The sequence below is a fragment of the Sulfurivermis fontis genome (assembly GCF_004001245.1).
GTDB classification, from domain to species: domain Bacteria; phylum Pseudomonadota; class Gammaproteobacteria; order Thiohalomonadales; family Thiohalomonadaceae; genus Sulfurivermis; species Sulfurivermis fontis.
On record NZ_AP018724.1, the window covers coordinates 2,600,344 to 2,715,686 of the forward strand.

General features: G+C 65.1%; 101 protein-coding genes and 1 pseudogene (2 of these 102 only partly in view). 58 read left to right on the forward strand and 44 right to left on the reverse strand.

Annotated elements, in window-relative coordinates; genetic code table 11:
* Together EP379_RS13065 and EP379_RS13070 are read right to left on the reverse strand one after the other, a co-directional pair.
* Window positions 1–3,512, reverse strand: partial view of a PAS domain S-box protein gene (locus EP379_RS13065; protein ID WP_127478221.1) — the 5' portion only. 808 nt of this gene lie to the left of the window's left edge; only the first 3,512 of its 4,320 coding nucleotides appear in the window; the start codon lies at window positions 3,510–3,512; its stop codon lies beyond the left edge, outside the window.
* 183 nt (window positions 3,513–3,695) lie between these two features.
* Window positions 3,696–5,765, reverse strand: a complete 2,070-nt coding sequence (locus EP379_RS13070) for a diguanylate cyclase domain-containing protein (RefSeq protein ID WP_127478222.1) — start codon at window positions 5,763–5,765, stop codon at window positions 3,696–3,698.
* A 195-nt stretch (window positions 5,766–5,960) separates the two neighbouring features.
* Here EP379_RS13070 and EP379_RS13075 point away from each other — a divergent pair, with 195 nt between their 5' ends.
* The 9 genes from EP379_RS13075 (at window position 5,961) to EP379_RS13115 (ending at window position 18,428) form a co-directional block, all read left to right on the forward strand.
* Entirely contained in the window at window positions 5,961–6,560 is a 600-nt protein-coding gene (locus tag EP379_RS13075) for an ANTAR domain-containing response regulator (RefSeq protein ID WP_127478223.1), read from the forward strand.
* Between the two features lie 437 nt (window positions 6,561–6,997).
* Complete coding sequence (locus EP379_RS13080) at window positions 6,998–8,389, forward strand: CmpA/NrtA family ABC transporter substrate-binding protein (RefSeq protein ID WP_127478224.1); 1,392 nt, start codon at window positions 6,998–7,000, stop codon at window positions 8,387–8,389.
* Between the two features lie 151 nt (window positions 8,390–8,540).
* Complete coding sequence (locus EP379_RS13085; RefSeq protein ID WP_127478930.1) at window positions 8,541–9,458, forward strand: ABC transporter permease; 918 nt, start codon at window positions 8,541–8,543, stop codon at window positions 9,456–9,458.
* Window positions 9,459–9,598: 140 nt separating this feature from the next.
* A complete protein-coding gene (locus tag EP379_RS13090; RefSeq protein WP_127478225.1) occupies window positions 9,599–10,432 on the forward strand; it encodes an ABC transporter ATP-binding protein in 834 nt (277 codons plus the stop codon).
* Window positions 10,433–10,442: 10 nt separating this feature from the next.
* Window positions 10,443–11,759, forward strand: a complete 1,317-nt coding sequence (locus EP379_RS13095) for a CmpA/NrtA family ABC transporter substrate-binding protein (protein WP_127478226.1) — start codon at window positions 10,443–10,445, stop codon at window positions 11,757–11,759.
* Window positions 11,760–11,782: 23 nt separating this feature from the next.
* Window positions 11,783–14,239 (forward strand): nitrite reductase large subunit NirB, encoded by a 2,457-nt coding sequence (nirB, locus tag EP379_RS13100; protein WP_127478227.1) that lies wholly within the window; start codon window positions 11,783–11,785, stop codon window positions 14,237–14,239.
* A 32-nt stretch (window positions 14,240–14,271) separates the two neighbouring features.
* Window positions 14,272–14,607, forward strand: a complete 336-nt coding sequence (gene nirD / locus EP379_RS13105; RefSeq protein ID WP_127478228.1) for a nitrite reductase small subunit NirD — start codon at window positions 14,272–14,274, stop codon at window positions 14,605–14,607.
* 43 nt (window positions 14,608–14,650) lie between these two features.
* Window positions 14,651–17,293 (forward strand): nitrate reductase, encoded by a 2,643-nt coding sequence (locus EP379_RS13110; protein ID WP_127478229.1) that lies wholly within the window; start codon window positions 14,651–14,653, stop codon window positions 17,291–17,293.
* 121 nt (window positions 17,294–17,414) lie between these two features.
* On the forward strand, window positions 17,415–18,428 hold the full coding sequence (locus EP379_RS13115) for a glycosyltransferase family 2 protein (RefSeq protein ID WP_127478230.1): 1,014 nt from the start codon (window positions 17,415–17,417) through the stop codon (window positions 18,426–18,428).
* Window positions 18,429–18,470: 42 nt separating this feature from the next.
* On the opposite strand, the gene EP379_RS13120 is transcribed toward EP379_RS13115, so the two are convergent.
* The 8 genes from EP379_RS13120 to EP379_RS13155 form a co-directional block, all read right to left on the reverse strand.
* Window positions 18,471–22,508, reverse strand: coding sequence for a PAS domain S-box protein (locus tag EP379_RS13120; protein ID WP_172600486.1), 4,038 nt, complete (start codon window positions 22,506–22,508; stop codon window positions 18,471–18,473).
* Window positions 22,509–23,030: 522 nt separating this feature from the next.
* On the reverse strand, window positions 23,031–24,269 hold the full coding sequence (locus EP379_RS13125; RefSeq protein ID WP_127477213.1) for an ISL3 family transposase: 1,239 nt from the start codon (window positions 24,267–24,269) through the stop codon (window positions 23,031–23,033).
* Window positions 24,270–24,394: 125 nt separating this feature from the next.
* On the reverse strand, window positions 24,395–26,134 hold the full coding sequence (locus EP379_RS13130; RefSeq protein WP_127478232.1) for a chloride channel protein: 1,740 nt from the start codon (window positions 26,132–26,134) through the stop codon (window positions 24,395–24,397).
* Between the two features lie 7 nt (window positions 26,135–26,141).
* Window positions 26,142–27,215, reverse strand: a complete 1,074-nt coding sequence (locus EP379_RS13135; RefSeq protein WP_127478233.1) for a glycosyltransferase family protein — start codon at window positions 27,213–27,215, stop codon at window positions 26,142–26,144.
* A gap of 41 nt (window positions 27,216–27,256) precedes the next feature.
* Window positions 27,257–27,865: a trimeric intracellular cation channel family protein gene (locus EP379_RS13140; protein WP_127478234.1), complete on the reverse strand. Its 609-nt coding sequence runs from the start codon at window positions 27,863–27,865 to the stop codon at window positions 27,257–27,259.
* A 281-nt stretch (window positions 27,866–28,146) separates the two neighbouring features.
* On the reverse strand, window positions 28,147–28,590 hold the full coding sequence (locus tag EP379_RS13145; protein ID WP_197722796.1) for a GNAT family N-acetyltransferase: 444 nt from the start codon (window positions 28,588–28,590) through the stop codon (window positions 28,147–28,149).
* Between the two features lie 824 nt (window positions 28,591–29,414).
* Window positions 29,415–29,711, reverse strand: coding sequence for a hypothetical protein (locus EP379_RS13150; RefSeq protein WP_127478235.1), 297 nt, complete (start codon window positions 29,709–29,711; stop codon window positions 29,415–29,417).
* 382 nt (window positions 29,712–30,093) lie between these two features.
* Window positions 30,094–31,419 (reverse strand): sigma-54 interaction domain-containing protein, encoded by a 1,326-nt coding sequence (locus EP379_RS13155; protein WP_172600487.1) that lies wholly within the window; start codon window positions 31,417–31,419, stop codon window positions 30,094–30,096.
* 238 nt (window positions 31,420–31,657) lie between these two features.
* On the opposite strand from EP379_RS13155, the gene cydP reads away from it, so the two are divergent.
* From cydP to EP379_RS13180, 5 genes are all read left to right on the forward strand, one after another.
* On the forward strand, window positions 31,658–31,840 hold the full coding sequence (gene cydP / locus EP379_RS13160; RefSeq protein ID WP_127478237.1) for a cytochrome oxidase putative small subunit CydP: 183 nt from the start codon (window positions 31,658–31,660) through the stop codon (window positions 31,838–31,840).
* Window positions 31,841–31,853: 13 nt separating this feature from the next.
* Window positions 31,854–33,464, forward strand: coding sequence for a cytochrome ubiquinol oxidase subunit I (locus EP379_RS13165; RefSeq protein WP_127478238.1), 1,611 nt, complete (start codon window positions 31,854–31,856; stop codon window positions 33,462–33,464).
* A 60-nt stretch (window positions 33,465–33,524) separates the two neighbouring features.
* Window positions 33,525–34,667, forward strand: a complete 1,143-nt coding sequence (gene cydB, locus EP379_RS13170; RefSeq protein WP_127478239.1) for a cytochrome d ubiquinol oxidase subunit II — start codon at window positions 33,525–33,527, stop codon at window positions 34,665–34,667.
* Between the two features lie 199 nt (window positions 34,668–34,866).
* Window positions 34,867–34,983: a cytochrome bd-I oxidase subunit CydX gene (gene cydX / locus EP379_RS13175; RefSeq protein WP_127478931.1), complete on the forward strand. Its 117-nt coding sequence runs from the start codon at window positions 34,867–34,869 to the stop codon at window positions 34,981–34,983.
* The gene (locus tag EP379_RS13180) at window positions 34,980–35,291 is read left to right on the forward strand and encodes a cyd operon YbgE family protein (protein WP_127478240.1); all 312 of its coding nucleotides are present in this window, start codon (window positions 34,980–34,982) and stop codon (window positions 35,289–35,291) included. The genes cydX and EP379_RS13180 overlap by 4 nt, the downstream gene beginning before the upstream one ends.
* A 138-nt stretch (window positions 35,292–35,429) precedes the next feature.
* Here the strand turns inward: EP379_RS13180 and EP379_RS13185 are convergent, their stop codons facing one another.
* The 6 genes from EP379_RS13185 to murU all read right to left on the reverse strand — a co-directional run bounded on the left by EP379_RS13185 (window position 35,430) and on the right by murU (window position 40,966).
* Window positions 35,430–37,469, reverse strand: coding sequence for a TonB-dependent copper receptor (locus EP379_RS13185; RefSeq protein WP_127478241.1), 2,040 nt, complete (start codon window positions 37,467–37,469; stop codon window positions 35,430–35,432).
* Between the two features lie 151 nt (window positions 37,470–37,620).
* Entirely contained in the window at window positions 37,621–38,001 is a 381-nt protein-coding gene (locus EP379_RS13190; RefSeq protein ID WP_127478242.1) for a NifB/NifX family molybdenum-iron cluster-binding protein, read from the reverse strand.
* A gap of 10 nt (window positions 38,002–38,011) precedes the next feature.
* A complete protein-coding gene (locus EP379_RS13195; protein WP_127478243.1) occupies window positions 38,012–38,404 on the reverse strand; it encodes a DUF6858 family protein in 393 nt (130 codons plus the stop codon).
* 56 nt (window positions 38,405–38,460) lie between these two features.
* A complete protein-coding gene (locus EP379_RS13200) occupies window positions 38,461–39,423 on the reverse strand; it encodes an SLAC1 anion channel family protein (protein ID WP_127478244.1) in 963 nt (320 codons plus the stop codon).
* Between the two features lie 111 nt (window positions 39,424–39,534).
* A complete protein-coding gene (locus EP379_RS13205) occupies window positions 39,535–40,239 on the reverse strand; it encodes a Crp/Fnr family transcriptional regulator (protein ID WP_127478245.1) in 705 nt (234 codons plus the stop codon).
* Window positions 40,240–40,249: 10 nt separating this feature from the next.
* Complete coding sequence (gene murU / locus EP379_RS13210; protein ID WP_127478246.1) at window positions 40,250–40,966, reverse strand: N-acetylmuramate alpha-1-phosphate uridylyltransferase MurU; 717 nt, start codon at window positions 40,964–40,966, stop codon at window positions 40,250–40,252.
* 105 nt (window positions 40,967–41,071) lie between these two features.
* Between murU and EP379_RS13215 the strand changes: the two genes are divergently transcribed.
* From EP379_RS13215 to EP379_RS13225, 3 genes are all read left to right on the forward strand, one after another.
* The gene (locus EP379_RS13215) at window positions 41,072–42,469 is read left to right on the forward strand and encodes an HDOD domain-containing protein (RefSeq protein WP_172600488.1); all 1,398 of its coding nucleotides are present in this window, start codon (window positions 41,072–41,074) and stop codon (window positions 42,467–42,469) included.
* Between the two features lie 379 nt (window positions 42,470–42,848).
* Window positions 42,849–44,252: an HDOD domain-containing protein gene (locus EP379_RS13220; protein WP_127478248.1), complete on the forward strand. Its 1,404-nt coding sequence runs from the start codon at window positions 42,849–42,851 to the stop codon at window positions 44,250–44,252.
* Window positions 44,253–44,365: 113 nt separating this feature from the next.
* Window positions 44,366–44,803 carry a tetratricopeptide repeat protein gene (locus EP379_RS13225; protein WP_127478249.1) on the forward strand — a complete coding sequence of 146 codons (438 nt, stop codon included), beginning with the start codon at window positions 44,366–44,368 and terminating at the stop codon, window positions 44,801–44,803.
* A 235-nt stretch (window positions 44,804–45,038) separates the two neighbouring features.
* Here the strand turns inward: EP379_RS13225 and EP379_RS13230 are convergent, their stop codons facing one another.
* The gene (locus EP379_RS13230; RefSeq protein WP_127478250.1) at window positions 45,039–46,049 is read right to left on the reverse strand and encodes an aminoglycoside phosphotransferase family protein; all 1,011 of its coding nucleotides are present in this window, start codon (window positions 46,047–46,049) and stop codon (window positions 45,039–45,041) included.
* Window positions 46,050–46,124: 75 nt separating this feature from the next.
* Between EP379_RS13230 and EP379_RS13235 the strand changes: the two genes are divergently transcribed.
* The 13 genes and pseudogenes from EP379_RS13235 to EP379_RS13300 all read left to right on the forward strand — a co-directional run bounded on the left by EP379_RS13235 (window position 46,125) and on the right by EP379_RS13300 (window position 58,861).
* Entirely contained in the window at window positions 46,125–48,317 is a 2,193-nt protein-coding gene (locus tag EP379_RS13235) for an LPS-assembly protein LptD (protein WP_127478251.1), read from the forward strand.
* A 66-nt stretch (window positions 48,318–48,383) separates the two neighbouring features.
* On the forward strand, window positions 48,384–49,670 hold the full coding sequence (locus tag EP379_RS13240; protein ID WP_127478252.1) for a peptidylprolyl isomerase: 1,287 nt from the start codon (window positions 48,384–48,386) through the stop codon (window positions 49,668–49,670).
* Between the two features lie 120 nt (window positions 49,671–49,790).
* The gene (gene pdxA, locus EP379_RS13245) at window positions 49,791–50,780 is read left to right on the forward strand and encodes a 4-hydroxythreonine-4-phosphate dehydrogenase PdxA (protein ID WP_127478253.1); all 990 of its coding nucleotides are present in this window, start codon (window positions 49,791–49,793) and stop codon (window positions 50,778–50,780) included.
* Window positions 50,781–50,863: 83 nt separating this feature from the next.
* Window positions 50,864–51,640 (forward strand): 16S rRNA (adenine(1518)-N(6)/adenine(1519)-N(6))-dimethyltransferase RsmA, encoded by a 777-nt coding sequence (gene rsmA, locus EP379_RS13250; protein ID WP_127478254.1) that lies wholly within the window; start codon window positions 50,864–50,866, stop codon window positions 51,638–51,640.
* 77 nt (window positions 51,641–51,717) lie between these two features.
* Window positions 51,718–52,092: pseudogene (locus EP379_RS17040) on the forward strand (chemotaxis protein CheW); the annotation flags it as partial.
* Between the two features lie 649 nt (window positions 52,093–52,741).
* The gene (locus tag EP379_RS16545) at window positions 52,742–53,125 is read left to right on the forward strand and encodes a LysM peptidoglycan-binding domain-containing protein (protein WP_232024027.1); all 384 of its coding nucleotides are present in this window, start codon (window positions 52,742–52,744) and stop codon (window positions 53,123–53,125) included.
* A gap of 61 nt (window positions 53,126–53,186) precedes the next feature.
* Window positions 53,187–53,462 (forward strand): late competence development ComFB family protein, encoded by a 276-nt coding sequence (locus EP379_RS13270; RefSeq protein WP_127478255.1) that lies wholly within the window; start codon window positions 53,187–53,189, stop codon window positions 53,460–53,462.
* A complete protein-coding gene (gene pgl, locus EP379_RS13275) occupies window positions 53,446–54,192 on the forward strand; it encodes a 6-phosphogluconolactonase (RefSeq protein WP_172600489.1) in 747 nt (248 codons plus the stop codon). The genes EP379_RS13270 and pgl overlap by 17 nt, the downstream gene beginning before the upstream one ends.
* Window positions 54,193–54,198: 6 nt before the next feature.
* Window positions 54,199–55,203, forward strand: coding sequence for a glucokinase (glk, locus tag EP379_RS13280; protein ID WP_127478257.1), 1,005 nt, complete (start codon window positions 54,199–54,201; stop codon window positions 55,201–55,203).
* A gap of 8 nt (window positions 55,204–55,211) precedes the next feature.
* On the forward strand, window positions 55,212–55,589 hold the full coding sequence (apaG, locus tag EP379_RS13285; protein WP_127478258.1) for a Co2+/Mg2+ efflux protein ApaG: 378 nt from the start codon (window positions 55,212–55,214) through the stop codon (window positions 55,587–55,589).
* A 75-nt stretch (window positions 55,590–55,664) separates the two neighbouring features.
* Window positions 55,665–56,273: a class I SAM-dependent methyltransferase gene (locus tag EP379_RS13290; RefSeq protein ID WP_127478259.1), complete on the forward strand. Its 609-nt coding sequence runs from the start codon at window positions 55,665–55,667 to the stop codon at window positions 56,271–56,273.
* An 84-nt stretch (window positions 56,274–56,357) separates the two neighbouring features.
* Window positions 56,358–57,191 (forward strand): symmetrical bis(5'-nucleosyl)-tetraphosphatase, encoded by an 834-nt coding sequence (locus EP379_RS13295; protein ID WP_127478260.1) that lies wholly within the window; start codon window positions 56,358–56,360, stop codon window positions 57,189–57,191.
* 140 nt (window positions 57,192–57,331) lie between these two features.
* Window positions 57,332–58,861, forward strand: a complete 1,530-nt coding sequence (locus EP379_RS13300; protein ID WP_127478261.1) for a methyl-accepting chemotaxis protein — start codon at window positions 57,332–57,334, stop codon at window positions 58,859–58,861.
* A 571-nt stretch (window positions 58,862–59,432) separates the two neighbouring features.
* On the opposite strand, the gene EP379_RS13305 is transcribed toward EP379_RS13300, so the two are convergent.
* From EP379_RS13305 to EP379_RS13325, 5 genes are all read right to left on the reverse strand, one after another.
* Window positions 59,433–62,831 carry a bifunctional diguanylate cyclase/phosphodiesterase gene (locus EP379_RS13305; RefSeq protein WP_127478262.1) on the reverse strand — a complete coding sequence of 1,133 codons (3,399 nt, stop codon included), beginning with the start codon at window positions 62,829–62,831 and terminating at the stop codon, window positions 59,433–59,435.
* On the reverse strand, window positions 62,828–63,382 hold the full coding sequence (folA, locus tag EP379_RS13310; RefSeq protein WP_232024028.1) for a type 3 dihydrofolate reductase: 555 nt from the start codon (window positions 63,380–63,382) through the stop codon (window positions 62,828–62,830). Before folA ends, EP379_RS13305 begins: the two co-directional genes overlap by 4 nt.
* A 43-nt stretch (window positions 63,383–63,425) precedes the next feature.
* Complete coding sequence (thyA, locus tag EP379_RS13315; RefSeq protein WP_127478263.1) at window positions 63,426–64,304, reverse strand: thymidylate synthase; 879 nt, start codon at window positions 64,302–64,304, stop codon at window positions 63,426–63,428.
* The gene (gene lgt, locus EP379_RS13320) at window positions 64,301–65,086 is read right to left on the reverse strand and encodes a prolipoprotein diacylglyceryl transferase (protein WP_127478264.1); all 786 of its coding nucleotides are present in this window, start codon (window positions 65,084–65,086) and stop codon (window positions 64,301–64,303) included. The genes thyA and lgt overlap by 4 nt, the downstream gene beginning before the upstream one ends.
* Window positions 65,087–65,188: 102 nt before the next feature.
* Window positions 65,189–66,382, reverse strand: coding sequence for a class I SAM-dependent rRNA methyltransferase (locus EP379_RS13325; protein ID WP_127478265.1), 1,194 nt, complete (start codon window positions 66,380–66,382; stop codon window positions 65,189–65,191).
* Window positions 66,383–66,703: 321 nt separating this feature from the next.
* Between EP379_RS13325 and EP379_RS13330 the strand changes: the two genes are divergently transcribed.
* Together EP379_RS13330 and EP379_RS13335 are read left to right on the forward strand one after the other, a co-directional pair.
* Complete coding sequence (locus EP379_RS13330) at window positions 66,704–69,277, forward strand: putative bifunctional diguanylate cyclase/phosphodiesterase (RefSeq protein ID WP_127478266.1); 2,574 nt, start codon at window positions 66,704–66,706, stop codon at window positions 69,275–69,277.
* A 161-nt stretch (window positions 69,278–69,438) separates the two neighbouring features.
* Window positions 69,439–70,092, forward strand: a complete 654-nt coding sequence (locus EP379_RS13335) for a TIGR04211 family SH3 domain-containing protein (protein WP_127478267.1) — start codon at window positions 69,439–69,441, stop codon at window positions 70,090–70,092.
* Window positions 70,093–70,100: 8 nt separating this feature from the next.
* Here EP379_RS13335 and rimO read toward each other — a convergent pair whose 3' ends face one another.
* Entirely contained in the window at window positions 70,101–71,423 is a 1,323-nt protein-coding gene (rimO, locus tag EP379_RS13340) for a 30S ribosomal protein S12 methylthiotransferase RimO (RefSeq protein WP_127478268.1), read from the reverse strand.
* Between the two features lie 274 nt (window positions 71,424–71,697).
* Here rimO and EP379_RS13345 point away from each other — a divergent pair, with 274 nt between their 5' ends.
* Both EP379_RS13345 and EP379_RS13350 read left to right on the forward strand, forming a co-directional pair.
* Entirely contained in the window at window positions 71,698–72,039 is a 342-nt protein-coding gene (locus EP379_RS13345; RefSeq protein WP_127478269.1) for a histidine triad nucleotide-binding protein, read from the forward strand.
* A gap of 210 nt (window positions 72,040–72,249) precedes the next feature.
* Window positions 72,250–72,906 carry a glutathione S-transferase family protein gene (locus EP379_RS13350; protein WP_127478270.1) on the forward strand — a complete coding sequence of 219 codons (657 nt, stop codon included), beginning with the start codon at window positions 72,250–72,252 and terminating at the stop codon, window positions 72,904–72,906.
* A 210-nt stretch (window positions 72,907–73,116) separates the two neighbouring features.
* Here the strand turns inward: EP379_RS13350 and EP379_RS13355 are convergent, their stop codons facing one another.
* The 3 genes from EP379_RS13355 to EP379_RS13365 all read right to left on the reverse strand — a co-directional run bounded on the left by EP379_RS13355 (window position 73,117) and on the right by EP379_RS13365 (window position 75,110).
* Complete coding sequence (locus tag EP379_RS13355) at window positions 73,117–73,683, reverse strand: TIGR04211 family SH3 domain-containing protein (RefSeq protein ID WP_127478271.1); 567 nt, start codon at window positions 73,681–73,683, stop codon at window positions 73,117–73,119.
* A gap of 91 nt (window positions 73,684–73,774) precedes the next feature.
* Window positions 73,775–74,689 carry an AEC family transporter gene (locus EP379_RS13360; protein ID WP_127478272.1) on the reverse strand — a complete coding sequence of 305 codons (915 nt, stop codon included), beginning with the start codon at window positions 74,687–74,689 and terminating at the stop codon, window positions 73,775–73,777.
* 13 nt (window positions 74,690–74,702) lie between these two features.
* The gene (locus EP379_RS13365) at window positions 74,703–75,110 is read right to left on the reverse strand and encodes a secondary thiamine-phosphate synthase enzyme YjbQ (protein ID WP_127478273.1); all 408 of its coding nucleotides are present in this window, start codon (window positions 75,108–75,110) and stop codon (window positions 74,703–74,705) included.
* 220 nt (window positions 75,111–75,330) lie between these two features.
* Between EP379_RS13365 and EP379_RS13370 the strand changes: the two genes are divergently transcribed.
* The 3 genes from EP379_RS13370 (at window position 75,331) to EP379_RS13380 (ending at window position 77,860) form a co-directional block, all read left to right on the forward strand.
* Complete coding sequence (locus EP379_RS13370; protein ID WP_127478274.1) at window positions 75,331–75,735, forward strand: HU family DNA-binding protein; 405 nt, start codon at window positions 75,331–75,333, stop codon at window positions 75,733–75,735.
* A 134-nt stretch (window positions 75,736–75,869) separates the two neighbouring features.
* The gene (locus EP379_RS13375; protein WP_127474685.1) at window positions 75,870–77,108 is read left to right on the forward strand and encodes an ISL3 family transposase; all 1,239 of its coding nucleotides are present in this window, start codon (window positions 75,870–75,872) and stop codon (window positions 77,106–77,108) included.
* Between the two features lie 155 nt (window positions 77,109–77,263).
* Window positions 77,264–77,860, forward strand: coding sequence for a CBS domain-containing protein (locus EP379_RS13380; protein ID WP_127478275.1), 597 nt, complete (start codon window positions 77,264–77,266; stop codon window positions 77,858–77,860).
* A 69-nt stretch (window positions 77,861–77,929) separates the two neighbouring features.
* Here the strand turns inward: EP379_RS13380 and EP379_RS13385 are convergent, their stop codons facing one another.
* On the reverse strand, window positions 77,930–78,490 hold the full coding sequence (locus EP379_RS13385; protein WP_172600490.1) for a YfaZ family outer membrane protein: 561 nt from the start codon (window positions 78,488–78,490) through the stop codon (window positions 77,930–77,932).
* Between the two features lie 187 nt (window positions 78,491–78,677).
* On the opposite strand from EP379_RS13385, the gene EP379_RS13390 reads away from it, so the two are divergent.
* The 5 genes from EP379_RS13390 (at window position 78,678) to EP379_RS13410 (ending at window position 83,593) form a co-directional block, all read left to right on the forward strand.
* Window positions 78,678–79,865, forward strand: coding sequence for an efflux RND transporter periplasmic adaptor subunit (locus EP379_RS13390; protein ID WP_232023913.1), 1,188 nt, complete (start codon window positions 78,678–78,680; stop codon window positions 79,863–79,865).
* Complete coding sequence (locus EP379_RS13395; RefSeq protein WP_127478277.1) at window positions 79,862–80,542, forward strand: ABC transporter ATP-binding protein; 681 nt, start codon at window positions 79,862–79,864, stop codon at window positions 80,540–80,542. The genes EP379_RS13390 and EP379_RS13395 overlap by 4 nt, the downstream gene beginning before the upstream one ends.
* A complete protein-coding gene (locus EP379_RS13400) occupies window positions 80,539–81,744 on the forward strand; it encodes an ABC transporter permease (protein WP_127478278.1) in 1,206 nt (401 codons plus the stop codon). Before EP379_RS13395 ends, EP379_RS13400 begins: the two co-directional genes overlap by 4 nt.
* Complete coding sequence (locus EP379_RS13405; RefSeq protein WP_127478279.1) at window positions 81,741–82,940, forward strand: ABC transporter permease; 1,200 nt, start codon at window positions 81,741–81,743, stop codon at window positions 82,938–82,940. The genes EP379_RS13400 and EP379_RS13405 overlap by 4 nt, the downstream gene beginning before the upstream one ends.
* Before the next feature lie 71 nt (window positions 82,941–83,011).
* Window positions 83,012–83,593: a Tll0287-like domain-containing protein gene (locus EP379_RS13410; protein WP_127478280.1), complete on the forward strand. Its 582-nt coding sequence runs from the start codon at window positions 83,012–83,014 to the stop codon at window positions 83,591–83,593.
* Between the two features lie 50 nt (window positions 83,594–83,643).
* On the opposite strand, the gene EP379_RS13415 is transcribed toward EP379_RS13410, so the two are convergent.
* From EP379_RS13415 to EP379_RS13445, 7 genes are all read right to left on the reverse strand, one after another.
* Window positions 83,644–84,534 carry a DMT family transporter gene (locus tag EP379_RS13415; RefSeq protein WP_127478281.1) on the reverse strand — a complete coding sequence of 297 codons (891 nt, stop codon included), beginning with the start codon at window positions 84,532–84,534 and terminating at the stop codon, window positions 83,644–83,646.
* A 210-nt stretch (window positions 84,535–84,744) separates the two neighbouring features.
* Window positions 84,745–85,197: a glutaredoxin family protein gene (locus EP379_RS13420; protein ID WP_127478282.1), complete on the reverse strand. Its 453-nt coding sequence runs from the start codon at window positions 85,195–85,197 to the stop codon at window positions 84,745–84,747.
* 99 nt (window positions 85,198–85,296) lie between these two features.
* Window positions 85,297–85,503, reverse strand: coding sequence for an Alvin_2107 family globule sulfur oxidation protein (locus tag EP379_RS13425; protein ID WP_127478283.1), 207 nt, complete (start codon window positions 85,501–85,503; stop codon window positions 85,297–85,299).
* A 106-nt stretch (window positions 85,504–85,609) separates the two neighbouring features.
* Entirely contained in the window at window positions 85,610–86,005 is a 396-nt protein-coding gene (locus EP379_RS13430; RefSeq protein ID WP_127478284.1) for a thioredoxin family protein, read from the reverse strand.
* Window positions 86,006–86,008: 3 nt separating this feature from the next.
* Entirely contained in the window at window positions 86,009–87,457 is a 1,449-nt protein-coding gene (locus EP379_RS13435; protein ID WP_127478285.1) for a CFI-box-CTERM domain-containing protein, read from the reverse strand.
* Between the two features lie 10 nt (window positions 87,458–87,467).
* Window positions 87,468–88,460: a hypothetical protein gene (locus EP379_RS13440; protein WP_127478286.1), complete on the reverse strand. Its 993-nt coding sequence runs from the start codon at window positions 88,458–88,460 to the stop codon at window positions 87,468–87,470.
* Window positions 88,457–89,287 carry a FecR family protein gene (locus tag EP379_RS13445; RefSeq protein ID WP_172600491.1) on the reverse strand — a complete coding sequence of 277 codons (831 nt, stop codon included), beginning with the start codon at window positions 89,285–89,287 and terminating at the stop codon, window positions 88,457–88,459. Before EP379_RS13445 ends, EP379_RS13440 begins: the two co-directional genes overlap by 4 nt.
* A gap of 213 nt (window positions 89,288–89,500) precedes the next feature.
* Between EP379_RS13445 and EP379_RS16820 the strand changes: the two genes are divergently transcribed.
* Complete coding sequence (locus EP379_RS16820; protein WP_127478288.1) at window positions 89,501–90,682, forward strand: murein transglycosylase domain-containing protein; 1,182 nt, start codon at window positions 89,501–89,503, stop codon at window positions 90,680–90,682.
* A 25-nt stretch (window positions 90,683–90,707) separates the two neighbouring features.
* Here EP379_RS16820 and mepK read toward each other — a convergent pair whose 3' ends face one another.
* The 3 genes from mepK to EP379_RS13465 are packed head-to-tail and all read right to left on the reverse strand — an operon-like array spanning window position 90,708 to window position 93,263.
* A complete protein-coding gene (gene mepK, locus EP379_RS13455; protein ID WP_127478289.1) occupies window positions 90,708–91,253 on the reverse strand; it encodes a peptidoglycan L,D-endopeptidase MepK in 546 nt (181 codons plus the stop codon).
* A gap of 11 nt (window positions 91,254–91,264) precedes the next feature.
* Window positions 91,265–92,950 (reverse strand): L,D-transpeptidase family protein, encoded by a 1,686-nt coding sequence (locus tag EP379_RS13460; protein WP_145987909.1) that lies wholly within the window; start codon window positions 92,948–92,950, stop codon window positions 91,265–91,267.
* Entirely contained in the window at window positions 92,931–93,263 is a 333-nt protein-coding gene (locus tag EP379_RS13465) for a thioredoxin family protein (protein WP_172600492.1), read from the reverse strand. The genes EP379_RS13460 and EP379_RS13465 overlap by 20 nt, the downstream gene beginning before the upstream one ends.
* Window positions 93,264–93,330: 67 nt before the next feature.
* Here EP379_RS13465 and EP379_RS13470 point away from each other — a divergent pair, with 67 nt between their 5' ends.
* Both EP379_RS13470 and EP379_RS13475 read left to right on the forward strand, forming a co-directional pair.
* Window positions 93,331–93,711 carry a hypothetical protein gene (locus EP379_RS13470; protein ID WP_127478292.1) on the forward strand — a complete coding sequence of 127 codons (381 nt, stop codon included), beginning with the start codon at window positions 93,331–93,333 and terminating at the stop codon, window positions 93,709–93,711.
* 171 nt (window positions 93,712–93,882) lie between these two features.
* Window positions 93,883–94,620, forward strand: coding sequence for a sulfite exporter TauE/SafE family protein (locus tag EP379_RS13475; protein WP_145987910.1), 738 nt, complete (start codon window positions 93,883–93,885; stop codon window positions 94,618–94,620).
* 110 nt (window positions 94,621–94,730) lie between these two features.
* On the opposite strand, the gene EP379_RS13480 is transcribed toward EP379_RS13475, so the two are convergent.
* From EP379_RS13480 to EP379_RS13490, 3 genes are all read right to left on the reverse strand, one after another.
* Window positions 94,731–96,017, reverse strand: coding sequence for an SPOR domain-containing protein (locus tag EP379_RS13480; RefSeq protein WP_127478294.1), 1,287 nt, complete (start codon window positions 96,015–96,017; stop codon window positions 94,731–94,733).
* A gap of 95 nt (window positions 96,018–96,112) precedes the next feature.
* The gene (locus EP379_RS13485; RefSeq protein WP_145987911.1) at window positions 96,113–96,790 is read right to left on the reverse strand and encodes a FecR family protein; all 678 of its coding nucleotides are present in this window, start codon (window positions 96,788–96,790) and stop codon (window positions 96,113–96,115) included.
* A 22-nt stretch (window positions 96,791–96,812) separates the two neighbouring features.
* A complete protein-coding gene (locus EP379_RS13490) occupies window positions 96,813–97,574 on the reverse strand; it encodes a pentapeptide repeat-containing protein (RefSeq protein WP_127478296.1) in 762 nt (253 codons plus the stop codon).
* A 121-nt stretch (window positions 97,575–97,695) separates the two neighbouring features.
* On the opposite strand from EP379_RS13490, the gene EP379_RS13495 reads away from it, so the two are divergent.
* The gene (locus tag EP379_RS13495) at window positions 97,696–98,406 is read left to right on the forward strand and encodes a DUF6901 family protein (protein WP_127478297.1); all 711 of its coding nucleotides are present in this window, start codon (window positions 97,696–97,698) and stop codon (window positions 98,404–98,406) included.
* A 32-nt stretch (window positions 98,407–98,438) separates the two neighbouring features.
* Here the strand turns inward: EP379_RS13495 and EP379_RS13500 are convergent, their stop codons facing one another.
* Window positions 98,439–98,627, reverse strand: a complete 189-nt coding sequence (locus EP379_RS13500) for a DUF4250 domain-containing protein (RefSeq protein WP_127478298.1) — start codon at window positions 98,625–98,627, stop codon at window positions 98,439–98,441.
* Window positions 98,624–98,830 (reverse strand): DUF2061 domain-containing protein, encoded by a 207-nt coding sequence (locus EP379_RS13505; RefSeq protein WP_127478299.1) that lies wholly within the window; start codon window positions 98,828–98,830, stop codon window positions 98,624–98,626. The genes EP379_RS13500 and EP379_RS13505 overlap by 4 nt, the downstream gene beginning before the upstream one ends.
* A gap of 176 nt (window positions 98,831–99,006) precedes the next feature.
* On the opposite strand from EP379_RS13505, the gene EP379_RS13510 reads away from it, so the two are divergent.
* The 7 genes from EP379_RS13510 (at window position 99,007) to EP379_RS16825 (ending at window position 106,059) form a co-directional block, all read left to right on the forward strand.
* Complete coding sequence (locus tag EP379_RS13510; RefSeq protein ID WP_127478300.1) at window positions 99,007–99,504, forward strand: thioredoxin family protein; 498 nt, start codon at window positions 99,007–99,009, stop codon at window positions 99,502–99,504.
* Complete coding sequence (locus tag EP379_RS16420) at window positions 99,501–100,697, forward strand: hypothetical protein (protein WP_172600493.1); 1,197 nt, start codon at window positions 99,501–99,503, stop codon at window positions 100,695–100,697. Before EP379_RS13510 ends, EP379_RS16420 begins: the two co-directional genes overlap by 4 nt.
* Window positions 100,698–100,725: 28 nt before the next feature.
* Window positions 100,726–101,616, forward strand: coding sequence for an alpha/beta hydrolase (locus EP379_RS13515; RefSeq protein WP_172600494.1), 891 nt, complete (start codon window positions 100,726–100,728; stop codon window positions 101,614–101,616).
* Window positions 101,617–101,781: 165 nt separating this feature from the next.
* Window positions 101,782–102,234 (forward strand): ligand-binding protein SH3, encoded by a 453-nt coding sequence (locus tag EP379_RS13520; RefSeq protein ID WP_127478302.1) that lies wholly within the window; start codon window positions 101,782–101,784, stop codon window positions 102,232–102,234.
* A gap of 219 nt (window positions 102,235–102,453) precedes the next feature.
* Entirely contained in the window at window positions 102,454–103,566 is a 1,113-nt protein-coding gene (locus EP379_RS13525) for a YeeE/YedE family protein (protein ID WP_127478303.1), read from the forward strand.
* Between the two features lie 9 nt (window positions 103,567–103,575).
* Window positions 103,576–103,824 carry a sulfurtransferase TusA family protein gene (locus tag EP379_RS13530; RefSeq protein WP_127478304.1) on the forward strand — a complete coding sequence of 83 codons (249 nt, stop codon included), beginning with the start codon at window positions 103,576–103,578 and terminating at the stop codon, window positions 103,822–103,824.
* A gap of 18 nt (window positions 103,825–103,842) precedes the next feature.
* Complete coding sequence (locus EP379_RS16825) at window positions 103,843–106,059, forward strand: putative bifunctional diguanylate cyclase/phosphodiesterase (protein ID WP_127478305.1); 2,217 nt, start codon at window positions 103,843–103,845, stop codon at window positions 106,057–106,059.
* 215 nt (window positions 106,060–106,274) lie between these two features.
* On the opposite strand, the gene EP379_RS13540 is transcribed toward EP379_RS16825, so the two are convergent.
* Together EP379_RS13540 and EP379_RS13545 are read right to left on the reverse strand one after the other, a co-directional pair.
* Window positions 106,275–108,371, reverse strand: a complete 2,097-nt coding sequence (locus EP379_RS13540) for a nitric oxide reductase activation protein NorD (RefSeq protein ID WP_127478306.1) — start codon at window positions 108,369–108,371, stop codon at window positions 106,275–106,277.
* A 30-nt stretch (window positions 108,372–108,401) separates the two neighbouring features.
* Window positions 108,402–109,208, reverse strand: coding sequence for an AAA family ATPase (locus tag EP379_RS13545; RefSeq protein WP_127478307.1), 807 nt, complete (start codon window positions 109,206–109,208; stop codon window positions 108,402–108,404).
* A 309-nt stretch (window positions 109,209–109,517) separates the two neighbouring features.
* Here EP379_RS13545 and EP379_RS13550 point away from each other — a divergent pair, with 309 nt between their 5' ends.
* The 5 genes from EP379_RS13550 to EP379_RS13570 form a co-directional block, all read left to right on the forward strand.
* Complete coding sequence (locus EP379_RS13550; protein ID WP_127478308.1) at window positions 109,518–110,798, forward strand: FAD-dependent oxidoreductase; 1,281 nt, start codon at window positions 109,518–109,520, stop codon at window positions 110,796–110,798.
* A 3-nt stretch (window positions 110,799–110,801) separates the two neighbouring features.
* A complete protein-coding gene (locus EP379_RS13555) occupies window positions 110,802–113,045 on the forward strand; it encodes a hydrogenase iron-sulfur subunit (protein WP_127478309.1) in 2,244 nt (747 codons plus the stop codon).
* Between the two features lie 10 nt (window positions 113,046–113,055).
* Entirely contained in the window at window positions 113,056–113,682 is a 627-nt protein-coding gene (locus EP379_RS13560; RefSeq protein ID WP_127478310.1) for a 4Fe-4S dicluster domain-containing protein, read from the forward strand.
* Window positions 113,683–113,693: 11 nt separating this feature from the next.
* Window positions 113,694–114,602 carry a CoB--CoM heterodisulfide reductase iron-sulfur subunit B family protein gene (locus EP379_RS13565; RefSeq protein WP_127478311.1) on the forward strand — a complete coding sequence of 303 codons (909 nt, stop codon included), beginning with the start codon at window positions 113,694–113,696 and terminating at the stop codon, window positions 114,600–114,602.
* Between the two features lie 325 nt (window positions 114,603–114,927).
* Window positions 114,928–115,343: the 5' portion of a c-type cytochrome gene (locus EP379_RS13570; protein ID WP_127478312.1), read on the forward strand. Its footprint extends 172 nt past the window's final position; 416 of the gene's 588 nt are visible here — the first part of the coding sequence; it begins with the start codon at window positions 114,928–114,930; the stop codon falls past the right edge of the window.

Below are 115,343 nucleotides of genomic sequence, written 5' to 3' on the forward strand. Positions count from 1 at the left end.
GGATGCACCAGCTTCAGACCCAGGTCCGGATCGGCATAGTGCTCCTCCGGCGTATAGCCGGTCATCTCCAGCGCCGAGGGGCTGACGTATTCGAAGCGGCGCTCCGGGTAGAGCTGATAGCGGTAGATGAGGTCCTGTGCGCTCTCGGCCAGGGCGCGGTAGCGCTCCTCGCTCTGCGCCAGTTCGCGCTCCGCCGCCTCGCGCCGCACGCGGCTGCGCTGGCTGACGATGCCGAAGGCGAGGTCGTTGGACAATTCGGTGAGCAAAGCCACCTCCTCCTTGTCGAAGGCATCCGGCTCCGCCGCGTCGATGGTGAGCACACCCAGCGTCTCGCTGCCGTGGCGCAGCGGCAGGGCGATGAGCGAGGCATAGCCGCGTTTCTGTGCCTCTTCGCGCCAGGGCGTGTAGGACGGATCATGCAACAGATCGCGGGCGATGATGGTTTCGCCGCTGCGCAACGCCGTGCCGGTAGGGCCGCGGCCCCACTCATCGTCCCCCCAACTGAAGCGTGAGTGCTGCAGATAGCCGGCATCATGACCGGCCCAGGCCACCGGCAGGATGCGCTTCTCGGCGTCCTGCTGCGGATAACCGACCCAGGCCAGGCGGAAGCCGCCCACGTCCACCAGCACCTGGCAGATGTCGCGCACCAGCTGGTCTTCGCTCTCGGCGCGCACCAGGGTTTCATTGCCGCGGCTCAGAGTGCGCAGGGCGCGGTTGAGGCGCTGCAGCTCGCGCTCGGCGCGGCGGATGTCGGTGACATCCTGCACCGTGCCGATCATGCGCTGCGGTGCACCGTCGGCGGCAACGATCACCTGCCCCTTTTCGTGTACCACCTTGTGCGAGCCGTCGGGCAACACGATGCGGTGGTCGATCTCGTAGGCCGATTCCTGGCGCAGTGCGCTGTCCACCGCCGCCTCCACCAGGGACCGGTCATCGGGATGCACGTAGCCGAGGAAGGCCTCATAGGTGGCGCCGAAGGCCTGCGGTTCGATGCCGAAGATGCGGTAGATCTCGTCGGACCAGTACAGCGTGCCGGCGACGATGTCCCACTCCCAGTTGCCGAGGTGGGCGATCTCCTGCGCCTCCTTCAGCCGCATCTCGCTGCGCCGCACGCGCAGTTCCGCCGCCAGGCGCTGCAGGGAGCTGGAGATGATCTCGCCGGCGGCGCGCAGCATGCGTATATCCTCCTTGGCCCAGCTGCGCGGCTGCTGCGTCACATCGAAACCGATGTAACCGGCGAGGTGTTCGCCGTAACTCATCGGCACCATCAGCATGGCGCGGATACCCTCGGCGAGGAACTCGTCGCGTTCGGCTGCCGCTTCCGGGGGCAACGTCATTACGTCATTGATGAGCAACGGCTCGTTGCGCTTGAGACGCCCCAGCCACCAGGGGAATTTGTCCATCGCCAGCTCGGCCAGGCGGGCCGCCTGCGGTGTCACACCCTCGGCACACCACTCATGCACATTGCTCAGACAGCCGGCCTCGTCATCCAGGCCGAAGATGTAGGCCCGATCGGCGTTGACGAACTGACCGATCTGCTGCAGGGCACGATTGATCTCCTGTTCGATGGAATCCGCGCTGGCGGTGACGAAGCGGCTGGCAATACCGCCCACCAGTGACTCGAAGGCAAGGCGATATTTCAACGCCGCCTCGGCCTCCTTCACCGAACTGAGATCCATCAGCGTAAAGACATAGCCGGTATGGACCCGTTGCTCATCATGAATAGCGCTGGCGGTGAGAAACACCGGTATCTGCCGGCCGCCGCGCGCCCGCAGCAGCGACTCGCCCATCCAGCCCTCCGGACGCGCCGCCTGCTCTAAGATGACATTCACCTGTTCGTGCTGTGCCGGCAGAAACAGCTCGAACAGCGTGCGCCCCTCGAACTCGGAATGGGAGCCACCGAGCAGACCGCATAGCGCCGGGTTACAGTAGGTGATGATGCGCGCCGGGTCGAGCACCAGGATGCCTTCGCCGGCCTGGGCCACGGCATGGCTCAGGGTGCGGCGCTGCGCCTCGGCGCGGCGCTCGGCAGTGACGTCCTCCAGGATGTGGATGGCGTGACGGATGCTGCCGTCCATGTGGCGGATGCCGAAGGACTGCGACACGAACACCTCGCCGCTGGGCAGCACCACCTCGTCGCCGTGGGCCTGCAGGCGATCGGGGAACTGGCGGCAGGCCGGCAGCGGTCCGTCGCCGCGCGGAAACACTTCCCAGTACGGCTTGCCGATGATCTGCGCGGCGTCCATGCCGGCGCGGGCGATGTAGGCCGGGTTGCCGTGGACAATGCGCATGTCCTTGTCGTGGATGAAGATGGGATGGGGGATGGCATCGAAGGCGTCGTGCCAGTCGCGCTGCGACAGCTCGATGCGGCGGCGGCTGTCCTCCAGTTCTTCCAGCGCATGGCGCAGTTCGGAGGTGCGCTCATCCACCCGCCGCTCCAGTTCGTCACGGGCGTGGCTCAGTTCGGCATCGGTCATGCGCAGGCGGCGATTGACGCGACCGATCTGCACCATGCCGCCGACAAGCAGCACGATGGCGAGCGCGCCCAGCAGCAGCCAGTACCAGTACTGCCGCAGCACGTCGCCGGGGTGTACCCGGCCATAGTCACGGTAGGGACCGATGCGCAGTTCGCGCAGCAGGTCATGCACCGGCTGGTAATCGGCGGGAATGGTCCAACCGGCGGTATTGCTGCGCCGCGCCGCTTCGCTGTCCGGCGGCATCTGCATCAGCGTCAGGGCCACGCTGTGGGCGAGGTCCTGCGGCGTGTGCTTTAACCGCGCCATGGGCCATTCCGGATAGAGCCGGGTGCTGCTCAGGAAGATAAAGTCCGGGTGGCTGGTGGGCTGGATGATGCGGTAATCCTCCAGCCGGATCTTGCCCTCTTTGGCCATGCGCTCGAGGGTGTCGGTACGCACCGTGCCGGCGTCCACCGTGCCGTCGCGCACTGCGTACACCACCGCATCATGGGTGCCGCCGAAGCGCAGCGGTTTGAAGTCGCGGTGGGGATCGATGCCGGCGTCCTTCAGCTCGCGCCAGGCGGCATGAAAGCCGCCCAGGGACTGCTCGTCCACCGCCATGAAGGATTTGCCCTTCAAATCGGTGACCTCGCGCAGGTCGGCGCGCTCGGCGCGGGTGAAGATCACGCCGCCGAAGTGGGTGTAGGCGTGCCCCGCGTCACGGTTGCGCAGGGTGACGATGCGGCTGGCACCGTAACGCAGCTCCATCTCCGGGTAATAAGAGGAGTTGGCCAGCACGAAATCCACGTCGCCACTCGCCACCGCCGGCAGCAGCCGATCGAAGGCCAACGGGACGATCACGAAACGATAGCCGGCGACGTGCTGCGTCAGGTAGGTGGCAGTGGGTTCCCACATGCGCAGGGTCTGCTCCGGCCCGCGCCAGGCCAGCACACCGATCTTGACCTCCAGCGGCGCAGCCTGGGCCAGCGTGGCCAGCAGGCACGACATGAAAAGCAGGCGTCGCCACCAGATCGGCGATACGGAACGTATAGTCATGGTCGATACCGTGCGCCCCCGCGTGTGTACGGCGAAAAAAGCTGCCCAGGCGCAAGTGGGTGGTTGCAGTCAGGAACATGCCCAGCGCTGGAGTGGCCCGACGTTGTTCTTAGGAAGGCTCTGAATAAGTTCAGACCTTCCTTAGTGTAGGTGCCCGCGCGGATGGCGTGGGGAAAGCATACGTCAGACAGGGTCTTTATAGAAGCGGTAGCCGTTGCGCCCAGCCTCCTTGGCACGGTACATGGCTGCATCGGCCCGGCGCAGCAACTCGTCGGCGGTGGCGCCGTCATCGGGATAGAACACGATGCCCACCGAGGCCGACAGGGTGACACTCTGCTCCTGCAACTGGAATGGCTGCATCAGCACCTGCAACACCTTCTGCGCCACCACCTGCGCGCCGCTGACGCCGTGCACCTGGGCCAGCACCATGGCGAACTCGTCGCCGCCGAGGCGCGCGACGGTATCGCTGTCGCGCACGCAGGTGAGCAGGCGCCGCGCCACCTCGCGCAGCAGCGTATCACCGGCGGCGTGGCCGAAGCTGTCGTTGACCTGCTTGAAACCGTCGAGATCGATATACAACAGGCCGGCCTGAGCCTCGCTCAGGTCCGTCTGATTGAGCGCCTGCTCCAGGCGCTTGGCGAACAGTTCGCGGTTGGGCAGGCCGGTCAGACCGTCGAAATGGGCCTGGCGCCAGATGAACTCCTCCTGCGCCTTGCGCTCGGTGATGTCCTCCTTCACCGCCACGAAGTGGGTGATCACGCCGGCGTCGTTCTTGATGGGCGAAATGCGCGCGTTCTCCCAGAACAGGTGACCGTCCTTGGCCTTGTTGAGCACCTCGCCGTGCCACACCTCGCCGCCCTTGATGGTGGCCCACAGGCGCTGGTAGGTCTTGAGCGGCGTCATGCCCGACTGCCACAGACGGGGATTCTGGCCGATGACCTCCTCCGGCTGATAGCCGGTCATTTCCACGAAACGCGGATTGACGTATTCGATGGTGCCCTCGCTGTCGGTGATGATGGCCGCGGCCGGGCTGTGCTCCACCGCGCTGGACAACTTGCGCAACTGCGCCTCGGCCTCCTTGCGCGCGGTGATGTCGCTGAAGGTAACCACGGCGCCGAGCAGGCGGCCGTCGTTGTACAGCGGGTGGGAGCGGTATTCCACCGGGAAACGACTGCCGTCGGCGCGCCAGAACACATCGCTGTCGTCGTGCACCACGCTGCCGTCGCGCAGGGTGCCGTGCAGCGCGCACTCGTCGACCGGATGCACGCGGCCATCGGCATAGCTGTGATGGATCAGCTCGTGCACCGCACGGCCCAGCAACTGCTCCGGCCGCGCCATACCCAGCAGGCGCAGGGCCTCGGGATTGACCAGGGTACACAGCCCCTGCAGGTTCATGCCGATGATGCCCTCGCCGGAAGACTCGATGAACAGGCGCAACTGCGCCTCCGCCTGCTGCCGCTCCGCCACCTCGGCGCGCAGCTCGGCGGTGCGCTGCTCCACCATGCATTCGGTCTGCGCCTTGGCCGACTCCAGCGCCAGCATCTGGCGGCGGAAACGCGACAGGGCGAACAGCGTCAGGCCGGACAGCAGCAGCCACACCGCCAGATGGGTCAGGCCGATGTTGCGCAGCTGCACCGCCTCCGGCGCCAGCAGCGGCGCGGCGGCGAAGGACACGCTGACGCCGCCGCGGATATCGCCGAGCCGATAGCCCTGGTGCTCATGGCACTTGAGGCAGGGCTGCTGCACGCGCAGCGGCGCGATGAAGCGGAAAACCGCCTGCTCACCCTGCCCCACCAGCTCGCTCACCTCGCCCACGCCGTGCTCAAACTTCTCCAACTGGCTGCGCTCCCAGGCATCGGGCGCGTTGTGCGGGTTGAGCGGCTTGAGGCTGGTGAGGTGCAGGCGCAACTGGCTCAGCTCCGCCACCACGTCGGTGAGCTGGCGCGTCATGTAGGCCGGATTGATCATGGTGAGCGTGGTGCCCGATGGCGTGGTGATCTCGCGCTCCGGCACATCGAGATAGGGATTGGGCTGGGTGTAATCATCGATGGGGGCATACACACCGCCGTGGCGCGCGTTCCACAGGCGCACCGACTCCACCATCTTGAACACGAACTGGGCGCGGTCGTTGGCCAGTTGCAGCGCCTTCTGCTCCATCTGCGCCTGGTTCCACAGAAAGGAGACGAGGACCACCAGGGTCCAGATCAGGATCGGCAACGGCCAGTAACGGTACTGCAGGACTATTTTTCTCATCAGGCACCCGATATCTGAATAGTGCCTTCCGGTGGCAACGGGAGCGGCGTGTGGCGCGCGTGTTCCCGTGATGATGCGGTATGGCGCAAGGTGAGCGCGTTCACATTATGAATGGATGCACCAATAACAGGCAAATACTGTCTGGCACGCGGCTTGCTGCCTTGACACATATCTACTCTCGATTACTTCTTTGCCATGCCACCGTCATCTGCCAAGCCAGCCCTGCGCGTCCTGCTCTGCGACGCGGATCGCGGCCGCGCGGCCCTGCTGGAGCAGGCGCTGGCCGACGCCGGCTACAGCGTCATCGCCCGCCTGAGTGGCGCAGAAAACCTGAGCGCCGAGGTGGCACATCACCAGCCCGATGTGATCATCATCGACCTCGACTCCCCCGACCGCGACACCCTGGAGCAGATGCGCAGCATCAGCCGCGAGCAACCGCGGCCCATCGTGATGTTCGCCGAGGATGACGACAGCGGCACCATCAACCAGGCCATCAAGGCCGGCGTCAGCGCCTATGTGGTGGACGGCCTGAGCGGCAAGCGCGTGCGCCCGGTGATGGAGGTGGCCATCGCCCGCTTCCGCGAATACCAGGCCCTGCGCGAGGAACTGGCGCGTACCAAGACCTCGCTGGAGGAGCGCAAGGTGATCGAACAGGCCAAGGGCCTCTTGATGCAGCACCGCGCCATGAGCGAGAACGAGGCCTACCAGGCCCTGCGCAAGCTGGCGATGGATCAGGGCAAGAAGCTGCCCGAGGTGGCGAAGAGCGTCATCGCCATCATGAAGCTGCTGGGCTGACGCCCGGCAGTTCCAGGTACGAAGAACACAGGTACGAGGGGCGAGATACGAGGTACAAGAAAAAGCCGTGCGCGCAGCGCACCCCTCCCTCGTATCTTGTCCCTTTCCCCTCGTACCTTCCTTGCCTTAAAACCGGGCACCGCGCTCCGCGTTGGTGCAACGAAGGCGTGCGGCAGGGGCCGGCAACACAGGTGATAACGCCCCAACCCCACTCCTGACGCGGCCCTGGCCCAACGCAGCCTTCCTTGGCACAGCGGTTGCAAAACACCAGACAGGCACCGGCAACGTCGCCGGTCTCATCCAGCCGCAACATCGACCCAATGGCGGGCCGCGGCGGGTGACGGCTCAAGCCGACCAGGACAAAGGCGTCCATGCGTGTGGATTTCGATCTGCACGGATGGACGCCTTTTTTATTTCCCGCAAACGAGGACGAGGCAATGACACAGGACAGACAACGCACCGGCAGCACCCGCCGCCGCTTCATAAAACACACCACCCTGGCCCTGGCCGGCCTGTTGCTGCTGGGCGGTCAGACCCAGGCGGCCAAGCTGGAAAAGGAAGAGCTGAAGTTCGGTTTCATCAAGCTGACCGACATGGCGCCGCTGGCCATCGCCTACGAAAAGGGCTACTTCGAGGATGAAGGCCTGTACGTCACCCTGGAGGCCCAGGCCAACTGGAAAGTGCTGCTCGATCGCGTCATCACCGGCGAACTCGACGGCGCCCACATGCTGGCCGGCCAGCCGCTCGGCGCCACCATCGGCTTCGGCACCCAGGCCCACATCATCACCGCCTTCTCCATGGACCTGAACGGCAACGGCATCACCGTCTCCAACGCCGTGTGGGAAGAAATGAAATCGCACCTGCCCAAGGGCAAGGATGGCAAGCCGCTGCACCCGATCAAGGCCGATGCGCTCAAGCCGGTGATCGAAAAGTTCAGGAAGGAAGGCAAACCCTTCAACATGGGCATGGTGTTCCCGGTATCCACCCACAACTACGAGCTGCGCTACTGGCTCGCCGCCGGCGGCATCCACCCCGGCTATTACGCACCGCACAAGGGCGACACCTCGGGCCAGCTCAAGGCCGAGGCGCTGCTCTCCGTCACGCCGCCGCCGCAGATGCCGGCAACGCTGGAGGCCGGCACCATCAACGGCTACTGCGTGGGTGAGCCATGGAACCAGCAGGCGGTATTCAAGGGCATCGGCGTGCCGGTGATCACCGACTACGAAATCTGGAAGAACAATCCCGAGAAGGTGTTCGGCGTGTCCGCCGCCTGGGCCGAAAAGCACCCAAACACCCACAAGGCCGTGATCAAGGCACTGATCCGCGCCGCCCGCTGGCTGGACGAGAACGACAACGCCAACCGCGCCGAGGCGGTGCAGATTCTGGCCCGGCCGCAGTATGTCGGCGCCGACGTCAACGTCATCGCCAACTCCATGACCGGCACCTTCGAATACGAAAAGGGCGACAAGCGCGCGGTGCCCGACTTCAACGTGTTCTTCCGCTACCACGCCACCTACCCCTACTACTCCGACGCGGTGTGGTACCTGACGCAGATGCGCCGCTGGGGCCAGATCAGCGAAGGCAAGCCGGACAGCTGGTACATGGAAACGGCGAAGAAGGTCTACCGCCCGGACATCTATGCCGCCGCGGCACAGGAACTGATCGCCGAGGGCAAGATGCAGGCCGAGGAGTTCCCGGACTTCGCCACGGAAAGCGGTTTCCGCCCACCGCAAACCGGCTTCATCGACGGCATCACCTACGACGGCCGCAAGCCCAACGACTACCTGAGGCAGTTCGCCATCGGTCTCAAGGACAAAGAACAAATCTGACACACCGCCGGCCGGGTTAGCCCCAGCCGGCACGGAGGACCACGCCATGATCATCGCCCTGTTCAACCCGCGCACCACCTTCAACGCCCCGGCCCTGGATCGCCTACAGGCCTGCCTGCAGAGCACACGGTTCCCGCGCCGCGTCGTCGCCATGGTGCGTCACCTGCTCATCCCGCTCATCGCCATCGCCATATTTCTCGGCGTGTGGAGCGCCGCGGCAAAAAACATCCAGACCTCGCTGGGCGAACTGCCCGGCCCGGTAGCCGTCTGGCAGCAGGCCGGCGCCCTGCTGGACGAACACATCTCCGAACGCGCCAAGGCGGCAGCGTTCTATCAGCGCCAGGAAGAACGCAACGCCGCGAAGCTGGCGGAGGACCCCGCTGCCGAGGTGAAGATCCGCCCCTACACCGGCAAGCCCACATTCATCGATCAGATCGGCACCAGCCTGTTCACCGTCGCTACCGGATTCATCCTCGCCACGCTGATCGCCCTTCCGGTCGGCATCGCCTGCGGCATGAGCGCCACCCTGTACACGGCGCTCAATCCGTTGATCCAAATCTTCAAGCCGGTGTCGCCGCTGGCCTGGCTGCCGCTGGTCACCATGGTGGTGAGCGCGCTCTACGTCAGCGACGATCCGCTGCTGGCCAAATCCTTCGTCAACTCGGCCATCACCGTCACCCTGTGCTGCCTGTGGCCGACCATCATCAACACCACCGTCGGCGTCGCCTCGGTGAGCAAGGATCTGCTCAACGTCAGCCGCGTGCTGCGCCTGGGCTGGTTCACCAAGACGGTGAAGATCGTGCTGCCCTCCGCCCTACCGCTGATGTTCACCGGCATGCGCCTGTCCCTGGGTATCGGCTGGATGGTGCTCATCGCCGCCGAGATGCTGGCGCAGAATCCGGGCCTCGGCAAATTCGTCTGGGACGAATTCCAGAACGGCAGCTCCAGTTCGCTGGCCCGCATCATGGTGGCGGTGTTCGCCATCGGCCTGGTCGGCTTCCTGCTCGATCGCGGCATGCTGCTGCTGCAACGGCGCGTGAGCTGGGACCGCAACGCGGTCCTGCGCTGAGATGCATTCGTCATGCAAACAACAAGGAGTCCGCAAATGAACGCCAATGGACCCAAATACTCGTGGGTTATCAAGATTCGCGTTGATTCGCGTTTATTTGCGGATTACTGGCCTTGTGTTTGCAGAGAAAGGAGCAAGTCATGACCTATCTGAACATCGATCATGTCGGCATCACCTTCCCCACCGACCACGGCCCGCTCGAAGTACTCAGGGACGTGGCGCTCAAGGTGAACAAGGGTGAATTCGTCTCCCTCATCGGCCACTCCGGCTGCGGCAAGTCGACGGTGCTCAACATCGTCGCCGGCCTGCTCAAGGCCACCACCGGCGGCGTGCTGCTGGAGAACCGCGAGGTGGACGAGCCGGGACCGGATCGCGCGGTGGTGTTCCAGAACCATTCCCTGCTGCCCTGGCTCAGCGTGTACGACAACGTGCGCCTCGCCGTCGACACCGTATTCAAAGGCAGCAAGAGCAAGCAGGAGCGGCACGACTGGACGTTGCACAACCTGGAACTGGTGCACATGACCCACGCCCTCGACCGCCGCCCCGACGAGATCTCCGGCGGCATGAAGCAACGCGTCGGCATCGCCCGGGCGCTGGCCATGGAACCCAAGGTGCTGCTGATGGACGAGCCGTTCGGCGCGCTGGACTCGCTGACCCGCACCCACATGCAGGACTCGCTGATGGAGATCCAGGCGCGGTTGAACAATACGGTGATCATGATCACCCATGACGTGGACGAGGCCGTACTGCTGTCCGACCGCATCGTGATGATGAGCAACGGGCCGAGCGCGACGGTGGGCGAGGTGCTGCACATCGACCTGCCGCGGCCGCGCGATCGCCTGCTGCTGGCCGACAACCCCCGCTACAACCACTACCGCGCCGCCGTGCTCAAGTTCCTGCACGAGCGCCATGCCCAACCCGATGTGCCGGCGCAGCCGCGTCACAAGCCGGCGCTGAAGCTGGCGGCCGGTTGAGGAGCCCGCCATGTTTGCAAGCAACGCACTGGAAAAGACCAGCCTCACCCTCGGCTTCATCCCGCTGACCGACTGCGCGCCGCTGATCGTCGCGCAGGAGCACGGCTGGTTTGCCAAATACGGTCTCGATGTCACGCTGTCGAAGGAAACCTCCTGGGCCAATATCCGCGACAAGGTGGCGCTCGGCATCCTCGACGGCGCACAGATGCTGGCGCCGATGCCGCTGGCGATGAGCCTGGGGCTCGGTCCGATGCACAAACCGATGGTCACGGCGCTCACCCTCGACCTCAACGGCAATGCCATCACCGTTTCCAACGCCCTGTACGAGCGCATGCAGCGGGCGGATGTCGCCGCCATGAATGAACGCCCGCTGAGCGCGCGGGCGCTCAAGGCGGTGATCGATGCGGAACGCCAGGCCGGCCGCCCGCCGCTCACCTTCGCCATGGTGTTCCCCGAATCCACCCACAACTATGAACTGCGCTACTGGATGGCCGCCGCCGGCATCGACCCCGACAACGACGTGCGCCTGGTGGTGGTGCCGCCGCCGCAGATGACCGGCCGCCTGGCCCAGGGCGAGATCGACGGCTATTGCGTCGGCGAGCCGTGGAACGCGCAGGCGGTGCAGGCCGGCATCGGCCGCACGCTGATCACCAAGTATGAGATCTGGAACAACAGCCCGGAGAAGGTGCTCGGCGTGACACAGGAGTGGGCCGAGCAGTACCCCAACACCCACCGTGCCCTGCTGTGCGCATTGCTGGAGGCCTGCCGCTGGCTTGACGATCCGCGTCATCGTGTGGACGCGGCGGCGCTGATCGCGCGCAGCGTGCACGTCAACGCCCCCGAGCATGTGGTGCGCATGTCGATGACCGGCACCTTCCAGTACGCCCCGGACGAGATGCCGCGCGCCCTGCCGGACTTCAACGTGTTCCACCGCTACGCCGCCAACTTCCCCTGGCGGTCGCATGCCATCTGGTTCCTCACCCAGATGCTGCGCTGGGGCCAGCTCGATCGCGCCATTGACCTGCAGGCGGTCGCCAGTGCCGTCTATCGCCCCGATCTCTACCGCGCCGCGGCGGCGCATCTGGAACTGCCCTGTCCCGCCAGCGACTACAAGAACGAGGGCCGCCACGAAGGCGGCTGGAAGCTGTATGACGGCGCCCGCAGCCTGCCCATGGGCGCCGATCGCTTTCTCGACGGCCGCCTGTTCGATCCGTCGCAGCCGCTGGAGTATTTGCAGGGCTTCGCCGTGCAGCACACGAAAGTGAATCCGGCGGAGCTTGCCATCCTCAATCCGGCCGATGGCTCGCGGCTGCAGCCCTCGGCATGACCCCGACGACGGAGATCGCCCCCATGAAAGAAAAACTGGTAGTCATCGGCAACGGCATGGCCGGCATGCGCACGGTGGAGGAGCTGCTCAAGCTCAATGCCGAGCTGTACGACATCACGGTGTTCGGCGCCGAGCCGCACGGCAATTACAACCGCATCCTGCTCTCGCCGGTGCTCTCCGGCGAGGCGCAATTCGACGACATCCTGCTCAACCGGCCCGAGTGGTATGCCGAGCATGGCATCACGCTGTACGCGGGCAGCAAGGCCACCCGGATCGATCGCGTGCACCGCCAGGTGATCGCTGCCGACGGCATGGCGGTTGCCTACGACCGCCTGCTCATCGCCACCGGTTCCAGACCGTTCATTCTTCCGGTGCCGGGCCACGGCCTGCCCGGCGTGGTCGGCTTCCGCGACATCGCCGACGTGGAGGTGATGCTGGACTGCGCACGGAAATACCGCCACGCGGTGGTAATCGGCGGCGGCCTGCTCGGCCTGGAGGCCGCCGTCGGTCTGGTGAAGCGTGGCATGACGGTGCGCGTGGTGCACCTCGCCGACACGCTGATGGAGCGCCAGCTCGACGCCGTCGCCGGGCAGATGCTGCAACGGGAACTGGAGTCGAGCGGCATCGAATTCCTGATGGGCGCAAAGACCAAGGAGATCATCGGCAAACAGCGCGTGCAGGGCATCGTGTTCGAGGACGGCCGCGAGGTGAGCGCCGATCTGGTGGTGATGGCCGCCGGCATCCGGCCCGACATCGAACTGGCCAAGGCCGCAGGACTGCACTGCGAGCGCGGCATCGTGGTCAATGACACCCTGCAGACCTACGACCCGCGCATCTACGCCGTGGGCGAATGCGCGCAGCACCGCGGCCAGACCTACGGCCTGGTGGCGCCGCTGTTCGAGCAGGCCAAGGTGTGCGCCAATCATCTGGCCAAGTTCGGCATCGGCCGCTACGTCGGCTCGGTCACCTCCACCAAGCTCAAGGTGAGCGGCGTCGACGTGTTCTCCGCCGGCGACTTCCTCGGCGGACCGGACAGCGAACAGATCGTCTACCGCGATCCCGGCGCCGGCATCTACAAGAAGGTGGTGCTGCAGGACAACCGCATCCGGGGCGCCGTGCTGTACGGTAACACCCTGGATGGCGCCTGGTACTTCCAGCTCATGCGCGACGGCGCCGATGTCTCCGCCTTCCGCGACTCGCTGCTGTTCGGCCAGGCCCACCTGGGCGATGCCGGCCACGGCCAGCACTCGCCGGTGGCCATGATGGCCGACAGCGCCGAGGTGTGCGGCTGCAACGGCGTCACCAAGGGCGATATCGTCCGCGCCATCCGCAGCAAGGGCCTGTTCACCCTGGACGAGGTGCGCGCCCACACCAAGGCTTCCGCCTCATGCGGCGGCTGCACCGGACTGGTGGAGCAGATCCTCGCCTCGGTGGTGGGCTCCGATGCGGCACCGGCCGATCAGCAGAAGCCGCTGTGCCCCTGCACCGAGCACTCTCATGACGCAGTGCGCGAGGCGATCCGCGCACGCCACCTCACCTCCATCGCGCAGGTGATGCGCGAGCTGGACTGGCACAACACCGACGGCTGCCCCACCTGCCGCCCGGCGCTCAACTACTACCTGATCAGCACCTGGCCCGCGGAGGCCAAAGACGACGACCGTTCGCGCTTCGTCAACGAGCGCCTGCACGCCAACATCCAGAAGGATCGCAGCTACACCGTGGTGCCGCGCATCTGGGGCGGCGTCACCACCCCGGCGGAACTGCGCGCCATCGCCGACGCGGCGGAAAAGTATCAGGTACCGATGGTGAAGATCACCGGCGGCCAGCGCATCGACCTGGTCGGCGTGCAGAAGGAACAGCTGCCAGCCATATGGGCCGACCTCAACGCCGCCGGCCTGATATCGGGCCACGCCTACGGCAAGGCGCTGCGCACGGTGAAAACCTGCATCGGTGCACAGTTCTGCCGCTTCGGCACGCAGGACTCGGTGCAGATGGGCATCGACCTGGAGAAGTTCACCTGGGGCTCGTGGACGCCACACAAGTTCAAGATGGCGGTGTCCGGCTGCCCGCGCAACTGCGCCGAGGCGACCATCAAGGACTTCGGTGTGGTGGCGGTGGATTCCGGCTGGGAACTGCACGTCGGCGGCAACGGCGGCGTCAAGGTGCGCGTCACCGACCTGCTGTGCCGGGTGAAGACGCCGCAGGAGGTACTCGAATACTGCGGCGCCTTCATGCAGCTCTACCGCGAACAGGCGCGCTACCTGGAACGCACCGCGCCGTGGATCGAGCGCGTCGGCCTCGACTACGTGAAACAACAGATGGTGGAGGACGCCGCCAACCGCGCCGCGCTGTACCAGCGCTTCGTCGAGTCGCAGCGCATCGCTCAGAACGATCCATGGGCGGAGCGCACCACGGAGATGCGGCGCAGTGAATTCGCGCCGCTGCGCAAACCCGATGCAGGCCGGGTCAGCGCGGCCTGACCCGACCACAACCAACAAGTGAGGAAACGATCATGAGCAACTGGATCACCATCGGCACACTGGAAGACATCCCGCGCCGGGGCGCGCGCGTGGTGCAGACCACCGCTGGCGAGATCGCCGTGTTCCGTGCCGCGAGCGACGCGGTCCTTGCCCTCGCCAACCGCTGCCCGCACAAGGGCGGTCCGCTGGCCGAAGGCATCGTGTTCGACCACTATGTCGCCTGCCCGCTGCACAACTGGAAGATCAGCCTGGAAAGCGGCGAGGCGGCGGCGCCGGACAAGGGTTGCGCACGGCGCTACGCGGTACGCGTGGAGGACGGCAGGGTATTGCTCGATCTGAATGGCGCAGGTCAGGTCAACGCCGCATGAGCCGACGCAAATCTTACTCCCCTTTGCGGTGAAGGCCCTTGACATGCCCATCAAGACCACCTGCCCCTATTGCGGTACCGGCTGCGGCCTGATCGTCGAGGCCGGCGACAACACGCTGTCGATCAAGGGCGACCCGGAGCATCCGGCCAACTATGGCCGGCTGTGCTCCAAAGGGGCCGCGCTGAATGAAACCCTCGACCTGGACGGCCGCCTGCTGCAGCCCGAGGTCGACGGCAAAGCCGTCGACTGGGGGCGGGCCCTGGACGCCGTGGCCGATGGCCTGCGTCAGACCATCGCAAACCATGGCCCCGATGCCGTGGCCTTCTATGTCTCCGGCCAGTTGCTCAGCGAGGATTATTACGTCGCCAACAAACTGATGAAGGGCTACCTCGGCAGTGCCAACATCGACACCAACTCACGCCTGTGCATGGCATCCAGTGTCGCCGGCCACAAACGCGCCTTCGGCAGCGACAGCGTGCCGTGCAGCTATGAAGACCTGGAGCGCGCCAAGCTCATCGTGCTGGTCGGCTCCAACGCGGCGTGGTGCCACCCGGTGCTGTACCAGCGCATCGCCAGGGCGCGGCGCGACAACCCGGACCTGCAACTGGTGGTGATCGATCCGCGCCGCACCGCCAGTGTCGATGGCGCCGACCTGCACCTGGCGCTGACGCCGGGCTCGGATGCCGCGCTGTTCAACGGCCTGCTCGCTTACCTGCACGCGCAGGGCGAAGAAAACACCCTGTTCACCGCCCACCACACCCACGGCCTGGCGGACGCGCTGCACGCCGCGCAGCAAAGCAGCCCGGACGTCGAGACGGTGGCCACGCAGTGCGCGCTCGAGCCCACTGCAGTGCGCGAATTCTTCCGCCTGTTTGCGCGCACCGAACGCGTCGTCACCGTCTACTCGCAGGGCATCAACCAGTCGTCCAGCGGCACCGACAAGGTCAACGCCATCATCAACTGTCACCTGCTCACCGGCCGCATCGGCCGCCCCGGCATGGGACCGTTCTCCTTCACCGGCCAGCCCAACGCCATGGGCGGGCGCGAGGTGGGCGGCCTGGCCAACCAGCTTGCCGCGCACATGAGCATCGAGGATGCGCAGGCACGCGAACGCGTGCAGCGCTTCTGGCAGTCGCCGCGTATCGCCGAACGCGCCGGGCTCAAGGCCGTGGATCTGTTCCGCGCCGTGGAGCTGGGCACGGTCAAGGCCATCTGGATCATGGGCACCAATCCGGTGGTGAGCCTGCCCGAGGCGGATCGCGTGCGTGCCGCACTGGAACGCTGTCCGCTGGTAATCGTCTCCGACTGCATGGCCGACACGGACACCGTGCGCCTGGCGCATATCCGCCTGCCGGCGCTGGCCTGGGGCGAGAAGGACGGCACCGTGACCAATTCCGAACGGCGCATCTCGCGCCAGCGCGCCTTCCTGCCCGCCCCCGGCGCGGCGCGGCCCGACTGGTGGATCGTGGCGCAGGTGGCACAGCGCCTTGGCTACGCCGATGCCTTCGCCTGGAACAGTGCCGCGGCAATCTTCCGTGAGCATGCGGCGCTGTCCGGTTTCGAGAATGCGGGCGAGCGCGCCTTCGACATCGGCGCCCTCGGCAACCTCGACGATGCCGGCTACGACACCCTGGCACCGCTGCAATGGCCGGTGACCGCGCAGGCGCCGCAGGGCACACCGCGCCTGTATGGCGACGGCCGTTTCCACACCGCCGACGGCCGCGCCCGCTTCATCGCCGTCACTCCGCAACCGCCGCGCGCCGCACCCGATGCGCAGTCACCGCTGCGCCTCAACACCGGCCGCCTGCGCGACCAGTGGCACACCATGACCCGCACCGGCAAATCAGCGCGCCTGTCCACGCACGACCCCGAACCCTGCGTCCTGCTGCATCCGCAGGATGCGCGGCACCACGGCATCGACGACGGCGCCTTGGTGCAGCTCGCCAACGCCCACGGCCGCGTCGTCATGCGCGCCGCCATCAGCGAGGGGCAGCGGCCGGGCGAGCTGTTCGCCCCCATGCACTGGAATGATCGCTACACCGCGCAGGGTCGCATCAACGCACTGGTTGCCGCCCATACCGATCCCCACTCGGGACAGCCGGAATCCAAGCACGCCATCGCCGCCATCGCTCCCCTGCCGGCAGTCTGGCACGGCCTGCTGCTGTCGCGGCGGCGCCTGCAACCGCACAGCGCCTACTGGAGCGTCAGCCGCATCGCCGGCGCCTGGCGTTATCGTCTGGCCGGAACAGACACACCGCAGAATTGGCCGGTGTTCGCCCGCCAGCTCCTCTGCGTGCCGGAGAGTGACCCCGACTGGATCGAATATCAGGATCAGGCCGGTGGCCGCTATCGCGCCGCGCGCCTGGCGCAGGGCCGCCTCGACAGCTGCCTGTTCATCACCCCGACCGGGGAACTGCCCGACAGCGCCTGGCTGGAATCGCTGTTCGCCGCCGACGCGCTGGATGCGCAGCAGCGCCACAACCTGCTCACCGGCCGCGCCCCGCAGGGCATGGCCACGGGCGGAGCGGTGGTCTGTGCCTGTCACGGCGTGCGCGCCGGCGCCATCCGCGCCGCCATCGATGCCGGCGCCCAATCCGTCGAGGCCATCGGCGAGATCACGCGCGCCGGCACCGGCTGCGGCTCCTGCGTCGCCGAGATCCGCGGCCTGCTGCAACACCCTGCGTAGCGAATCGTATTCACACAAAGGCAATGAGCGGTGCCACCCCTTCGCGAATACGATTCGCTCCTGCGCGAGCCACATCACGCACCATCCACCATCCGGTAGCGCCGGGTTATCATGTACCACCATGTCCGCTCCCCGCATCTCCGTCCTGCTGCCCTTCTACAACGCCGCAGCCACGCTGGACGAAACCCTGCACTCGATCCGGCAGCAGACCTTCACCGACTACGAGCTGATCGCCGTGGACGACGGCAGCAGCGATGCGTCGGCGGAGATCGTGCGTATCCATGCCATGCAAGATCACCGCATCCGTCTGCTGCAACCCGGTCGCCAGGGTGTGGTCGGCGCCATGAACAGCGCGCTGGCGGCGGCGCGTGCCGCTATCGTGGCGCGCATGGATGCCGATGATGTGATGGCGCCGGAGCGGCTGGCGCGGCAATACGAACTGCTGTGTGCACAGCCGCACCTGGCGGCCGTCGGCAGCCAGGTGCGACTGTTCCCGGAAGAACAGATCCAGGGCGGCTTCCACGAATACATCCGCTGGCAGAACGCCTGCCTGTCGGCGCAGGACATCGCCGACGAGATCTACGTCGAGCTACCCATCGCCCACCCCTCGCTGATGTTTCGCCGCGACGCCGTCCTGGCCCTGGGCGGCTACCGCGACGGTCCCTTTCCGGAGGACTACGACCTGCTGCTGCGCCTGCACCACGCCGGCCACGCCATGGCGAAAGTGCCCGCGATACTGCTGCACTGGCGCGAAAGCGGCGGCCGCCTCACGCGCACCGATCCGCGCTACAGCCGCGAGGCCTTCGCCCGCTTGCGCACGGAATTCCTCGCCCGCGACCCGCGCCTGCAGTCCGGCCGGCCGCTGGCGATCTGCGGTGCCGGCCGGCGCACGCGGCAGCGGGCGCAGCTGCTGCTGGATTATGGCTTCCAGCCGGTCGCCTGGATCGATATCGACCCGCGCAAGATCGGCAACACGGTACATGGCGTGCCGGTGCATCCGCTGCAGTGGCTGGCGCAGAAGAGCAAGCCCTTCGTGCTCAGCTACGTCACCAACCACGGCGCGCGCGAGATCATCGCCGCACAGTTGCAGACGCTGGGATATGAGCGGGGACGGGATTATCTGATGGTGGGGTAGGCACCGTCATGCAGAAGCCGCATTCGCCCACGGAATTGGCTCCTACGCCTCCTCTCCGCGCCAGGTAAAGCCCTGTTCGCGGAACAGGCGCAGACATACCTGCACCACGGCCGGATCGTAGCGGCTGCCCTGGTGCTGCTCGATCTCGTCCAGTGCCGCCTGCAGCGGCAATGAGGCGCGATAGGGGCGATGCGAGGCCATCGCCTCGACCACGTCGGCCACGGCGAGGATGCGCGCCTCGACACCGATGGCATTGCCGCGCAGCCCGTTGGGATAGCCGGAGCCATCGATACGCTCATGATGTTGCAGAATCATCTCCGCCACCGGCCACGGAAAATCGATTTCCTTGACGATGTCGTAACCCACCTGGGGATGAGTCTTGATCAGATCGAACTCCACCGGCGCCAGGCGGCCGGGGCGGTTGAGGATCTCGGCCGGGATGTAGATCTTGCCGATATCATGGATCAGCGCCCCCATCTGCAGACCGGTGATGGTGCCCTCGTCCAGGTTCATGCCATGACCAATGGCCATGGCCAGCTCGGCGACACGCTGCATGTGACCGGCGGTATAGGGATCGCGCTTCTCCACCGTCAGCGCGATCACGCTCACCGTCTTGATCAGGATGCGCGCCAGTTCGGCCTGGGCGCGATCGCGCTCGCCGGTGGTACGGCGCATGCGGATACCGTAGGCGAGGTCGTCCGCCAGTTCCTGCAACAATTCCACCTCCGCCGGCGCCCACGGCTCGGTCTGGCCGGAACAAACGAACAGGACACCGAGGGATTCTTCACCACTGATCATCGGCAGGGCGATCGCGCTGCTGTCGTCGCCGCTGCGCTGACACAGCGGACAATCCTCGCCGACACGCAGCGTGTCGCGCTGCAGCTCGCCGCGATCCAGCGCAGTGCAGATCAGCCGGCTGACCGCATCGTGCGCCGTGCATGGCAGGTTGTCGGCCACCATGTTCTGTTCACCATCCCAGGCCAGGGTATGGAGCACACCATCGACATCGCGCGACCCGATCCAGACGGAGCGATAGCCGGCCTCCCGTACCAGCACCGCACAGATCTCCTGCTCGAAGTCCCGCTCATCGGAGGTGTACACCAAGGCCCGGTTGCTCAGGTTGAGGGTACGCAACACGCGGTTGAGGCGATTCAGCGTCTGCTGGTGGATGCGCAGGCCGATGATCTGGCCCAGCTGGTCGGCAATCGCCTCGATCAGCTCGCGCTCCTCCTTGAAGAAGGGCCCCTCGTCCAGCTCCGGCAGGGCCTGGGTATAGAACACCTCGACACTGCCCACCTCCAGCGGGCCGACCATGATCAGGGCCGCCAGCGACGCGGGGCCGGCGGTGAAACCGGGTGAAAGATAGTCCTGCCCCTGATAGCGGATACGCGCCGTGGTCAGTTCCGGGTATTGCCAGGCCTCGGGCAGGTAGTTCACGGCGCGCTGCAACAGTTCGGGCAACGGCGTTTCGGTCTCCTCCGCCAGCTGCGCCACGCGGTACAGGCAGCGGCTTTCCTTGAGCCGCTCCTGCAACTGATAGGCCAGCTCCTGCACGCGCTCCTCCGCGACCCGCCGCCCGGTCACATCCTCATGGGTGCCGACCAGGCGCAGCGCCTTGCCGGAGGCATCGCGCACCACATGGCCACGGCTCTGGATCCACACCCAGTGGCCGTCCTTGTGACGCATGCGCACCTCGAATTGCAGCTTGTCGTCCTCCCCGCCCAGCACACCATCAATCGCCGCCTCGGCGGCAGGCAGGTCATCCGGATGGACGAGGCGGCGCCACTCGCCGGTACCGTCACCAATCTCATCGTCGTGGTAACCCAGCATGGTTTTCCAACGCGTGGAGTAAAACACCTTGCCGGTCGCCACATTCCAGTCCCACAGGCCGTCGCTGCTGCCCTGCAGGGCCAGCGCCAATTGTTCCTCGCTGGCCGCCAGCCTGGCCTCGATGGCCCGGCGCTCGCTGGTATCGTGAAACAGCCCGAGCAGACATCGGCGACCATCCAGTTCCACCGGAGCAGCACTCACGTCGGCATATATGACGCGGCCATCATGGCGCAGCAATGGCACATCGCGGGCAACCGCCATCTCGCCGCGCACCTGTCGGGCAAATGTATCCTGAACCTGCGGCAGTTGATCTGCGGGATGGATATCCTCGACCTTGAGCCAGTACAGCTCGGCCTCGGTGTAACCGAGCATTTCCGCCATCGCCTTGTTGGCCAGCACGAATCGTTGCGTGGCCAGTTCGGCGACGAGGATACCGTCGCGCGCCGTGTCGAATACGGTCTGCAGGCGTGACTGTGACTCACGCAGCGCCTCCTCCAGGCGATGGCGCTCGGTGATGTCCATGCCGGATGACAATGTGCCGGTGATTTTGCCGTCGGCATCGCGCAGCACGGTGTTGTGCCAGGCGATGAGCCGCTGCTCACCGCTGCGCCGCACGATCCAGCTCTCGACATAGGGATGCGACTTGTCGGCAAGGATGTCCGCGAATATGGCGCGCACCTGGGCATGCCCCGGCTGCGACACGAATTTGTCCAGCCAGCTCTGGCCCAGCAACTCCTGCTCGTCGTAACCCAGTATCTCGCAACCCTTGCGGTTGATGAGCGTGATGCGCCCCTCGGTATCCAGCGCCAGCAACATCACAGCCGCCACATCGAGATAGCGCTGGGCGCGCCCGCGCTCCTCCTCCACGCGCCGCGCCATGGCACACTGCTCGGTCACGTCGCGCAGGATGTGTATGGAGTAGCGGTAATCGCCGGCGTCGTTGCGGATGGCGAAAAAGCGCGCGGCATAGACATGGCCATTGCCCGCCACCACCTCTTCCTCCATCTGGCGCACCTCCTGACGCGCCAGCACGCAGGCCTGGGCCGGGCCGGAATCAAGAGGAAAGACTTCCCAATAAAAGCGGCCGATGATATCGGCGAAGTCAACGCCGGCACAGTCGGCATAGGCGCGATTGGCGCGCATCACGCGCCCGTCAGCATCGTGCAGGAAGATGGGGTCGGACACGGCATCGAAGGCATCCATCCATTCGTGATGGGCATGCTCGATCAGCTCGCGGCTGAGCTCAAGGGCCTGATTGGCCTCCTCCAGACGCCGTGCCCGCAGCGCCTGGCTGTACAGGTGGTAGCCGAGCAACAGGGTAAACAGAACGCCGAGCCCCAGGGCCCACCATGCCAGCATGGGGTGGCCGATACCATGGCCCGCGCCGGGATTGAACACCACGCGCCAGCTCCGCCCCGGCAACACCAGCTCACCCTGCCAACGCAACGGTGCCGTCGTTTCGGCCGGTTGCAAGGACTGGAACAGCGGCCGGCCGTTGCGTGCATCGAACAGCTCGAAGGCCAGGTATTCGGTGCCCGCCGCGCGTTGCACCGCCGCCATCAGCTCGGCAATGCGGAACACCCCTGCCACATAGCCGCGCAGTGCCAGGCGCCGCGCCACCACGTCCCCGGGTTCCGGCACGGACTGATACACCGGACGGAAGATCAGAAAACCCTGCCGCTCGTAGGCAGGCTGCAACAGCGCCAGCATCGGCGTGGCCACCAGGGTGCCGCTGTCGCGCGCGGCTTCCATCGCCAGGCGCCGCAACGCGTGCGAGGCGAGATCGATGCCGAGGGCGCCGCGATTGCCCTCCAGCGGTGCGGCGAATTGCACGGGGAAATAGACTTCACTCTCGTCTGCCGGCAGCAGATCACCATTGGCGATTTTGCGGATTCGGTAGTCGGCAAATCCTTCGGCCTGCATCCCGCGCTCATGCGCCGCCCGCTCCGCGGCCGTCACCCGCGGCACCCAGATCAGCGCCTGGATCTCGCCATGACGGTTCAGGCGCGCCTCGGCAAAGCGGGCGAACTCAGCGTGGCTGACCTCATCCGAGGCGTCATACAGCGCGCCGAAACTATCCACCATCTCCACCGCCAGGTCCATCTGGCGCTGCATGCTCTCCAGCAGGCTGGCGGCATGGCGCTCGAAATTGAACCTCGCCTCCTGCATTTCATATCGGCGCACGCCCGCAAACAGTGCAGCAGACAGCAGTGCACCGAACAGCAGGGTGAACACGACAGAACGTGGCATGGGCGAAATACCGTGAAATAGCGACATGCGTCTTTCCCTGACCAAACTCCGCTCTCCAGCGCACACGACCACCCGGACTCCTGGTCGTTACACAGTTGTACGCCGTTATGACGGCGCTGCCTAGGGGATTCATGCTTATCTTGCCGACGGAACCGAAATGAACCTGCCCGGCAGGCGGCTGCGGCAACGCGCTGCTGCATGAAATATAGGGAAGGTCTGAATAAGTCCATCCTTGACTTCTCAGGTCGCTCCCGCCCCTCCCTGGGCTGCGCGACATAAGTCCATCCGTGGACAAAACCACGCCAAGCGAAAAGTGTGATTTTCGCTTGGCTTCATTTTTCAACGACTTATCGTCGTTGAAAAATGGCGGCACATCCCTGTGCCGCGGAAGCTCTGAACTTATTCAGAGCTTCCATAGATGATGTCGTCGCATGGAACAGGGCGCACGCACTAGCCGAATGGCGCATCGGCATCGTTGCGTCAGATCAAAAACGGGGTCATCACCTGATCGAGTGGGTTGAATCACCGATTTCTCATCTGAGCGGGGTATAGGTCAAGGCCGCCGAGATGGAAGTAGATGGCAGTACGGAAACGCTCCCGATTGCGGAACCCCCGCGCCCGGCTCTTCATGTGCTGGATGCGGCTGTTGATGCTTTCGGCATGGCCATTGTGTACCTTCAACACCACGGCATTGATGATGCCCCACAGGTGCTTCTTGATCGTTGCGGCGGTTTTCTTCACCGGCTCCAGTCGGCTGCGTACAGCCCAAGACAGCCAGCGCGTCCAGCCCTTGGCCGCCCAGGTGCGGCTGTCGTAGTGCCACAGGCCCATGGCGAATTCCTTGATGGCCCAGGCCCGCGCCGTTTTCAGGCTGCCATCGCGCAGTGCACGAAAGCGGTTCTGCTGCGCACGCGTCATGTTGGCCGGGTTGGTGAGCCAGTCATATTTGCTGCCCTTGAGGCAGTCCTCGCCCACGGCCAACAGGGAGCGATGCTCCTGTCGCCGTACCTTGTCCACCGCATCATTCAGGTACTTGGCGACATGAAACTTGTCGAAGGCGATTTTCTCCCGCGCCTGTGGGATGTGCGCCTCCGTGGCGCTGATATAGGCCGGCCACATGTCCATCGCCACCGCCTTGATGTTGGCCTTCTGCTCATCACTCAGCCCGGCATAGTAGGCCGACAGGCTCTCCGTCTTGCGGTCGTCCGCCACGTGCAGCACGACGCCACGTTCCTGGTCAGTCACCACGGTCACGTACTCGTGGCGCCGGGCGAAGGCGGTCTCGTCCACGCTCAAGTATTCCGGCGCTTGGCTCTCACGTCGGGACAGCCCGCGCTTCACCGCGCGCTGCATCACTCTGTCGATGGCGCCCCAACTCAGCTTCAATTGTCGCGCCACCGCCTGCGTGCTCGCCTCCTTCAGCCAGTCAATGAGCAGCGCCTCGAACAGCGCCGTGAAACCCGAACCCGGTTCTGCCCACGGGACCGCCACCGTGACCACCCCGTGCTCTGCACATTGCACCCGCGGCACGTCCGCTTCCAGCACCGTCTTGTACTGGCAGGTGTCCAGATGGCGCCATTGCCGACGCCTGCTGTCGTAGCCGGGGCTGGGGCGTCCACAGTGCGGACAGCTCCACGTCACTCCCGGCTCCGGGACCACGTGAATCCGAACCTCCTCGGCATCACGCAGCAACTGCACATCGGCCACCTTCCACGGCGACCGTAAGCCAAGAATCTGGGCGTATAGGTCTATGTCTCTCATGACTCAACAGGGTAAGCTACCCACTCGATACGGGGAAGAGCCCAAAAACGGAGGGGTAACCGGTTGCTGAAAAACCGTTTCGTTCCGGAGCGAGAAGGCGTTTTCAGCAATCCGCCATAGCACTGTCAGCGATAACGGTAGTTTTCCTCCACCGCCTCCCGCGTCAGCACGCCGTAGATGCGCTGGATGAAGGGGGCCGTGGTGCGCTGCACGTAGAGCACCTCGGCTCGGGTGGATTGCAGAGTTTCCAGCGCCTCCTGCAGGGTGGCCTGCAGATGGATCGGCGCCAGGTCGCGGCGCCGCGCCGGGATGGCCATCAGGTCCAGGACTGGCGCTTCGCTTTCGCTCAGGGCGTGCGCCAGATCGGCGGCGGGCAGCAGGGTCAGCGGCCGCTCCTCGTCGCGCACCAGCAGCCAGCGCGGATTCTCCGCCAGCAGCCGCTCCGCCGCCGCCCGCTCCAACTGCGGCGCGCATTCGGCGAAGCTGCGCTCCATCACCGCGGCGACACCGACGCGGCGCAGCGACTGCGCCACCGGGTCGTTGCGGTAGTCGAGGCCGCGGGCGCGCATCAGCGCGAGATAGATGGACTCCTGCCGGAACACCTCGCGCGCCACCAGATTGGCGATCACCACCGCCAGCATGCCGGGCAGGATGATGTTGGGGTTGCCGGTCAGCTCCAGCATCGCCATCAGCGCCGCCAGCGGCGCCTGCAAGGTGGCGCTCATCATTGCCCCCATGCCCACCATGGCATAGAACCCCGGCGAGGATGCCTGCCCCGGATTGAGCAAGCCGCCCAGCACGCCGAGCGCCCCGCCGGCGGCGGCGCCGATCACCAGGGTCGGACCGATGAGGCCGCCGGGTAGGCCCAGCCCCAGGCCCAGCGTGGTCGCCAGCAACTTGAACACGGCGATGGCCAGCAGCAGGCCCAGCCCCACCTCGCCCAGCAGCATTGCATTCATGGTGTCGTAGCCCACGCCCATGATCTGCGGCACCGCCAGCGCCAGCAGCCCGACGATGGCACCGGCCAGGGTGGTGCGCAGCCACAGCGGCACCTTGGGCAACGCGGCGGAACTCGCGCGCAGCAGGCGGATGAAGGCCGCCGACAGCGTGCCCAGCACCAGGCCGATCACCACCAGCCAGGGCAACTCCCACAACGAATGCATCTCCAGCGCCGGCACGCTGAAGGCGGTGGCATCGCCGAACACCGCGCGGGTCAGTACCGCGCCGCTCACCGCCGCCAGGATCACCGGCGTGAAGCCGGCGATGGTGTACTCCATCATCACCACCTCCATGGCGAAGATGACCCCGGCGATGGGTGTGTTGAACGAGGCGGCGATCGCCGCCGCCGTGCCGCAGGCCACCAGGGTGCGGATGCTGTTGTTGGGCAGGCCGAGGCGCCGCCCCACCTGGCTGCCGGCGGCGGCGCCGAGATGGATACTCGGTCCCTCGCGGCCCACCGAATGGCCGCTCACCAGACAGATCGCCGCGCCGACGAACTGCGTCAGCAGATTGCGCAGCGGCAGATGGCCCTGGTGATAGCTCAGCCGCTCCATCACATGCACCACACCGACCATGCGCTGCGCCGGCGGCAAGGCCTGCAACAACAGGCCGACCACGAGGCCGCCCGCCGTCGCCACCGCCAGACGCAGCCACGGCTCGACCGTTTCGAATGACTCCGCCTGCCCCTCCGGCAGCCAGGCCACCTGGCCCAGATGGATGACCAGACGAAACGCGATGATCACCGCACCGGCCAGCAGGCCGCTCAGCAGCCCCAGCGCCGCCAGTTGCGGCAGCGCCTCCATGGCGGCGAGGCGCTCGCTCAGGCGATCGAGCCGGGCGCGCAGTGCCAGACGAAGATTGGTCATGCGCCCATTATGACAGACGCGCCCGCAGCAGTGCCGCCGCCTGCAGTACGCCGCTGGCGGCGCAGGCCGCCGGACGCGGCGGCTGCCACAGTGCCTGCAAACGCGGCAGGAATGCGCCGCGATCGAATTCTTCGCGCGGCACCGCGGCACAGGGCACCTGCCGCTCCAGCCAGCGCACCAGCCACGGCTCCTCCGGCCAGTCCACCCGCGGCACATACAGCAGCGGCACCCCGGCGCAGGCCGCCTCGGCGAAGGTGCCGTAACCCGGCTTGGTCAACACGGCGTCGCACGAGGCCAGCACATCGGCAAACGGCAGGCCGAGCTCCTCCTGGATCAGCACATCGCCGCGCCGCGGCTGCCAGTCGCGCTGCATCACATAGCGCACACCCGGCGTCAGCGGCCAGCGTTCCAGCGGCGGGCGAAAGGCGATGCCGCCCATCACCACCAGCACCAGCCGCTCATCGGCGGCCAGTCCGCAACGCGCATCGATCTCCTCGCGCCGCGCGTTCCCCGTCAGCGCCAGCGGCCCGATGTCGTGCAGATTGTCGAGGCCGGGCATCGGCATCGCCGGCTCGGTGCGCAGAAACACGGCCGCACTGTTGTACGCCGCCAGCATCTGCGCGCGGATGCGTCCCGCCTCGGGCAGCGCGTGACAGTAATAGCCGTAGATATCCGCCCAGTTGAGGCAGCACATGGCCACGGCGGGAATACCGGCGCGCGCCGCCGCCGCCAGGGTGAGATAGGGAATGTCGGCCAGGATCAGATCCGGCGCCGCCTGCTCCAGCTCGCGCGCGACTGTTGCAACGCGCCGCTCCCAGTCGTGATGGAACGCCGCATAGCGCGCCGCGCTCGCCCCCACGTCGACTTCCAGCGCATCGTGCATCACCATGCCGAAATCGTCCTCTGCCTGCTGGTGCACGAACGGCCCGGCGATGCGCCGCGCCAGCACCTCCTGCGGCAGGCCGCAGCGCACGGTGAGTTGCAGTGCCGGCAGTTGTGCGCGCAGCGCATTCAGCACCGGCGCGGTCTGCGCGAGATGGCCATAGCCGTGGGCGGAGATGGCGGCGAGGAGATGGGGCACGGGCGAGGTCTATCGGTAGGCGCGCGGCAGGGCAAACGACGTTACTGCGCCCTGCGGCATACGGGCAGATTCAGCCCCCAGCGGATCGCCAGCACGCGCAGCACCGCCACGACGACGATGCCGCTGGTGAAGGCCAGTGCCGGTGCAACCCCCAGGGATTGCAGCACGAGATACGCCACGATGCCGGCGATCGCCGCAGTGGCATAAATCTCCTTCTGCATGATGAGCGGGATCCGCGCCGTGACCACGTCGCGCAGCACGCCGCCGGTGACGCCGGTCATGGTGCCCATCAGCACCACGATCAGCGGTGAATACCCCGCCGCCAGGGTGAGCTTGGCGCCCGACAGGGCGAACAGCGCCAGGCCAAGGGCGTCGGCCACCAGAAAGCTCTTGCCCGGCGGCGGACGCAGACGCAGGTAGATGATGGTCGCCAGGGTGGCGGCGATGATGACGATCAGATACCAGGTGTCGACGATCCAGAAGATCGGATGCCGGTTCAGCAGCAGGTCGCGCAGGGTGCCGCCGCCGATGGCCGTCAGCGTCGCCACCATCAACACGCCGAGCAGGTCCAGCTCCCGATCCCGCGCCGCCAACACGCCGCTGGCGGCAAACACCGCCACACCGGCCAGATCCAGGTAATACAACAACACGATGCCTCCGGAAGGAATGGATAGGGATGCTGCCGGCCGCTCCCCCGGGAGGGAGGCCGCGGCCATGTTCAGCACCCGAAAAAGGAATTGCTGGGTAACGTTGCGCCGCAAGCAGGCGCGCAAGCATAGCATTCCGCACGAAGGCGTTCTTCCCCCGGCGTGGCGCCGTAGCGTCCTACGCCCGCCAATGCGGCGGGGCGTTCAACACATCGGCACACCGCACCGTACCGCGCACCCGGCCGATGATGCCCGGCTTCAACTCCATCACCATCCAGGCGTCGTCATGCTCGGCGGGGATGGGATACGGCGCGGCCAGACCCAGCGCCCGCGCCGGACGGAATCCGAAGCGGGAATATATAGTCGGAATAGCCCAGGACGAAGACCAGATCGACCCCCGCCGCTGCCAGCCATCGCAGCCCTTCCTTGACCAGGGCGCCGCCAACACCCTTGCCCTGCGCCTGCGGCAGAACCGCCAGCGGCGCGAGGACCTGGGCGGAAACATCCGGATCGGCCGGTTGAATCCCTACCGCGGTAAACAGCACATGGCCTACCACCTCGCCACCACGCTCAGCCACCAGCGAATACAGCGGCCTGGCCGTCGCATCAGCGAGCAAGCCCTCGACCAGGCCGACGATCTCCGGTCCCTCTGTGAGGCCGAAGGCCGTCGCATGGACCACCCGGACGGCAGCATGGTCATCTGCGGTAGCGAATCTGACGTTCACCATGGGATGTCTTTCATCACGATGGCCGCCCCCTGATATCAACCGGAGCCCTTGGTAGGTTGGCGCTGACGCAGGAAGCCCAACGCATCGGCACGTGGCATGCCGGGCTTCGTTCCTCTGTCCTGCTAGTTCGGGGTCAGTAGTTCGGGGTCAGAGTAACGGAGTAGTTCGGTAGTTCGGGGTCAGAGTAAACGGAGTAGTTCGTAGTTCGGGGTCAGAGTAAAAACTCCAGCGGAGTAGTTCGGGGTCAGAGTAAAAACTCCCCGGACTCTCCAAGTAAAAATCCTCCAGTTGTTACTCTGACCCCGAACTACACGAACTACAGACCACTCGACAGGACGAATGAATGTTACGTTCAAGAAGATACCGGCTGATGCTTCAGGAAACATCGCTCAGACGTCATCCACACGCCAAGACCATAACTCGCCCCCGCCGCCATCCAGAGCAGCGACTGCCAGACCCAGTAATAACCGGCCGGCTCTGCCCGATACGGCAAACCGAAACAGTAGTTCGGGGTCAGAGTAAAAACTCCCCAAGTAGTTCGGGGTCAGAGTAAAAACTCCCCAGGCACTAGTTCGGGGTCAGAGTAAAAACTCCCCAGACTCTCGGCACTAGTTCGTAGTTCGGGGTCAGAGTAAAAACTCCTGTTGGAATGTAGTTCGGGGAGTAGTTCGGGGTCAGAGTAAAAACTCCCCGGACTCTCCAAGTAAAAATCCCCCAGTTGTTACTCTGACCCCGAACTAAAAATCCCCCAGTTGTTACTCTGACCCCGAACTACAGAACTACACGAACTACAGACCACTCGACAGGACGAATGAATGTTACGTTCAAGAAGATACCGGCTGATGCTTCAGGAAACATCGCTCAGACGTCATCCACACGCCAAGACCATAACTCACCCCCGCCGCCATCCAGAGCAGCGACTGCCAGACCCAGTAATAACCGGCCGGCTCTGCCCGATACGGCAAACCGAAATAAACCGGGGTGCACGCCATCACCAGGAACATGGGCAGCCCCCAGCGGATGACGCCATTGGAAACCACAAAACGCCATTTGCCCTGCCTGCGCGTTTCGCTCCAGGTCAGGTGGCGTCTTTCGGAGTAGTACCAGGAAAATTTTGGCATTGCATGCTCCTTATAACTTCGAACGCGTTGTTACTCTGACCCCGAACTCCCTGCTGACCCCGAACTCCCTGACCCCGAACTCCTTAGGGAAGCTCTGAATAAGTTCAGAGCTTCCGCGGCACAGGGATGTGCCGCCATTTTTCAACGACGATAAGTCGTTGAAAATTGAAGCCAAGCGCAAATCACACTTTTCGCTTGGCGTGGTCTGAGAAGTCCAGGATGGACTTATTCAGACCTTCCTTAGCACAGATACTGCCAAAGCCTCACGCCGCTGTCTGTAGGCATATGCCTACAGCGTCCTCTTCCGGCTTCCGCACTGTCGTGGAAAAAATTCCCCCTCCCGGCCTCCCCCACTGTCGTGGTGGAGGAGTAGGCGGAGAGGTTATTTCTCGCGCAGTTCGCGCAGCTTGCGGTAGAGGGTGCGTTCGGACAGGCCGAGCTGGTCGGCGAGGGCGCGCTTGTCGCCCTGGAAACGGGCCAGGGCCCAGAGCAGGTAGCGGTGCTCCACTTCTTCCAGCGGGATCACTTCGCCGAACAGGGCACCGCGCAGGGGGCGGGCCTCGCCGTCGAGGCAGCATTCTTCGGGCAGGTGTTCCGGCTGGATCACCTTGCCGTCGCAGAGCAGGGCGGCGCGTTCGAGGATGTTGCGCAGTTCGCGGATGTTGCCGGGGAAGCTGTAGCTGCGCAGGCAGGCCAGCGCGGCATCGCCGAGGCGTAGGCGGCGTTCGCCGGAGACGCGTTGCAGCATGCTTTCGGCGAGCAGCGGTATATCTTCGATGCGATCGCGCAGGGCGGGCAGCAGGATGGGGAAGGCGTTGATACGGTAGAACAGGTCGCGGCGGAAGGTGCCGGCCTCCACCATGGCCTTGAGGTCGCGGTGGGTGGCGCAGACCAGGCGGAAGTCGGCCTTCTGTGGCTCGATGCCGCCGACGCGGCGGAAGGTGCCGCTCTCCAGCAGGCGCAGCAGCTTGACCTGTTGCGCCAGGGGGATTTCGCCGATTTCGTCGAGGAACAGGGTGCCGCCGCGCGCCGCCTCCACCAGGCCGTACTTGCGCGTCTGCGCGCCGGTGAAGGCGCCCTTCTCGTGGCCGAACAGTTCGCTCTCGAACAGGGTTTCGGTCAGGCCGGTGCAGTCCACCGGGACGAAGGGGCCGTTGCGGCGCACACTGGCCTCGTGCACCGCCTGGGCGATGAGTTCCTTGCCGGTACCGGATTCGCCCAGCAGCAGCACGGTGCTGTCGCTGGTGGCGACGCGCTGCACCAGTTCCAGCGCCTTGTTGAAGGCGGGCGAGCGCCCCACCAGGCCGCCGGCCTTGGGGATGGGACTCGCCAGGCGGCTGATGCGCATGCGTTCGAGCAGGAACTGGATGTTGCCGGCGGCGTCGTGGATCGGCGTCATCTCCACATCCACGTGCTCCTCGCCGTTGGGGGTGTGGTGCAGATGCAGCACACGCTGCGGCGAATTGCTGGCCACCGCGTTCTTCAGCGGGCAGTTCTCGCCGGCCTGGTCGCAGGGGATGGTGTAGTGGTGCGACACCTCGTAGCAGAAGCGGGTCTTGAGCGAGTGGCCGTCGCCGTAGGTGCGGCGGTAGGACTGGTTGGTGGCGAGGATGCGGTAGTCGGCACTGAGCAGGGAGGCCGGTTCGCTGAACACGTCGAGCATGGACAGCAGCTCTGGCGCTATTTCGTTCGGAGGACTGTTCGCCATGGGAATCTCCGCCAATTGCGTCAATTGGCATGCAGTATATGTCACCTGCGGCACAGCACCCATTGATTATTGTCAATCAACCGGCTGCTTGATTCACATATTGGCAGTCGCATTATTTGACTTATGGCAATGAAAAACCGGGCGATTTCCTGAACCGCCCCTGCCGCCTCTGCCCTGCTGGCACAGCCGTTGCTCTTACCGGGTGTGGCAACACGCTGCAAGCCGAGGGACAGCCGCCATGTTTTCCAACCCGCTGGTACGCGAGATCGCCGTGGTGCTGGTGATCAAGCTGATCTTCATCTACGCGCTGTGGTTCGCCTTCTTCCGCCCGGGAGAGGTGCGTCCGCCGCTGGGGGAAGAACTCGGCCACGCCTTGCTGTTCTCCGGCCGCGCGCCGGAGCCGATTAAGCCCCAACCCTGAGAGGAGATACGGCATGCTTTCGGAAAGTGTCGTCGACCTGTCGCGGCTGCAGTTCGCAGCCACTGCGATGTATCACTTCATCTTCGTCCCGCTGACGCTGGGATTGTCCTTCCTGCTGGTGATCATGGAGTCGGTCTATGTCATGACCGGCAAGCCGATCTACAAGGACATGACCAAGTTCTGGGGCAAACTGTTCGGCATCAACTTCGCCCTCGGCGTCACCACCGGCATCACCATGGAGTTTCAGTTCGGCACCAACTGGGCCTACTACTCCCACTACGTCGGCGACATCTTCGGTGCGCCGCTGGCCATCGAGGGCCTGATGGCCTTCTTCCTGGAGTCCACCTTCATCGGTCTGTTCTTCTTCGGCTGGGAGCGGCTCACCAAACGCCAGCATCTGCTGGTCACCTTCCTCACCGCGTTCGGCTCCAACATGTCGGCGCTGTGGATCCTGGTCGCCAACGGCTGGATGCAAAACCCGGTGGGCGCCGACTTCAGCTATGAAACCATGCGCATGGAGATGACCTCCTTCGCCGAGCTGCTGTTGAATCCCGTGGCGCAGGTGAAATTCGTACACACCGTGTCCGCCGGCTATGTCACCGGCGCCATGTTCGTGCTGGCGATCTCCGCCTGGTACATGCTGAAGAAACGCGATCTGGAATTCGCCCGCCGTTCCTTCGCCATCGCCGCCGCCTTCGGCCTCGCCTCGGCGCTCTCGGTGGTGGTGCTGGGCGACGAGTCCGGCTACGAGCTGGGCGACGTGCAAAAGGTGAAGCTGGCCGCCATCGAGGCGGAATGGGAGACCCATCCGGCCCCGGCCGCATTCACGCTGTTCGGCTTCCCCGATCAGGAGAATGAAACCACGCACGCCGCCATCAAGATCCCCTACGCGCTGGGCCTCATCGCCACCCGCTCCACCGACGAGGAGGTCAAGGGCATCCGTGACCTCAAGGTCGAACACGAGGCGCGCATCCGCAACGGCATGGTGGCCTATGACCTGCTCACCAAACTGCGCGGCGGCCAGACCGACGACGCCACCAAGGCGGCCTTCGAGGCGGTGAAGAAGGATCTCGGCTACGGTCTGCTGCTGAAGAAGTACACGCCCGACGTGGTCGATGCCACGGAGGAGCAGATCCGCCTGGCGGTGAACGACACCATTCCACGCGTCGCGCCGCTGTTCTGGAGCTTCCGCGTGATGGTGCTACTTGGCTTCTGGTTCATCGTGCTGTTCGCGCTCGCCTTCTGGTACTGCGCCAAGCGCACCGCCGGGCAGAAGCCCTGGCTGCTGCGGGCCGCGCTGTGGTCGTTGCCGCTGCCGTGGATCGCCAGCGAGGTGGGCTGGTTCGTCGCCGAGTACGGCCGCCAGCCCTGGTCCATCGGCGAGGTGTTGCCGACGCGCCTGTCCACTTCCGTATTGAGCGAAGGCGACCTGTGGTTCTCCCTCGCCGGCTTCATCGGCTTCTACACCCTGCTGCTGGTCGTCGAGATGTATCTGATGTTCAAGTACGCCCGCCTCGGCCCGTCGAGCCTGGGCACCGGGAAATACCATTTTGAAAGCAAGGCAATCCAACGCAAAGACGCCGACAGCGCCAAGGACGCAAAGTTGGCCGATGCGATCTCTTGATCCAGACATCTTTGCGTTCTTCGCGTCCATTGCGTCTTTGCGTTGAAAGGGGTTTATAAAATGGTCCTTGATTACGAAACATTGAAACTGGTGTGGTGGGTGCTGGTGGGCGTGCTGCTCATCGGCTTCGCGGTCACCGACGGCTTCGACATGGGCGTCGGCGCGCTGCTGCCCTTCCTCGGCAAGAACGATGACGAACGCCGCGTGATCATCAACACCGTCGGCCCGCACTGGGACGGCAACCAGGTGTGGTTCATCACCGCCGGCGGCGCCATCTTCGCGGCCTGGCCGGCGGTGTATGCGGCGGCCTTCTCCGGCTTCTACATCGCCATGCTCCTGGTGCTGTTCGCGCTGTTCTTCCGCCCGGTGGGTTTCGACTACCGCTCCAAGGTGGCCGACCCGCGCTGGCGCAACACCTGGGACTGGGGACTGTTCGTCGGCGGCGCGGTGCCGGCGCTGCTGTTCGGTGTCGCCTTCGGCAACGTGATCCTCGGCGTGCCGTTCCAGCTCGACGAGTTCCTGCGCCCGAGCTACACCGGCAACTTCTTCGGCCTGCTGCGTCCTTTCGCCCTGCTCGCCGGCGTGGTGTCGCTGTCGATGCTGGTGATGCACGGTGCGGTGTGGCTACAGATGCGCACCGCCGATCCCATCGAATCGCGCGCCCGCCAAGCGGCACAGATTGCCGGTGCGGTGATGATCGTGGCCTTCGCCGGTGCCGGCCTGTGGCTCGCGACGGGCGTGGATGGCTATCGCATCGTCAGCATGCCACCCACTGACGCACTGCCCAACCCCATGGCCAAGACGGTGGCGATCGCCTCCGGCGCCTGGTTCGATAACTACGGCAAGTATCCGTGGATGATGATTGCACCGGCCCTCGGCCTCGGCGGCGCGCTGCTCACCATCCTGCTCGCCAGCGTGCGCCGTCCGGGCCTGGCCTTCGTCACCAGTTCGCTGGCAATGGCCGGCGTGATCCTCACGGCGGGCTTTTCCATGTTCCCGTTCGTGATGCCGTCCAACACCGTGCCCAATGCCTCGCTCACGGTTTGGGATGCGCCGTCCAGCCACCTGACCCTGACGGTGATGTTCTGGGCCGCCGCGATCTTCGTGCCCATCATCCTTGCCTACACCACCTGGACCTACAAATCCATGTGGGGCAAGTTGACGGTGGAATATGTGCGCAAGCACGACCACGAGGCGTATTGAGTAACCCCTTTAAACGCAAAGACGCGAAGAGCGCAAAGGACGCAAAGGTTTGTCCTTGCTTTGCGCCGCAGACGTTTGCAGCGTAACAGCATGCACTTACACGCGCATCGCCGACGTCAGGACACGAACAAGAACCTCTGCGCTCTTTGCGTCCTTTGCGTCTTTGCGTTGAACGGCTTTTAAAACAGGAGATATGACGATGTGGTACTTCACCTGGATACTCGGCGTTTTGCTGGCCTGTGCCTTCGGCGTGATCAACGTGATGTGGCTGGAGTCGGAAATGTCCGCCGACCAGCGCGATGACAGCTGCGCATGATCGCGCTGCGGCAGGACAGCGGCACCGTGACCATCCCCTATCCCAATCCCCTGCCGGCGCGCCTGCTGTCGCTGGCGCTGGCGGTGGGCCTGGCGGTGCTGCTCCTGGTTTATCCACGTGCCGTTGCAAGCAGCATCGGCGACGTGCAGCACGGCCTGCTCACCCTGCTGATGTGGGGCATGGCCACAGGCTTCGTGCACGGTGTCGGTTTCGTGCCGCGGCTGTGGCCCTGGCGGTTGCTGTTCCACCCGCTGCTGGGCTGGGCCCTGATGGGTTGCGCTGCATGGGGGGTGCTGCTGAACGGCTGAGGCAACACGCAGTTGATGCCGGTGCACGGTGCGCACGCTGTGATGGTTCTCTCCCTGGTGGGCGACCACCCCGGCCCATGGACGGGCCTCTTTGAATCAAACGGTAAGCTGCACGTCCCTGTGCAGCCACCTTCCTGATCAGTCCAACTTGATGCTGGCCTTGATCCAGTAGTTGCGGCCCGGCTCGTTGACACGGGTGGTCTGCTCGTAGCCGGTGATCATCACGCTGTTTCCGGCTCGGCTGATGTGCTCGGCATAGGTCTGATCCGTCACGTTATCGATGCCGGCAGACACCAGCACCGTCTTGTTCGGCTTCCAGGAGCCGTTGATGGACAGCACGGTGAAACCGTCGGTTGTGCCGATATCCTGGCCGACGATATTGCCGGCGCCGACATCCACACGATCCTGCCGGGCCACCTTGCGCACCAGACCGCCCAACGACCAGGTGCCGGTGCTGTATTCCGCCCCCAGATGCAGTTCCAGCGGCGGCAGCTGCGCCAGCGGCGTGTTGTCGGTGGCGTTGTTGCCCTGCACATAGGCCAGCGAGCCGTCCAGCTTCCAGCGGCCCGAGGTCCATGCCAGTCCCGCCTCGGTACCCCAGGTGTTGGCAGCGACGTTGCGCACGATGGCAGTGCCTTCCTTGCCGGGGAACTGGGTGTCGATCAGGATGTAGTCGTCGATCTGGTTGATGAAGCCGGCGACGGAGAGATGCCACGGCCCCGCCTCACGGATCATACCGACGTCAAGCTGGGTAACCTTCTCCGGCCTGGTGAGGAAGGCGCTGATGGTGGTCTCGCTCTGCTTGTTGGCCGAGATCAGTTCCCAGTAGTCCGGGAAGCGCTCGCTGTGGCCGATACCGACGTAACCGGTGGTGCCGGCGGAGAAGTCGTGCTCGTGGCGCAGGAAACCGCTGGCCAGCGTCTTGTCGCGCGCCATATTGGCGGTCGGATTGGGCACGCTCATCATGCCCACCCGCACCGTGGCGCGCTTGTCCTCGGCATGCCACTGGTCGGCGCGCAGACCGGTGACGATGCGATCCACATCCCCCGCCAGATACTCGATTTCGCCGAAAACACCGATGTTGTCGAAGCGTGCATCCTCCACCCGCGCCATGTCCTCGTAGGGCATCATGGTCTGGTTCATGGTGCTGCGGATGGTGTGGATGTTGCGCTGCTGATCAATGCCGACAACGGCCTGGGTATCGGCGCCGGCACGCAGCGTCGTCGCCAGGCGCAGGCCGGTGGTCTCGCGGTCGGGATTCGATACCGCCGGATTGGGCATCATCATGCTCGGCGTGAAGGTGCGCAGCGAATAGTTGTCCATCACGTGGTCGACATAGTTGTAATAGGCGTGCGCCTGGACCTTCTCCACCACGTCCGAAACGTTGCGTCGCTCAAATTTGACGCCCCAGTTCTCACGCTCGAATTTTGTGCCGTCCATGCTGCGATCGGCATAGGCCGCCTCGCCGTCGCTGTTGACGGTGGACAACTCGACGGTGGTATCGGCATCCGGCGTCCAGCCCAGCGCCAGGTCATTGCTCCAGCGCTCGTATCTGGAATGCACCGTCTTGCCGTCACCATCCTCATAGTCATCCATCTCGGAACGAGTGACGCCGCCGCGCAGATAGAAGGATGCGCTGCCGCCGCTGGCGCTCAGCACCTGATCGTTGCGGCCAAAGCTGCCGAACAGCGCACTGCCGTAGGCATTCCAGCCGGGCGCGGTGAAACGAACCGGATCACGCTCGAACAGCACCGTGCCGGCGGAGCCCACCGGACCGTACAGCACGGTCTGCGGGCCCTTGATCACCGTCACCTTGTCGAAGGCTTCGGGATAGATGTAGGCGGTGGGCGGGTCCATGCGGTTGCCGCAACCGCCAAGGATCACCTCGCCGTCCTGCAGAATGGACACGCGCGAGGCCGCCATGCCGCGCAACACCGGATCACCATCGGTGCCGCCCTTGCGAATGACATTGAAGCCGGGAATGGTCTTCAGGTAATCGGCACCGTCATGGGCCGGCAGCGGCTGGCGCGGGGCCTTGGGATCGGTGACCACGGTGAGCGGCTCTTCCATCGCCGGCGCGGTAACGATTACGCTGCCCAGACTGACAGCGTCCTCTTCCGCCAGCGCGGTTTGATGGATGGCGCAAAGTACCGCCAGGGTAAGCATACGGTGCTGCATGTTTTCTCCCTTCGTTTTTGGATGAACACTCCGGGGAAGAGAGCAAGCACAGTGCCAAAGGCCAAGTCATTGGCGACAGGAAGGTTTTATGCATCCCCTTACAAACAGGGGTGAGGCATATGCCGCAAGCTACCGGCATATGCCGCAACCGTCAGTGATGATGACCGTGATCGTGCTGGTGGTCATGCCCGGCCATCTGCGCCGGGTCGATCGGTGGCAGATTGCCATCGGCATAGGCCTGCACCGCGGCCAGCGGATCTTCCAGCGTCGTCACCGCCACGCGGATGCCGCGCCCGGCGAGGCGGCGGGCAAAACCGGCGCCGCAGCTGGCGGTGAGCACGGCGGCGACGCCGTCGATCGGATGGGCGCCGTCGCCATGGAATTCGTGAAACGACAATTCCTTGGGCAGGTCGAGACGCTGCACCTCGCGCGGTGGGCTGTCGGCCTCGGCTTCATACACCAGGAAGCGGCGCGTCTTGCCGGCGTGGCCGGTGACGGTGCGGAAATTCTGGCTGGTCACTGCAATACGCATGGTTGTCACCTCACTTGTTCTTCAATGCCTTGACCCAGCTTTCCATCGCCTGATTGGCGCGCGGCATGGGTGCCTCCATGAAGGTGATGACGAACTTGTCGACCATCTCGGCGATGCCGATGGAACGCGGGCGCACGGCCAGCACGGCGGGACTGGGCAGCTTGACGCCGAAGCAGAAGATCAGGTTTTTGGCGTCGAGAATTTCTGGCGCGATCTCGCCCTCGGGCAAGGACTTGGTGTGGGCGTAGTGATCGAACACGCCGATGTACACCGCGTCCGGGGTTTCGTCGATGCGCGCCTTGAGGAAATCGATGATGGCATCCACCGAGGTGCCGGTGGTTTCATCCTTGCTGAGTTCGACGGTGAAAACGGGATACTTTTCCTGAAACAGCGCTTGCTTCATCGGAGTCGGCCTCGCATTGGGTTACATGGATTCAGTAAGCGGTGCTGCGGGGAGACTCAGTCTTCTGCCACACAGATTTCACCGCGCTTCACTGCCATGGCGGTGCGCAGCAGGAGCATGGCCAGCAGCACGGTCAGCACGACGAGCAGCACCCGCCCCAGCCACAGCAGCGGGCTGTGGCCGAGCTGCTGATACAGCGCGAAGGTGGCGATGGTGATCGCCGCCAGCGGGAAGGAGTAGGCCCACCAGGAAAGGAAAAACTTGAGGCGGGCGAAGCGCCGTACCTGGGTGAACAGCAGCAGGGTGATGAACAGGCCGGAGTAATACAGCAGGCGCGCGAACACATCGACACCGCCGGTCAGCTTCAGATAGGCGATAAAGCCCACCGCCGGCGGCGCGATGAGAATGAACAGCGTCGGCACCAGTTTGCCGGGTAGCGGAGAATGGAAAATGATGCGGTAGAAGACGATGGTCAACAGCACCAGCCAGAACAGCAGGCCGATGCTGAAGAAGAACCATGACACCTCGACATGGCCGTGGGCGACGCCGGCGATGGGCACCAGGATGTTGCCCACCACCGGGATGAACCAGGCCGGGTTCATGTGCTGGATCTGGAAGTGCTCGTGATTGATCCAGGCGCTCAGCACATAGAGGGTGAACAGCAGGTGCAGGGCACTGCCGCCCAGCCACAATAGTTCAGACAGGCCATGGCTCACTTCCAGCGTGGCGATGGACAGCAGCACCAGGCTGATGGAGATGGTGGGAAAGAAACTGAGCCGCACCGGGTGGTGCAGTTCCTTCAGGACTTCGGCGCGGTACAGCACCAGCTTGCTGCCGTAGGCGAGCAGCAGCACGGCGAACAGCAGGGCCGTGACCGCCAGCAGCACGTCGGCCACGCCGGAGAAGCCGTGCAGCACCTGCGCCTTTTCCCAGGCGATGGTGAGACCGGTCATGCCCATGACGGTGGCAAAGACGGATATGGGCAGGAATTTGAGACGCGGGGATGCTGACTCGTTCATGGGTTTACTCCACAGCAGGGGATTGAATCCCGACATGAATGGTAAATATCTGCGTCTGCTGACGCATTGATGGATCGCAATCGAGGGGGGTTACAGAACGCTGTGCGCGCGTTATTCGGCAGCGATCTGTTCCAGCATGGCACGGTCGCAGTGAAAACGGCCGGCCTGCTCGCTCAGCGCGCCGGCGCGCTTGAGCTCGGCCACCATACGGCTGGCCGATTCGGTGGTGATGCCGAGCATGGCACCCATGTCCTTGCGGCTGAACAGATTACACAGGCCGTCACCCGCCTCGTTGGACAAACGCAGCAACAGGCGTGCCACGCGCTGGCGCGCACTGCCGGTGCCGAGTTCGGTGAGCCAGGCATCGGCCTCGGACAGCGCCTGCTGCCAGCGCCGCATCAGCTCACGATAGAGTTGCGGGCTCTCCAGTTCGAGCCGGCGCACCACATCCACCGGGATGCGACATACCACGCTGTCCTGTTCGACGATGGCGTCATGCTGATAGGGCTGACCGAGCAGCGCCTCCAGACCGGTGACATCGGTGGAGCGCACCAGGCGCACGATGCGCTCGCCGCCATCGGGCAGGTATTGCACCAGCTTCACCAGTCCCTCGCGCACGGTAAAGATGGCGCGGCCGGGATCGCCCATGTGATACAGCGACTCGCCGCGCAGCATGTGCTGTTCATCGATGGCGTGCTGGATACGGCTGAGCAGTGCCGGCTCGATGCCGGCGAACAGCACCGACGCGCGCATGGTGCACAGACTGCAATCTGCGGTCGCGCACCACTCGGTCATCACGGGTTGGGTCAGTTTCATGTCGGGCTGTCTATCCTGGCGGGACGCCGCCGCGCCCCTCTGCCAATCCTGCCTCATTTTGCCCCATCACGGCCAGTCGCTGCGCCAGATCTGTCAGTCGCTGCGGGGTGCCGACATCGACCCACTGGCCGCGGTAATGCTCGCCGCTCACCTGCCCCCGCGCCATGGCATCGCGCAGCAGCGGCGCCAGCGGAAACTTGCCGTCCCGACAGCCGGCAAACAGCTCCGGCCGGTACACGCCGATGCCGCTGAAGGTCAGGCGCGGCCCCTCGCCGTCGCGCACGTGGCCGTCAGCCCCCAGCACGAAATCGCCGCCGGGATGCTGCGGCGGATTGTCCACCAGCACCAAATGGGCCAACCCGGCCGGCGCTGTCGGCAGGTGGTCATAGGGATAGTCGGTCCAGACATCGCCGTTCACCACCAGAAATGGCGCCGGTCCGAGCAGCGGCAGGGCGCGCAAGATGCCGCCCCCCGTCTCCAGTGCCTCCCCCTCGGCGGAATAGCGGATCTGCACGCCGTAGCGGCTGCCGTCGCCCAGGTACTCTTCGATCCGGCGGCCGAGGTGGGCATGGTTGATGACGAGTTCGCGGATGCCGGTCCGGGCCAGGGCCAGGATATGGTATTCGATGAGCGTGTGCGGCCCGGCCCGTAACAGGGGCTTCGGCGTATGGTCGGTCAGCGGCCGCAGGCGTTCACCGCGGCCGGCGGCGAGGATCATGGCTCTCATCGTGACAATGCGCCCGGATCGATTAGTCTAAGGGGACGGCGCGGCAGTCTAGCAGCATCGCCGCGCCATCGAATAGCGATAATAAGTAAGGGAAGGGACATCACCATGCAGGCCACCGAGCGCATCGCGACCTATCTCAAGATCCAGAAGGTGCCGTACCGCCTGCTGCCCCATCCGCCCACCGATACCCTGGAGCAGGCGGCGGCCGCCGCCGGCATCGAACTGCGGCAGATGGTGCGCGCCATGATGCTGGAAGACGAGGCCGGCCTGCTGATGGCGATCCTGCCCGCCGACTACCTGCTGGATTTCACCGAACTCAACCGCCTGCTCGGCCGCCGGCTGCAACCCGCCAGCCGGGCCCATCTCGACAGCGTCTTTCCCGACTGCGAACCCCGCTCCATCCCGCCGCTGGCCGAACCTTACGGCCTCACGGCGGTGGTGGACGAGCAGATATCTTTGATGCAGGACGTCTGTTTCGAGCCGGGCAGCCATACCCACCTGCTGTGCATGGAAGGCGGCCTGTTCGACTGGCTGCACCAGGATGCCCGGCGCGGCGTGTTCTCCCACCCGGCCCAGGCCCTGACCCGGCCCAACACCTACACCTTCACCATGCCCGACGGCGCCGGCCTGAAAAAACTGCACCCGGTGGAGAACATGGAACAACGCGTGCGCGCCCTGCAGTCCCTGCCGCCGCTGCCCGGGGCTGCCCGCCGCCTGCTTCTGCTGCGCGACCACCCCGCCCCCACCCTGGCCGAACTGACCGCGATCATCACCCTCGACCCCGGCCTGCCGCCCCTGCTGGAGCACTACGCCCGCGCCGGCCATTACGGCTACCACGGCAAGGTGGAGAACCTGCGCGATGCCATCGGCGTGCTCGGCATCGACGCCACGCTGCACATGGCCCTGGGCCTGAGTGCCGTGCGCCATCTGCGCGCCCCGGTGGACGGCCCGCTGGGCCTGCACGGCTACTGGCGCCATGCCGTGCACACCGCCACCCTGGCCGCGGCCCTCAACGCCCTGCTGCCCCCGGCCAGCCGCTCCCGCGCCGGCCACGCCTACCTGGCCGGCCTGCTGCACGATTTCGGCTTCCTCGCCCTCGGCCACCTGTTCAAGGCCGAGTTCTTCCTGCTCAACAAAGTGGTGGCCGCCAACCCGGACGTGCCGGTAACCCTGATCGAGAAGCGTGTGCTCGGCTTCGAGCACACCCAACTGGGTAGCTGGGCCCTGGGCCACTGGCAGTTCCCGCCCGCCGTGATCACTGCAGCCCGGGAACACCACAACGAGTTCTACCGCGCCGAACATGCCAGCCTCGCCAATTTGGTCCTTGTGGCCGAGCATCTGCTCAAGGCCAGCCAGTTCAGCGACGCCGCCGCCGACGAGCCGCCCCCGGCCATCTACACCGCCCTCGGCCTGGCCCCCGCCCGTGCCCACGAGCTGGCCGTCCGGGTACTGGAGCATGGCGCCTACGCCCTGGACGATATGGCCCGCACCCTGGCCGGCTGACCCCGACAGGGCGGGATGTCGACCAGTTCACATTCCTGCACCCCGTTCGAACCTAGTCTTCCTTCCTAAGGAAGGTCTGAATAAGTCCATCCTGGACTTCTCAGACCACGCCAAGCGAACAGTGTGATTTTCGCTTGGCTTCATTTTTCAACGACTTATCGTCGTTGAAAAATGGCGGCACATCCCTGTGCCGCGGAAGCTCTGAACTTATTCAGAGCTTCCCTAAGGCCACTGATCTTTTGCGTTCATGCGCATGAGTAAGTGGTTACCAGCAAAATCAGAGAGCCGGGGATCGCCCCACCACCGGGTAACACCCGGAACGACACCCCGCCGATAGCCTACCATTTAGGTAGGAGTTTGGAGGAGGAGCAGCAGCACCATGAGACGGCACAACCGCATCGAGCCCTATCTCAGCGCGCAGGGTATTCCCTACCGGCTGCTTCCCCATGCCCCGACCCGCACCCTGATCGAGGCCGCCCTCAGCGCCAAGGTGGATTACCGGCTGATGGTACGGGCGGTGATGCTGGAGGACGAGCATGGCATGCTGATGGCGGTACTCCCCGCCAGCCATATGCTGGATTTCGCCCGGCTGTGTCAGCAGTTGGGGCGCAAACTGCATCCGCTGCCGCAGGAACGCCTGGCCGGGATCTTTACCGATTGCGAGCCGGGTTCCGTGCCACCGTTGCCGCAGCCCTACAATCTGCCCGCCATCATCGACGAACAGATCCCGCGGATGCCCCGTGTCTGTTTCGAACCGGGTGACCACCAGACCCTGGCGCTACTGGCCGGTGCCGACTTCATGCGCCTGCACGCCCAGTCGCGCCGCCTCGCCATCGCCCGCCCGGCCGCCAGCCTCGCCGGACACAGTGAATTCGAATTTGTCAGCAACGAGCCCCTGCCGGCGCTGCAGGGACTGCACCCGGGCGGCGATCTGCAGCAGCGCATCACTACCCTGTCCTCGCTGCCGCCGTTGCCCCAGTCCACGCAACGATTGCTGCGGTTACGCAACAACCCCAGGGGCACCATCGCCGAACTGGCGGATATCGTCGCCACCGACCCGCTGCTGGCGGCGCAGGTGATCCGCTATGCCCGCTCCGCCTATTACGGCTACCGCGGCCGGGTCGAGTCCCTGCACGATGCCATCACCCAGGTGCTGGGCTTCGACATGGTGCTGCACATGGCGCTGGGGCTGAGCGCCTCCCGCGCCCTGCGCCTGCCTGCCGACGGTCCCCTCGGCCAGCGCGCCTTCTGGCGCCATTCGGTCTACACCGCCGGACTCGCCCAGGCCCTCAACACCCTGCTGCCGCCGGCCACCCGCGGCAAGCCCGGCCTGGTGTATCTGGCCGGCCTGCTGCACGACGTCGGCTTTGCGGTGCTGGGCCACTTGTTCCAGCCCGAGTTCTACCTGCTCAACAAGGCCGTGGCCACCAACCCGCACATCCCGGTCACCCTGCTGGAGAAGCGGTTGCTGGGCGTGGAGCACACCCAACTGGGCGGCTGGCTGCTGGAAGGCTGGGACATGCCGGAGGAAGTCAGCGTCGCCGCACGGGAGCACCACAACGAGACCTATGGCGGCGAACACACCACCTACGCCAATCTAGTGCTGGCAGCGGACCATCTGCTGCGCGGCCACCAACCCAGCGATGCCGCCGGCGACAAGGTGCCACCGGCCGTCCTCACCGCCCTCGGCCTGGACCTGCGCCGGGTCACCGAGGTCACCGACAAGGTGCTGGAAGAGTCCCGCCCCGGCCTGGATGAAATGGCCGGCATCATGGCCGCCTGATCCCCCGCGTCCCGGCGCGGGTTACACTGCATACGGCTGGCACCCAAATGTTGACAACAATCGTCAACATTTGTACGGTAGCGCCATTCTGACCGAACCCACGGAGTTTCCCCATGAATGCACTCGACGACGCCGACATGGAGCTCGGCAGCGGTATCGCCGCCTTCGAAGGCAAGCACTTTGCCACCGCCATGCAGCTGCTCTCGCCCCTCGCCGCGGCCGGCAATGCCGAGGCGCAGTACCGTGTCGCCATCATGTTGCAGAACGGCCTGATCGGCAGCCCCAACCTGGAAGAGGCCTCGCGCTGGATGATGGCCGCCGCCAATCAGGGCCACGCCATGGCCCAGCACGGCGTCGGCTTCATGTACCTGGAAGGCGAAGGCATGGAGAAGAATCCGGCCGAGGCGGCGGTCTGGTTCCGCAAGGCCGCCGATCACGGCCTGGCCGGTTCGCTCACCACCCTGGCGATGATGTACGAGCAGGGCCTCGGCGTACCGCAGGATGCCGCCAAGGCGAAGGAGTTGTACAAACAGGCCGGCTTCGACATGTAATCACCGCCGACCGGCCGGAGAGAAAATGCCCCGTCAGCGGGGCGTTTCGCTGTCTACGGCTGCCCCTGACGCTGGCCATCATGCGCTCGAACCCGGCGCGGATGGTCACCAGGGTGTCCTGCTGGAACGGGTACTGAAAGCTGCGCGTACGCCACCAAACTCCACCAGCCGCACCGGCAAGGCCAGGAGCAGTCTTTTCCCCACGCAACTCCCCGGTGTTTGCCGTTGTTCCCCTTCATCCCGCCGCCGGCACCCGCTCGTCGAGCAGCGTCCGCAACGGCGCCAGCTCACTGTAGCGCCCCGCCACCTCGCGCACATAGCCCAGGGTGCGCGGGATGTCCTTGAGGTAGCCGGGCTTGCCGTCGCGGTGGTTGAGGCGGGCGAAGATGCCGGTGGCCTTGAGGTGGCGTTGCACGCCCATCCAGTCGAACCAGCGCAGGAAGCGCTCCTCGTCGCGCCCGCGCAGGATGCCGCTGTCGATGGCCAGTTCCTGGTAGCCCAGCGCCCAGGCCTCCACCTGCGCCCGCGGCCAGGCGATGTAACAATCGCGCAGCAGCGATACCAGGTCGTAGGTCACCGGACCATGGACCGCGTCCTGGAAATCGAGGATGCCGGGGTTGTGTGGCGCCACCATCAGGTTGCGCGAATGGTAGTCGCGGTGCACCGCCACCTTTGGCTGCTCCAGCGCCGACTGCGCCAGCCTGCGGAAGGTGTCGTCCAGCAGGCGCTGCTCCGCCGCGCTCAGCGCGAGCCCCAGATGGCGCCCGAGATACCACTCGCGGAACAGTTCCATCTCGCGCAGCAGCAAGGCCTCGTCGTAGGGCGGCAGGTCTTCCTGCTGCGGTCCGCAGGCCTGCAGGGTGAGCAGCGCCCCCATGGCATCCCCGTACAGACGGCCGACGCTGGCCTCGTTGAGGGAAGAGAGATATTGCTCGCTGCCGAGATCGGACAGCAGCAGGAAGCCCTGCGCCAGGTCCTCGGCCAGGATCTCCGGCACATGCAGGCCGATGGCGTGCAGGGCGCGGGCGATGCGCACAAAGGGGCGACTGTCTTCCTTGTCCGGCGGTGCGTCCATCACGATGCGGCTCTCACCGTCGAAGCGGATGCGGAAATAGCGGCGGAAGCTGGCATCGGACGAGGCCGGGGCGATGTCGTAGGCCGGTAGGCCCAGCCCGCGGCTCAGCCAGTGGTTCAGTTGTTCCAGACGTTGCGGCACGGTGGCACTCTCTCGGGAAAAGTGCGCCATTATAGCGGTTCCGCAATTGAAGCCCGTGACGTTCTGTGCCAACTTAGCGGGCCGCAACCATCAACCCGACGCCCCGTGACCATTCAGCGCCCATCCTCCCCTCTCCTCCTTGCCCTGTTGCTGGCCCTGCTGCCGGCAACGCTGCAGGCGCAGGAGCCGGAACAGGATGACCGCTGGAGCCTGTGCCGCCCCTCCGGCGAAATCATCCCCCTGCCGGAGCTGGGACCGAAGGAGGACGGCGCGACGCACATCTCCGCCGATCGCGGCACCTCGGAGGGCGAGGGAATCAGCCATTTCAGCGGTGACGTGGTGATGCTGCAGAGCGGCCGGCGCATCGAGGCCGACGAGGCGCGCTACGACCAGGCCAACGACCTGCTCAACCTCGACGGCAATGTGCGGCTCTACACCGACAACATGGCCCTGAACGGCAACCGGGCCAGCTTGCGTCCCGACAGCGACAGCGGCGAGATACACGACGCGCAGTACCACTTCCGCAGCAACCATGCCTTCGGCAGCGCCGATGTCATCATCATGCGCGACCCCGAGCACACCGAGCTGTCCGGCGCCACCTACACCACCTGCGATCCGGACAAGGTGGACTGGCTGCTCAAGGCGCGCCAGATCGATCTGGACGAGAGCACCAACACCGGCGAGGCGCGCCACCTGACGGTGGAGTTCAAGGGCGTGCCGTTTCTCTACCTGCCCTACCTCAATTTTCCGCTCAAGGGACGCAAGACCGGCCTGCTGCCGCCGACCCTCGGCAGCAGCGACAAGACCGGCACCGACATCAGCGTGCCCTGGTACTGGAACATCGCCCCCAACTACGATGCGACGCTGACACCGCGCTACATGAGCGCGCGCGGCACCCAGTTGCAGGGTGAATTCCGCTACCTGCATCCCGGCAACCGCGGCCAGCTCAACATGGAGATGCTGCCCGGCGATGACCGCTACAACAACGAGGACCGCAGCTACACGTCCTATCAGCACAACGGACGCTTTGGCGAAGGCTGGACCAACACCATCGTCTACAACGGCGTATCCGACACCGACTATTTCAACGACCTCGGCAACAGCCAGGCGCGCGCCAGCACCACCCACCTGGAACGCCGCGTCGACCTCGCCTATCGCGGCATCGGCTGGGACTTCCGCGGCCGCGTGCAGGACTATCAGGCGCTGAGTGGCAGCGAACCCTACCAGCGCCTGCCGCAGCTGCGCCTCAATGCCGCCAGCCCACACCGCCGCGACACCCTGCAATACACCCTGGCCAGCGAACTGGTGCACTTCGCCCACGACGAGCGCGCGCCCACTGGCAACCGCATGGATCTGACGCCGGGCATCAGCCTGCCCCTGGAAGGCACTGCCTGGTTTCTCACCCCGCGCTTCGCCCTGCGCCACACCCAGTACCAATTACAGAATCAGCTCGGCGACGAAACACCGACGCGCACCACCCCCATCACCAGCCTCGACGGCGGCCTGTTCTTCGAGCGCGAGCTGAGCCTGGGCGAGCGGCCGGTGCTGCAAACCCTGGAGCCGCGCCTGTATTACCTCTATGTGCCCTACCGCGATCAGGATGAGCTGCCGCGCTTCGATACCGGCGAATACGACTTCACCTTCGCCCAGCTGTTCCGCGACAACCGTTTCAGCGGCCCCGACCGCCAGGGCGATGCCAACCAGATCACCCTGGCCCTCACCAGCCGCCTGCTGGATCAGCACTCCGGCAACGAACTGCTGCGCGCCAGCATCGGCCAGATCCGCTACTTCGCCGATCGCCGCGTCACCCTGACCGGCAGCGAACCCATCGAACGGCAGACCTCCGACATCGTGGCGGAACTGGGGGTCAAGCCGGTGCCCGACCTCGACCTGGCCGCCACCACGCGCTGGAACCCGGAGGATGAGCGCGGCGAAGTGCTCACCGGGCGCGCCCGCTATGCTCCCGATCAGAACCACCTGCTCAGCTTCGACTACCGCTACCGCCGCGATCAGGAACTGCGCCAGACCGATATCGTCGCCTACTGGCCGCTGACCCCGCGCTGGCGCGTGCTCGGCCGCTGGAACTACGACCTGCAGCTGGAACGCAGCCTGGAGACCGTGGCCGGCGTGGCCTGGGAGGACTGCTGCTGGGCGCTGCATTTCGCCGTGCGCCAGCGCCTCGACACCGTCAGCTTCGAGTCCAACAACAGTTTCATGCTCACCCTGGAGCTGAAGGGCCTGTCCAGCCTGGGCAAGCGCCTGGAAGACGAACTGGAAACCTTCCAGACACGGCAGTAAGCCCGGCCTCCGGCCCGGATCGCGTCCGTGGTATCCTTGGCCGCCTGTGATTTCCGGAATCCCCCAATGAAACGCATCATCCTCCTTGCCGCCCTGCTCGGCGGCCTGCTGTCCGCCCTTCCCCTCCACGCCGCCAAGGTGGTGGAACTGAACCGCATCGTGGCGGTGGTCAACGACGAGGCAATCACCAACCTCGAACTGGAAAAGCGGCTGCAGAGCATCCTGGTGCAATTGCGCCAGAACGGCACCGCCCTGCCGCCCATGGAGATCCTGCGCCGTCAGGTGCTGGAACGCCTGATCATCGAACGCCTGCAACTCGCCCTCGCCGCCGACCGCGGCGTGCGCGTGGACGACGAAACCCTCAACGAAGTGATCACGCGCATCGCCGCACAGAACCAGCTGTCGCCGCAGCAGTTCCGCGCCGCCCTCGAACGCGACGGCGGCGACTTCGCCGAGTTCCGCGAGGAGGTGCGCCACGAGATCATCATGAGCAACCTGCGCGCGCGCGAGGTGGAGAGCCGCATCGAAGTGACGCCGCAGGAGGTGGACGACTTCCTCGCCCGCCAGGCCGCCGGCGGCGGCCTGGACACGGAGTACCACCTCGGCCACATCCTCATCGCCGTACCGGAAGGCGCCTCGCCGGAACAGGTGCAGACGGCCCGCGCCAAGGCACAGGAGGTGCTGGAGCAGTTACGTGCCGGCGCCGACTTCCGCCAGATGGCCATTACCCACTCCGCCGGCCAGCAGGCCCTGCAGGGCGGCGACCTCGGCTGGCGCAAGGGCGGCCAGTTGCCCACCCTGTTTGCCGACAGCGTGCTGCGCCTGGCGCCGGGTGAGGTGAGCGAGCCGCTACGCAGCTCCAGCGGCTTTCACATCATCAAGCTGATTGACAAGCGCGGCGAACAGCGCGAGTACGTGACGCAGACCCACGCCCGCCACATCCTCATCCGCAGCACCGCGCTGGTAGCGGACACCGAGGCGCGCGCCAGGCTGGAACGCCTGCGCGAACGCATCCTGCAGGGCGAGGACTTCGCCGAACTGGCCCGCGCCAATTCCGAAGACCCCGGTTCCGGCGCCAAGGGCGGCGATCTCGGCTGGGCCAATCCCGGCACCTTCGTCGGCCCCTTCGAACAGGCCATGAACAAACTGCAGCCCGGCGAGATCAGCGAACCGTTCCGCAGCCAGTTCGGCTGGCACATCGTGCAGGTGATCGAACGGCGCCAGCGCGACAGCACCGAGGAGCTCAAGCGCGCCCGCGCCCACGACGCCATCCGCCAGCGCAAGATCGAGGAAGAAACCCAGGACTGGCTGCGCCGCCTGCGTGACGAGGCGTATGTCGAATACAAAGATTAGTTACAAGATACAAGTGGCAAGATACAAGTGAACGAACTCGCTGCGCTCATGCTGAAACAACGATGCATAACCCACACCCGATGTGTGTGAGCCCGCATTCATTCGCGGATTGAGTCTCTCATGACAGCCATCCCGCGTATTGCCTTCACCCCCGGCGAGCCGGCCGGCATCGGCCCCGACCTCGCCGTACTGCTGGCGCAGCAGCCGCAGGCGGCCGAGATCGTCGCCGTGGCCGATCCCGAACTGCTGTTGCAGCGCGCCCATCAACGCGGCGTGCCGCTGCAACTGCGTGAAGTCGACCTCGCCGCCGCGCCGCAGGTGAATGCGCCGGGCACGCTGAGCGTGCTGCCGGTGCCGCTGGCAGAGCCGGTCGTGGCGGGCAGGCTGGAGCCGGCCAATGCCCCCTGCGTGCTGGAGACGCTGCGCCGCGCCACCGCGCTGTGCCAGCAGGGGCACTGCGCCGCCCTGGTCACCGGCCCGGTGCACAAGGGCGTCATCAACGACGCCGGCGTCCCCTTCACCGGCCACACCGAATTTCTGGCTGAGCTGACCCGCACGCCGCGCGTGGTGATGATGCTGGCCACGCCCGGCCTGCGCGTGGCCCTCGCCACCACCCACCTGCCGCTGCGCGCGGTGGCCGATGCCATCACCCCGCACCTGCTGCGCGAGGTCATCGGCATCCTGCATCACGACCTGCGCACGAAATTCGGCATCGCCCAGCCGCGCATCCTGATCTGCGGCCTCAATCCGCATGCCGGCGAGGGCGGCCATCTGGGGCGTGAGGAGATCGAGGTGATCGAACCGGTGCTGGCCACCCTGCGCCCTACCGGCATGCATCTCACCGGACCGCTGCCCGCCGACACCCTGTTCACCCCGCGCCACCTGGAACACGCCGATGCCGTGCTCGCCATGTATCACGATCAGGGCCTGCCGGTGCTCAAGCACAAGGGCTTCGGCCGCGCCGTCAACATCACCCTCGGCCTGCCCATCGTGCGCACCTCCGTCGACCATGGCACCGCCCTGGAGCTGGCGGGCAGCGGTGCCGTCGATTTGGGCAGCCTGCAGTACGCCATCGAGGTGGCGTTGCAACAAGTCGCAAGTCGCAAGTGACAAGTTGCATACGGGGATGCACGCGCTACGCGCGACTGTTTTTGCTGTTACTTGCAACTTGAAACCTGGAACTTGAGACTTCGATGGAACATCGCGCCCGCAAACGCTTCGGCCAGAACTTCCTGCACGATCGCCATGTCATCGATCGCATCGTGCGCGCCATCCATCCCAAGGCCGGCGAGCGGCTGGTGGAGATCGGCCCCGGCCTCGGTGCGCTGACCCTGCCGCTGCTGCAGGCCGCCGGCCGGCTGGAGGTGGTGGAGCTGGACCGCGACCTGATCCCCAAGCTGGAGCAACAATGCGCCGGGCAGGGCGAACTCATCATCCACAGCGCCGACGCGCTCAAGTTCGATTTCTGCGCCCTGGCCCGGAGCGGCAAGTTGCGCCTCGCCGGCAACCTGCCCTACAACATCTCCACGCCGCTCATCTTCCATCTGCTCGAACAGGCCCACTGCATCGACGACATGCACTTCATGCTGCAAAAGGAGGTGGTGGAGCGGCTGGCGGCGAAACCCGACACCAGCGACTACGGCCGTCTCAGCGTGATGGTGCAGTATCGCTGCAAGGTGGAGAGGCTATTCCTCGTGCCGCCCGGCGCCTTCACCCCGGCCCCCAAGGTGGACTCCGCCATCGTGCGCCTGGAGCCCTACGCCGCGCCGCCGGTGGATGTCGATGCCGGCGTCCTGGAAAGGCTGGTGGCCCAGGCCTTCAGCCAGCGCCGCAAGACCCTGCGCAACACCCTCAAGGGCCTGCTCGATGCCGCCGCCATCGAGGCCGCCGGCATCGACCCGCAGCGCCGTGCCGAAACCCTCAGCCTGGAGGAGTTCGCCGCCCTGGCGCGGCATGTCGCCGGCGGCTGAGGCCGTCTGCCGCCACAGGGAAGTGGGCTCCGCGTCAAGGTCGCTGACCGCCGGCCGTTATACTCTGGGGGCACAGCATGACAGCAACCACTCACTCATCCACCGGGGCAACGGCGCACTGGCTGATCTTCCGTATCGGCCGTGTCGCCTGTGCCGTGCCGGCCCTGTCGGTGGCCAGCATCCTGCCGCTGCCGGAACACATCACCGCCATCCCCGGTGCCGATGCCGGCAGCCCCGGCCTGTTCCATCACGGCAACGGCACGGTGGCCATCATCGACCTGCGCCACCGCTTCGGCCGCGATGTGCTCGACCCGCAGCGCGGCCGCCTGCTGCTCGGCAAGGTGGGCAGCGGCAACTATGCCTTCTGGGTGGACAGCATCGTCGGCCTCGCCGATGCCGCCCAGGTGCGGCCAGCCGCGCTGCCGCCGGAACTGCCCCACAACGTCTTCAGCGCGGCACTGCGTTATCAGAATGAACTCGTCCTGTGCAGCGACCTGGCCCCCCTGCTCGCCATGCGCGATGCCGGCGGCCTGCGCCATCTGGTGTGTGCCGTGCCGCCGCCGCCAGCACCGGCCGCATCAGCACCGGCGGCTGCAGTCGCCCGGCCTCCGGCGCCCTCGCCAGCGGCGACCGCAGCACCGGCCGCCACAGCCGATTCAAGAAACACGCCACGGCCGCTCCCGCCGCCGGCTCCGCAACGCACGCCCCCGCCCCCGGCAGCCGCGCCGCGCCCTGTGCCGGCCAGGAGCCCCGCCCCCACCGTCCCCAGCCGCCCGGCGGTCACGCCGTCGCCGTCGGCCCCGGCCGCCCCTCCGCCGCGCCCTGTACCGGCCTCCGCCCCCCGGCAACCGCGCCCCGCCTCCACACCCCCCTCCGCCGAGGGAGGCAACGGCCTACACTGCACCGCCGCCCCCGGCGTCCACCAGCCGCCCCTGGCCGCTGATACTGGCGCTGGCCCTGCTCGCCGTCGCCATCGGCTATCTCCTCCGGCCGCAGGCGGAGAAAGCCACCCCACCGGCCCCACCCGTCGCCCGGGTGACGCCGGCGGCGGCGCCCGCCCCGGAAGCGGAGCCGCGCCCCGTGCCGCCATCGGAACCGGCGGTGGCAGCCGCCCCCCCGGCCAGCCCGATCTTTCAGGGCGAGGGCATCCAGGTGGAACAGAACGGCGAGGAGATCACCATCGTCATCGAGCGCGCCCGCCCGGAGGCTGCCCCCGAACCGGAGCCCGACACCGCCGCACCGCATGACACCACCGCCGGCCCGGCGGCTCTGCCGGCGGCGCAACCCGTCGGCGAACCTGCCCCGCCGGAGCCGGAGCCGCAGCAGATGTACGTCCACACCGTGGTCAGGGGCGACACCCTGTGGGCCATCGCGGAACGTTACCTCGACGATCCCTGGCGCTACAAGGAGCTGGCACAACTGAGCCGCATCAAAAATCCCGATCTGATCTACCCGGGTAACAAGGTGCGCATCATCATCCGCTGAGCGGCAGGCGGGCAGGAATGCTAAACTGCAGACACCTCCCACCCGGTCACGGAAGCGCGCGATGAACTTCGAGAACATCCATAACTATTACGAAAAACTGGTGCTGGAACATCTGCAGGATGCCCTGACCAAGCAGCAGGGCATCACCGATCAGGACCTGCTGGAAGACGTGGCCTGTGTCGCCCTCAACCGCCTGCCCACCCGCTACGTGCGCCATGACGTGGACACGGCCTTCTTCACCAGCGACGAGGAATGGCAGCGCATGGAAAAACAGGTGGCGGCGGCGGTGGCGGCGGCCCTCGACTATGTGCGCGAACGCGGTGACATGCGCGACTGATCATGTCCCGTCCGGCCCCCAGCTCCACATCCTGCCGGATACTGATGCACTGTATCGTGCAGCGGCGGAGCGACTGCTGGAACTGGGCAACCAGACCCTCGCCCAACGCGATGCCTTTCACCTCGCCCTCGCCGGCGGCGCCACGCCGCAGGGACTGTATGCCCTGCTGGCCAGACAGCCGGAACGCCTCGACTGGTCCCGGGTGCATCTGTATTTCGGTGATGAGCGCGGCGTGCCGCCGGAACACCGCGACAGCAACTACCGCATGGTGCGGGAGGCCCTGCTCGACCCTCTGCCGGTCGCGCCGCAGGTACACCGCATCGCCGGCGAACTGGCGCCGGAACAGGCCGCTGCCGACTATGCCGCACTGTTGCGCCACCACCTCCCGGCAGACGGCTTCGATCTGCTGCTGCTCGGCCTCGGCCCCGACGGCCACATTGCCTCGCTGTTTCCCGGCAGCGACGCGCTCAACCAGCGCAAACAGACCGTGGTGGCCGACTACGTGCCCAAGCTCGACAGCTGGCGCATCACCCTTACCCTGCCGGCGCTCAACCGCGCCCGCCATGTGATGCTGCTGGTGAGCGGCGCCCGCAAGGCCGACGTGGTGCGCCACGTGCTGCGCAACATCGCCCACGCCAATCCGCTGCCGGTGGAAATGCTGCGCCCGAAGGGGCAACTGGAGTGGTTCGTCGATGCCCAGGCCGCGCGCCACATCACCCCCAGAAGCTGAGCCGGCATGACCCTGTTACGCGTCCTCGCCGCCGACATCGGCGGCACCAAGACCCTGCTGCAACTGGCGGAGTTCCTGCCCGGCGCCGTGCGGCCGCAGCGTGTGCTGCGCGAGGCGCGCTACGCCAGCGCCGACCATAACGATATCATACCGCTGCTCGATGACTTCCTGCGCGGCGATACAGCACCGCTGCACGGCGTCTGCCTCGCCGTGGCCGGCCCGGTGCAGGGCGAGGCGCCGCGACAGACGGCGCAACTCACCAACCTCCCCTGGCAACTCGATGCGCAACGCCTCGCCACCCATCTCGGTGCGCCGGTGGTGTTCAGCAACGATTTCGAGGCCATCGGCCACGGCATCGCCGCGCTGCGGCCCGATGAGCTATGCACCCTGCACGAGGCCCCCGCCCGGTCACGGGCGCCACGCGTGGTGCTCGGCGCCGGTACCGGTCTCGGCGTGGCACTGCTCATACCCTGTGCCGATCGCTATGAGGTATTCCCCACCGAGGCCGGCCACATCGATTTCGGTGGCGGCGATGAACTGCAGGACGGCCTGCTCGCCTTCCTGCGTGCCGAGTTCGGCCACGTCTCGTGGGAACGCGTCGTCTCCGGCCCGGGGCTGGTGAACATCTACCGCTATCTGTTGGCACACGACGGGGCCAGTGACACGACGGGACTGTTGCTCGCACCCGATCCGGCGGCGGCCATCGCCAGTGCGGCGGATGCCCGTGCCAACGCCGCATTGGCACTGTTTACACGCCTCTACGGCGCCATCGCCGGCAATCTGGCCCTGGCCTGCCTGGCACGCGGCGGCGTGTATCTCGCCGGCGGCATCGCCGCCAAGATCCTGCCGCACTTGCAACAGGGCGGCTTCGCCCACAGTTACACCGACAAAGGCCGCATGCGTCCGGTGGTGGAAGACATCCCGGTGCATGTGGTGACCAATCCGCAGATCGGATTGCTCGGCGCCCTGCTGGTGGCCGCGCGCCGGGCTAACAGCCTTTCGAACTCATGAAACAGGCGATGAACGACAAATACCGTATTGCCGTCGAGGTGGAAACCCAGTACCTGGACGAACAATCCCTGCCGGAGGAAGACCGCTACGTCTTCTCCTACACCATCACCATCCGCAACACCGGCAGCGTGGCCGCCAAGCTGCTGTCACGGCACTGGATCATCACCGACGGCAACGGTGCGGTGCAGGAGGTGCAAGGGGCCGGCGTGGTGGGCGAACAGCCGCATCTGGAGCCGGGCAAGCACTTCCGCTACACCAGCGGCACCGTGCTCGACACGCCGGTGGGGGCGATGCAAGGCAGCTACCAGATGCGCGCCGACGATGGCCACGAATTCGATGCCGATATCCCGGTATTCCGCCTATCGATGCCCAAGACTTTGCACTAGCGAAGTAGCAAGTCGCAAGTGACAAGTTCCAAGTGTTTTTCTTGCACTTGTCACTTGGAACGTGGAACTGATGTCATGTCTCTACGCCACAGCTACACCCTGTTCGCCCCCATCTACGACCTGGCGCTCGACCGGGCGAGCCGGGCGCTGCGCCGCGACAGCCTGCAGCGGCTGCCGGTACAGGAGGGCGATGTGCTGCTTGCCGGCATCGGTACCGGACTCGACATCCCGCATCTGCCACCCGGCCCCTGCTACATCGGGCTCGACCTGACACCGGCGATGCTGCGCAAGGCGCGGCGGCGCAGCGCCGGACGCGACGACATCCGCCTGCACCTGGGCGATGCCATGCAGTTGCCCTACCGGGACGCCAGTTTCGATGCGGTGGTACTGCACCTGATCCTCGCCGTGGTACCGCAACCGGAGCGGCTGCTGGCCGAGGCCGAGCGCGTGCTCCGGCCTGGCGGCCACATCCTCATCGTCGACAAGTTTCTGCGCCCCGGGCAGCGCGCGCCGCTGCGCCGCCTGCTCAACCTCATCACCCGCCACATCGCCACGCGCACCGACGTGGTGTTGGAGGATGTCCTCGCCTGCTGCACGCATCTGCATCTCAAACTGGACGAGCCGATACTGGCGCGGGGATGGTTTCGCCGCATCGAGTTGAGGAAAGTGACAGGTGACGAGTGACAAGCAGGCGTGTTGGTCTTTTCTTGCAACTTGTGTCTTATAACTTGTAACTTCACTGCTTTACACAACCCGGTAGACAGAACCGTGTCCACATACGCCATCGGCGACATCCAGGGCTGCTATGACCAGTTGCTGCAGCTGCTGGAGCAGATACGCTTCGATCCTTCCAGCGACCGGCTGTGGTTTGCCGGCGACCTGGTGAATCGCGGCCCGAAATCATTGCAGGTACTGCGCTTCGTGCGCGATCTGGGCGACAATGCCATCACCGTACTGGGCAATCATGACCTGCACCTGCTGGCGGTATGGCAGCAGAAGCACCACCACTTCAGTTCCAACGACACCCTGCTGCCCATCATGCAGGCACCGGACCGCGACGAGCTGTGCAACTGGCTGCGTCGGCAACCACTGCTGCATCACGATGCCCAGCTGGACTATGTGATGGTGCACGCCGGCCTGCCGCCGCAGTGGGATCTGGCCACGGCGCGGCGTCTGGCCGGCGAAGTGGAAACGGTGCTGCGCGGTGATGACTTCCTCGCCTTCATGGAAAACATGTACGGCAACAAACCCAAGCTGTGGAAGGAAGAGTTGCGCGGCTGGGATCGCCTGCGCTTCGCCGTGAACTGCTTTACGCGCCTGCGTTTCTGCACGGCCGCCGGCGAGCTGGATTTTCATCACAAGGGGAAACCGGGCAGCGCGGAGCCAACCGTGCTGCCATGGTTCGCCGTGCCCGGACGGCGCAGCTGCGACCAGCGCATCCTGTTCGGCCACTGGTCCACGCTCGGCTTCCACCGGGGCGACAACGTCTGCGCCCTGGATACCGGCTGCCTGTGGGGGGGCGCACTCACCGCCCTGCGTCTGGAGGACGGCACCGCCTTCCACATCGACTGCCCCGCCACCTGCGCCCCCGGAGCCGAGTGATGCCGACCCCTTGATGCACGTCAAGTGGATACTGCCACGGCGCTTTTACACTCTATACTCACGAAACACCGTCCTGTTGCCCCCCGGCGCCGGACGCAATCCAGCGGCAGGATGCCGCGCCCGCGCGGAGACTCGCTGCGATGCTCATTCGAAACCGTTCCCTGTCCTTCAATATCCTGCTGCTCGCCGTCGTCATCGGCGCCCCCTATGCGGTGCTGTGGGGCTGGCTGCTCGCCGAGGGCCGCATCGGTCTGGACGTCATGGCCTGGGTAGTGGCGCTGCTGGTGCTCGATGCCGTCGTCATGGTGCTGTTCGTGCGCGGCCTGATGCAGCCGCTGCGTACCGTCAGCACCATCATGCGCCATGTCGCCGAGGGCGACTTCACCGTCGAGGTGCACAACCCCTATCAGGGACAGATCGGTGACATGCTCACCGACGTCGCCACCTCGGTACACGCCAACCGCACCATGATGGAACGCATCCTCGGCAACACCGTGAATATCGCCTCGGCCAGCTTCGAAACGGTCAGCGCATCCTCCAAGGTAGTGTTCAACGTCGAAGCGGAAGAGAATCACGTCCACAGCATCTCCGAGGCCAGCCGCCAGATCAGCGCCACCGTCGCCGGCACGGCGGAAAATGCCCGCAGCGTCAGCTCGGCCGTCAATGCACTGAGCGCCACGGTGAGCGAGGGCAACAGCCTCGCCCAGCAGACCCTGGAGAGCATGAGCCAGCTGGCCGAGACCGTGGGCGAGGCGGCGGCCAAGGTGGAGGCGCTGGGTGATTCGTCACGGCGCATCGGCGAGATCACCGCCGTGATCAACGACATCGCCGGACAGACCAACCTGCTGGCCCTCAACGCCGCCATCGAGGCGGCGCGCGCCGGCGAGCACGGGCGCGGCTTCGCGGTGGTGGCCGACGAGGTGCGCAATCTGGCGGAACGCACCAGCAAGGCAACCAGCGAGATCGCGGCCATGATTCACTCCATCCAGAGCGAAATCGCGGCCGTCACCACCACCATGCAGACCGGTGTCGATCGCGCCGACAACAGCCGCCAAGCGGCCCTGCAAACCGGCGCGGCCTTCGATACGGTAAAGGGTGGCATCGAGACCGTGACCACCCTCATTGGCCAGATCGCTGCCGCTGCCAGCGAGCAGCAGACGGCCACCGAGGAGATTGCCGCCAGCATCCAGATGATCTCCGAACTCGCCAGCAACAACACACGTCAGGCACACAGCGCCGTCGATACCATCGAACAGATGAATGCCGTGATCGGCGATCAACTGCGCACGCTGGAGCAGTTCCAGATCCCGCACAAGGCGGTGCTGGTCGCCAAGTCCGATCACATGCTGTGGAAGAAGCGTCTCACCGAACTGCTGCTCGGCCGCACCCAGATGCGCTCCAGCGAGGTGACCGACCACCACTCCTGCCGCTTCGGCAAGTGGTACTACAGCAGCGGCAAGGAGATGTACGGCGGCATCGCGGCATTCCGCGCCATCGAGGAGCCGCACCGCCAGATCCATGCCATCGCCCGCCAGGTAGTCGAGATGCACGAGACCGGCAACAAGACCGAGGCACAACGCCTGGTGGAGCAGCTCAGCGCCCCCACCGCCGAGGTGCTGGCGCGGCTGGACGAATTGCACCGCATGGCGGCGGGAAAAAGTGACAAGTGACAAGTGACAAGTGACAAGTGACAAGTGACAAGTGACAAGTGACAAGTGACAAGTGACAAGTGACAAGTGACAAGTGACAAGTGACAAGTGGGATTGTTCGCTTCTTCTTGTAACTTGTCACTTTTAAGGAAGGTCTGAATAAGTCCATCCTGGACTTCTCAGGTCGCTCCCGCCCCTCCCTGGGCTGCGCGACATAAGTCCATCCGTGGACAAAACCACGCCAAGCGAAACGTGTGATTTTCGCTTGGCTTCATTTTTCAACGACTTATCGTCGTTGAAAAATGGCGGCACATCCCTGTGCCGCGGAAGCTCTGAACTTATTCAGAGCTTCCCTAACAAGCGTGTCCTGACCCTCATCACATCGCCACGGGACATCCAAGTCACCCTGGCAACATTCGGATTCAGGACAAACATGCGCTTCGCGCGGCCCCGGCACGTCCTGCGTCCCACGGGCCTCGTTGAGGCCCTGGCCACAAATGACTCTACGCCGACACACCTTGGCTGCTCCGCCCGCCAAGGCCCGGCTACCGGGGGCTCCTTCGCCGTCCGGGCTCAGTCACTTGTATCTGCTCTATCCTTCCAACATCCGCTCGAACTCCGCCAACGGCAGCGGCCGGCCGAGCAGATATCCCTGATATTCCTCGCAGCCCTGGGCCTGTAAGAAAGCCAGTTGCGCCTCCGTCTCCACACCCTCGGCGATCACCTCCAATTGCAGGCTGCGCGCCATGGCTATGATGGTAGTGACGATGGCGGCATCATTGCGATCGTCAGGGACGCCGTCGACGAAGGAGCGATCGATCTTGAGACGGTCCACCGGCAGGCGCTTGAGATAGCTGAGTGACGAATAGCCGGTACCGAAGTCGTCGATGGCGAGGGTGATCCCCAGCGCCTTGAGTCGCTCCAGGGTGCGCACACCCATCTCGGCATGGCTCAGCACGAAGCCCTCGGTAATCTCCAGTTCCAACCAGTGCGGATCGAGCCCTGTCTCGCTCAGTGCCTCACTCACCGTGGCCACGATGTCGCCATGCACGATCTGCTGGCCGGAAATGTTCACGGCAATACGCAGCGGCCGCCCCTGTTCCTGCCATCGTTGTGCCTGCCGGCAGGCGGCGTGCAATACCCAACGCCCCAAGGTCAGAATCAGGCCGGTCTCCTCCGCCAACGGGATGAAGCGGTCCGGCGGGATCAACCCCTTTTCCGGATGCTGCCAGCGCACCAGGGCTTCAGCCCCCACGCAGGACGAGCCATGCAGCGTCGCCTGTGGCTGGAAGTGCAGCAGCAATTCATTACGCTCCAGCGCCTGACGCAGGCCGCGCTCCAGTTCGAAACGTTCCAGACTGAGACGGGTCAGCTCCGGCGTGTAGAACTGGTAATTGTTGCGCCCCATCTCCTTGGCACGATACATCGCGGTATCGGCATTCTTGATCAACGTGTCGGCATCACCGCCGTCGTCGGGGAAGAGGCTGATGCCGATGCTGGCACCGATATAGAGGTCATGCTGATCCACCTGTAGCGGCTCGCGCAGGCACTCCAGAATCTTGCGCGCCACCACCGCGGCATGCTGCGGATCGTGCAGCTCCTCCAGGATCAGCAGGAACTCGTCACCGCCCAGACGCGCCACCGTGTCCTGATCGCGCACCACTTCATTGAGACGATGCGCGACCACCTGCAGCAGGCGATCGCCTACCGGGTGGCCGAGGCTGTCATTGACGTTTTTGAAACGGTCCAGATCGAGGAACAGCACGGCAAGGAGCTGGCCACTGCGGCGCATGCGCTCCAATGCATTGTGCAAGCGGTCCTGCAACAACACGCGATTGGGCAGGTCGGTCAGCAGGTCGAAATGCGCCAGGTGATTGATGCGCTCTTCCGTGGCCTTTTTCTCAGAGATATCGGTGAACACGCCGATGTAGCGCGTGGGCTCACCCTGGGCGTTTTTCACCACACTGAGATTCTGCCAGGCCGGAAACACCTCGCCATTGCTGCGTCGATACCACACCTCACCCTGCCAACTTCCCTGCGCATCCACCACTGCCCACAGGTGTTCGCAACTATGCGCTTCCAGTTGCTCGGTACTGAGCACTTCACGCAGCAGGCGACCCGCCACGGCTTCCGCACTGTAACCGGTGATGGTAAAGAAGGCCTGGTTTACGTCCACGATGCGGTGATCCGGTCCCAGGATCATGATGCCTTCCTGGCTACCCTCGAACACGCTCGCCGCCAGACGCAGCTGTTCCTCGGTTTGCCGCACCCGGGTCAGGTCCTTGATACCCATCAGGATACCGATGGAGTGACCGTTACCATCGCGGATGATCCGGATGGAGGTCTCGATGGGGCGACCGAGCGGATTGCTGGGATCGTCGGCATCCATGGTGACGTAGGCGTCCTCGCGCAGGCGCCGTGCATGACAGATGGGGCATTCCGTCTTCTCGCCGTGCGGATGCATCAGCTCGGCGATGTCATGACCGATCACCTGTTCCGCTGTCAGATTGAACAGACGGAAGAAGGCACGGTTGGCGCGCAATACGCGATCCTCCAGATCCAACAGGTAAACGGCATCCTCGAAGAAGTCCATGGCATAGGACCACTCCTGGGCTGATTGCTGCAGCGCCAGTTCGGCCCGGCGCCGCTCGGTGACATCGCGTCCCAACACCACCAGCCCCTTGCGCTCGCCCGCCGGCCCGAACACCGGCACCTTGATCACGTCATAGATATGGGTCTCACCCTGTACCGTGGGAATCGCCTCCTCACCGCGTGACACAGTGCCGGCACGCCAGGCCTGTTCATCGCTGACCTCGCAGGCGAGAAATGAATCGCGATACAGCGGATCGGTGAATGCCGCCAACTCCACATCGGTCTTGCCCTGGTAATCCACGCCGACCAGGCTGAACAGTTCCAGATCGGCCTGATTGGCCTCCAGCCAGCGCCCCTGACCATCCTTGAAGCAGATAATGTCGGGTGTGGCATTGATCAGGGTGCGCAGACGTTGCTCGCTCTCGGCCAGGGCGCGCGAGGTCTTCACCACCTCGCTGCCCAGCGGACGGATCAGACGCGCCGTCAACAGGGTGCCGACGACCAGCATCAGCAGAATGGTCAGCGCCGGCAACAACAACTGCTGCTGCACCGGCAGATATAGATCGCTACCGCGCACGCTCACCGCCAGTCCCCAGCCGGCGAAGCCCGGCACCGGCTCATGGAACAGGATGCGCCCGCTTTCTTCGGCGACGAACATGCCGGTATGGCCGGCACCGGCCAGTTGCAGGACCTGGCGCAGGCTGCCGCCGGCCGGCAGCAGAGAAAGCTGACTGGCCTGTGCATCGGTGGTCAGCACGGCGGCCTGCGACAGCTCGCCCAGATACTGGCGTGCCGCCATGCCGAAGGCCGCCTTGTCGACCAGCAGCTTCAGCAGGGTGTCGAGCTGGAACACCACGATGTCGGTGCCTACGCGCTCGGCCTGGCGATTGAGAATCGGCGCGCCGATCAGCAGATAGGGCGCGTCATTGATGAGCACCGGGCCGTGGATGAGCGGTTCATGTGCCTGCGCCGGCGGCAACCGCCAGTCGGCGCGCGGCGGCTGCAACCCGAGCAGCACCGCCGGTTCGCCGGCTGCATCGAGACGCACCAGGCCGACGACATCGGAACTCTGCCCCAGGGCGTCCTGCAGACGCGGCGCGCTGAAGGCCACCAACTCTGCCCGCGCGATCTCGCCGCGGTTGTACTGCTCCAGCCGGTCGCGGATCACGCTGCGACTGGTGAGCTGCATGGCGACATCCGTCAGCTTGCCGAAGTACTGCGCGATGCCTTGCGCCTGTCCATGCACCTGAGAACGCAAGGCCTCCTCGCTGTGCTGGCGCCCCTGCAGATACAGCGGCACGCCCGTCGCCAGCCCCACCACCAGACCGGTGAGCAGGATGCCCAGCATGGAGAACAGTAGGATGCGGCGTTGCAACCAGTCGGTCTTCTGCGCGGTCACGCTGCGTCCCTCTTCCGTTCGAGGATCAGAAAACTGAAGGCATAGGGATTGCTCTCGTCGGCGGGATGATCGCCGCGCTCCACCTCGCGCCAGTCGTCCCAGTCAAATGCGGGAAACCACGCATCACCGTCCACCGCGGCGTGCACCAGGGTCAGGATCAGGCGATCGGCCCGCGGCAGCATCTGCCGGTAGAACGATTCCCCGCCGATGATCATCACCTCGGGCGCATCACCGGCGGCGTGCAGCGCTTCATCGATGGAGTGCGCCACCGTGATGCCCGGCACCTGATACGCCGTATCGTTGGTGATTACGATATTGTGCCGCTCCGGTAACGGTCGGCCCAGGGACTCGAAGGTCTTACGCCCCATCAGGATCGGCTTGCCCAGGGTATGGCGGCGGAACCACTTCATGTCGCCGGGCAGATGCCAGGGCAGGCGGTTCTCGATGCCGATGACGCGGTTCTCCGCCAGGGCGACGATAATGGAAATGATTGGTTTCGCGTTTCGGGTTTCGGATTTCGAAACATCACCTTCGTCATGCACTGTGTCCACCGTTGGCACGTTCGCCTCCTGTTCGAAATTCGGAACTGCGGTTTTATACCGCTACGGGCGCCTTGATGGCCGGATGGCACGTGTAGCCGACCAGCTCGAAATCCTCGAACTTGAAGTCGAACAACGATGTCACCGCAGGATTGATTTTCATCTGTGGCAACGGATACGGCGTGCGCGCCAGCTGCGTCTGCGCCTGCTCCAGATGATTGAGATAGAGATGGGCATCGCCCAAGGTATGCACGAAGTCGCCCGGCTTCAGCCCGGTGACCTGCGCCACCATCATGGTGAGCAAGGCGTAAGAGGCGATGTTGAACGGCACGCCGAGGAAGATATCGGCGCTGCGCTGATACAACTGGCAGGACAGCCGGCCGTCGGCGACATAGAACTGGAACAGGGTATGACAGGGCGGCAGGGCCATTTTTTCCACTTCGGCCACGTTCCAGGCCGAGACGATGATGCGGCGGGAATCGGGGTTGTTCCGGATCTGCTGTACCACCTGGCTGATCTGATCGATGGTGCCGCCGTCGGGTGTCGGCCAGGAACGCCACTGGTGACCATAACCGGGACCGATGCCGCCCCACCGACGCGCGAACTCCGCATCGTCGCGGATACGGGCGACGAAATCGGCCAGCGCCATGTTGTCGCCCGTGCTCTTCACATAGACCGCATGCGGCCACTCATTCCAGATGCCGACGCCGTTATCGACCAGATACTTGATGTTGGTATCGCCGGCCAGAAACCAGAGCAACTCGTGAATGATGCCCTTGAGAAACACCTTCTTGGTGGTGAGCAGCGGAAACCCCTCGGCCAGGTTGAAGCGCATTTGATAACCAAACACGCTCACCGTCCCGGTGCCGGTACGATCTTCCTTACGCGTGCCGTGCTCCAGCACATGGCGCATCAGATCCAGATACTGCTTCATGCTCTCCCCCTTTTTAGCGCCAGCACCATCAATACGATACCGGCCAGCAACAGCGGCAGCGACAATACCTGCCCCATGGTCAGCCAGCCGAAGGCCAGATAGCCGAGATGGGCATCCGGCTCGCGCACGAACTCCACCAGGAAACGGAACGTCGCATAACAGATGGCGAACAGGCCGGACACCGCCATCACCGGCCGCGGCCGGCTGGAATACAGCCACAGGATGGCGAACAGCAGGACGCCCTCCAGCAGGAATTCATACAACTGATTGGGATGGCGCGGCAGCGGCCCGGCGCCGGGAAACACCGTCGCCCAGGGCACGTCGCTCACCTTGCCCCACAGCTCGCCGTTGATGAAGTTGCCGATGCGGCCGGCGCCGAGACCGATGGGCACCAGCGGCGCGATGAAGTCCACCACCGCGAAGTAGTGCAGCCCGAGTTTACGCGCGAACAGCCCCAAGGCCACCAGCACGCCGAGCAGGCCGCCGTGGAACGACATGCCACCCTGCCACACCTTGAACAACAGCAGCGGCTCGGCCAAGAAGGCGGAGAAGTTGTAGAACAGCACATAGCCGATGCGCCCGCCCAGCACCACGCCGAGGGCGACATAGAACACCAGATCGTCCACCTGGGCCGGCGTCATCACTGCACCGGGGCGTTGTGCCCGCCAGCGCCCCAGCCACCAGCCGCTGGCGAAGCCGACCAGATACATCAGGCCATACCAATGCACCTTGAGCGGGCCGAGATTGAAGGCGACCGGGTCGATGTCGGGATAGGTCAGCATCGGGGCAGTATCCTTAAAGACAGTTGCAAGTTACAAGTTCCAAGTGACAAGTAACTGCCCCTCTTTTCACTTGCAACTTGCCACTTGTCTCTTGCAACTGATTCACAACATCACCGACCGCGCGGTAAAGCACTTGATGTATTCGGTCTCGGGGATCGCCGGGTGCAGCGGATGGTCCGGGCCCTGGTGGCCCTGTTCCAGGATCTGCAATTGGCGATCGAGATGCCGCGCGCTCTGGTGCAGCAGGTCGAGGAACACCTCGCGCTGCAGGTGGAACGAACAGGAGGCGGCGACGAGGATGCCGTCCTTGCCGAGCAGCTGCAGCGCCGCCTGGTTGATGCGGCGGTAGGCCTGGATGCCTTCCTTGGCGTCCTTCTTGCGCTTGATGAAGGCCGGCGGATCGACGATCACCACGTCATAGCGCGCCTTGTCGGCGCGCAGCGCCTTGAGCGCCTCGAAGGCATCGCCCTCGATGGCGTCCACCCGGTCCGCCACGCCGTTCAACTCCGCATTGCGCCGCACCTGATCCAGGGCCGGGCCGGAGGCATCCACGCAGGTCACCTGCGCCGCGCCGGCCACCGCGGCGGCGATGCCCCAGCCGCCGATGTAGCTGAACACGTCCAGCACGCGGCCGCCGCGCACATAGCGCTGCATGCGCGCGCGGTTGTCGCGGTGGTCATAGAACCAGCCGGTCTTCTGGCCGGTGAGCAGCGGCGCCTCATAGCGCACGCCGTTCTCCACCACCGCCACCCTGTCCGGCGCCTCACCCAGCGCCGTCGCCACGTAGCTGTCCAGCCCCTCCGGTGCCCGCGCCGCGCTGTCGTTGCGCAGCAGGATCGCCCGCGGCTTCACCACCTTGTCCAGCGCCGCCACTACATCCTCCTTCAGCACCTCCATGCCGGCGGTGGTGATCTGCGCCACCAGCACGTCGCCGAAACGGTCCACCACCAGCCCCGGCAGCAGATCGCCCTCGCCGTAGACCAGGCGGTAATAAGGCTCGGCATACAGGCGCTCGCGCAGCGCCAGGGCGACATTGAGACGATGCACCAAAAGAGAGCGGTCCAGCCTCTGGGCCGGGTCGCGGCTGACCAGGCGTGCGCAAATCAGTGAGTGAGGATTCACATAGCCCGTGCCCAGCGCCTTGCCGTCGCTGGCAATGATTTGCACCGGCTGGCCGGGGGTGAAGGCGGTGAGCGGAGTGCGCTCCACGTTCACCTCGTTGCTGTACACCCACAGATGCCCCTGACGCAGACGGCGTTCTTCGTTCTTTTTCAACAACAGCGGGGCAAGCTCCATGGTCGGCACCAACGGGAATGACGGACCGGCATTATCGCAAATTCAGCGTCTCCGTTGGGGTGATGTGCCATAGGGAAGCTCTGAATGAGTCCGGAGCTTCCGCGGCACAGGGATACGGTCGCCCGCGACGGCGGCCTCCCGGTCTGCCCCATTTGATACACGTCAAACGTCCGCCCACCGCGCCTGTGCTAGGGTGCCCGGGGTCGTCGTATTAACACAGGAAATGTGTGAGAATCGATGCGCTGCCCGCCGACCCACCGGCGGGGTGTCCAAATAACAAGCGACCAGCAAGGACTGGGTCGCACCGGATGCAGGGGTCGTATGTCTTCGCTCAAAACCATCAAGGCGTTCATCCTGACCGCCGCCCTGGGCGTGTCCCTGGTACTGTTCCTCGGCATGTACCTGGCCACGACGCGTGTCTATGACCGTGCCGTCAACGAAAGTGCCGCCGCCCTGGCCGACACCGTGGCCCAGGGCACCTTCAATGCCATGTACCAGATCATGCGCCGCGGCTGGACCCGCGAGCAGCTGGAGGAATTCATCGGCGCCATCCAGTCCTCTGCCGAAGACGCCACCTACAAAGTCACCATCTATCGCGGCGCTCTGGTCAGCGAGCGCTTCGGCACCATACAGCAGCCGCCCATCGACCCGCTGGTGGAGCGCACCCTGTTCCGCGGCAAACCGCAGAGCGAGGAAGTCCCCGGCGGCGTGCGCAGCGCACGCCCCCTGGTCGCCCGCGTCGAATGCCTGCGCTGCCACAGCAATGCCAAAAGCGGCGACGTGCTCGGCGTGATCACCGTGCATCAGGAACTGGCCCCCTTGGTGGCCAAGGCGAAGGCGGACCTGCTGCTGCCCCTGCTGCTCATCGCCCCGCTGCCCTTCGTCGTCGCCCTTGGCGTGGCCCTGTTCCTCAACCGCCGCATCAACGACTCCCTCGCCATGCTGCAGGGCAACATCGACACCGTGAACAAGGTGTCCGATCTCACCCACATCGAATTGCAACAGGTCGACCTCGGCTTCAATGAATTGAACACCCTGTTCGCCAAGGTGGAGGAACTGGCCGCCAAACTGCGCGGAGTGGCGGTGGACAAGGAGCTGCTGGAGTTCGAGATCCGCCTGCTGGAGAAATTCGTCATCACCTCCGAGGTGGTGCGCGACTGGCGCGAGTATGTCGGCTACCTGATGGTGGACATCAACAAGGTCATCGACGCCTACACCCTGTTCTCCATCTTCAAGGTGGACGACGAGCTGTTCGATCTGGATATCTTCTGGATCCGCCCGCCCTCCGCCGCCACCCGCGCCATGATGGAAGAGTCGGTACGCCGCATCCTGGCCAACAGCAGCCAGTTCAGCGACGTCAGCACCGTCACCATCAACCACAATATCGCCCAGGCCGACGGCCCGGAGATCGTGCTGGATCATGCCGGCATCGAGCTGCAGACCAAGACCCTGCTGGTGGACACGCCGAAGATCGGCGGCATCGTCGGCATCGGCGTGCACGCGGCGCTGAAGCGCGACGAAATGCGCATGCTGGTGATCGAGAGCATCCTCTCCACCCTGCTCAACGTCGTCGGTTCGGTGAAGGCCATCTACAAATACACCAAGGACCTTGAGTTCTATGCCACGCGCGACCCGCTCACCAACCTGTACAACCAGCGCCTGTTCTGGGAGATGCTCGGCTACGAGGTGAGCCGCGCCGAGCGCCACAGCTACCAGTTCGCCGTGCTGGTCATCGACCTGGACAACTTCAAGGCCATCAACGACAGCTACGGCCATGCCTTCGGCGATCGCTTCCTGCAGGCCTTCGCCACCAGCATCCACGGCGCCCTGCGCACCGGCGACATCCTGGCGCGCTACGGCGGCGACGAGTTCGTGGTGGTGCTGCCGGAGAGCGGGGCGGAACAGGCCTATGCGGTAAGTGAACGCATCCTCGCCAACAGTGCCGACCTCAGCCTGCAATCCCCCGATCTGGCCACCGTACAGGCCACGGTATCCATTGGCATCGCGATCTATCCGGAGCACGCCAAGGACCCCAAGGACCTGTTCCTGTTTGCCGACAACATGATGTACAAGGCCAAGACGGGCGGCAAAAACCGCATCGGTTTCCCCACCGCCGACGACGTCGTCGAGGTGTTCCGCAGCATCGGCGAGAAGAGCCTGATCATCGCCAACGCCATCACCGACAAGCGGGTGGTGCCCTACTTCCAGCCGATCCTCGACGTCAGCAGCAATGAAGTGATTGCAGTGGAAGTGCTGTCGCGTATCCACCTGGAGGGTGCCCAGGTAATGGGGGCCCACGAATTCATCGAGATAGCCGAAAAGACCGGCCTGATCCACAAGCTGGACTACGTGGTGATGGAGAAGTCCTTCGAGCAGGTGCAGAAGACCGGCTACCACGGCAAGATCTTCGTCAACCTGTCACCGCGCGCCCTGGTGCTGAACGAATTCATTCCCGAGGTGAAGCGTCTCACCACCAGCTACCACATCCCGCCGGAGCAGGTGGTATTCGAGATCACCGAGCGCGACACGGTGAAAAACATCACCCTGCTGGAGCAGTTCGTCAACGACCTCAAGCTGGAAGGCTTTGGTCTCGCCATCGACGACTTCGGCTCCGGCTTCTCCTCCTTCCACTACCTGAAGCGCTTCCCCATCGACTACGTCAAGATCGAGGGCGACTTCATCGTCAACATGATCAACGACCCGCGCGACCGCGCCTTCGTCCACAGCATCGCCGACCTGGCCCAGCAGCTCGGCATCCAGGCCCTGGCCGAATTCGTGGAAAACGAGGAGGTGCTGGAACACATCCGCCAGGCCGGCATCCCCTATGCCCAGGGCTACCACATCGGCCACCCCAGCCGCGACCTGCCCGCCGTACTGGCACGCCGCGCCGACTAGCCCGCCCGGCCGGACGACAGTCCGGCCTACATCTCCGCCCCGAATCGTGCTACACATGCGCCACGAGACGGGGCGGCTGCCCGGAACTGTGACTGTCGACACTTTCCCCGCCGGCGCCGTTGCAAACAATACGTGGGTTTTAGCCACGAGGAAGACACACCATGAGAGGCATCCTGTTCGTGCTGCTGTGCGCCGTTGCGACGGCGGGCCTGGCCGAAACCAATTACGTCGATGACACCCTCGTCATAACCCTGCGCACCGGTCAGGGCAATAGCTACCAAATTCTGCGCACCCTTACCTCCGGTACCGCCCTCGAGATACTGGAACGCGACGACAAGTACGCCCGCGTGCGCACCCCCGACGGTACCGAGGGCTGGGTGCTGAGCCAATACCTCACCCCCACCCCCGTGGCCCGCGATCGCCTGGCCCAGGCAGAGCAGCGCCTGGCCCGTTTCGAAACGGAGAATCAACAACTCAAGAAGGAGCTGGCGGCGCTGCGCAGTGAAAAACGCACCGTGGAAGGCGAACACAAACAAGCCAGCAGCACGGTGGAAAGGCTGCAAGGTGAACTGGAGCGGCTGAAGGCCGTCGCCGCACGGCCGCTGGAGCTGGAAAAACAGAATCAGGAAATGGGCAAGCGCCTGCAGGAGCTGGAGCTCAATGCCCGCATGCTGAGCGAGGAAAACACCGCCCTGCGTGATCGTGCCAACCGCGACTGGTTCCTGGCCGGCGCCGGCGTGCTGTTCGGCGGCATACTGCTCGGCCTGATCCTGCCCAAGCTGCGCAAGCGCCAGAGCTGGAGCGACTGGCGCTGAGAAATACCTCAGGCGGACACGACCGCGCCGAACAGGTCGTGTTCGCCGGCGGCGGTGATCTCCACTGCGACGAACTGTCCGCTCCGCAGGTCGGCGCCGTTCTCGATGATCACCATGCCGTCGATCTCCGGCGCATCGGCGCTGGAGCGGCCATAGGCCTCCTCCTCGCCCACCTCGTCCACCAGCACGGTGAGCGTGCGCCCCACCTTGTCCTGCAACTTGTCGGCGCTGATCGCCGCCTGCAGTTCCATGAAACGCTCCAGCCGCTCTTCCTTGATCTCCTCCGGCACCGGGTTGGCCAGGGCATTGGCCGGGGCCCCCTCCACCGGTGAATAGGCAAAGGCACCGACGCGATCCAGTCGTGCCGCCTCGATGAAGGAAAGCAGTTGCTCGAAATCCGCCTCCGTCTCACCGGGAAAGCCGACGATGAAGGTGGAACGCAGGGTCAGATCCGGGCAGGTGGCACGCCACTGCCCGATGCGCTGCAGGGTGTTCTCGATATTGCCGGGACGGCGCATGGCCTTGAGGATGGCGGGACTGGCATGCTGCAAGGGCACATCGAGGTAGGGCAGGATTACCCCCTCGGCCATCAGCTCCACCAGCTCGTCCACATGCGGATAGGGATAGACATAGTGCAGGCGTACCCAGGCGCCGAGCGAGCCGAGGTTGCGCGCCAGTTCGGTGATGCGGCTCTTCACCGGCTTGCCGTGCCAGAAGCCGGTGCGGTACTTGAGGTCGACGCCGTAGGCGGCGGTGTCCTGCGCCACGATGAGCAGTTCCTTCACGCCGGCGCCCACCAGCTTTTCCGCCTCCTCCAGTATCTCGCCCGCCGGCCGGCTCACCAGGTCACCGCGCATCGACGGGATGATGCAGAAGGTGCAGCGCTGATTGCAGCCCTCGGCGATCTTGATGTAGGCGTAGTGGCGCGGCGTCAGCTTGATGCCGCCGGGCGGCACCAGGTCGGTGTAGGGGTCATGATGCGGCGGCAGCACACCGTGCACCGCGGCCATCACCTGCTCCAGCGAATCGGGCCCGGTCACCGCCAGCACCTGGGGATGGGCGCTGCGGATCACCTCCTCCTTGGCGCCCAGGCAGCCGGTGACGATCACCCGGCCGTTTTCCGCCAGCGCCTCGCCGATGGTGTCCAGCGATTCCTCCACCGCCGCGTCGATGAAACCGCAGGTGTTCACCACCACCAGGTCGGCATCGTCGTAGGTCGGCACGATGCGGTAGCCCTCGGCGCGCAGGTGGGTGAGGATGCGCTCGGAATCCACGGTGGCCTTGGGGCAGCCGAGGCTGACGAAACCGACTTTGGGTATGGCTTTGCTCATGGGGAAAACTGGGGCTGAAGGGGGCCATAGGATAACAGGGTGCCACGCCGCCGGCACATCCGGCTTGATCCGGCCGCGACCATGGGTTACACCAGATAAAAGGAAGGTCTGAATAAGTCCATCCTGGACTTCTCAGACCACGCCAAGCGAAAAGTGTGATTTTCGCTTGGCTTCATTTTTCAACGACTTATCGTCGTTGAAAAATGGCGGCACATCCCTGTGCCGCGGAAGCTCTGAACTTATTCAGAGCTTCCAAAAAACCACAGGAGCAACCATGAACTGCATCTTCTGCAAGATCGCCGCCGGCGAGATCCCCGCCACCATCGTCCATCAGGACGAGCACGTGGTGGCCTTCCGCGACCTCAACCCGCAGGCGCCGACCCACATCCTGATCATTCCGCGCCGCCATATCGCCACCGTCAACGACCTGGCCGAGGCCGATGCGGCCACCGTGGGCCGGCTGTTCCTCGCCGCCCGCCGGATCGCCGCCGAGCTGGGCTTTGCCGCAGACGGCTACCGCCTGGTGATGAACACCAACGCCGCCGCGGGCCAGACCGTATTCCACATCCACCTGCACCTGCTGGCGGGACGCAACTTCGCCTGGCCGCCCGGATAACCCCAGTTACAAGTGACAAGTTTTAGAGGCGTTTCTTGCCACTTGAAACTTGCCACTTGAAACTTGTCACTTGAAACTTGTCACTTGAAACTTGTCACTTGAAACTTGTCACTTGAAACTTGTCACTTGAAACTTGTCACTTGAAACTTGTCACTTGAAACTTGTCACTTGAATCTTGCCACTTGTGACTTGTGACTTGGGACTTATCAAATGAAACCGGAACTGGTCAGCTTCAAACTGTGTCCCTTCGTACAGCGTTCGGTGATCGTGCTGCTGGAGAAGGGCGTGCCCTTCGACATCACCTACATCAACCTGAAGGAACCGCCGGAATGGTTCCAGCGCATCTCGCCGCTGGGCAAGGTGCCGCTGCTCAAGGTGGGGGATACGGTGCTGTTCGAGTCGGCGGTGATCATGGAATACCTGGACGAGGTCAACCCGCCTTCGCTGCACCCCGCCGATCCGCTGCGCAAGGCGCACAACCGCGCCTGGATCGAGTTTGCCTCCGGCCTGCTGGCCTGCCAGTACAACCTCACCATGGCGGCAGCCGATGCCGCCGCCTTCGATGCGCAGTGCACGGAACTGTGCGCCAAGTTGGCGCAACTGGAACAGCAGATCGCCGGACCGCTGTTCAACGGCAGGGAATTCGCCCTGGTGGATGCGGCCTTTGCGCCGTTCTTCCTGCGCCTCGACCTGCTGGAGGGATGGCACCCGCTGGGCCTGCTGCGGGGGCTGCCGAAGGTGTCGGCCTGGTCGCAGCAGTTGCTGCAACGGCCGGCGGTGCGGGATTCGGTGGTGCCGGAATTCGCGGCGCTGTACCGCGAACACATCCGCGGCGGCGGTGCCCATGGCGCCAGGGTGTTCTGTTAGGGAAGCTCTGAATAAGTTCAGAGCTTCCGCGGCACAGGGATGTGCCGCCATTTTTCAACGACGATAAGTCGTTGAAAAATGAAGCCAAGCGAAAATCACACGTTTCGCTTGGCGTGGTTTTGTCCACGGATGGACTTATGTCGCGCAGCCCAGGGAGGGGCGGGAGCGACCTGAGAAGTCCAGGATGGACTTATTCAGACCTTCCTTAGGTCAGAGTTCCAGACCGCCCAGGCGCTGCGCCACCCGCTCCTTGTCCCAGCGCACGCCCAGGTACACGCCGAGGGCAAACAGCACGATCAGTGCCGCCGCGTAATACAGCCAGCCATAGGCAGAACCCTCCTCCTGCAACTGCGCCTGCAACTCCGCCATCCGGCTTTGCAACTGGCTGTTTTCAGCCTGCAAGGCCTCGATGCGCGCGGTGAGCTGCTCGACCTGTGCACCGCTCGCGCTGCTGCTGCTGCGCAGCTGTGCCAACTCCTGCTGCAAGCGATCGCGCTCCTGCTCCATCCGCTCCAGACGTAACTGCGCCGGCAGTTCGCTGGTGGCATAGACCTCGCTGATCCAGCCTTCCACCCCGCCGGACGTGCGCACGCGCAAATGACCGGCCTGACGTTCCAGCACCGTCAGCTCGGTGCCGGAAGTCACTACCGTGATGGGGGTATCGCTGGAATTGGGTTGCGCGCGTACACCCACGCGCAGGACGTCGCTGATATAGACCGTCTCCGCCTGGGCCGGCATCAGGGCAAGCAACATGAGCAGAAAGAGAGCCTGTCGCATCTCCTCAATCCTTTGTCATTATTCTTCGCCGCACCCGCCAGAGTGCAGCCTCTCCAATCATACGGGCTAAGCGCCCCGCCTGCCACCCGCGTCAGGACAGCCAGACGAACCACAACGGCAGGGTCAGCATGCACAGTGCCGTCGTAACGGTCACCGCCATGGCATACAGCCCGGTATCCAGTTGGTAGCGATCGCACAACACGATGCCGAGCACCATGCTGGGCATGGCCGCCTCCAGCACCACCGCCGCCAGCACTTCGCCCTGCAGGCCGAGCGCGGCGGCCAGCCCCCAGATCAGCAACGGCGTCAGCAGCAACTGTATCGCCGCCACCGGCAGCACCAGCGGGATCTGGTGACGCCAGGCACCGGCCCAGCGCAGGCCGAGGCCAAGGGAAAACAGCATCAGCGGCACCACGCCGGAACCGAGCATGTCGAGCCAGGAACGCACGATGGCCGGCAGCGGCACCTGCGCCAGATTGAGACCGATGCCGGCCAGCGCCGCCCACAGCGGCGGCACCTTGAGCAGCGCCAGCAACGGGTGTTCCTTCTGCCCGCCGCCGCCGTACCAGGCCGCCAGCGAGATACCCACCGACAGCAACAGGGGCGTGCAGGCGAGCAGGTCGTACTGAATCGCCACACTGCGCGCCCAAGGGCCGAAAGTCGCCTCCAGCACCGGCAGGCCGAGATAGGTGGCATTGGGAAAGGCCGCCGCCAGCAACAGGGCACCGACCACGCGATGGGGCTGGCTGCTGCGGCGGAACCACAGCCAGGCCGCCAGCAGGCCAAAACCGACGGCCGCCGCCGCCGACACGGCAATGCGCACCGAATCCAGTCCCAGCGGCGCCTGCCACAGCACCAGCAGCACCAGGGCCGGCAGCAGCAGCACATAGACCACGCCGGTCAGGCTGCGCCGCACCTGCTCCGCCTCCAGCCCCAGCGGCGTCAGCACCCGCCACATCACGCCGCACACGATGAGTGCCGCCGCCTGCAAGATCACGTCAACCATTCATCGCTCCCCGTCAGGTGCCGATATGCACCACGCAACGCCGGCGCCCGCCATGGCGCCGATGCTCCCACAGATAGATGCCCTGCCAGGTGCCCAGGGCCAGGCGGCCGTCCACCACCGGGATGGCCAGACTGACCGCCGTCAGTGCCGTCTTGATGTGGGACGGCATGTCGTCGGCACCTTCCTGGGTATGGGTGTAGAGCGCATCGCCCTCCGGCACCAGCCGGTTGAGCCAGCGATCCAGATCACGGCGCGCGCTCGGATCGGCATTTTCCTGGATCAGCAGACTGGCCGAGGTGTGCTGCAAAAACACCGTACAGAGCCCCTCCCGGATACCTGCCCGCTGCACCAGCTCCGCCACCCGTGCCGTGATCTCGTGCAGCCCCTGGCCCGGAACTTCGACACTGATTTCCCCAATCACACCACCGCACCTCCCTCGGCCGACATCACTGCCCGCGCATCCTAGCAGTTTCCTCACGCCGCCGCTGGCGGGCAAAAACGAAAAAAGGCCGCACAACTGGAAAAAAAGGGGATTTGCACCGCTTTTTTTCCTTGTGTTTTGCAAATTATCGTTTCAAAATCACTCGCCGACGACAACTCACCGGTGAGTTGTTTCTACCATCGAACTAGGGAGATCACAGATGGCTGTAAAGAAAAAGACCGCTGCCAAGAAAGCTGTAAAGGCCGCCCCGAAGAAGGCCGCTCCGGCCAAGGCCGCCGCCCCGCTGAAGGCAATCACCACCAAGCAGACCAAGAGCCAGATCATCGCCGCCATCGCCGAAGCCACCGGCGTGTCCAAGAAAGACGTCGGCGCCGTGTTCACCACCATGGCCGCCATGGTCGAGGCCCACATGAAAAAGAACGGCTCCGGCGAATTCACCATCCCCGAAGTGGGCGTGAAGATCCGCCGCCACAAGAAGCCCGCCACCAAGGCGCGCAAGATGATCTCCCCCTTTACCGGTGAAGAGATCACCGTCAAGGCCAAGCCGGCGCGCAACACCGTCAAACTCACCGCGCTGAAGGGCCTGAAGGAAACCGTCGCCTAGGACGCGACGCCTGGCGGTCCCTGCACAAGGCCGGCGCAAGCCGGCCTTTTTTATCACGCTCCCGATGGCCAGGGGCATGACATTCAAATTGCGGCTCTTCCCCGTATCGAGTGGGTAGCTTACCCTGTTGAGTCATGAGAGACATAGACCTATACGCCCAGATTCTTGGCTTACGGTCGCCGTGGAAGGTGGCCGATGTGCAGTTGCTGCGTGATGCCGAGGAGGTTCGGATTCACGTGGTCCCGGAGCCGGGAGTGACGTGGAGCTGTCCGCACTGTGGACGCCCCAGCCCCGGCTACGACAGCAGGCGTCGGCAATGGCGCCATCTGGACACCTGCCAGTACAAGACGGTGCTGGAAGCGGACGTGCCGCGGGTGCAATGTGCAGAGCACGGGGTGGTCACGGTGGCGGTCCCGTGGGCAGAACCGGGTTCGGGTTTCACGGCGCTGTTCGAGGCGCTGCTCATTGACTGGCTGAAGGAGGCGAGCACGCAGGCGGTGGCGCGACAATTGAAGCTGAGTTGGGGCGCCATCGACAGAGTGATGCAGCGCGCGGTGAAGCGCGGGCTGTCCCGCCGTGAGAGCCAAGCGCCGGAATACTTGAGCGTGGACGAGACCGCCTTCGCCCGGCGCCACGAGTACGTGACCGTGGTGACTGACCAGGAACGTGGCGTCGTGCTGCACGTGGCGGACGACCGCAAGACGGAGAGCCTGTCGGCCTACTATGCCGGGCTGAGTGATGAGCAGAAGGCCAACATCAAGGCGGTGGCGATGGACATGTGGCCGGCCTATATCAGCGCCACGGAGGCGCACATCCCACAGGCGCGGGAGAAAATCGCCTTCGACAAGTTTCATGTCGCCAAGTACCTGAATGATGCGGTGGACAAGGTACGGCGACAGGAGCATCGCTCCCTGTTGGCCGTGGGCGAGGACTGCCTCAAGGGCAGCAAATATGACTGGCTCACCAACCCGGCCAACATGACGCGTGCGCAGCAGAACCGCTTTCGTGCACTGCGCGATGGCAGCCTGAAAACGGCGCGGGCCTGGGCCATCAAGGAATTCGCCATGGGCCTGTGGCACTACGACAGCCGCACCTGGGCGGCCAAGGGCTGGACGCGCTGGCTGTCTTGGGCTGTACGCAGCCGACTGGAGCCGGTGAAGAAAACCGCCGCAACGATCAAGAAGCACCTGTGGGGCATCATCAATGCCGTGGTGTTGAAGGTACACAATGGCCATGCCGAAAGCATCAACAGCCGCATCCAGCACATGAAGAACCGGGCGCGGGGGTTCCGCAATCGGGAGCGTTTCCGTACTGCCATCTACTTCCATCTCGGCGGCCTTGACCTATACCCCGCTCAGATGAGAAATCGGTGATTCAACCCACTCGATTAGGTGATGACCCCAAATTGCTAATGGCGGACGAAATATATTTGGTTCTGGCTGAATTGAAAAAACGGACTTTTTGCATTATCTCTAGTTTCACAGGGTAAAAATACACAAAGCACCACGCGACCACTGGAGAAACGTACATGAGCCAGAATTACAATCCCCTGTCCTACAAGACCCTCGAGGCCGGCGCCACCTACCAACGTCCGCCACAGCGCCTGCCGGAACGCGTTACCGCCGACAGCCCTGCCACCGACGTCATGACCGACTTCACCAAGGTGGCCGCCATGACCATCGGTCCCTGCGCCAGCCTGGAGGACGCCAACCAACGCATGATCGCCTCCGGCGTGCGCCTGCTGTTCGTCACCGGGCGCGACAACGAAATCTTGGGCGTCATCACCGCCACCGACATCCTGGGCGAGAAACCGATGAAGTATCTGCAGGAGGTGGGCGGCAAGCGTGAGGATATCTTCGTGCGCGACATCATGACCCCCCAGGACAAGCTGGACGTGCTGTGCATGCCCGACGTGGAGCACGCCAGCGTGGGCGACATCGTCGAAACCATGAAGCGGGTGGGGCGCCAGCATGCCCTGGTGGTGGAACGCGCGGCAGGCGATCGCCAGATCGTGCGCGGCATGTTCTCCACCAAGCAGATCAGCAAGCAGCTGGGTATCACCATCGAAACCACCGAGGTCGCCCAGACCTTCGCCGAACTGGAGGCGGCCCTGAACGCCGCCTGATTCTGCCGGGCGGAAACAAAAAAGGGGCGCCGGTAGCGCCCCCTTTTTGTTTCCGCATCGCGCGCAATATCAGAAGTTCATCCGCATGCCGATATGCACATGGTCATCCAGTTCGGCGGAACCGCCGTTCTCGGGATCCACTTCCACGTTGCGATAGCCTACGTAGACATAGGCCTGGGTAAGCAGTTGGTAATCCGCGAACAAGCCCCACTCCGTGTATTCCTCGGCATCGAGGAAGCTGGTGATGTTCGGCGCGTAGTACAGCGAACCGCCGAAGCCGACGCGGGGCATCGGCGAGAAGCGCACGCTGCCACCGAGAGCGATGTGGCCACCCTCGAAATCCTCCACATCGACAAATACGGCACGGCCGCCCAGGCTGATATTGAAGTTGCCCTGCTTGCTCCAGTTCATGCCGGTCACCTGCAGCCCGGCATGGATCACGTTGGCGTCATAGCGGTTCTCTTCCACATGGAGCAGACCGACGTCCATGTCCAGCCCCCGTGTGGCGCCGACGGGGCGGCTGTAGGTTGCCCGCAGGGCATCGCCATGCAGGTTGATATCCAGCGAGTCGGCCGCCGCCTGTGCCGCCATCGCCACACCAAGCACCACCCCCAATATACGCAGAATCATAAGCATCTTCTCCGATATAGCCTTTGATTATTGGTCTTCCGCACCCTGCCGGCACGCTGCGCCTAATAGTATCGGTAATCGCCGCGCAATGACACCGCTTGCGGCAAATTTGCCCCATGGCTCGCATTTTCGGTGACGGCAATGCTAGTTTCTACCGTATACCGATTGCCTGCGGACGGGATATGCCGTGACCCGCACAACTACGCCACTGACCGCCATGCACCGTACACTGCGCCGCCTGTTCGTGTTCTCCCTCCTCCTGCTCGCCGTCATTGCCGCCGGCTGGTATGCGACACGCCCCAAGCCCGTGGCCGTGGTCGTCAGCGAAGTGCAGGCCGGCCTGGTCGAGGCCACGGTGACCAACACGCGTGCCGGCACGGTGAAGGCCTGCCGGCGTGCGCGCCTGGCGCCGCCGCAGGGCGGTCAGGTGGCGGAACTGCTGGTGCGCAAGGGCGATCGGGTAGAGGGGGGGCAGCTGCTGCTGCGCCTGTGGAACGACGATCTGGCGGCACAGGTGGCGTTGGCGCGCAGCGAGGCCCAGGCCGCAAGTGCCCGCGCCGACGAGGCCTGCCTGGTGGCCGAGGTGGCGCAACGCGAGGCACGGCGTACCAACACCTTGCACAAGCAGAACCTGGTTTCCGACGAACAGCGCGATCGCAATGAAACCGACGCCCAGGCGCGTGCCGCCGCCTGCACCGCCGCACGTGCCAGCGCCCGCGTCGCCAACGATCGCGTTCGCCTCAACGAGGCCTTGTTGGAGCGCACTCTGCTGCGCGCCCCCTTTGCCGGCATGGTGGCGGAAACCACCGGCGAGGTGGGCGAGTTCGTCACACCTTCGCCACCCGGCATCCCCACCCCGCCGGCCGTGGACCTGGTGGACAACAGCTGTCTCTACGTCGTCGCCCCCATCGACGAAATCGACGCGCCGCGCGTCGCCGTCAACATGCCGGCGCGCATCCTGCTCGATGCCTTCGGCAACCACCCCTTCGCCGGCCATGTGGCGCGCATCGCCCCCTACGTGCTGGACGTGGAAAAGCAGGCGCGCACGGTGGAAATGGAGGTGGAGTTCGACGATCCGCAGGACATCGCCAAACTGCTGGCCGGCTACAGCGCCGATGTTGAGATCATCCTGGAGCGCCGGGAAAACGTGCTGCGCATCCCCACCGAGGCCCTGCTGGAAGGCAACCGCGTGCTGCTGTTCGACGGCGACCTGCTGCACGAGCGGCAGATCGAAACCGGGATCGCCAACTGGCAGTACACCGAGGTGGTGAACGGCCTGGCCACCGGCGACCGGGTGGTCACCTCCATCGAGCGCGAAGGGGTGCGCGCCGGTGTCCATGCCGTGGTGGAACAGGCCACCGGGAAGGCGAAATGATCGAACTGCAGGGGATCGAGCGCGTCTTCGATGTCGGCGGCCAGCAGGTGCACGCCCTGCACAATATCAACCTGCGCATCGCCCGTGGCGACTACGTCTCCATCATGGGCCCCTCGGGCTCCGGCAAATCCACCCTGCTCAACATCATCGGCCTGCTCGATCGCCCCAGCACCGGCCGCTACCTGTTCGAGCAACATGATGTAACCGCCCTGTCCGACAGCGAGCAGGCGCAGGTGCGGCGCGAACGCATCGGCTTCGTATTCCAGTTCTTTCACCTCATCCCGCGCCTCACCGCGGCGGAAAACATCGAGCTGCCGCTGGTGCTGTCCGGTGTCGCGCCGGCACAGCGCCACGACAAGGTGCAGCGCACGCTGCAGGCCTACGGTCTCGCCGAGCGCGCCCGCCATCGCCCGGATCAGTTGTCCGGCGGCCAGCGCCAGCGCGTGGCCATCGGCCGCGCCACCATCATCGAGCCGGCCCTGCTGCTCGCCGATGAGCCCACCGGCAACCTGGACCGTGCCTCCGGTCACGAGGTGGTGGAAATCCTCGAACAGCTCAATGCCCGTGGCATCACGCTGGTGGTGGTGACCCATGATCCGGAACTGGGCATGCGTGCGCGCCGTCGCCTGCGCATGGTGGATGGCGCCATCGTCGAGGACACGGGCACAGCATCATGACACTGCACGATCGCCTGCGCTACGCCTTCACCGCCCTGCGCGGTGCGCGCCTGCGCACCGGCCTGATGCTGCTGGCGATGGCCATCGGCGTGGCCGCGGTGGTGGTGCTATCCGCCCTCGGCGAAGGCGCGCGGCGCTACGTCATCGGTGAGTTTTCTTCCCTCGGCACCCATCTGCTCATCGTCCTGCCCGGCCGCAACGAAACCACCGGCGGCGCGCCCCCGCTGGTATCGGAAACGCCGCGCGACCTCAGCCTCGACGATGCCGAGGCGCTCAAGCGCAGCCGCCACGTACGCCTGGTCGCCCCCATCAACGTCGGTGCCGCCACCGTGTCGTTCGGCGGCCGCGATCGCGACGGCGTCATCATGGGCGCCACGCACGAGCTGTATGAGGTGCGTCATTTCAAGATGGGACAGGGCCGCTTCCTGCCGCCCGGCGACGTGCACCATCCGCAACCGGTGGCGGTGCTCGGTGCGCGCCTGCGCCGCGAGCTGTTCGGCAGCCAGCCGGCCCTGGGCGCACGCATCCGCATCGGCGATCGCCGCTTTCATGTCATCGGCGTGCTGCAGGAACAGGGGCAGTCGTTGGGCATGAATACCGACGACCTCGCCATCATTCCGGTCACCGCGGCGCAATCGCTGTTCAACGTCACCTCGCTGTTCCGCATCCTGGTGGAGGCGCCGGCGCGCGAGGCCATCGAACCGGCGCGCCGCCACATCATCGCCACCCTGAGGGCCCGCCACGACGGTGAGGAGGACGTCACGGTGATCACCCAGGAGTCCGTGCTTGCCACCTTCGATCGCATCCTCGGTGCGCTGACCATGACCGTGGCCGGCATCGCCGCCATCAGCCTGGTGGTGGCCGGGGTGCTGATCATGAACGTCATGCTGGTGGCGGTGGCGCAGCGCACCGCCGAGATCGGCCTGCTCAAGGCCCTCGGCGCGCCGGCCCGCGTCATCCAGCGTCTGTTCCTCACCGAGGCGGCGCTGCTGTCCCTGCTCGGTGCCGCCATCGGCCTCGCCCTCGGCCAGGCGGCCACCCTGCTGCTGCGTCAGCTCTATCCGGCCCTGCCTTTCGGCGCCCCCCTGTGGGCCATCGCCGCGGCGGTCCTGGTGGCGCTGGTTACCGGGCTGGCCTTCGGCGTCTTGCCGGCACGCCGCGCCTCCCGTCTCGATCCGGTCCAGGCGCTGGCCCGCCGATGATCGCCCGCGACTTCATCCGCCTCACCGTCGGCTCGGTGATCGCGCAACGCCTGCGCAGTTTTCTCACCGCCCTCGGCATCGCCATCGGCATAACCGCCGTAGTTTTGCTCACCGCCATCGGCGAGGGCATCCACCGCTATGTGCTCAACGAGTTCACCCAGTTCGGCACCAATCTGGTCGCCGTGCAGCCCGGCCGCAGCACCACCATGGGCGCATCGGTCGGCGCCTTCGGCAATACCCGGCCGCTGACACTGGAGGATGCCGCGGCCCTGAAAAGGCTGCCTCGCGTCGTCAACGTCGAGCCGGTGATCGCGGGCAATGCCCTGGTCGAGGCCGGCGGACGGCAACGGCGCACCAATGTCTACGGCGTCGGCTCCGCCTTTCCCGAGGTGTTCAATTTCAGCGTCGCCGGCGGCCGCTTCCTGCCGCCGGATGACCCGCGCGCCGCGCGTGCCTTCGCCGTGCTCGGCAGCCAGCTGCGCCGCGAACTGTTCGGCGACGCCAATCCGCTGGGTCAGACCCTGCGTGTCGGCGGCGATCGCTACCGCATCATCGGCGTGATGGACAGCAAGGGACAGGTACTCGGCTTCGATGTCGACGACACGGTGTACATCCCCGCCGCCAAGGCCCTGGATCTGTTCGCCCGCGACGGTCTGATGGAGATCGATGTGCTGTATCAGGCCGGCGCCAATGTCGATGAAATCGTCGAGGGGGTGCGCCGCGTGCTCAGCGCGCGCCACGGCCGCGAAGACTTCACCCTCGTCACCCAGCAGCAGATGCTGGAGGTGCTCGGTTCGGTGCTGGATGTGCTCACCTTCGCCGTCGGTGCGCTGGGCGGCATTTCGCTGCTGGTGGGCGGTGTCGGCATCTTCACCATCATGACCATCGCCGTGCGCGAGCGCACCCCGGAGATCGGGCTGCTGCGCGCCCTGGGCGCGCGGCAGGGTCAGGTCCTCGCCCTGTTCCTGGGCGAGGCCACGGTGCTCGCCGCCATCGGCGGCCTGGGCGGGCTGCTGCTCGGCCTGGGCATCGCCTGGCTGCTTGGTGTCGCATTGCCCGCGCTGCCGGTACACATCACCTGGAGTTACGTGGCGAGCGCCGAACTCATCGCCGCCGCCGTCGGACTGGTTGCCGGCGTCTGGCCGGCACGCCGCGCCGCCCGCCTCGATCCGGTCGAGGCCTTGCGTACCGAATGACCCTGTGCTTTTATGAGCCACCGGCCGCAGAGCCGGAGCATCAACCAACAAATCCAAGGTGGAGGGAAACAATGAAACGCATTATCGCAACCGCCCTGCTGTGCGCCATCCCGCTGGGCCAGGTCCTGGCCGACAATCACGGCAACCAGGCACGGGTGGAAAACAGCAAGGCTGTGGTAAAGGAATTTTTCGGCAAGCTGAAGGGTGAGCTGGAGGCGGCCATGAAGCAGGGCGGCCCCATCAATGCCATCGAGGTATGCAATCGCGTCGCCCCCGGCATCGCCAAGGAACTGTCCGACAAGCACGGCATGGACGTGGCACGCACCAGCCTGAAGACCCGTAATCCCGACAATGCCCCGGATGCCTGGGAAACCGCCGTGCTGAAGAAATTCGAGGAGCGCAAGGCGGCCGGCGAGAACCCGGACAGCATCGCCTTCGGTGAAGTGGTCGAGACCGACGGCAAGAAGGAATTCCGCTTCATGAAGGCCATCATCATGCCGCCGGAAGACAAGATGCCCTGCCTCAAGTGCCATGGCAGCAACATCGACCCGGCCATTGCCGCCAAGCTCGATGCCCTGTATCCCAAGGATATGGCGCGCGGCTACAAGGCCGGCGACGTGCGCGGCGCCTTCACCCTGCGCCAGCCCATGTAAGAGTAGACACCGCCGTACAACGAAAGGGGGCCGCCGGCCCCCTTTCTCTTTCAGACCGCACCGCGCCGCAGGCGCCGCAGCACATGGCCGCCCCACTGGTAGATCAGCAGGCCGACGAGGATGCAGGCCGTGCCCTGCCACACCCGCGGCTCCACCACCTCAGCGTTGATCCAGTTGCCGAGCAACAGCGCCAGCACCGGCGTGATCAGCGTGATCACCGCAATGGCACCGGCGGACAGCCGCTTCAACACGAAGAAATACAGATTGAAGCCGACCACGGTGCCGAGCACGCCCAGATAGACGATGGCGCCGGCGCTGCGCTGATCCATCTGCACCGGCCAGGCCCCGTCGAATACCGCCCAGGTGAGCAGATAGGCGAGAAGCGCCAGCAGCAGCGCACCGCCGTTGAGGGCCATCGGGTGCAGCGTCGCGCCGGTGCGCTTCACCCAGACCGCGCTCGCCGCCTGCATCAGCACGCCGCCCAGCACCGCCGCGATGCCCTGCCAGGCGATGTGCTCCAGCGCGCGGCCGGCGAGAAAGATCAGCGCCAGACCGGCGATGCCGAGCAGCACGCCGACGATGCGCAGCGGTGACAGGCTGCGCTCGTTCAGCCACCACGCCGCCATCACGCCGGTAAACAGCGGCATCAGACCGTACAGCACCGAGATAAGGCCGGACGGGATGTACTGCGCGCCCCAGTAGGTGCTCAACATGGCGCCGTAGATCCCCAGTGCCGCGGCGACGTAGGCTCGACGTGCCTCGCGGTCCCAGGGCACGGCAATGCGCAGCAGGCGCAGCAGCAACAGGCTCAGCACGGTACCCAGCGCCATGCGCGCGGTCACGGCAAACAGAAACCCCGTCCCCGCGCTGCTCCACTTGATGGCCAGCGGGGTGGTGGACCAGATCAGGATGATGCCCACATAGGCGGCAGGTACCGACATTTTTCCTTCCCCAAACGCACAAACAAAAAGGCCGCAGACTCAGCGTCTGCGGCCTTTGAGGTATCCATTCTGTCGCGGGAACTAGCCCGGTCTCACCTCGATGACACGCCGACGCAACGCCTCGCGCCAGACGACGCGGCGTACTGCGGACATCGGTCGTGCATTCAGGTAAGTCATGATGGGTAAGCTACGCTGCGGCAGCCGGAGCCGTCAAGGTGTTGCCGGCAGATGGCCGGCCTGCTCCAGCCACCCGGTCAGCGTGGCGGCATTGAAACCGTTCATGCGCTCTGCGCCCACCAGGATGATCGGCACACCGGTGCCCTGCAGGCGACGGTAATCCTCGCGCCCCTTGCGGGTGGTCTCGATGTCGTATTCGTGGAAGGGAACGGAACGGGCCTGCAGAAAACACTTTGCCTTGCGGCATACACCGCACCAGGCGGCGCTGTACATCACCACCGGCGGGCGGGACTCGAACATCCCTGCCGGCACCGGCGTCGACCCCACCGCGTTGTAGCGCAGCGCAACACCCTCGGCCTGGCGCTCGTCGGGCGGCGCATCACCGAAGTGCACACGGCCCTCGGCATCGGTCCAGCGATAGATGCCGGCGCCCGTTGCCGGCCCGGCCAGCAGCAGCAACAATAACCAGTAAACACCTCGTCTCATGCGGGCCACTCCCTCAGCCGTACCTGCCCGCAGCTTAACCCGCCCCCCACAAAGCGACAGCCCCGCCGGAGCGGGGCTGTCGCGGGGCGGGGCGGGAACTCAGGCGGCCTTCTTGCCGACCCAGGCCTTGTAGCCGTCCAGCACCTGATTCAGGCCGTCCTCATAGCCGGCCTCGTAGGCCTCGGTGATGTGCTGCTCACCGCGGCGCGGGTTGTGCAGGAAACCGCAGGCCCAGCCATCGATGTACTGCCGGTCGGCGCCGGCCTTTTCCATGGTGTCCATCGCCTTGTAGTAAGTCGCGTTCATGTTGCCTCCTGAAATACCTTGTCAGTCATGCAATTTTTCTGGCCAACCGCGGCCATGGTATTAACATAGTATTCCAGTACACTATTTCAACCCCGCGAAAACTGCGTCAATCTCCGCGCAGCAGCACCTCCAGTTGTTTCGCACTCACGGCCCCCAGCAGCACCTTCACCACCTTGCCGCCCTCCACCAGCACCAGGGTCGGCGTGGCACGGATACCGAACTGCCGCGCCGCCGCCGGCTGCTGCACCACATCCACCTTCACCACATTGCCATGACGTTCCGCCAAGCTGTCGATGAGCGGCGCCAGCGTGCGGCAGGGACCGCAATGCTCGCTGTAGAAATAGAACAGCAGTTTGTCGCGCCCCTGTTGCTGTGGCGTCAGCAGCGCCGCATAGTCCGGCGCCGCCTGCCCCTGCAGGCGCTTGCTACCCAGCCAGATGTACAGCGGCATGGCCATGAACAGGGCCATCACGCCGATGAGTATGAACGGCAGATATTCCATGTCTCAGACCACCCGACTGACTACGTTGCGGCGGCGCCGCCACCCGACGAGCAGCGCCAGCAACGCAACGACAGCCAGCAGCGCCCAGACCGGATGCCGGACCGCATACACCACCGGCGTCAGCACGCCGCGCACCACCGTGCGCAACCCCTCGCGCTCGCGGATGTAATCGGCGAGCGGCGGCGAATGCTCATAGTACTGCGCGACAAACCAGCGTCCCGGCGCGTTGGTCAGCAGATGCCGGTCACGGAACTCGCGCAGCGTCGCCACATGTTCTTCGAACGGCGAGCCATAGGCCGCGGTGGCGATGAAGCAACCGGAGGAGGTGGCCGACACGCCTTTCTTCGCAGCGGTGGCGCCGGCGGCGGCCTGCTGTGGTGCAACCATGGCCGCCAGATCGGCACGTGTCAGCGTCAGTTCTTCCGGCATGCCGTTGCGCTCGATACGCACCGCCACTGAGGTGCCAGGCTCACCACGCAGCCGCTTGATCACCTCGACATTGCGCAGACCACGCACGGTCTGGCCATCGACGGCCAGAATCCGATCGCCGGCGTGTACGCCCGCCTGCTCGGCCGGCCCGGCGGGGAAGGTACGCACCACTACCGGCAGGGTGTCAGCCGTATCGAATTGCAATTCGATACCCACGCCACCGGCCGGCAATGACACCGCCAGTACCAGCTCGGCCTGCTGTGTTTCCTTCGCATTCACTGCCGTGCAATTCTCCAGCCCCCAGAACACACCGGTCCATTCGGCTTTGTAGATGGTGCGCGGAAATTTCAGCACCATCTGGGTCCCTTCATCATTCACCTTACCGGTAAATTCGCTGCGCTCCTTTGGTATTTCACAACCGGAGCGCCCCTCGATGAAGGCCTCACGGGTGACGATGCCTTTGATCACCGCCCCGGCAATCTGTCCCTCGAAGCGATGCACCGCATCCGGCAGCTCCGGTTGCTGATCCATATCGCCAAGCAGTAAGCCGCCATGAAAGATCACCTGCACCGGCGCCGGTCGGCTGCGCCCCTCGGCCGTGAAACGGTCACCTTCCACGCGCACCGCATACCCGCTCCAGTTACCCGACAGCGCCTGGGCCTGGGCGGTGCGTTCCTGCATGTATTCGAGGGCGATGATCTTGTCGCGCACCTTGGCGGCATCGACCGCCTCCGGCGCCAGTTCGAGGTAGCGCCGGAAGCTGGCGATGGCACCCGCCGTATTGCCCAGCTTTTCCTGCACCACGCCGAGATTGAAGTGCGGGTCCGCCCACTGCGGCGCCAGCCGTGCGGCCTGCTCCAGTTCCTTCACCGCGTAGCGCAGATCATCCATCGTCTTGGCCATCTCGATGGCGGTGCGCCCGCGCACCATATAGCGGCGCGCCTCTTCCGACACATCCTGCGCCCAGGATGACATCGACACCACCAGCAACACGCCGACCAGCCACACCGTACCGACTTTCATGTTTCTCCCCCTAACGCCCCAATTGCCCCATCAATGCGCCGGCCCGCTGCGGGTCGGCCTGGTATTGCGCTTCGAGTTGTTGCAGCCGCTGCTCGTCCTGCGCCAGTTGCTCGCGCTCGCGCCGCCGCCGCTCCAGTTCCTGCTTCAGCTTCTGCTGCTCGGCCCTGGCCCGCTCCAGCGCCTCGCGTGCGCGACGTTGCGCCTCGCTTTCCTGCGGCTGGCCGGCGGGAGCCTCCTTCAATCTCAGGCCGGCCAGTTCACGTTCCTGGCGCGCTGCCTCCTCCTCGCTGGCCTTGAGTTTCTGCTCCAGCGTCCGTATCTGCTGTTCGGCCTGCTGGGTCTGCTGCCGGTTCACCTGCTTGCGTTCGGACAGCAGCGTGACAAATTGCCGCTGCACCTCCACCGGTGTCGGTGCCGGCGGCTCCGGAACCTTGCCGGCATAATCCGGCCCCTTGAGGCCGCCTGCCCCCTGCGCCCCCAACTCGGCCTTGCTGCGCGCCTCCTCATCGGTCTTGGCCCGCGTCGCCGCATCGCTCCAGGCGGCACTGCCCCGCAACTGCCCCAATGCATCGCCACCGGCAGACGGTACCGGTTTCAGAGTCAGGCCGCCGGAACCACCGCCATTGTCCAGCCCCTTGAACTCTTGCAGCGTGCCTTGCATCGCCTCACGGAATTTCTGCTCCTGCAGCTTGAGCTGCGCCTCCTTCTGCGCCTGCGCGTCGGCAGCCGCCTTGGCCTGTTGCGCGGCAGATTCCTTGCTCTGTCCGCCACTCTGCTGCTTGACGCTGGGGCTGTCGTAACCGAAGCAGCCGATGGAGTCGTTCGGTTGCAGTTTCTGCGCACGTGCCGCCTCGCAGGCGGCCTTGGTGGGAAAACAGCAATAGGTGGACTGGCCGGTATATTTGACGATCACCGGCGAATAGGCGATCCACCAATCCGCCAGCGCAAGCCACGGCACACCCAGCAGCAATAGAGCGGCCACACCATGACGCAACGCCGTCATTCCGCCCCCTCCTCGCGCCACCAGCGCCGCGTCGTGTTCCAGTCGATGGCCGCCGCCGCAGTGAGCGGCTCACCCTGCCGTGTGAAAAGACGTTGTCCGGCCGCGACCATCACGGCACTGTCGCCATCTGTCGGCGTTGCCTCTACCACGCCCTCCAGCACCAGCAACTCGGTACTGCCGTCCGGCGCCTGCCGTACCGCAAAGCGGGTGCCACGAACGGCAAGGACCGCGGCCGGGGTGCGCACCTCCACGCGTTTCATGCGCGTCAGCAGCGGCGTCACTGCCGCATAGAACGCGCCGCGGCTGATATCCACCACCGCATTGCCCAGATCGTCCAGTGTCAGCTGCACCTCGGTATCGGCAGCGATCTGGGCCGCGGTCGCACCGTCCTGCAACATGAATTCGGCGCCACTGCCGGGGCCGGTGCGCAGGCGATCGCCGGAACGCAACGGTGTCGCACTGTCGGCCGCCAGCGGCGCCCAGCCCCCCGCGGGGTTGCTGCGTTCCACCTGGCCCCGCTGTTCGATGACGGCGGCACCGATCGGCTGGCCGGGGGCGCGCGCCAGCAGGCGCTGCGCCAGCGTCAGACTCTTGCGGGCCCGCTGCAGGTCCTGATCGAGGTTGGCACACAGTTCGCGGTAGTCGTTATAGTTTGCACGGCTCACCGCCACCGCCTCACGCGCCACGGCCTCGGCGGCGCGGTCCTTGCTGCTGAGGGACAGACGCAAGGCGCTTTCGGCATCACGCAACGTCTGCTCTGCCAGCGCCACCCCGCGATTGCACATGGTGATATCCCGCTGCAACCGCTGCTCACGGGCTGCCAGCACCCGCAGAATCCCATCCGCGGGGGACGCCAGGACCGAAAGCTGCATCCCGGCCAGCATCAGAATGAGAAAAACAATCCGTTGCATCATCTGCCTCCCGGCAAGAAAGACCCTTCAAGCTTGTCGAATCATGATGAACCGATCGCGCCATGCTGTGAAGCTGGCGCCGACAAAAGGGTATTGCCACTGCGCTTTCGTGGGGTATCCTTGTCTGCCATGAGTACTTTGCGCAAGTCCTTGGTCATTCTCTGCGCCATCACCACCCTCGGCGCCTGCTCCACCTACGACGTCGTGCGCATCGCCACCAGCGGCGACCCGCGTGAGGCCGCCAGCAATCTGGCCAAGTACAAGGCCGCCAGTTACAAGCAGAATCCGGTGCAGCTGGTGCGCGATCTGCAGGCGGCGCGCCGCGATTACCAGAAGCTGGTGGATTTCCTCTCCGGCAAGGCGGGGACACAGTGGGGCAGGAAGGAGGCGGTTACGCCCAGCAACAAGCGCTACGTCAAGTACACCCAGAACTACATGAGCCGCGCCATCGTGCAATTCGATCGCGGCCTGATAACGGTGGAAACCCTCGACCCGATCCAGCCGGCACAGAGCCTGAGGAATGCCATCGTCACCACCCTGCTGACGCCGGACGATCCGCGCGCAGTGGATCTGTATTCCGACAAGAGCGTGGCACTGTCCGGCAAGCCTTATCTGCATGGACTGGTAGTGGACGAGCGCGGCCGTGTCATCGATACCCCGGCGCTGGCGGAAAGCTACGCCGACCATCTGCTGCACACGGCCCGCCAGACGCGCATGGTGGACACCGAGCAGGGCAGCAAGAAGGTGCACTACGTGCAAATCACCATGGTGAGTGATTACGAGAACCGTCAGGCCCAGCGCTACGCCGCCAGCGTCGACAAATACGCCAAGCAGTTCGGCGTGAGCAAGAGCCTGATCTATGCGGTGATGAAGACCGAGAGCAGCTTCAATCCCTTTGCGGTGAGCAGCGCGCCCGCCTACGGCCTGATGCAGTTGGTGCCGGAAACCGGCGGGCGTGATGCCTATACGATGGTGAAGGGCTACGACCACACCCCGAGCAAGGACTACCTGTTCGATGCGGACCACAACATCGAACTGGGTACCGCCTATCTCCATATCCTCGAGCAGCGCTACCTGGGACGCATCGAGCATCCGCTCACCCGGGAATACTGCACCATTGCCGCCTACAACGGCGGTGCCGGCAACGTGTTCAACATGTTCTCGCCGGATCGCGCCAAGGCGCCTGACGTGATCAACGCACTGCCGCCGGCGGAGGTGTACCGTCGCCTGCGCGACGAGCATCCGCGCGACGAAACGCGGCGCTATCTGGTGAAGGTGCTGGAGGCGCGGCGCGAGTTCGTCAACATCTGACGGCGGAATACCCGCGCCGAAAGGGTCAGCCGTCCCAGGTGCGGAATGGACCGGTATCGAGGTGGATGAAACCGGAGCGCGGGTAGTAGCCGACACCGCCCGCGCGCAAATCACGGGCGGCTTGCAGCAGATGCCGCAGCGCCTCACCGGGCAGGCGCACGTCGATGGCCCGTCCTTCCATGTGCAGGCTGTTCTTCGCTACACCGTTGCTGTGCTGGCGCAGCCGGGCGTTGGTCTGCGGCGAGCGGTAGCCGGAAATCACCTCATAGGGCCGGGCCAGGCCCACGCGCTGCTGCAGTTGATACAACAGGTCGAGCAACACCGGCTCCATGCTCCCCACCTCACCGCTGCGGTGATCACGTAACAGATGGTTGATGGCGGCCAGGCCTTCGGCCACATACCTTCCATCCTGCCAGTAGACCGTGTGCAGCGATTCGCCGGTGTGCAGATTGTCGAAGGCGAGACGGCGCTCGCCGCGCACGGCGAACACCGGGGCGGAGATCAGGGCCAGGGCCGCACCCATGCCAAGGGAAAGAACACGACGGCGCGGAAGGGAAACCAATGCTTTCATGGAGCGGAATTTTATGGATTTGCCGGCTCGGTTGCGACGATGGTTGTCGCATTTTGCTGCCACAGTTCCAGCAGACGTGCATCACGGCCATAGATATCATCGCGCAGGTGCAGCGCCCCCTCGCCGTCCACCCAGGCCGTCCAGTACACCAGATACACCGGGACCGGCGCGGGCAGGGTCAGGCCCAGCGGTTTGCCCGCCGCGATGGCCTCTTCCAGGCGGGCACGGCTCCAGCGCGCCTCATCGGCCAGCAGCCGGCGCGCCAGTTCGACAGGGTCCTCCAGACGGATGCAGCCGGAGCTGAAGGCGCGCGCCGGCAGGTTGAACAGGCTGCGGTCCGGTGTGTCGTGCAGAAAGATGCCGTAGCGGTTGGGCAGCAGGAACTTGATGCGGCCGAGGGCATTGTGCGGCCCGGGGTCCTGGCGCAGGCTGTAGGGAAATCTGTCACCGTCCACACGCTCCCAATCGATGGCGGCAGCATCCACCTGACTGCCGTTGCCGTCCAGACTGCTGAACAGGCGCATGCCGGCCCGCTGCAGGTATCCGGGGTCACGCCGCAGGCGCGGCAGGATGTCGTCGCGGAAAATGGTGCGCGGCACATACCAGTACGGATTGAGCACCAGCGAGGTCATCGTGCTGGTGAATACCGGCGTCTGACGGTAGTCGCGCCCGACGATGACGCGCATGTCCAGCACCACCTGGCCATCTTCGACCAATTGCAGATCATAACCGGCCATGTTGACCAGAATGTGGCGCGGCTCCATCTGCCGCGGCAGCCAGCGCCAGCGATCCATATTGGCGGCGATCTGTAGGATGCGCTGCTCCACCGGCACATTCAGGGCCGCCAGGGTGGCATCCCCCACGCTGCCGTCCGCCTGCAGGCCATGCCGCCGCTGAAAACGGCGCACTGCACGACGCACGGTGTTGTCATAAAGCTCCGGCTCCGCCGCCTCGGCCGCAGCGAGGTCACCGGACAGCCACAGGCGGCGGCGCAACTGCGCCACACGCGGCTCACGTGCGCCGAAACGCAGAATCTCCCCGCCCGCGACTTCCGGCCAGCCACCCTGCGCCGCAACGGCACGGTACTGCTGCAAGGCCAGGCGCAGGCGGCGATAGCCCTCGTACTGCGGCGGCAACCCGGCCAGCACCGCAGCCAGGTTGCGCTGCGCCAGGACCTGCGGCAGCAGCGCGGCGGGGTCGAGTGGAACATAAGGGATGAACCAGTCGCTACCGGCACGACGTGGATCGATACGCCCGCTGTAAACATTCAGACTGTAATGCAGGAAGGCATCGGTCAGCAGCAGGTCGAGTTGCGCCAGATGCTGGATATCGTCGATGGGGCCGAACAGGCGCTGCTCGATGGCCGCGATGGGATAATCGCCCACCGGCAGACCTTCGGCCTCGGCCTGACGCAGCACATGCAGCAGTTCCCCGGCCTCGATGAAAATGCCGTCACGGTCGAACCAGGCGGGACGAAACCCGCGCTGCCAGTAATAGCGGCTCACCTGATCGGGCAGCGCCAGCGTCACGCCATCGACGCGCTCGGCGCCGTTGATGGCCACCACATACCGAATCAGTTCCGCCGTCTCTGCCACGGTGGCATCGGTGGCCGGCCACTGCAGAGGCGCGGCCTGCAAGGGCACCCACCAGAGCAACAGCAACAGGGGACGCAGGTATTCAGTCAAAGAACAGCGCATAGGGCCGCTCCAGTGCCGCCGCCAGTTGCCCCGGCGTGAAATTGCGCGCCAGGCGCAGCGACTCCCGGCCGTCGATGTACACCGCCACCACCGGCACCGTGAACACCGCCTGCTGTGCCGCCAGCTCGGGCGCGGCGGCACAGTCCACCACCGCCACGGCGATACGCGGAAACTCCTGCCGCAGCAGCGCCAGAATGCGCGGCTTGAGCACTTGGCAGACGGCGCAGTCAGGGCGGCTGAAATACACTACAGCAGCGGGATTCTGCTGCAAAAAGTCGGTGAATTGCGCGGTGGATTCGAGAATGGTCGGCATGAGGCTTTTTTGACGTGGCGCGGCGTGTCCGTGATAATGGGCAAAGACCATGCAGGAGAATCAACTTTTGTCCCATTACAGCCAACAGGACCGCGAGCAGCTCGCCATCCTCGTCATGGGCGTGCTGGATGACTGGAACATTCGTGAAGAATACCAGATCAGCCTGCTCGGCCTGCCGGAAGACACGGCCGTACGCGAACTGACAAAATTCAGCCGCGGCAAGGCCCTGCCCGATGACGATGATCTGCTCGCCCGTGCCGTGCATCTCATCGGCATCCACCAGGCCCTGCACGTGGTATTCCCGCTCAACCCCAAGATGGCCGGTTTCTGGCTCACCACGCGCAACCGCTATTTCCGCGGCCAGCCGCTGACCGTGATGCTGGAAGAGGGCCTGCCCGGCATGGACCGCGTGTGGCGCCATCTGGACTGTACCCGCAACTGGGAATGAAGAAGACAGCTACGAGCTACAAGGGACAAGGTACGAAAACACGTCTGCAGCGTATGTTTCCCATTGGCTGATCTGGCCGTGCGCGCAGCACACCGCTTCCTCGTATCTCGTGCCTCGTACCCGACGGCCGCCTGGCCAACAGGTGCAGCGTCGTTATAATCCGTGCCCACCATGGACCCGCTCACCCTCGCCGCCTTTCTGTTCATCGTCGCCCTCGGCGCCTACGTGCAGACCGTCACCGGTTTCGCCCTCGGCCTCATCGTCATGGGCGGCATCACCCTGTTCGATCTCGCCCCGGTGGCCTTTACCGCGATCGTGGTCGGCTTCACCGCCCTGGCCAACAACTTTCTCGCCCTGCACCGCGCCATACACCACATCGATCGCCGCGGTATGACCTTCACCCTGCTCGGCATGCTGCCGGCGGTCGGGCTGGGTGTGCTGTTGCTCGACGCCCTGCACAGCACTTCGGTGGAAACCCTGCGCGTGATCCTCGGCGCGGTGATCCTCGCCGGCGGCGTGCTGCTGGCATTGCGGCCGCATCCGCACGCCCACCGCGCACCCGGCTGGGTGGATGCCGGTGTCGGTGTCGCCGGCGGCATACTGGCCGGGATGTTCTCCATCGGCGGGCCGCCGCTGGTGTTCCATTTCTACCGCCAGCCGCTGCCGCTGGCCGTGGTGCGCGCGACGCTGCTGGCCACCTTCGCGGTCGCCACCGTGGCGCGTCTGTTCTACGTGGGGGTGGCCGGGGATATCACCCTGGAGATGGTGCAGCTCAGCCTGCTGTGCCTGCCGGTAGTGTTTCTCGCCACCGTCGCCGGCCGCCGCTATCCGCCGCCGCTGCCGGACCTGGCCATGCGCCGCTTCGCCTTCACGCTGCTCGGCGCCATCGGCGTGATGTTGCTGGTTTAAAGGCAGTTACAAGTTCCAAGTGACAAGTGACAAGTTGCAAGTTGCAAGTTGCAAGTTAAAGCGACACCAGCGCGACATCATGCTTGTCACTTGCAACTTGAAACTTGTAACTATTTATCCAGCCCCACCCACGGCGTCACACCCATCTTGTGGCGGATCATGTCGCTGTAGACCTGGGCCTGTTCGCGCGAGCTGAAGCCGGTGGCGCGCACGCGATACCAGGTGCGGCCATCCATCTGCGCCGTCTGCACCTCGACGTTGAAACCGGCCTGCTGCATGCGCTGCCTCTCCGTCTCCGCCGCCTTGGCATCGGTGAGCGAGGCCACATTCACCACCCAGCCGCCGGTCGGCTGGCCCGCCGCCGCTGCAGGTTTGGCCGCCGCCGTGGTCTTGGCCGCCGGCTGGGGCACCGTGGCCGTCGGCTTCGTGGCGGCCTTGGCAGTGGGCTGCGCTGTCGGCGCCGCCGATTTTGCCGCTGCCTTGCCTGCCGCCTCGGCGGTGCGCGCCGCCCGGGCCACTTCGTCACCCAGCGCCTTGAGGCGCTGTTCCAGTTCATCGAGGCGCAGATTCATGCTGTTGATCTGCGCACCGGAATCACTCAGGTGGCCCAACGGGCCATCCAGCAGCACCGCCATCTCGTTGACGCGCTGGGTGAGCAGCGCAAGGTTTTCCTGGGTCTGCCGATCCGGGCCGGCGATGGCCCCGGCCGGCTGCTGGCGCAGCAGGGCCAGCTCGGCACGCAGGTCGTTCATCTGGCCGTGCAGGCTGACGGCAAACCAGCCGGCCACCGCCGCGATCACCAGGGAAACCAGCGCGACACCGATGGTGGAGATGTCCAGGGTCTTGTTCGTATCCATCGCCGCTTCGTCCTCATCCGCCATGATTGATACGGGCGCCGGCGCCGCGGCCGGGACAGCAGCCGGCGATGCCGCGAACAGGTCGCCGCTGCGGCCGGCGGCCGGGGCACGCTGCGGCGGCTCGGGCGGCGCCATGTCCTCCATCCCGCCGAGGTCCAGGTCATCGGGATCGACATCGGCACTCAGTTCGGGGACCTCCTCCACGGCGGAGAGATCCAGTGCCGGGTCCGCCGCCGCCAGGGCCACCTCTTCCAGCAGGGGATCGGCGGCATCTGCCGGTTCCGTAGTATCTGCGCCCGGCTCCTCCGGCTCCGCCATTTCATCCGCTGCTGCCGCCAGGTCTGCCGGTTCGTTCTCTCCCTGTACCGCAGTCTCGCCCTGGCCGAACTCGTTGAGAAAGGCATCGAGGGCATCCAGGTCGGTGTTGAGGTCATCGGGCTGCCGGGAGGCATCACCTGCATCGTCGTCCGCCACATCACGAAAATCTGCCAGCAGATCGTCCTCGTCGTGCTGTCCTGCGGGCGTGTCCTTGTCACTCATGCCTGGGCCTCGTTATTGTTTTTCCCGCCGGGCGGCGGGCGCTGCATCGGCACAGACTAACAACAGGCGGCAGGTGCGGCAATTCCCGCCGGCCATCAGTAGCGGCTGCCGCCGAGGTCGAGCAGCAGGAAGGGCGGCGTGCGATTGACCAGCGACTCCAGCAGGATCAGTTCATCGTCGGTGTGATTGATCACCGGCGCCGGCTCGATGCGCGGCCGTCCATCGCTGCCGCGGCGGAACCAGCGCGGCGTTTCGTGATGGGTGGTGCGCACGGTCTCGCGCAGCTGCGGGTCGCTGCGCGACGACAGCTCCGCCTCGCCGTAACAGGTGCAGACATAGCTCTCGTCGCGGCGTGCCTCCATGTAGACCGCCGTGCCGCGCACGCCGATCACCGCATCACCGCTCTCCAGCCGCCGCGCCCCCTGGCCGAACACCTGCAGCACGGCGCCCGTCACCAAGCGGCACAGCTGCACCACGCCGTTGCTGCCCTGCACCTCGTAGCGGCTGTTGGCCTTGACCATGAATACATCACTGCCGACGGCGAAGATCACCATGCCGTCCGCCCCGGTCTCGACCACATCGCCCAGCGTGATCAGCGTGGTCTCGTCCACCGGCCGGCCGTTGACGCGCACCGTGCCCTGCAGGCGGTAGATGGTGCGCCCCGCCGGGAGGCGTGACATCGCCAGCAACAACGGTGTCAGCAGCGGCACCAGTCCCGCCGCGGCCAGCCGCCGCAGCCATGCGCGCCGCGCCGTACCCGTTTTCATTCGCATGGTTTCCTCCCTGCGACGCGCGCTAGCGCGCCTCTTCGGCACCGAAGTACCGCATCAGGGTCTCGCTCACCGACGGCGGCAGATTCTTCGCGCCGCCGAACTCGGTATTGGTGAGATCGGCGTGGATGAAATCCGCCTGCGCCAGATCGGCCTCGCGGAAACGGGCATAGCGCAGAATGGCACTGCTGAAGCGCACGCCGACCAGCCGGGCCTGCGAAAAGTCCGTCGCCTCGCCATCCAGGCCGGTCATGTCCGAGCCGCTGAAATCGGCGCCATGCAAACGCGCCCCGGCCATGCCGCCGCTGCGCAGGAAACAGCCGATGCAACGCGCACCGCTCAAATCGGATGCGTCGAACAGCACATCCTTGAGGTAGGCATCGGTGAAGTCGGCCTGCGGCGCCTGCACCTGCAACAGGTTGGTGCCGAACATGAAGGCCTTGTTGAAGCGCGCCTGATCGAGGCGCGCACCATCGAAAGTGGCGTGGAACAGATCGGCACTGGTGAAATCCGCCTCACGCAGATCGGCGCCCTGGAAATGGGCCCACTTGAGATTGGCGGCGCGGAAATCGGCACCGGCCAGCGCAGCGTTGCGAAAGTTCATGTTCTCCAGCTGCATGCCGGCGAAGCGCGCCCCCGTGAGGTCCATGCCGGCGAGGGAGCGCCCGGCAAAATCACAGTGGCGCAGATCGCTGTGCGGCGCCGGCGCCTGACAGTCGCCACGCGGCAGTTCGGCCAGGGCGGCCAGCGGCAGCCACCACAGTAGCGCGCAAATCCCTCGTCTCATCTTTGCCCCCGACAGCAACCCAGTGTTCCACTCAACCAAGCATAGCAGCGCTGCCGCTCTAGCCCATAGCCATCGGTTCTGGCTACACTGCCGTGCCAGCATCCACCACTCAAAACGTACTATGGACACGGTCAGCTACGAATACCGCTTCAGCTTTCCCAGCGGACGCGAGGAACTGTTTCAGCTGCACCTCGACGGCGCCACCTTGGCGCCGCGCGAGCCGCTGCCGCCGGTACTGCCGGAATGGACCAAGCTGGAGTTCAAACAGTGCGAGGGCTGCCAACTGCCCTACGGCTCCTATACCCACTGTCCGCTGGCGGCCCACCTGTCGCCGGTGGTGGAGCAACTGAGCGACGTCACCTCCATCGACGAGGTCAAGGTCACCGTGGTGGTGGACGAACGCACCCTCACCCGCAGCGCCACCGCCCAGGAAGGCATCAGCTCGCTGATGGGCATCATCATCGCCACCAGCGGCTGCCCGGTGACGGAGTTCTTCAAGCCCATGGCGCGTTTTCATCTGCCCTTCGCCAGCCCGGAGGAGACCTTCTACCGTGCCGCCTCCATGTACATGCTGGCGCAGTATTACCGCTGGCAGGACAACCTGTCCGCCGACATGGACATGAAGGGGCTGGTGCGTTTCTACGAGAAGGTGGCCAGGGTGAACAAGGGCATGGCCGAGCGCATCCGCTCCATCAAACGCGAGGACGGCACCATCAACGCCATCGTCCTGCTCGACATGTTCGTCAAGGGCATGCCGCACGAACTCGGGGCGACGCTGGAAGACCTGAAACCGCTGTTCGCGCCCTATCTGGCGGAGACCAATATCATTTAGGCCATGCCACCCGGGGCCGGCTGAAGCCGGCCCTACTCCCGTGCCGCGCGGAACTGGTTGAGGGCGGCGTCGTAGACATAGCCGGCCGCCGCCAGGGTCCGCATCACTTGTTCCTGGTCCACGTCCAGGCTGCGCAGCAAATCGTCCAGGTCCTCATACTCGTTGCGCAGCTTCATGTTGACGAGGCTGTAGAGCAGGTGCGGGTCGGTTGGCAGTTTCATGCCCGCACCGCCTCCACCGGCCGGGCGTTCGCCCGGCGGCCGAACACGCCCCAGGCCTTCTCATGGAAGTGGTAGGCCACGGTATTGACCGCCGGCTCCACCAGGGCGACGGCACCACCGACCACCACATCGCCGGTAAGCGCATAGGCCACAGCGAAGGCGACGGTGAAATGCGTAATGGCGAAAGTAACGGTCTTGGTCATGGCGGCGTCCCCCGTGGCATGTTGCTGCATGGGCTAAAGGATAGCGACGCCACGAAATAGGTGAAATGGATTGTTTATATCGATTCAATAGCCAATGACTATCTTATGGCCGCAGGTGGAATAAAGCCGCGCGCCGCCCACACTCCACACTAGCAAGCCGACACACGGAGCCCCCGATGCACACCCTGACCCGCCTGCTGACCCTCGCCACCCTGCTGTTTGCCGCCGCCGTGCAGGCCGATCCCCCGGCCGGCTACGCCTTCGTGCCCTACGACGAGGGCCTGCGCCAGGCCCAGGCCAGCGGCAGGAAGATCTTCCTCTACTTCGGCCGCTACGGCTGCGCCTGGTGCGACAAGACCAACAAGGAGAGCTTCTCCGACGCCGGCCTCAAGCAGCGCTACAGCGACAACTACGTGCTGGTCTATGTCGACGCCGAGAGCGGCCACCGCCTGACCCTGCCCTCCGGCGAGCGCCTCACCGAAATGGAGCTGGGCGCCCGCCTCAACGTCTTCGCCACCCCGGTGTTCCTCTACCTGGAACCGGACGGCAGCCCCATCCTCAAGGTGCCGGGCTTCAAGACGGTGCAGGACTTCCGCGACTTCGATCGCTACATCCAGGGCGGCCACTACCGGAAGATGAAACTGCTGGAATTCCTGGCGGAGAACCCGGCGTGAGAATGCTGGCGGCCGGACTGCTGGGCCTGGCGCTGACCCTGCCCGCACAGGCGGAATGGGTGTTCGCCGACTTCGAGGCGGCATCGGGCGAACCGCAGGCGAAGCTGTTCCCCCACCTGGAGTCCGCCGGACGCGGCAATCTCGCCGCCAGCGGCGACCGCCTCGCCGTGGTGTGGGAGGACAACCGCGACGGCAGCCCGCAGGTGTATGCCGCCCTGCGCCGGATCGACCAGCCCGGCTTTGCCGCACCGCTGCGCCTGAGCACCGGCAGGGAGGCCTACGAGCCGGTGATCGTCGGCCTGGGCGCGGGCCGCTTCCTGGCCGCCTTCGAGCAGGACGGCCAGGTGGTGGCGCGGGTGTTCAGCGCCGCGGCACAGGGCGTGCTCGCCCCGCTGGACCAAACCGTATCGGCCCAGGTCACCCTGGCCGCCGGCAACGGCCGCCTCCACGCCGCCTGGGGCCGCCGCGACGGTCGCTTCCTGCGCCTGGTCAGCGCCCCGCTCACCGTGGACGGCACGAAGGTCAGCGTCGGCACCGCCCGCGCCGTGGACGTAAGTCCCGCCCAGGACGAACAGCTCTACGCCTCCCTCACCGCCACCGCCCGGGGCTACGCCATCGCCTGGGAAGACCGCCGTGCCGGCCACACCCGGCTGCTGACGGCAACCAGCCGCGACGGCGCGCAGTGGAGCGCGCCGCAGCCGCTCAACGAAATCCCGCGCCAGAGCAGCGCCGCCGAACTGGGCCTCGGCCGCGGTCCCGGCGTCACCCGCGTCAGCCTCGCCAGCGACGGCGCCACCGTGGCGGCGGTGTGGATGGACAAGCGCGACTTCCTCTCCGGCTACGATATCTACGCCGGAGTGAGCACTGACCACGGCGCCAGCTTCGGCGCCAACGAAAAGGCCCAGGATGCCTTCGGCGCGGAAACGCCGCAGTGGCACCCGGCCGTGGCCGTCACGCCCCACGGCGTGGTCGCCGCCTGGGACGACCCGCGCGACGACAGCCCGGACATCTGGCTGTCCACCCGCCGGGGCGAAAAGGAGTGGAGCGACGACTTCAGCGTGGACGGCGCCGCCGGCCCCGGCAGCCAGGACAATCCGGTGCTGCTGTGGCACGACGGCCGCCTGCACCTGGCCTGGGTGCACAAGGGCGCGGAGGGGGCGCAGGTGCGCTATGCGCAGGCACGCTGGGAATGATTGCAGACAGACCTACCGGAGGAATCACATGAAACGCCTGCTGACCGCACTGCTCCTGCTCGCCAGCCTCGGCAATGCCCAGGCCGAAACCCTCACCCTTCCCCACCAGGGGCTGCAGGTCAGCGCCGAACTGGAACGGGCCGGCGACGACTGGAAGGCCGGGCCGGTGATCCTGATGCTGCACGGCACCCTGGCGCACAACCGCATGGAGATCATCAGCACCCTGCAGCAGGCCTTTCTTGAGCGCGGCTACAGCTCCCTGGCGGTGAATCTCAGCCTGGGCCTGAGCGCACGCGAGGGCATGTACGACTGCGCCGCGCCGCACCGTCACCTGCACACCGACGCGGTGGACGAGGTCGGGCTGTGGCTGGACTGGCTCAAGGGGCAGGGTGTGCAGTCCGTCGTGCTGTTCGGCCACTCGCGCGGCGGCAACCAGATTGCCCGCTACGCCGCCGCCCACGACAGCGCCCTGATCCGAAGCGTGGTCCTCGCCGCGCCGCAGACCTGGAGTGCCGGCTACGATGAAAAGAACTACCAGACCCGCTACGGCAAACCCCTCGCCACCGAGCTGAAGAGAGCCGAGGCCCTGGTGGCCAAGGGCCAGGGCGACACGCTGATGCAGCCGGTGGATATCCTCTACTGCCAGCAGACCGCCGCCACAGCCCATGCCTTCCTCTCCTACCACCAGCCCGACCCGCGCATGGACACGCCGACCGTGCTGCGCGAGGTGCGCAAACCCACATTGGTGATCGCCGGGTCCGCAGACGAAACCGTACGCGACCTGCCCGAACGCATGAGCGCTGCCAACCCCGGCGCCCATGCCCAACTCGTCACCATCGACGGCGCCGACCACTTCTTCCTCGACCTCTACGCCGAGGAGCTGGCCGACGCCGCAGCGGGGTTCATCGAGGCGCACTGACCACCATCTTTCGGACTGCGGCTACCCGGCCACGGTCCCACTTCCGAAAACCCCACACCAAGTAATTTTTATCCATTACTTGATTATTTTTATCAGGATTATATATTAGCGATTAAATAGGTTATTAAATGCCTGCAACCCATTAAGCCCGATAGGAGGTGCATCATGGCCGGCAGCCTGATCAACAACTTTCCCCACGATGGCGTGGTCACCATCAACCGCGTGATCCTCAAGCCCGGATACTCCGTCGACGACCTGCAGGAGCGCGTCGCCCTGCTGTGCGAAAACGTGAAGACCTACCACTCCACCACCGGCTTCGTCGGCGGCTTCGTCGCCCTCAACAGCGGCGCCGTCTCCAACGAGGGGTCCACCATCGGCCAGGCGGTGGAGAGTCCGCTCAAGGGCAAGGAGGCGCTGATCATCACCTTCTGGCGCTCCTTCGCCGAGCATGAGGAATCGCACAAGTCGCCCACCTTCCAGCCGCTGTTCAAGGAGGTGCTGGAACTGTGCGAAAACGGCAACGAGGAGATCGCCTACGAGATGCTGTGGTCCGGCGCCGCCTATGATGCGGACGAGGCGCGCCAAGCCCAGGAGGCCAAGGCCAAGTACGCCGCGTAATGGTCTAATCTTGTAGTTCAGCAGCCGTCATACCCACATCCGCTGCTGCAGCCCCCGCCGGTCGTCCACCGGCGGGGGCTGTTTTTTATGGGCCTGCCGGGCGGGCTTCAGCCCGCCCGGCAGCGTGAGGGGCATCCCCTGGAGCCGCGCCCCGGCACTTGCCCGCCACAGTAACCGCGTATTACAGTCCCCCATCGGCCACGACATAACTATAAATCGATGGGCGAATCCCCCTACCTGCTGATCGTGCTCACCTCCGCCTTGGCCGGCCTGGTCGCCGGCTTCGTAATGCACCGATCCGATTTCTGCGTCACCGCCATGTTCCGCGACCTGTTCCTGGTGCGCGACTTCTTCCTGCTGCGCATGCTGGTCTTGCTGGTGGTGGTGAGCATGGCGGCCTTCGAGCTGGGCCGCGCCGGCGGCCTGCTCGGCCCCTACCCGTTCCCCCTGCTCGGCCCCGGCTCGCTGGCCACCCTCATCGGCGGCGTGCTGTTCGGCATCGGCATGGTGCTGGCCGGCGGCTGCGTGGTGGGCACGCTGTACAAGCTGGGCGCCGGCAGCGTGGTCAGCGCCGTCGCCTTCGTCGGCCTGCTGGCCGGCTCCGCGCTGTATGCCGAATGGCACCCGTGGTGGAGCGCCTTCGCCCGCGCCACCAGCTTCGACCCGGCCATCACCCTGCCGCAGGCCCTGGACATCGACCCGGCGCTGCTGATCCTGCCGCTGGCCGGCCTCGGCGCCGTTTACCTCTACCGCAGCCAGCGCCGCGGCCTGCTCACCCGCCCGGCCTATGCCACGGGCCACATACCGCCCTGGCAAACGGCGCTGATCCTGAGCGCGGTCGGCTTCGTCTCCTGGCTGCTGGTGGGCATGCCCCTGGGGATCACCACCTCCTACGCCAAGCTGGGTGCCACGCTGGAGGCGCTGGTCTGGCCGGAACATGTGGCGGCGCTGGCCTATTTCCAGGTCCAGGGCCTCGAGTACACGCCGCCCTTCGCCGCAGCGGCGGTGCGCGGTGGCGCCGGCCCGCAGCTGGACGCCATCGCCGCCATCCAGTACCCGCTCATCGTTGGCATCATCGGTGGTGCCGCGGTGTCCGCCCTGCTGGTACGCGAGTGGCGCCTGCACTGGCGCATCCCGCCGCGCCACTACGCCTCGGCCCTGCTCGGCGGGATGCTGCTCGGCGCCGCCGCGCGCATGGTGCCGGGCTGCAACATCTGGCACCTGTGGGGCGGCGTGCCGATCCTCGCGGTGCAAAGCCTGCTGTTCCTGCTCGGCATCCTGCCCGGCACCTGGATCGGCAGCAGGCTACTCGTTCGTTTCGTGATCCGTTAGGAGCATGCCATGGAAAAGGTAAACAGCATCCACCTCGACATCAGCGGCCAGATTTGTCCCTCCTGCCTGCTGCTGACCCTGAAGGAACTCAACCAGCATGCCGCGGCCGTGCGTGCCGGTCAGACCGAGATCGTGGTCACCACCGACGACCGCCAGGCCACCGCCACCATCCCCGACGCGGTGAGCAAGATGGGCTATGCGGCCGAGGTCAGCCGGGTGGACGCCGGCTACCGCATCCGTGTCTGCGCCAAACGCTGAGGAAAGCAGGACTACGACGTGGATTACCCGGCCGAATATTTCAAGGCGATACAGTACATCCGCGCCAAGGTCGATCAGATGCTGACCCTGATCGGCACACTGCCGCTACGCCCGGAGGAGTTGGACGACAAGACCCTCATCGACCTGGATCCCATCGGCATCGTCACCGAATCATTCCGCCAGGTTCTCGACCACCTCAACGATACCAACCGCGCGCTGGACGTCGCCAAACAGGAAATCCGCGCCATCTTCGATGCCATGGACGCCGCGGTGGTCGTGCTCGACGAGGATGGTCGCATCGACGACTGCAACCGCCAGGCGCGCGAATGGCTGTTCCATAACCGGGAGCACGACGAGATCGTCGGTCAGACACTCGACACAGTATGCGTCTGCAGCAGCCACATGCAGGCCAACCTGACCAGCGGCCAGTTGCACGAACACGAATTTCAGGTGGCTGGGCGTCATCTGCAGATCGTGGCCTCGGACATCCACGATGCACAACGCAACAAGATCAAGAAAGTATTCATCTGCTTCGACATCACGCGGCAGAAGAACATCGAGGCGAGTCTGCAACTCTACGCCAAGGTCTTCGCCAATACCGCCGAGGGCATCGCCATCACCGACGCCGAGACGCGCTACCTGGAAGTGAACGATGCCTTCTGCCGCATCACCGGCTACAGTGAAACAGAACTGCTCGGCCAGACGCCGAAGATGCTGCAATCGGGCCGGCATGATGAAGAGTTCTACGCCGCGCTGCGCCATTCATTGGCCACGACAGGCCAGTGGCAAGGCGAAATCCTCGACCGCGCCAAGGACGGCCGCATCATCCCGCTGCTGCTGTCCATCAACACGGTATACGATGCGGACGGAAACCTGACCAACTACATCACCATCGTCACCGACATCACCTCGCTGAAGGAAACCCAGACGCGGCTCGACTTCCTCGCCCACCACGACCCGCTCACCGAACTGCCCAACCGCCTGCTGTTCACCGCGCGGCTGGAACACGCCATCGAGCGCGCCGCGCGCGACCACGATCTCTTCGGCCTGCTGTTCATCGACCTGGACCGCTTCAAGACCATCAACGACAGCCTCGGCCACCAATTCGGCGACCGTCTGCTCATCGAGGTGGCGCGACGCCTGCGCGGCCTGGTGCGCAGGGCCGACACCATCGCCCGTCTCGGCGGTGACGAATTCGTGGTGCTGCTGGAGCGGCTCAACATCCCCGGCGAGGCCACCACCCTGGCGCACAAGATCGTCAGCGCCATGCGTCAGCCCTTCCATCTGCACGACAGCGAACTGCACGTCGGCTGCAGCATCGGCATCACGCTGTACCCGGAAGATGGCACCGACGCGGTGACGCTGCTGAAAAACGCCGACACCGCCATGTACCGTGTCAAGGACAGCGGCCGCGACGGCTACTGCAAATTCAGCCCGGACCTATCCGAAGCGGCCGATGAGAAATTGACCTTGGAAAACGCGCTGCGGCTGGCCATACGCGACCAACAACTGTTACTGCACTACCAGCCGATTATCGACCTGCGCCAGCAGCGCATCATCGCCGTCGAGGCGCTGGCGCGCTGGCCGCACGCCGAGCGCGGCATGGTGCCACCGGATCAGTTCATCCCACTGGCGGAAGAAACCAAGTTGATCCTGCCCCTGGGCGCCTGGGTCGCCGGCGAGGCCATCGCCCAGTTCATGCGCTGGCGTGCACAGGGGATCGCGCCGGAATATATCTCCATCAATGCATCCGGCGTGCAGCTATTTCACCCCAGTTTTGCCGACACCCTGTTCGCACTGCTGCGCGAGCACCAGATGGAAGGCCGCTGCCTGCAGGTGGAATTGACCGAAAACGTGCTGCTGCGCGACATCAATTCCTGCCGCCATGTGCTTGAGCGCCTGCGCGACCACGGCGTGCGCATTGCCATCGACGACTTCGGCACCGGCTATTCTTCGCTGGCCTATCTCAAACAACTGCCCATCGACGACCTCAAGATCGACCGCTCCTTTGTGCGCGACATTCCCGGCGACGCCAACGACTGTGCCATTACCGAGGCCATCATCGGCATGGCGCGCAACCTGGGCTTGGAAACCGTCGCCGAGGGCGTCGAAACATTGGAGCAGGAAAAGTTCCTCGCCCACGTTGGTTGCAACAAGGTACAGGGCTATCACTACGCCAGACCGCTTACTGCGAGCGGCTTCGCCGATTTTCACCGTCACTTCGGCAAGCGCTGAACCCTGCCAGGGAAAGTCTGAACAAGTCCATCCAGGACTTCTCAGGTCGCTCCCGCCCCTCCCTGGGCTGCGCGACACAAGTCCATCCATGGATCAAACCACGCCAAGCGAAAAGTGTGATTTTCGCTTGGCTTCATTTTTCAACGAATCATCGTCGTTAAAAGATGGCGGCACATCCCTGTGCCACGGAAGCCATGAACTTGTTCAGAGCTTCCCTAGCGCGTCAGGCGCCGATATATCTCCCCCACCTTGAAGGGCAACTGGCGCACCTCGCTCACCACCGTGTAGTTCACCGCGCCGTACATGTGCGGCAGGTATTCCGGGCCGTGCTCGTCGATGGTGATGCAGAAGGGATGGATGCCGCTGCGCCGTGCCTCCAGCAAGGCACGGCGCGTGTCCTCGATGCCGTACACGCCGCGGTAATCGCTGTAGTCGTCCGGCTTGCCGTCGGACAAGGTGATGAGCAGGCGGGTGCGTGCCGCGGTTGCATTCAGCAATTGCGTCAGATGACGGATGGCGAAGCCCATGCGCGTGTAGTCCTGCGCACGGATGCCGCTGATCCTTGCCCGCACCTCCGCGCCATACGGCTCGTCGAAACGCTTGATGCGGTACAACTCGCAGCGCTTGCGCGTGATGCCGGAGAAACCGTAGATGGCATAGCGATCGCCCAGCGCCTCCAGCGCTTCGCACAGCAACAACAGGGCCTCGCGCTCGGCATCATTCACCCAACCGCGGGTGGAGCCGCTCATATCCACCATGAAGGCCACGGCGATATCACGCTCGACGCGGTGCAGGCGCGTGAACAGCCGGTCGCTCATCTCGCTGCCGTCGCGCGCATCGGCCAGCGCCTCCACCAGGGCATCGATGTCGACGCCATCACCGTGCACCTGACGCTTGAGCAGCCGTTCCTCGTCGCGCATGGCCTCGAAGCTGCGGCGCAGATGCGCCACCAGGCCACTGTAGCGTTGCAGGGTAGCGGCGACGAAACCGTCGTGTACCGGCGCCACCTCCTTCTCGCGCATCACACACCAGTTCTTGCGGTAGTGCTGCCGGCCATGATCCCACTCGTTGTAATAGCTGGCGCCGCGCTCGTGGTAGGTGCCCTGCCACACGGCATCCGGATCGTCGGCCTGCTCGGTATACAGCGCCGGGTCGTATTCGCCGGGACCGGCAGGCACCAGATACTCATCCGGTATCTCGCCCAGGTCGAGGCGGATCGAGGTGAGCAGGCGCGCAATCGTTTCCGGCGGCGCCACCGGCGCGTCGTTGAGCGTCAGTTCGAACGAGTCGCCGGCCTGTGCATCGTCCGCCGGCTCGCGCACCGCCAGACGCGGCGGCGCGCTGTCCGCCGGGGCCTTCTTCCGTTGTTCCTCCAGCCACTGTGCCAGACGCACGCGCAACAACTGTTTCTCCCGCGCCATGCGTGTCTGCATGCACGCCGCCACCTCATTGAGATACAGCTCCACCTGCCACAGACGCGGCGGCGGCAACGGCGCGGCATACAGGGACGCCAGCAGCCCCAGGCTGGCTGCGGGCGTACTGCGCGCGCCCTGCACCTGCCTTGCCGCCGCCTGCCAGGCCGCCGGCAGTGCAGCGACATAGTCCGGCTGCAACTGCTGCATCTCGCGGCCGAGGCCCGGCAGGGTGCGGGCGATGATGGCCTCCAGGCGCAGGGTTTCCAGCAGGGCATAGAGGCGTTGCGCACGCGCAGCATCGGGCCAGCTGGTGAAGTCGGTATGCAGTGCCACACGCAGGGTACCGTGATGGATCTGCGCCCACTGCAGCACGGCCAGCACCTTGTACAGGCGGAAGTTGTCCTCACGGCCGGCAAGCTGCGCCAGTAGCGCCGGCAGATGAATGGTTTCACTGTCGGTCCAGGCGGTGTCAGCCAACGCCAACTTGAGCGGGCGCCCGGCGAGGCCGTGCACGAAGTGCAGCAACACGCCGCTCACCTCATCGAACAGCGCACCGGCAGTGCGTGCATGGCTGTGTTGCACGAAGCGCTCCACGTCCTGGATCACCGCCAGCGCCGCACGCAGGCCGGCACGGTCGTACACATCCATGGCATGCAGCGCCCAGGCCTCGATCACGCGCGGCTCCTGCAGCTTGAGCACCTGCGGCGCGCGGCGCACGAACTGATGGGCGATCTCGGTGTTGGTGCTGGCGATGCGCCGCGTCCAGTCGAGCACGAAGGCCTGCTCCGCCGGAGCCAATGCCAGTATGAGCGGCGCCAGCTCATCGCTGCGGATGAAGCTGAACTCCGTCTCCAGGTATTCGTCGAGGCGGGCGGCGATGTCGTCTGCGCTCAGCATAAAGGGCCTGTCAAACGCCTTCGGCGCTCATCAGAACAGCGACGCCGACAGTTCGTTGATCGCCGTCAGCATCTCCGGCTCGTCGGTGAGGGCCTGGGCGATGGCGCCGGCGCAGGCGGTGACCGGCGGCACGCCGCTGGCGATGAGCTTGCCGGCGTGCACCAAGAGGCGCGTGCTGGCGCCCTCTTCCAGGCCATTGCCCTTGAGGTGGCGCGTCATGTGGGCGAACTTCACTAGCGTGGCGGCGAGCGGCGCGTCGATGCCGGACTCGCTGGCGACGATGCGCGCCTCCAGTTCGGCGGCGGGGTAATCGAACTCCAGCGCCACGAAGCGCTGGCGCGTGCTCTGCTTCAAATCCTTCAGCACGCTCTGATAGCCGGGGTTGTAGGACACGGCGAGACAGAACTCGGGCCCCGCCTGCAGCAGGGTGCCGAGCTTTTCCATCGGCAACACGCGGCGATCGTCGGCCAGCGGATGGATCACCACCATGGTGTCCTTGCGCGCCTCGACGATCTCGTCCAGATAGCAGATGGCCCCGGCGCGCACCGCCCGCGCCAGCGGGCCGTCCACCCATACCGTCTCGCCGCCCTTCACCAGATAGCGTCCCACCAGATCGGAGGCGGTGAGGTCGTCGTGACAGGACACGGTGATCAACGGCCGCTTGAGACGCCAGGCCATGTACTCCATGAAGCGGGTCTTGCCGCAGCCGGTGGGGCCCTTCAGCAGCAGTGGCAGGCGGTTGGCGTAGGCCGCCTCGAACACCGCCACCTCGCTGCCACTGGGTTCGTAATAGGGTTCTGCGGTGATGTAATGCTCTTCCGGGGTGATTTCCGCCACAACGCTCTCCTGCACTCTGCGCTATTCCCGATAAAAAAGCTTAAGTAAATAACCCCACCGATACAACCCGAACGCCCCCATCCATCGCTCCACGCCGTCATGGCGCGACATTCCGCAATACATACATGCAATCTATTCAGTTATCGGAAAATTCGATGTTCCTTATATGTAATTTCTTATGGAGAGCGGGTATCGTGTCGTTCCTATTCAAAAAGGACTATTTCCCCGTGGCGCCTGGCGTCCTAGTCTTGCGGACCACACAGCCACGCGGCGCAGAATTCGCATGCATCCGTTGATGGAGGAAATTCAATGTCTGAGGTAATCGCAACCAACCAGACCATACTGGTCGTGGGTGGCGGCATCAGCGGCCTGACGGCGGCCCTGGAGGCAGCCGAGTGCGGCAAGCAGGTGATCCTGCTGGAAAAGTCGCCCAGCGTCGGTGGCCGTGTCAGCCAGCTGCACAAATACTTCCCCAAGCTGTGTATCCCCACCTGCGGTCTGGAAATCCAGTACCGCCGCCTCAAGGCCAACAAGAACGTGCGCTTGATCACCATGGCGGAAGTGACCGGGATCAGCGGCGCGGCCGGCAATTTCACCGTCAACGTCAAGGTGGCGCCGCGCTATGTCAACGAGAACTGCACCGCCTGCGGCGAATGCGAAAAGGCCGTCTCCGCCGAGTTCCCCGATGAGTTCAACTACGGCATGAAGCAGCGCAAGGGCGCCTATCTGGTGTCCCACATGGCCTACCCGCAGCGCTACGTCATCGACCCGCGCATCGTCGGCACCGACGACGGCGAGAAGGCCAAGGCCGCCTGCAAGTACGGCGCCGTGGACCTGGGGATGCAGGAACAGAACCTGAGCCTCAACGTCGGCGCCGTGGTCTGGGCCACCGGCTGGAAGCCGTACGATGCGGCGAAGATCCAGCCCTACGGCTACGACCGCTACGAAAACGTCATCTCCAACGTCGAGTTCGAGCGCATGCTGGACCCGTTCGGCCCCACCGGCGGCAAGATCGTGCGCCCCTCCGACGGCCAGGCGCCGAAGAACATCGCCTTCATCCAGTGCGCCGGCTCCCGTGACGTCAATCACCTCAAGCACTGCTCGCGCATCTGCTGCATGGCCACCCTGAAGCAGACCACCTATGTGCGTGACCAGTTGGGCGACAACTGCAAGTCCACCGTCTACTACATCGACATCCGTGCCATCGACCGCATCGACGACTTCCACCGCAAGGTGAAGGAAGACCCCAACGTCACCTTCGTCAAGTCCAAGGTCGCCAACATCGTCGCCGGCAGCGGTGACAACGTGGTGCTGAAGGGCGTGGACACCGAGGGTTACAAGCGCTACGCCAACGAGCACGACCTGGTCGTGCTGGCCACCGGCATGGAATCCACCGTGCCGGCCGGCGTGTTCCCCGCTGGCGTCCCCATCAACGAACACAACTTCATCGATCTCGATAGTGACTGCGGCATCTACGGTGCCGGCTGCTCGTCCGATGCGCTGGACGTCAACCGTGCCGCGCAGAACGCCACCGCGGCCGCGCTGCGCGCCATCCAGGTGGTCAATCGGGTTGCAGGTCAGGAGGGTTAAACAGTGGCTGACATGAAGATTGGAGCCTATATCTGCCAGGGCTGCGGTATCGGCGAGCGCCTCGATACCGCCCAGCTGGCCAGCGTCGCCAAGCGCGAGGGCAAGGCTGCCGAGGCCAGGGAACACGCGTTCCTGTGCAGCGCCGAAGGCGTGAAGATGATTCAGGACGACATCGCCGCCGGCGTCACCCACGTCGTCATCGCCGCCTGCTCGCGCCGCGCCAAGACCGAGGCCTTCAGCTTCGAGGGCGTGGCCATCTCCCGCGCCAACCTGCGTGAAGGCGTCATCTGGGTCCGTCCCGACACCCCGGAAGCGGCCGAGACCACCCAGGAGATGGCGGACGACTACGTGCGCATGGCCTGCGCCGAAGCCAAGCACATGAAGATACCCTCCGCCTCCGGCGAACAGGGCCTGGTGCGCACCATCCTGGTGGTCGGTGGCGGCATTTCCGGCATGACCGCCGCGCTGGAAGCGGCCAAGACCGGCTACAAGGTCGAGCTGGTGGAGAAGACCGGCGCCCTCGGCGGCGTGGCCGCGCAGATGTTCAAGAAGTATCCGGACAAGGCCCCGTACAACGTGCTGGCGGACAACACCACCGGCGCGATGATCGACGCGGTCAACGCCAACGGCAACATCACCGTCCACCTCAACACCACCGTCGCCAAGACCGAAGGTGCCCCGGGCCGCTTCGCCGTGACCCTGGCCACCGAGAGCGGCGCCAGCAAGGAGGTCACCGTCGGCGCCATCATCCAGGCCACCGGCTTCACCCCGTACGACATCACCAGGCTGCCGGAACTGGGCGGCGGCAAGAGCCCGGACGTGATGGACCAGCTGGCCTTCGAGCAGATGGTCAAGGCCAACAACGGCGCCATCAAGAAGTCCGACGGTTCCGATGCGAAGAACGTGGTGTTCGTGCAGTGCGCCGGGCAGCGTTCCGACGCCGAGGGCCACCTGCCCTACTGCTCCGGTCACTGCTGCATGACCTCCATCAAACAGGCCCGCTACGTCAAGGAGGCCGGCGGCGACGCCACGGTGATCTTCGACGACCTGCGCACCCCCGGTGCCGACGGTGAAGACGTCTACCGCGGTGGCCAGGAAGCCGGCGTCACCTTCTCCAAGGGCAAGGTGAGCGCGATCGAGGCGGCCGGCAAGGGCCTCAAGGTGAACTACACCGACAAGATCCTCGCCGAAGATACCACCATCGACGCCGACATCGTGGTGCTGGCCACCGGCATGGTGCCGGCCAGCGGCCCCAACCCATACCTGACGCAGGAAATCGAGGCCGCCGACAAGGCCGGCGACACCGCCCTGGCGGAGAAACTGAAGGCCGAACAGGCCAGCGCCCCGGCATCGATCCTCAACCTGCAGTACCGTCAGGGCACCGACGTGCCGCACCTGAAGAGCGGCTTCACCGATTCGCACTTCATCTGCTTCCCGTACGAGACCCGTCGCACTGGCATCTACACCGCCGGCCCGGTACGCCGTCCGATGGATGCCCATCAGGCGATGGAAGACGCCACCGGCGCCGCGCTGAAGGCGATCCAGGCCTGCGAAAACGCCGCCCTGGGCCGCGCCGCGCATCCGCGCTCCGGCGACCTGTCCTTCCCCAGCTTCCGCAAGGAAGGCTGCACCCAGTGCAAGCGCTGCACCGTGGAATGCCCATTCGGCGCCATCAACGAGGACGAGAAGGGCTTCCCACAGTACAACGAGTCACGCTGCCGCCGCTGCGGCACCTGCATGGGCGCCTGCCCGGTGCGCGTCATCTCCTTCGAGAACTACTCCGTCGAGACCATCGGTCAGCAGCTCAAGGCCGTCGACATGCCGGACGAATTCTCCGAGAAGCCGCGCCTCTTGGTGCTGGCCTGCGAAAACGATGCCTATCCGGCGCTCGACATGGCCGGCATGACCAAGCAGGAATACAGCGCCTTCGCCCGCATCATCCCGGTACGCTGCCTCGGTTCGGTGAACACCATCTGGATCACCGACGCCCTCAACAGCGGCTACGACGGCGTCATCCTGCTGGGCTGTCAGAAGGGCGACAACTACCAGTGCCACTTCGTGAAGGGTTCCGAGATGGCGCACTACCGCATGAGCAAGATCGACGACACGTTGACCCAGCTCAACCTGGAGAAAGAGCGGGTGCAGACCTACGAGGTGTCCATCGCCGACATCCAGCGGATCCCGCAGATCATCAACGATATGGAAAAGCTGATCGGCGAGATCGGCATGAGCCCCTTCAAGTTCTAAGGAGACCACGATGAGCGACATGAATCAGGCGATGGTCGAGAAGTACCGCTCCAACTTCCTCAAGGAAGTCGAGGCGAACGTCGAGGAAGGCACCTGGGTCAAGATGTGCATGCAGTGCGGCGTCTGTTCGGGCTCCTGCCCGCTCGGCCCGCACTGGGAGCATCCGCCCCAGGAACTGTTCATGATGATCCGTGCCGGCAAGCGCGAGGAAGTACTGTCCTCCAGTTCCATGTGGATGTGTACCTCCTGCTACAACTGTATCGCGCGCTGCCCGCGCGGCCTGCCGATCACCCACATCATGCACGGCCTGGCCAGCTACGCGAAGCGCCTCGGCCTGGCGCCGAACCGCCAGCCGACCAAGGAATTCGGCCAGATCTTCTGGGATTCCATCGCCAAGAACGGCCGCGTCAACGAGCTGAAGATCGGTGTTGGCCTGTACTTCATGAACGGTTTCAGCCAGGGCATCAAGAACGCCCTCGCCGGCCGCGAGCTGGGCATGGCCATGATGAAGAGCAAGCGCATGAACCCGATGGAGTACTTCGGCGGTCACAAGTGCAAGGACCTCTCCGGCATCGCCAAGATGCTGAAGAAGGCCGAAGAGTTCGAAGCGGAGCACATCACCAAGTTTGGTGAGTGAGGAGAAGACTGATGGCCAAGAAAGAGTTCTATTCCTTCTATCCCGGGTGTTCGTCCCAGCCCAAGGCGTCGGCTGACAACTTCCTGCGCTCATCCAACGCCATGTGCGATGCGCTGGGCATCAAGCTGAAGGAGATCGACGACTGGAACTGCTGCGGCGCCTCCATCGGCTATGCCGGCGGTGGCGAAGTGCCACGCCTGTCCCTGTCGGCGCGCAACATCGCCCTGTCCCAGCAGCAGAACGGCGACGCCGACATCGTCGCCCCTTGCGCCGCCTGCTGGATCGCCACCCGCGAGGCCCAGGAGCGTGTCGAGCACAATCCCAAGGTCAGTGCAGGCATCAACGCGGCGCTGGCCGAGATCGGCCTCAAGGTCGAATCCGGCAAGATGCCCAAGGCCCGCCACATGGTCGAGGTACTGGTCGAGGACATCGGCCTGGATACCATCGCCAAGGGCGTGACCAAGCCGCTGGAAGGCGTGAAGATCGCCGGTTACGTCGGCTGCCAGACCAACCGCCCCTTCGGCATCGCCGGCGAGTCCTTCGAGAATCCGCTCTATCTCGATCACATGATCGAGGCCTGCGGTGCCCAGGCGGTGGACAAGTACGAAAAGAAGGTCGCCTGCTGCTCCGGCGCCCTGATGTTCTCCGAGCCGGAAAAGGGCCATGCCCTGGTCAAGGAAATCATCGAGGCGGCCTACGACGGCGGCGCCGACATGATCGTCACCCCCTGCCAGTTGTGCCAGATGAACGTGGAGTCTTATCAGAGCAACATCAACAAGACCTACGGCACCAAGTTCAACATCCCGGTGGTCTACTACACCCAGCTTATCGCCGTGGCCTACGGCAAATCGGCCCAGGAAGCCGCACTGGATGGCCAGATCATCCGTGCCGGCAAGCTGGAAGACATCGCGAACAAATAACAACAAGCCTTTTCAATGAGGCTTACTGCCCCGCTCCGTGCGGGGCTTTTTTTGTGCAACGAAAGCTGCTGTTTCGCCGTCAGGGCCGCATCCCTGCAAGGCCTGTCCTCTGCTTGGCGCCGCGCCTGGCTACCCACGCCCTTTTGTCCCGACTTATTGCCAAATCTCCCCCATCGCCGGCATACCTGCCATCACCTGTCACTCCTGACTGTCATAAAAATTTTATCCTTTGAATTTTTCTGCATACAGGTATTGTGGTTATCGGCGTCCGCCAGGATACCTATGCAGAAACATAAAACGATCAAAGCAAAGGAGGAGTTTGAGAATGGGGTCCATAACACTATTCAAGAAAATGGTCTTTGCCGGAGGGCTGGCCCTGAGTGGGGCGGCATGGGCCGCCACGCCTTCCGCCGTCATGCTCGCCAACACCTGCGCCGCCTGCCACGGCACCGGCGGCTCCAGCATGGCGCAGATCCCGAGCCTCGCCGGTGCGCCCGCGGAATACTTCGTGGACACCATGAAGGCCTTCAAGAGCGGCGAGCGCAAGGCAACGGTTATGGACCGCGTGGCCAAGGGCTACTCCGATGAAGAGATCGCGCTGATGGGCGATTACTTCGCCCAGCAGAAACTCACCCCCATGAAGCAGGGCTTCGACAAGGCCAAGGCCAGCCAGGGCCAGCGCCTGCATGACAAGTTCTGCGAAAAGTGCCACGAGGACGGCGGCCGCAAGCCGGATCAGGG

What these genes read in the sequence shown, in the direction of transcription:
- EP379_RS13375 (WP_127474685.1), top strand. Translation starts at nt 75,870, where the DNA reads ATGAGAGACATAGACCTATACGCCCAGATTCTTGGCTTACGGTCGCCG.
- EP379_RS13075 (WP_127478223.1), top strand. Translation starts at nt 5,961, where the DNA reads ATGCCACCGTCATCTGCCAAGCCAGCCCTGCGCGTCCTGCTCTGCGAC.
- EP379_RS13440 (WP_127478286.1), bottom strand. Translation starts at nt 88,460, where the DNA reads ATGACGGCGTTGCGTCATGGTGTGGCCGCTCTATTGCTGCTGGGTGTG.
- EP379_RS13300 (WP_127478261.1), top strand. Translation starts at nt 57,332, where the DNA reads ATGCTCATTCGAAACCGTTCCCTGTCCTTCAATATCCTGCTGCTCGCC.
- EP379_RS13145 (WP_197722796.1), bottom strand. Translation starts at nt 28,590, where the DNA reads ATGGTGAACGTCAGATTCGCTACCGCAGATGACCATGCTGCCGTCCGG.
- EP379_RS13335 (WP_127478267.1), top strand. Translation starts at nt 69,439, where the DNA reads ATGAGAGGCATCCTGTTCGTGCTGCTGTGCGCCGTTGCGACGGCGGGC.
- EP379_RS13565 (WP_127478311.1), top strand. Translation starts at nt 113,694, where the DNA reads ATGGCCAAGAAAGAGTTCTATTCCTTCTATCCCGGGTGTTCGTCCCAG.
- EP379_RS13110 (WP_127478229.1), top strand. Translation starts at nt 14,651, where the DNA reads ATGCCCATCAAGACCACCTGCCCCTATTGCGGTACCGGCTGCGGCCTG.
- EP379_RS13155 (WP_172600487.1), bottom strand. Translation starts at nt 31,419, where the DNA reads ATGGCGAACAGTCCTCCGAACGAAATAGCGCCAGAGCTGCTGTCCATG.
- EP379_RS13215 (WP_172600488.1), top strand. Translation starts at nt 41,072, where the DNA reads ATGCAGGCCACCGAGCGCATCGCGACCTATCTCAAGATCCAGAAGGTG.
- rsmA (WP_127478254.1), top strand. Translation starts at nt 50,864, where the DNA reads ATGGAACATCGCGCCCGCAAACGCTTCGGCCAGAACTTCCTGCACGAT.
- EP379_RS13460 (WP_145987909.1), bottom strand. Translation starts at nt 92,950, where the DNA reads ATGCGCTGTTCTTTGACTGAATACCTGCGTCCCCTGTTGCTGTTGCTC.
- EP379_RS13360 (WP_127478272.1), bottom strand. Translation starts at nt 74,689, where the DNA reads ATGGTTGACGTGATCTTGCAGGCGGCGGCACTCATCGTGTGCGGCGTG.
- cydB (WP_127478239.1), top strand. Translation starts at nt 33,525, where the DNA reads ATGGTCCTTGATTACGAAACATTGAAACTGGTGTGGTGGGTGCTGGTG.
- EP379_RS13270 (WP_127478255.1), top strand. Translation starts at nt 53,187, where the DNA reads ATGAACTTCGAGAACATCCATAACTATTACGAAAAACTGGTGCTGGAA.
- EP379_RS13530 (WP_127478304.1), top strand. Translation starts at nt 103,576, where the DNA reads ATGGAAAAGGTAAACAGCATCCACCTCGACATCAGCGGCCAGATTTGT.
- EP379_RS13510 (WP_127478300.1), top strand. Translation starts at nt 99,007, where the DNA reads ATGCACACCCTGACCCGCCTGCTGACCCTCGCCACCCTGCTGTTTGCC.
- EP379_RS13380 (WP_127478275.1), top strand. Translation starts at nt 77,264, where the DNA reads ATGAGCCAGAATTACAATCCCCTGTCCTACAAGACCCTCGAGGCCGGC.
- EP379_RS13095 (WP_127478226.1), top strand. Translation starts at nt 10,443, where the DNA reads ATGTTTGCAAGCAACGCACTGGAAAAGACCAGCCTCACCCTCGGCTTC.
- EP379_RS13410 (WP_127478280.1), top strand. Translation starts at nt 83,012, where the DNA reads ATGAAACGCATTATCGCAACCGCCCTGCTGTGCGCCATCCCGCTGGGC.
- EP379_RS13150 (WP_127478235.1), bottom strand. Translation starts at nt 29,711, where the DNA reads ATGCCAAAATTTTCCTGGTACTACTCCGAAAGACGCCACCTGACCTGG.
- pdxA (WP_127478253.1), top strand. Translation starts at nt 49,791, where the DNA reads ATGACAGCCATCCCGCGTATTGCCTTCACCCCCGGCGAGCCGGCCGGC.
- EP379_RS13080 (WP_127478224.1), top strand. Translation starts at nt 6,998, where the DNA reads ATGACACAGGACAGACAACGCACCGGCAGCACCCGCCGCCGCTTCATA.
- EP379_RS13090 (WP_127478225.1), top strand. Translation starts at nt 9,599, where the DNA reads ATGACCTATCTGAACATCGATCATGTCGGCATCACCTTCCCCACCGAC.
- EP379_RS13185 (WP_127478241.1), bottom strand. Translation starts at nt 37,469, where the DNA reads ATGCAGCACCGTATGCTTACCCTGGCGGTACTTTGCGCCATCCATCAA.
- EP379_RS13290 (WP_127478259.1), top strand. Translation starts at nt 55,665, where the DNA reads ATGTCTCTACGCCACAGCTACACCCTGTTCGCCCCCATCTACGACCTG.
- EP379_RS13465 (WP_172600492.1), bottom strand. Translation starts at nt 93,263, where the DNA reads ATGCCGACCATTCTCGAATCCACCGCGCAATTCACCGACTTTTTGCAG.
- EP379_RS13550 (WP_127478308.1), top strand. Translation starts at nt 109,518, where the DNA reads ATGTCTGAGGTAATCGCAACCAACCAGACCATACTGGTCGTGGGTGGC.
- EP379_RS13225 (WP_127478249.1), top strand. Translation starts at nt 44,366, where the DNA reads ATGAATGCACTCGACGACGCCGACATGGAGCTCGGCAGCGGTATCGCC.
- nirD (WP_127478228.1), top strand. Translation starts at nt 14,272, where the DNA reads ATGAGCAACTGGATCACCATCGGCACACTGGAAGACATCCCGCGCCGG.
- lgt (WP_127478264.1), bottom strand. Translation starts at nt 65,086, where the DNA reads ATGCTGACCTATCCCGACATCGACCCGGTCGCCTTCAATCTCGGCCCG.
- murU (WP_127478246.1), bottom strand. Translation starts at nt 40,966, where the DNA reads ATGAGAGCCATGATCCTCGCCGCCGGCCGCGGTGAACGCCTGCGGCCG.
- EP379_RS13200 (WP_127478244.1), bottom strand. Translation starts at nt 39,423, where the DNA reads ATGAACGAGTCAGCATCCCCGCGTCTCAAATTCCTGCCCATATCCGTC.
- EP379_RS13355 (WP_127478271.1), bottom strand. Translation starts at nt 73,683, where the DNA reads ATGCGACAGGCTCTCTTTCTGCTCATGTTGCTTGCCCTGATGCCGGCC.
- EP379_RS13485 (WP_145987911.1), bottom strand. Translation starts at nt 96,790, where the DNA reads ATGCGAATGAAAACGGGTACGGCGCGGCGCGCATGGCTGCGGCGGCTG.
- EP379_RS13560 (WP_127478310.1), top strand. Translation starts at nt 113,056, where the DNA reads ATGAGCGACATGAATCAGGCGATGGTCGAGAAGTACCGCTCCAACTTC.
- EP379_RS13350 (WP_127478270.1), top strand. Translation starts at nt 72,250, where the DNA reads ATGAAACCGGAACTGGTCAGCTTCAAACTGTGTCCCTTCGTACAGCGT.
- EP379_RS13240 (WP_127478252.1), top strand. Translation starts at nt 48,384, where the DNA reads ATGAAACGCATCATCCTCCTTGCCGCCCTGCTCGGCGGCCTGCTGTCC.
- EP379_RS13385 (WP_172600490.1), bottom strand. Translation starts at nt 78,490, where the DNA reads ATGATTCTGCGTATATTGGGGGTGGTGCTTGGTGTGGCGATGGCGGCA.
- EP379_RS13070 (WP_127478222.1), bottom strand. Translation starts at nt 5,765, where the DNA reads ATGAGAAAAATAGTCCTGCAGTACCGTTACTGGCCGTTGCCGATCCTG.
- EP379_RS13195 (WP_127478243.1), bottom strand. Translation starts at nt 38,404, where the DNA reads ATGAAGCAAGCGCTGTTTCAGGAAAAGTATCCCGTTTTCACCGTCGAA.
- EP379_RS13115 (WP_127478230.1), top strand. Translation starts at nt 17,415, where the DNA reads ATGTCCGCTCCCCGCATCTCCGTCCTGCTGCCCTTCTACAACGCCGCA.
- mepK (WP_127478289.1), bottom strand. Translation starts at nt 91,253, where the DNA reads ATGAAAGCATTGGTTTCCCTTCCGCGCCGTCGTGTTCTTTCCCTTGGC.
- apaG (WP_127478258.1), top strand. Translation starts at nt 55,212, where the DNA reads ATGAACGACAAATACCGTATTGCCGTCGAGGTGGAAACCCAGTACCTG.
- EP379_RS13520 (WP_127478302.1), top strand. Translation starts at nt 101,782, where the DNA reads ATGGCCGGCAGCCTGATCAACAACTTTCCCCACGATGGCGTGGTCACC.
- thyA (WP_127478263.1), bottom strand. Translation starts at nt 64,304, where the DNA reads ATGAAGCAGTATCTGGATCTGATGCGCCATGTGCTGGAGCACGGCACG.
- EP379_RS13405 (WP_127478279.1), top strand. Translation starts at nt 81,741, where the DNA reads ATGATCGCCCGCGACTTCATCCGCCTCACCGTCGGCTCGGTGATCGCG.
- EP379_RS13130 (WP_127478232.1), bottom strand. Translation starts at nt 26,134, where the DNA reads ATGACCAATCTTCGTCTGGCACTGCGCGCCCGGCTCGATCGCCTGAGC.
- EP379_RS13400 (WP_127478278.1), top strand. Translation starts at nt 80,539, where the DNA reads ATGACACTGCACGATCGCCTGCGCTACGCCTTCACCGCCCTGCGCGGT.
- EP379_RS13165 (WP_127478238.1), top strand. Translation starts at nt 31,854, where the DNA reads ATGCTTTCGGAAAGTGTCGTCGACCTGTCGCGGCTGCAGTTCGCAGCC.
- EP379_RS13525 (WP_127478303.1), top strand. Translation starts at nt 102,454, where the DNA reads ATGGGCGAATCCCCCTACCTGCTGATCGTGCTCACCTCCGCCTTGGCC.
- EP379_RS13345 (WP_127478269.1), top strand. Translation starts at nt 71,698, where the DNA reads ATGAACTGCATCTTCTGCAAGATCGCCGCCGGCGAGATCCCCGCCACC.
- EP379_RS13500 (WP_127478298.1), bottom strand. Translation starts at nt 98,627, where the DNA reads ATGAAACTGCCAACCGACCCGCACCTGCTCTACAGCCTCGTCAACATG.
- EP379_RS13325 (WP_127478265.1), bottom strand. Translation starts at nt 66,382, where the DNA reads ATGGAGCTTGCCCCGCTGTTGTTGAAAAAGAACGAAGAACGCCGTCTG.
- EP379_RS13220 (WP_127478248.1), top strand. Translation starts at nt 42,849, where the DNA reads ATGAGACGGCACAACCGCATCGAGCCCTATCTCAGCGCGCAGGGTATT.
- EP379_RS13330 (WP_127478266.1), top strand. Translation starts at nt 66,704, where the DNA reads ATGTCTTCGCTCAAAACCATCAAGGCGTTCATCCTGACCGCCGCCCTG.
- EP379_RS13190 (WP_127478242.1), bottom strand. Translation starts at nt 38,001, where the DNA reads ATGCGTATTGCAGTGACCAGCCAGAATTTCCGCACCGTCACCGGCCAC.
- EP379_RS13430 (WP_127478284.1), bottom strand. Translation starts at nt 86,005, where the DNA reads ATGGAATATCTGCCGTTCATACTCATCGGCGTGATGGCCCTGTTCATG.
- rimO (WP_127478268.1), bottom strand. Translation starts at nt 71,423, where the DNA reads ATGAGCAAAGCCATACCCAAAGTCGGTTTCGTCAGCCTCGGCTGCCCC.
- EP379_RS13120 (WP_172600486.1), bottom strand. Translation starts at nt 22,508, where the DNA reads ATGCCACGTTCTGTCGTGTTCACCCTGCTGTTCGGTGCACTGCTGTCT.
- EP379_RS13435 (WP_127478285.1), bottom strand. Translation starts at nt 87,457, where the DNA reads ATGAAAGTCGGTACGGTGTGGCTGGTCGGCGTGTTGCTGGTGGTGTCG.
- glk (WP_127478257.1), top strand. Translation starts at nt 54,199, where the DNA reads ATGACCCTGTTACGCGTCCTCGCCGCCGACATCGGCGGCACCAAGACC.
- EP379_RS13395 (WP_127478277.1), top strand. Translation starts at nt 79,862, where the DNA reads ATGATCGAACTGCAGGGGATCGAGCGCGTCTTCGATGTCGGCGGCCAG.
- EP379_RS13425 (WP_127478283.1), bottom strand. Translation starts at nt 85,503, where the DNA reads ATGAACGCGACTTACTACAAGGCGATGGACACCATGGAAAAGGCCGGC.
- EP379_RS13085 (WP_127478930.1), top strand. Translation starts at nt 8,541, where the DNA reads ATGGTGCGTCACCTGCTCATCCCGCTCATCGCCATCGCCATATTTCTC.
- cydX (WP_127478931.1), top strand. Translation starts at nt 34,867, where the DNA reads ATGTGGTACTTCACCTGGATACTCGGCGTTTTGCTGGCCTGTGCCTTC.
- EP379_RS13420 (WP_127478282.1), bottom strand. Translation starts at nt 85,197, where the DNA reads ATGAGACGAGGTGTTTACTGGTTATTGTTGCTGCTGCTGGCCGGGCCG.
- cydP (WP_127478237.1), top strand. Translation starts at nt 31,658, where the DNA reads ATGTTTTCCAACCCGCTGGTACGCGAGATCGCCGTGGTGCTGGTGATC.
- EP379_RS13505 (WP_127478299.1), bottom strand. Translation starts at nt 98,830, where the DNA reads ATGACCAAGACCGTTACTTTCGCCATTACGCATTTCACCGTCGCCTTC.
- EP379_RS13205 (WP_127478245.1), bottom strand. Translation starts at nt 40,239, where the DNA reads ATGAAACTGACCCAACCCGTGATGACCGAGTGGTGCGCGACCGCAGAT.
- nirB (WP_127478227.1), top strand. Translation starts at nt 11,783, where the DNA reads ATGAAAGAAAAACTGGTAGTCATCGGCAACGGCATGGCCGGCATGCGC.
- EP379_RS16820 (WP_127478288.1), top strand. Translation starts at nt 89,501, where the DNA reads ATGAGTACTTTGCGCAAGTCCTTGGTCATTCTCTGCGCCATCACCACC.
- EP379_RS13230 (WP_127478250.1), bottom strand. Translation starts at nt 46,049, where the DNA reads ATGGCGCACTTTTCCCGAGAGAGTGCCACCGTGCCGCAACGTCTGGAA.
- EP379_RS13125 (WP_127477213.1), bottom strand. Translation starts at nt 24,269, where the DNA reads ATGAGAGACATAGACCTATACGCCCAGATTCTTGGCTTACGGTCGCCG.
- EP379_RS13475 (WP_145987910.1), top strand. Translation starts at nt 93,883, where the DNA reads ATGGACCCGCTCACCCTCGCCGCCTTTCTGTTCATCGTCGCCCTCGGC.
- EP379_RS13495 (WP_127478297.1), top strand. Translation starts at nt 97,696, where the DNA reads ATGGACACGGTCAGCTACGAATACCGCTTCAGCTTTCCCAGCGGACGC.
- EP379_RS13540 (WP_127478306.1), bottom strand. Translation starts at nt 108,371, where the DNA reads ATGCTGAGCGCAGACGACATCGCCGCCCGCCTCGACGAATACCTGGAG.
- EP379_RS13370 (WP_127478274.1), top strand. Translation starts at nt 75,331, where the DNA reads ATGGCTGTAAAGAAAAAGACCGCTGCCAAGAAAGCTGTAAAGGCCGCC.
- EP379_RS13515 (WP_172600494.1), top strand. Translation starts at nt 100,726, where the DNA reads ATGAAACGCCTGCTGACCGCACTGCTCCTGCTCGCCAGCCTCGGCAAT.
- EP379_RS13415 (WP_127478281.1), bottom strand. Translation starts at nt 84,534, where the DNA reads ATGTCGGTACCTGCCGCCTATGTGGGCATCATCCTGATCTGGTCCACC.
- EP379_RS13180 (WP_127478240.1), top strand. Translation starts at nt 34,980, where the DNA reads ATGATCGCGCTGCGGCAGGACAGCGGCACCGTGACCATCCCCTATCCC.
- EP379_RS13480 (WP_127478294.1), bottom strand. Translation starts at nt 96,017, where the DNA reads ATGAGTGACAAGGACACGCCCGCAGGACAGCACGACGAGGACGATCTG.
- EP379_RS13490 (WP_127478296.1), bottom strand. Translation starts at nt 97,574, where the DNA reads ATGAGACGAGGGATTTGCGCGCTACTGTGGTGGCTGCCGCTGGCCGCC.